Raw genomic sequence first — 115,343 nt, 5'->3', positions numbered from 1 at the left:
CATTTGCGGTAGCGTCGATAGAGACTCTCGACAACTAAGAAAAGGATTGAAAGAGCGGCAACCGAATAGCCAAAAATTCCCAAGTCAGAAATAAATGTATCACCTTCTGATGAGGTTTGGACCAATAGCGATGAACCGATGACTAGAGCAGAAAGAATCAGTCCGATTACCAGGCGGTTGACCATTGCTTCTGCTCGTTCTAATAAATTTTTTTGATTTTTCAATTCTAGATTTAGTTTGCCTTTGCCTTTTCCGAAGGTATCTAAAGCATTCAAGGCATGGCTTGGAATTTTTGGCAGGGCCTTTAGTGTGGACAAATAATCCAAACCTGTTTCCTGCAACTCATCCTTTAGATTCAATTGCTGAAGGAAATATTTTTGTGCAAAAGGAGCAACAACTTCAAATAATGATAGGTCAGGATTCAAATCCTCGATCACTCCTTCTAAGGTACCAAATGCTTTGATAAGCATTGTTACCGAATCATCGATCTGCAGATTATTTTCGTGACAAATGACCACGACCTGCGAAAAGACTTTTTGCAGATCAATTTCTTTAACGGGTAAATTCAAATAGCGATTTAAAAATTCGTCTAGCTCGTAGGTGAATTTTTCTTCATCGAAGCTGCCGACCTGCTTGCAAATGGCATGGACCGCGTTGGTGATTCGTTGATTGTCTTTACTGTAAATAGCAATGATCACATTGCTCATCTTTGCCTGCATCTCACGACTGATCGTTCCCATCATTCCAAAATCAATGAAATTTAAACGAAAAGGGCGAAGACTTTCGTTTTTAGAATAAGTAAATTTGTAAGGCAGGCGGCCGATTTTCCCTTTATGATCTTTGGTTTTTAACTGTCGATCGTTTAAATTCTCTTCCTCACTCATTAGCTGTAATAAAATATTCCCAGGGTGGGGATCAGCATGGAAGAAGCCGTCTTCAAAAACCTCCTTCATAAAATGTTCGATCAATAATTCACTGATCGTTTTTTTCAAATCCTTGTAGGTGGTTTCTCCTTGAACGGTTGCATCGTTATCCGCATTGATTAGTTCTTTTAAATTGGTCCCGGGCATTAATTCCATCACAATAACTTTTTTGGTGGAGTATGCAGGCTCCATTCGAGGGGAACGGACTTCTTTCCAGCCATTGTTCAAGCGATAGAATTCTTCAGCCAACACTAGCTCTTTTTGAAAATCCAATTCATTTTGTAGAGATACGCGGATCTCTTTCAAGATACTTTTGAGATCGATCACTTTGCTTTCTGGCACCCAATTGGCGATCGGTATTGCTTTTTCAAATAAAGATAGATCCAATTCAATTTCAGAGGCAATTCCAGGATGCTGGACTTTAGCGACGACCTGCTGCCCATTTTTCAGACGCGCGTGATGTGCCTGCGCAATTGATGCTGAAGCAAAGGGCTGTTCATCAAAGCTTTCGAAAATTTCTGTTAAGGGGAGCTCCAATTCTTTTTCAACAAGTCGTTTAACAGATTCAAAGGAATCCGTTTTAACATCGTCCTGCAGCTTTCGCAGTTCTTTGGTAAAGGATAGCGTGAAAATATCGGTCCGAACCGACATCATCTGTCCTACCTTAATGAAGGTAGGGCCTAATTCTTCAAAGGCTTTACGGACCTCTTCAGGATTTTTTTGTTGCGTGATGTTTTTTACAACACTATAGTGGTTAATGATTTTTACGATTTGTCGTAAGCGAGTGGTCTTGGATTGTTTAGCCAATGGTGTCACCTCCTAATTAACTGGTTATGATTGAATAGCCACTTTTTCGAGATAAATCTGAGTAGACTAATTATGAAATGTAAAAAATAGTAGCTGTCATTTCTATCTTACAAGAGAATTTTACAGGATACAAACAGCCCCTTATTTCAAGTGAAAATAAGGGGCTGTTACGCTTAATGATTCGTCATGACTTGAATGACCTGCATGATGCAATAGGTGATGCCGGCAGCGATAACCGGACCGGCAGCAACACCTTTCAAGAATACGACTCCCATGATCGTACCGAAAACCAGAGCAACAGTAACTTCAGGCGATTGATTAATCAGCCCGACTCCTTTTGAGGATAGGACAGCAACAAGTATGCCGCAGATTGTCGCTACCCAGCCGAGCGGAGATTTTAAGGTATTTAGTAAATCTTTCAAAACAATATCACCAGTCGCAATCGGTACTAAAATCGTTGCCGAAATCAAAGTGACCCCCCAATTGATTCCTTGTTTATTTAAAATGGCTAAAAATTTATCTGAATGAGGGATCAATTTCAAAACCAAGATAGCTAATGTTGCGATTAATAAGCTTTGATTCTTTGCGATAAACGCGATTAATAAGATTACACCTAAAAAAAGCCAACTTTCCATGCCTACACTTCCTGTTCTAATAATAAATTATTTTTTTCTAGAAAATTCCGCTTTTTACATCGTATTTACTATACAAGAAAATTCATGAAGTTGCGACTTTTTTCCCGGGCGACTTTAGTGTAAGCTTTTATAAAGAAGGAGGATACAAATGAAGATAGGATTACGTACAGTAAAGACTGCTGTGGCTGCGCCCGTTGCTTTGCTGCTAGCCACCGGATTAAATCTAGAATCAGCTGCATCAGCTGCTATCATAACAATCCTGACGGTTACGAATACGAAACGTTCGACGGCTAAGACCGCTTTGAATCGGCTATTTTCTTTAACGCTTGCGACAGCGATTGCCGCTGTTTGTTTTTCATTGTTGGGATTTCATCCACTAGCTTTCGGGTTGTATTTATTGCTATTCATTCCGCTATCGATTCGTTTTGATCTGACAGAAGGAATCGCAGTTAGCTCGGTTTTGATTACCCATTACTTAGCTGCCAGTGAGATATCAGTGAGCCTGATTATCAATGAGTATCTATTAATGATTATTGGGGTCGGCTGTGCTTTAACTGCTAATCTATATATGCCAGACACTGAGAAAAAGATTCAAGAGGATCAAATGGTCGTCGAAGTTTCGATGAAAAAAATGTTATCTCAGATGTCTACCTATTTGAATCAGCCTGCCAAAGAAGAGCTGTTGCGGCAAGAATGTCTGTCATTACGGGACTTTGTTCGCGATGCTCAGATTCAGGCACGAGAATATGAAGAAAATCATTTCTTTTCTGGAAACAGCTACTACTTTGAATACTTTGCGATGCGTCGACTACAATTGAACGTTTTATCTGACATGCTGAAGATTTTGAATCGACTAAATGCAGAATCAGAGGATGTGCAGGAATTACGAGAGTTGTTTGAGTTTACTGCACGAACGTTGGCAGAGGAGAATGATGGCTCAGATATTTTAACTAAGATTGCTGAAACAGATCAACGCTATCAGCAAAAAAAATTACCGGAGAGCCGCGAGGCTTTTGAGGAACGGGCGATGCTCTTCCAACTTTTTCAGTTATTTCAAGATTTCATTGAGATCAAGGCGGGATTTAATCGGAATAAATAATGACAAAGAATCAGTCTTTTGTCCCATGTAAACGATTGAGAAATTCTTTATGATGAAGATAAGAAAACAGATGAGGGGTAAAAAAATGAAAAAAATAGTTATTGGGTTGATTTTAGTTGGGGCAGCAATTGTAAGCATGAGTAGTATGTTCTTCCATAATCGCATGAGTAATGAGACATTTACTACATCAAAAGCGGTTGAAAAATTGATCGTGGATGATCGTAATATGCCGATTGAAGTCGTTGGGGTATCTGGAAATAAGACACGTATCAGTTACAAGAAAAGCAGGGATATCAAATACAAAATCAAGCAGACAAGCGATAGTTTGAGCTTTGAACGTAAACGAAGTATTGGCTTTAATTTTAGCTTTTTCAATTTAGGTAAACGAGATCCCAAAGTAACCATTGAGATTCCTAAAGCTAAATTGAAGGATCTGCAGGTTGAAACGTCTAACGGTAAGCTATCAACAGAGAACCTAACTGTGAATAATCTGGATTTGGAAACAAGCAATAGCAAGATGATCATAAATAATGTTGATGCGGATACTGTCGATGCAGAGACAAGTAATGGCAAAGTTGAATTATCGCAAATGACATTTGACGACGGTTCCTTTGAAACAAGTAACAGTAAAATGGACTTACAAAATCTTGATTTTAAAGAAGGAGAGTTCCAGACTTCAAACGGCAAGATCAATTTAATGAATTTGAAGCCAGCGAAATCGCTTTCGCTTGAAACAAGCAACTCAAAGGTAAACGGAACGATTGTTGGTGATAAAGACGATTTTTCGATAGTTACTAAGACAAGCAATGCTTCAAACAATTTGGGTAATCATGATAATGGATCAAAAGAGTTAGAGGTCAAAACTAGTAATGGTGATATTGATATTGTGTTTGTTCGTTAGATAAATTTCTCGTAGGGGAGGAAACGGAATGGTCAGTAAAAAACTAAGTAAGGTGCTGCTCATTATTTACTCGTTACTGTTGATTTGGATTTTACTGTTTAAATTACCATTGTCTTTCTCAGAGGTGGCTTCAAAATTAGAGCATCCTATGCGGTCGATCAATTTGATTCCGTTTCAAGGATCGATGATTGTGAATGGGAAGATTGCACTAAATGAGATTATACTAAACGGAGTCATTTTTGCTCCATTGGGCGTCCTTTTAGGGATTTCAGCAAAAAAATGGTCATTGTTAAAGAAGCTGGGATTTATCTTTTTATTTTCACTTTTCATCGAGAGCATGCAATTTATTTTAGGCATTGGTGCGACAGATAGTACCGATCTTCTCATGAATTTTGCCGGAGGACTTTTAGGAGTTATCCTTTACCAAGGTCTGAAGCAAGTAATTTCAGAGGAAAAATTAGATAGACGACTGATTATAATTGGTACGCTAATTGGCATTTTATGTTTCGGGATGGTCTTACTGTTGATTCTTTTAAATCGTTAGCAGGACAAAGAAATACTCTTCAGCGTTTGCTGAAGAGTTATTTTTTTTGTAAAATATTCGTATTTCGTTGGAAACGCCAGACTAAAAACGTTTCGGAGAGTGCTAAATATAAGAACAATCCTGCGATAATCAAGACAGCATTGGTTTTAAGCATACGATAAGAAAAAACGGAGACAATCGCACCGGCAATGAACGCTAAGACTACTAAAAGAAAATGAACGAAACGTGTTTTTGCTCTAGGGTCTTTTGTACTCAAATAATCATAAAGGTTTGTGGCTACTCCCTTGAGGTTGCCTGTCGTGAATAAGTTTGTGTAAGCAAGGCCGTTGATCTTATCAAAGGACACCCATTGAATAGCTGCGGTAAAAGCGATTATGATCGTGATAATTGCAGGATGCGGTTGCAGAAAGCGCAGACTGATAATAAAAAATATGAAGGCTTCAAAATAAAGCAAGAACAATCGCCAAAAGTGAAGCTCTTTCTTTTTAAAGTAATCAATCAAGAACTTTGCTAAAAGTATGCCCATAAAAAAGAACAGGGTAGAAAGCAATTTTTTTCCAACCATGTTCCATTGACGTTCGTAAGCTTGAATGATTGCCAAAATCAAATTTCCAGTTTGAGCAGAAGCGAAGGCTTCGTAGCGAATATACGTATAGCTATCGATCATTCCCCCGATAAAAGTCAGCAATAAGCCTACTGAGCGATTCTCATGAAAACTATTTTCCATTTGTTATTCAACTCTTTTCGCTGACTATATTACCATATATTTTCAGGAAACTGGTAATTAGATTTCTGGCTATTTTCTAAAAAGTAGTTGTATTTCAGAATAATTCAAGCTTTGAAGGATAGGAAAAGGTGTAAACATACATGAAGTTTTCATAAGAAAACTTTAAAAGTTTCCTCTTTTTAATCGTACAAAGCAAATGATCCATCCATCTTTTTAACTATAATTCGGTTTATTGCCGAGAGCGGTCTCTTATGTAAGAAAAAATTGAAAGTAATTAAGTGTTTTACGAATAATATAGATAAAATACTGAGGAAATAAGAAGCTTGTTGAGTGCTACTTTTTTCTAAAGAATGTGTTAGAATGAAAATGCTTTTTATCCTGTGAACGTGAAGGGAATTGAGAACACACCATGCCTGTAAAAAAAAGGACACCATGGTTAGAGGCATCATATGCGGCATTGCCGCTTTGTTTGAGTTACATTCCGGTTGGTTTAGCATGCGGCATGTTGTTGCAAAAAGCGGGATTTAACATCTTATTAACTGCCTTGCTTTCGATGCTTGTTTTCTCTGGAGGCGCCCAATTTTTAGTCGTCTCGATGATAAGTGTTCATGCATCATTTGTGTCCACAATCTTAATGGTTTTTTTCTTGGAACTGCGTTATGCACTATTAGGTTCCAGTTTGTCACAGTTTTTCAAAAAAGAGAAACGCCCATTCATTGCACTGTTTTCTCAGTCGATGAATGACGAAAATTATGCAGTCAATTATTTGAAGTATTCTACCGATCCAGAATGGAACCGGAAAAAGGCTTTATACGTGAATTGGTTTTCAATGGCTTCTTGGACAACAAGTACTGTTTTGGGCACAATTTTCGGTTCTGTGATCCATGTTGATACTGAACTGGTTCATTTTGCTCTAACAGCGATGTTTATTTTTATGTTCATGATGCAGTTAAGTAACGGCCTTTTATTAGCTACTGGTTTATTATCTGGCGGCTTGGCGGTCATTTTTATGTTAGTATTCAAAAATACTTTTGGTTTGATTTTAGCGACATTACTGGCTTCGTTCATCGGCTATTTGATTGAACGGATTCGTAAGACTGCCAATACAAATAATGACGGCCCAGATCATTATGATCTGACCGGTGGGGAGGTCCACCATGAGTGATACTTCTTTGCTGTTGCTGATTCTTTGTCTTTTTGGTGCTTCCTACTTACCACGGCTTTTTCCAATGCTGTATTTTTCGCAGCGGCAGGTCCCTCAATGGTTCAGCGATTGGATGAAATACGTGCCAATCTCATTATTTGCCGCTTTGGTATTCAAAGACGTATTCATTGCTGAAAATCATTTTGATTTGATCGGTAACGTGCGGATCATTGCGATGTTTTTAGTTGCAGGAGTTGCCTATAAAACTCGTTCGATGGCAATATCCGTTATTACGGGTTTGGTTGCTGTATTTTTATTATCAATGATTTAAGAAAGCAGACTGATTTATAGTCTTTTTGAAAAAAATTCAACAAAATAAAAGCGAAGGAGCAAATGCTATCGATTATGATAGGACTTGCTCCTTCGCTTTTTACTATTCTTTATTCTTTTTTATGCTAGTTCTGATATTCAGCAATTGGTCGATAGGTCAGAACCTGCATTTTTCTATAAAACTCAGCAGGAAGATTTTTCCACGATTGCAGCAGGTTGTGGAAAAATCCTCCATCTGCGTTGATAATGTATTCATTTAATAAAAGGCCAAACGATTTTTTTGGCTGTTCTTTGAGTAGTTTTTCATAGACTTCGGTTGCTTGTTCTTGATTATCAGCGACAAAAAGCGTATTAACTTCAACATATGCACCCTCGATATTTTGCGTTTCTTCTACAAAATACACGGATTTAGTAACTTTTTGTTCCTTCACCATATGAGTCACCCTTTCTTTAAGTTACTCATATCTTACAAAAGAAATATTAACTATTGATGAATTAATTTGCCTTTTACGTCAAATAATTATGAAGTTTTTAAGCGATTTGGCAAATATATTTTAAAGTTGCTGCCTTTATTTGGCGAACTGTTGACTTTGATCGTTCCATGGTGTAGTTCAACGATTTGTTTAGCTAAAGCCAAACCTAGACCATTGCCTTTGGTTTTTCTGCTTGTATCACTTTGATAGAATTTATCAAAAATACGGCTGGCAACTTCGTTTGACATACCGATGCCCTCATCGCTGATGGTAATAATTTGTCCATCCTCTTCATTGCTTAAATGAACATGGATACTGCTGTCTTTTTGACTATATTTAATAGCATTATCCATTAAATTCAACCAAACTTGATAAAGAAATTCCTCATTCCCAAAGTAATTCGTACGAGGCAGATCCAAGTCAAGTGTCAAGTTCAGCTGTTCCCATTTTGGCTGGAGAAATAAGATCACTTGACGAATTTGTTCATCTAGTCGAAAATTTTGAAAATCCAATCCCAGTCCTTGATTTTCAAGTTTGCTCAATTTCAAAATATTATCAGTCAGATGTGTCAGCTGTTGAGTACCGTCCAGCATACGCTCCAAATAGTTTTGTCTTTCTTCCTTGGATAGTGAATCATTTTGCAATAGCTGCACATAGCCTTTAATCGTAGCAATAGGTGTTTTGAACTCATGAGAGACCGTGGAAACAAAATCATTTCTTAAGGTTTCAATACTGTTGAGCTCTTTTACCATAACATTGAAATCATGATAGAGCTCTTCAACATCTTCCATTTGCTGCTGTTCGTCAAGTTGAACTGTAAAATCGCCTTTTGAAACTTTGCTCATAGCCTGTCTTAGGTTGCCGATTGGCTGCAAAATACGTTTACCTACAAAAAATGAAAGTGCTGCTCCAATCACTAGACTTAAAAAAATGATGAAATAGAAAGGAAAAAGATGTCCTTCTCTCTCCGGTGTTAATAGCTGGTAATGATTAATCATAAAAAGCAGACCGACGAAGACGGATAATACGACGAACATCATCAAAAATGTAATTGCAGCGAAGTATATCCACAGTTGGGAAAAAAGTTTCTTTTTCATGAGTGGATGACCGCCTTATAGCCCAATCCACGAATTGTCTCGATGGAAAAGTCAGCATTTTTTTCTAACCGAGTACGAAGACGTTTAATGTGAACATCGATTGTACGCTCGTCGGTATCCGAGTCTAACCCCCAGATTTCATCCATCAATTGCTGGCGGGTAAAAATTTTATTTGGGTAGGCGAGCAATTTATATAGAAGTAAAAATTCCTTTTGCGGCAGATTCTCGGTCAGAGAAGGTGATTTGATCTGATAGGTCTCCTGATCAAGCCGGGTATTGCCAATGATCAATTCTTTTGTGTGTACGATCTGAGCTCGGCGTAATAAGGCATCGACACGCAGGAGCATTTCATTTACATCGATCGGTTTCACCATATAGTCATCTATCCCAATTGTAAATCCACGTTTTTTATCTTCAAAAGAATCCTTAGCAGTAATAAATAGGATAGGAAGATCATAATCTGCTTGACGCAGACTATCGGCCAATTCGTAGCCATCCATATCCGGCATCATAATATCGCTGATAATCAGATCAATAAATTGCGTTTCTAAAATTTTCAAGGCTTCTACACCGTTCATCGCACGAAATACTTCGAAGCGTTCGTTTTTTAGCGCTGATTGATAAAGTAATGATAAATTTTCATCATCTTCCACGATAAGTATTCGATTCATTTGCGTTGCCCTCCCTTTTACTTAATAATAGTAGCAAGTTACTGTGAACCTAACATGAATTTTTGTTCATTTTGAGTTAATAATGCCATGCTATCTTGGCAAAGTAAACTAAGAGAAAAAGGGTGACGCAATGTTAGAATTAAAAGATATAAAAAAACACTATCATGTGGGAGAGACGACTACAAAAGCTTTAGACGGTGTATCTGTTGCATTTCGTCGACAGGAGTTTGTCGCGATCCTCGGTGCCAGTGGTTCTGGGAAGACTACAATGTTGAATGTAATCGGAGGTCTGGACAACTATGACTCCGGTGATATGATCATCGATGGTAAATCAACGAAGACCTTCAGAGATGCAGATTGGGATGCTTATCGCAACAATTCAATCGGTTTTGTCTTTCAAAGCTACAATTTGATCGGCCACTTAGGTATTATCGACAATGTTGAACTTGGAATGACATTGAGCGGTGTTTCAAAGGAAGAAAAACAACAACGAGCTGAGGACGCGCTGAGACGTGTCGGGTTAGCAGATCACATGCACAAGAAACCAAACCAGTTATCTGGCGGACAGATGCAGCGGGTGGCGATTGCGCGAGCGCTGGCGAATGACCCGGATATTTTACTTTGTGATGAACCAACAGGGGCATTGGATACAGAGACCAGTGTGCAGATCATGAACCTGATTCAGGAATTGTCGAAAGAAAAATTAGTCATCATGGTCACGCACAATCCAGAGCTGGCAAATAAATATGCAGATCGGATCATCGAATTTTCTGATGGTCAAATATTGAATGACTCACATCCGCATATTGAAGGAGAAAAAGGCGAACAATTTCAATTAAAAAGAACAAAAATGAAATTTATGACGGCCTTGAAGCTCTCTTTTAATAACCTGCGAACAAAAAAAGGACGAACATTCTTAACGGCGTTTGCTTCAAGTATTGGGATCATCAGTATCGGGATCGTACTTTCTTTATCAAGCGGCTTCCAGAAGCAAATTGACAGTACTCAAGCGGAAACGATGGCAAAGTATCCCATTACGATTTCAAAAACAACTACAGATCAGACTGCCAATCGAAATCAAGCATTAGGCTCGGACAAAGCCAGCGGAGCAAGCAAGGATAATAAGAATAACATCGTTGCAAAGATTAGCGATGAAGATAAAGCGCAGCACACAAATAAAATCAATCAGGATTATGTGGATTACATCAATGATATTGATCCAAAATTAAGTAATAATATTGGTTTTACTCGTGTAGTTGGAATGAATCTTTTGCGTGATGTAGAAGGGGAAGTCAAACCTGTTAAGTTATCCAATGAAGCACCAGATAGTGGCCCTTCTATGATGAGTGCGATGTCCACCATGACAGGAATGGGCGTATCATCTTTCCCAACTCAGTTAGATAAAAATTCTGGCAACTTTTTAGAAGATAATTACAAACTATTATCCGGTGCCTATCCAAAAGCCGACACAGATGTCGTGTTGATTGTGGATGCAAATAATAGTACAAATATCAACTCATTAAAAAATCTAGGTTTTGATGTCAAAGATGGTGAAAAAATTGATTTCAGTAAAATAGTCGGTACAGAATTTAAACTGATCAACAATAATGAGTATTACACAAAAATCCCGACTGGGAATTTTATTCCAAATAATGATTACAAAGCAATGTACGATAATACCAATAACGATACATTGAAGATATCTGGGATCTTGCGAGTAAAACAATCTTCAACGATGAATCTCTTGGCACCGGGGATCGCCTACAGTAACGAGCTGACCTCGAAAATTGTTAAAGACAATGAAAATTCAGAAATCGTCAAAGCACAAAGAGACACTGATACCAATGTTATGACGAACGAAAAATTAGATGATGCGACAAAGGGGAGTACACTGGCTTACTTAGGCGGTGACAGTATTCCAAGTAGTATCATGATCTATCCAAACAACTACAAAGATAAAGAAAAAATCTTGAGCTATTTGGATGATTATAACAAAGGGAAGAAGAAAGAAGATAAAATCATCTATACAGACTTAGCCGGAACGATGACTGAATTGACTGGCGGCTTAATGGATGCGATCACCTATGTATTGGTGGCCTTTGCCGGAATTTCACTAGTGACTAGTATGATTATGATCGGAATTATTACTTATACGTCAGTAATCGAACGTACAAAAGAAATTGGTGTTCTAAAAGCCTTGGGAGCACGTAAAAAAGATATTACTCGTGTATTTGATGCAGAAACGTGCATTTTAGGTATCGCTTCAGGTACATTGGGCGTGGTTATTGCTTACTTAGCAACATTCCCAATCAATGCGATTTTGTATAATATGACTGAACTAAAGAATGTTGCGCAATTAAATCCTGTCCATGGGATCATCTTAATCGTTGTTTCAACAGTATTAACAATGATTGGTGGACACATTCCAGCAAGAATGGCAGCGAAAAAGGATGCGGCAATCGCATTACGAGCAGAATAAAAAAGAGGAATGCCAGCGAAATTCGTGGCATTCCTCTTTTTATCTGCTAGCCAACAAAAAAATAATTAATCACTGCTAGAGCTGCAAAACCTAATGCAATGAGCGCGCAGACTACTAGGTGAATGCGTTTATTCATTAAAGCTACTGCGATAAATTCTCTAAGAAAAGCATTAGGCAAGTAGTAACGCGCAGTTTTTGAACCGATTCCATCAATCTTTAAACCAACATCTTCAGCGTACATTCCGGCTCTGAAAATATGATAATTGTTAGAAGTAAAGATTGCGCGATAGCCAGAAGGTTTTTCTCGCTCCATGATTTCTTTGCTGAATCGCATATTTTCAAGAGTATTTGTTGATTGAGCCTCCATCAGGATATCTTCGGCAGGAATACCTTGCTCCAAGGCATATTCACGCATTGCCTGAGCCTCGGGAATTTTTTCATCTGGCCCCTGTCCACCTGACATCAAAAGTTGCGGTGGGGATAACGTTTCTTCACTTTGTTTACGATAAAATTGAATCGCGCGATCAATTCGCTTTGCTAACAAAGGCGTGACTCTTTCACCGCCAATTAATCCAGCACCTAGTACAATAACGTAATCCTGATTGAGTTTTGGCTGGTTAAGCTGATAAAGCAAGGAGATCGATAAGAAATTCCAAAAAACAATGAAAAAATAAAGTGCAATGGTTGTCGGAATTGATAATAGAATGACTGACCAGCTTGGTAAGATTTTTGGCCCAATCACCTGTAAGACAATTAATGCAATAATTGCAAGTCCTAAAATTAGAGTTAATAAATTTGGCAATCTGCGTGATTCATGACGCAAAACAATAAAGCTGTTGCCGATTAAAAAAATAATCGCTGCATATAAACCAAATAAAATTGTGACCAAGAACAAGACTGCCAATATACCTAAGATACCCGCACCGATCAAAGAACCGTCAGTGGCAGACACAAGTGCTACATATCCCATAAAACTAATTAAAGCAAGATTGAACAGCCAACCATTTCGTAAACGGCATTTTTCTTTAAAATAAAAATAGCAAAACAACAAAAAGAAAAACAACGGAATCAAAATATAGAATGTTTTATTTTGAATTTCCAATGTACAAAAATATAAGACTAGAAAAATAATAGACCATAATAAAAAATTACTGAATTTCTTTTGTTTAAAACGAACCAACAAAACAATCAGTACGATAAAATAGAGTGCTAAAGCAATTAAATCTCGTTGTATGTCCATCCCAACACACCTTTCTCATTAAAAATTATTCCAAATTGCAAGCTGCTTATCGTTTCGACAAACGCTTCAACAGGAACCGTGCCTAGCTCCTTGTAAGTATATCAAATAAAAGGTCAAATACGCAGGTAAGAACTATTAGTTGGTATTCATTCAGAAGATTAGTAAAATTATGAGGAGGAGGGATGTAGATGAACATCAAAGGAGTCAATCGTGTGGATATGCCGACACTATTTGTAGTTGGTAAAGAAGGAAACGGTTTGGCAGAAGAAGGACCATCATGGGTTCCGTTATTATGGGAACAGATGAACAGTCACTTTGAAGAGATAGTTGGACTTTTGGCTAGTCAAGAAATGAAAGATTTGCATTTATGGGGATTGATGAGCGATAGTGAAAATTGGCTAGCACCGTGGCAAAAAGAGGGACGCTACCTAGCAGGGGTACAGGTACCAGAAGAGGCAGAAGCACCAGAAGGTTGGGTACGATGGGAGTTACCGCCAATGAGCTACTTGACAGTCAAAGCTAGCGCAGAAAAGATTGAAGAAGCGACCAACCTGATGTTGGGAGAAATTTTCCCTTTAGAAAATGTAGAGCTTGCTGGCGCGATCCATGAGCATTATTTGCCACATTTTGCAGAGGGAGAAGTAGAATTATATTTTCCTTTCAAAGCCAAATAATAATAGAAAAAACTATAGACGGTGTCCATTTTTTTTTGGACACCGTCTATAGTCTGAAGCTTTCGACTCAAATCGAAGGTTTTTTTTATGAAAATAATCCGGTGATTTTTTGCCAAATCAATTCGAAAGTGCTAGCCTTTTGAACTTCATTTTTTGTTACAAGATCTGCAGTTGCTCCTTCATTTTTCTGAACGTAACCTAGAGTATCTTGAGTCAGCGAGACACTGACAACACCGATTTTTTCATTTTTATGAACTGGGGCAATGATCGCATTATCGTCCAGTAAAGACTGATCCAAGGTTGTTTTGATCGTTAAATCATTTGGATCCATGTCACTTCGTATCCAAAGTTTGACCGGTTTTTCCATAGCTAGAGCAACCGTTTTTTCTTTGCCTTCTGTGACTTTCAATTCCTTTTTATCCGTCGGGGTTTGCCCAGCAACTGTTACATCCTGTTGACTCCAATTGTTCAAGCAATAATCCATCAACTTACCTGTTTCTGTAAATCGAGCATTTTCGTTATTTGGCTGGTCTAGAGCATTTAAAATCACAGTAATGACACGACGACCATCCTTTTGGATCGTTCCGACAAAACAGGCACCAGCTAGATCAGTGGTTCCAGTTTTCAAACCGTCGACGCCTTCTTTATAATTTGGTCCATCAAACAGCATGACATTCCAATTTTTCATTTCATCTGGTTGGGATGAATTAGGTGCGAACGTTTTTTCTTTGATTTTTGCTGTTTCTAAAACTTCAGGGAAATCTTTGATCAAGTGCTGAGCAATAATCGCTACATCGCGGGCAGACATCAAGTTTTCGTCATTTTCCTGTGTACCCGGATACATATGATCCTTTAGATAAACATTGCTTAAACCAGAAGCATTGATGATTGTCGCGTCTTTGATATCCCATTTGTCGAGCTGTTCCCGCATTTGATTGACGAAAGTATGTTCATTGCCGGCAATTAATTCGGCTAAAGCAACCGCACAAGCATTCGCTGATTGGACAATCATGGCCTCGAAAAGATCCTTGACCGTGTATTTTTGTCCACGAACTAATGTGACATTCGACAAATCAGGAACAGTACTCAATTTTTCTGCGTACTCTGAAATCGGTACCTCTTGCTCCCAAGTAATCTTCTGCTGTTTAATTGCATCTAAAACGAGATATGCCGTTACCGTTTTAGTGATGGAAGCAATGCCTTTGGGTGTGTCGCCATCCTGGTTAAAGAAAACTTTTCCTGAGTCAGCGTCAATGGCATATCCCGCGTTTGCATTGACAGAAAAATCGTCTGCCGCTTGAGCGGTGATTCCTATGAGGCTTTGGAAAAAAAGTACTAGGACAACCAAAACAAGGGGGAATCTTTTCTTTTTATTCATTGATAGGCTCCTTTACTTCTATTAACCATAAAAGTTTAGCAAAATCATAGGGTGAATTCAAGAAAATACAAGAAAACACCAGAGTTTTTCATTAATTTTGAAAGACTCTGGTATGTGATGATAACATTTTTTATTTTATTTGTTTAAAAACTGCGTCCGCCACCGCCAAAAGTACCACCACCGCTTGAATTTGTAGTACTTCCGCCACCACCGCCACTGTTGTTATTGGAGGGTTTGGGGATTCGGCGAGTTGTGACAAAAGAATTGATCAATTGATCTTGCCGCTCAGTTAAATCCAATTGAGCATTTTGACGATAGGGGTAATGATAGTTTCCAGTTTTTAATTGATAGCGCAAACGTACGAACAAAAAGAACCCAACAGCTGCTGCCAGTGCAGCGACTAAACTGATTGCCATTTCAACAGGGGTGATTGATTTATAGTAGGTAATCTTTCCGGTTTTTTCATCTTTTCGATAAGATCCTCCAGGAACTCCTGCATCAACAAATTCTTTAGCGTTGGTTAAATAATTAAGAGTGGCTTGGTAATAATTTCCGTCTTTCATTGCAGCAGTTACATCGTCCAGAAGTTTATCTCTTCGTTTATCAGTAACATAGTCAATCATGTTTCCAGAAGTTGAAAGATAAATTTTCCGCTGATTCATATCTAATAAAAGAAGCGCACCATTGTTGTTCTTTCCGACCCGAGACATTAATTGCTCGTTGGCAAATTTTCGAGGTTTTTCTGTGTTACTGTCAGTCGTCACGATAAAGACTTCACCTTTGATTTCTTTATTGATGGCATCGGCCTGTTTTGACAAATCTGTTCTTTCTTCTGAAGATAACAGGTTTGCTTGGTCGTCCACCGTATCTGAGGCTGCAAGAACTTTCAATGGACTGAACAGTGCAAGAAAACCTAAAAGTAAAAGAAATTTCTTCATAGAAAATACCCCACAATCATAGCGATGGCCAGAACTGTCGCGAATATTCCACCAGAGAACAAACCTAAACGCTTGTTACTAATTGGCAACACACCGCTTACTTTGCCCGTCTGTCCATTCATGGCATAATAATACGTTCTATTCGATGCATCTTGATAAGTTACTAACCAAACTGGCAACAGCATATAATGATTATCTTGCTTTTCAACATCAACAGATTGATTACTTGGTGTAAATGTTGTGTAACCAGAAACTGTATCACGCAGTAGGTCCTCCGTATATTCAGTCAGCTCATGATCGATTTGTTCAGCAAGCTCCTTAATTTCAATATCGCGCTTTTCTGCTTGGAATCCTGACAGGTATTCTGTGTGAAAGTCTACTGCTTGATTAATCGGAAAAGGTTGGACACCTTCAACCATTTTTTGCTGCAAGTTTTTCTTTAAGGCATTTTTAGTCAGATGATTAATTTTTGCTTTTCCCTTGCGGAAAATCTGATAAACCTTCGTTTCAGTGTATTCAATTTCACCGACGATCCAGACTCGCAGGGAAGTTCCTTTGCCAGTCAAATTTCCTGACGTTTCTGCATCTACCACCCAATAAGGAAAATAGACACCCGTCATTTTTTCAATCTGCTGTTCGCTAAAAAAGTCCTTTGGTATGAAGTGTTTCTTCTGTGTCCATGTCAAAAAGTCGGCGATTGCCGCTTTACGATCAATTTTAAAAGGTAAAACTTTATTTGGCAGAAACGCCCCGGTCAAACGTTCCGATAAGACAACAGGGTTATGACAAAAGTAACAATAAGTGGCGGCGGTAGTGTGATCAGTAACAATTTGAGCACCGCAACTGGGACAGAGAAATAAATCCACATCGCTGGTCGTTTCATCAGTGTTGAGCATTTCAGACTGTGTTTCTGAAACAGATTCAGGATTTTTGGTCTCAAATTTTTCGATGTCTTCCACAGTAAAAATACTTAAACAATAATCACAGTGAAATTTTTGATCACTTGGATTAAAAGTCAACGGACCGCCGCAGTTGGGGCAATGATGTGTTAATACATCTGCCATTTGCAGACCTCCTATTTCAAAATAATGGGTTCATTTAAAAAAAGAAAAACAAATTTGTATCTCAACACGTACACAGCTGACGCACCGTACACTATAAACCCTGCTCAATGTGGTGCAACTGATAGTTTAGTCTAACGGCACAGCTTTAAAGGGCTTGCCGCAATGTGGACAGAATTTTGGTACACCATTGCTTAAATCGACAACTTCTCCGCACTCACTGCATTTCATTTGTATTTTTGCGGTGGCAGCCGGAGCGGGCTTTGGTTCCCCGCAGTTGCTGCAGAATTTACCAGTATTTTCTTCTCCGCATTTTGGACATGTCCATTGATCGCCAGAAGATTTTTGCTGAGCTTGTTGGTTCTGCTGGATTTGTTGATTGTTTCCTTGGGACGCCTGATTAAGGAAGTCACCATTTGCATTCATCCCCATGCCCATACCGAAGAAACCAGTGGCGGCCCCTGCATCATTTTTACCAGCAGCTTCCATACCGCGTGCAACTGAACCTTGTACATAACCTTCACGTACATTTGGATCACCTAGCATAGCTCCTTCATTTCGCATATTGATCAACTTAGTAGAGTCATCCGTATAAGAGATGCTGGCCACGGCAACCGAAACGATTTCCATGCCACGTAATTCTTTCCAGCTGTCATCTAGTACGTTAGATAAATATTTGCTTAATTCCATACTTTTTGATGGTACATAAGAAATCCGTTGGCCATCAGCAGACATTTGATTGATCGATGCTTGTAGACCAGTTAAAAACTCTTGCAGGTATTGTTCATTTATGTCACTGATATCAACCTGATCCATATTTCGAGGAATGGCATTAGCGAAAAATAGGATCGGATCAGTCACTTTGATGGAATAAGTTCCATGAGCTCGTAGAAATAGCTCTGCATTATAAAAATTATCAAAGTAATTTAATGGTGTACTGGTACCAAATTTGATTCCCTTGATCTCTTGTAGATTAATATAGAAAACTTGTTGTTTCTGAGGTGTCGCACCGCCAAACTTGAAGCGGCTGAAGGTTTCAGCTACCGCCTCTTTCAGTGATCCATTGAACATGGAAGGCGCAGAGTTGTTTTCTACTGTGTAGTAGCCTTCTTCAGCTGTATAATCAATGATTTTTCCACCATCGACAAGGAGCATCATCATGTTTGGATATACATGAATGACTGATCCATCTGTAATCACATCGCGGGTGCCTTTTTTATTGCTGCCGCGTTTGTCATCTTTTCGAACAGCCACACCTTTTGACATCACTGTGGTCTGTCCCATGTCGGCAGGTTCAATGATTTCTAGCCATTGATCTGCTAATCCGCCGCCAATACTGCTCGTTGCTGCTTTAAATAGTCCCATGAATAACCCTCCATAAAAACGTTTTTTCCATTATACCACAGGGCTTTTTTGAAATAGAAAGGATGCGGTTGAACAAATTAAAAGACATTAAACAATTCCATTGGATAATCGGTTTCTATAGTTTTTTTGTGTGAAATCACGTATAATAAAAAGCAGTGATTTTGAAAGAAAAGAGGAGAATTATGGCGTATCAAGCACTTTATCGCGTTTGGCGGTCGCAACGTTTTGATGACCTAGTCGGACAAGAAGCGATCACGAAGACGTTGAAAAATGCGATCCAACAACAGAAAACTTCCCACGCCTATTTGTTTACCGGTCCCCGCGGAACAGGGAAGACTAGTGCAGCGAAAATTTTTGCCAAAGCCATCAATTGTCCTAACAGTGTTGATGGGGAGCCCTGCAATGAATGTGAAATGTGCCGTTCGATTACTGAAGGTCGTCAAGAAGACGTGATCGAAATCGATGCTGCAAGCAATAATGGTGTGGAAGAAATCCGTTTTATCCGGGACCGCGCCAATTACGCCCCAACTGCGGCAAAATATAAGGTTTACATCATTGATGAAGTTCATATGCTTTCTACGGGTGCGTTCAACGCATTATTAAAAACGTTGGAGGAACCTAAAGAGCACGTGATCTTCGTTTTAGCGACAACCGAGCCTCACAAAATTCCAGCAACGATCATCTCGCGGACACAACGATTCGATTTTAAAAGAATCGACGTACAAGCAATTATTGGTCGGATGGCTTATATCCTTGAACAGAGTAATCAACCCTATGAAGAGCAAGCCCTATCTGTAATTGCACGTGCTGCTGAAGGCGGTATGAGAGACGCACTGAGTATTCTGGATCAAGCAATTTCTTTTAGTAATGAAACAATTACTTTAGAGGATGCTTTGGCGGTAACGGGCAGCTTAACTACTGAAATGATGGACGACTTCATCGGATCTTGTTTGAGACAAGATGTCAGCGGAGCATTAGAGATTTTAGAGAATATTCTGTCAGAGGGAAAAGAAGCCCGACGCTTAACCGAAGATTTACTATTGTATTGTCGTGATTTGCTGATTTATCAACAAGCACCAAAATTATTGGAAAATCGAGCGGCATATTTGACGGATACTTTCAAGCAGTTAGCTGAAAAGACAGCTTCAGAGCGACTTTATAGTATGATCAAGATTTTAAGTGAGACACAAAATGAGATTCGTTTTACCAATCATGCAAATGTTTATCTGGAAGTTGCAACAGTGAAGTTGGCAACACCTCAAACAGTATCTACTGTTTCAGAGAAACAGCAGATTAGTTCAGATGTGCCAGCTATGTCACATCCAACTGATCCAGCGGAATTAACAGCGTTGAAAAGTCAGCTGCAACAATTACAGAATGAGCTGCAGCAGTTGAAAAATAATCCAACAGTAGAAAAAGAAGAGCGCAAAGCGGCACCAAAGAAAACTACCAGTAGCTATCGCGTACCTACTGAGCGGGTTTATCAAGTACTGAGTGAAGCGACTAAGGATCATTTAATAAATGTGAAAAATGTTTGGGAAGATTTGCTGATGGCTTTGCCTGTTACTCAACGGGCGATGTTAAAAGCCAGTGAACCAATGGCAGCAGGTCCAGAGTTACTATTGATTGCGTTTGATTATGAGATTGTTTGTCAACGAGCAGACGGTAATGATGAGTTACGCTTGAATATGCAAAACAGTTTGAGTATGATGATCAAGGATTATACGCCAGATTTTGTTTTCATTACTCGTGAAAGTTGGCCACGATTGCGACAAGCTTTTGTGAGTCAGCACCATGACCGTCCGGTGGCAGCTGAGGCAAATGATACAGATGATGAAATCAGTTTGATACCAGAAGAAACCAATGAAGTTGTTGAACAAGCGAAAAGTCTGTTTGGTGACCTCGTGACAATTAAAGATGATTAAAGGAGCGAATAGATAAAATGATGCGCGGAATGGGAAATATGCAAGGCATGATGAAACAAATGCAGAAAATGCAAAAAGAAATGGTAAAGGCTCAAGATGAGTTAAATGCCAAGGAGTTTCTCGGAAGTTCAACTAACGATTTAGTAACAGTTACATTCACTGGTGATAAAAATATGAAGTCAATGAATATTAATCCTGAATTGATTGATCCAGAAGATCCTGAAATGCTGCAAGACATGATTGTTTTAGCGGTCAATGATGCAATTACGAAGATTACGAAAGAAACAGATCAAACAATGGGCAAATATACAAAGGGACTTCCGGGAATGTAAGCGACTTTGTTCTTAGTTAGATTAGGTACCGATTTTTACAGGTCCAGAGTTTTATGCTAATGGTTTTATCCATGTCCGGCTTAACGAATTGGTTTTATTGGTAATAAGAAAAAATAGTTTATTCTTATTTGTTTAAAGATGAAAGAATTCATTAAGCCTTTCTGGAAGAGAGGAAGGACGGAATGCAATATCCAGAACCAATTGCGAAGTTGATTGAAAGCTATATGAAGCTGCCGGGAATCGGACAGAAAACTGCTACTCGTCTAGCCTTTTTTACAATTGACATGAAAGATGAGTCAGTCAATGAGTTTGCCCGATCGTTGATCAGTGTTAAACGAGATTTGCGTTTTTGCAGTGTTTGTGGAAATATCACGGAGGAAGATCCCTGTGAGATTTGTTCTGATACGACTCGGGATCGCAGTACAATTCTTGTTGTTGAAGAGCCAAAAGATGTGATGTCAATGGAAAAAGTTCGTGAGTATCATGGTCTTTATCATGTGCTTCATGGTGTTTTATCGCCGATGGAAGGGACAGGTCCGGAGGATATCAATATTGCACCGCTGATCAAACGGTTGCATGATGATGAAATTAAGGAAGTAATCATTGCAACAAATGCTACGACAGAAGGCGAAGCTACCGCGATGTACCTATCACGTCTGATTAAGCCGGCTGGAATAAAGGTTACTCGTCTAGCGCATGGGTTATCAGTCGGAAGTGACATCGAATATGCTGATGAAATCACCTTGTTAAAAGCAGTGGAAGGACGCCGTGAATTATAAGGATTTCGCGGTGTTTTTTTTAAGAGAGAATAGAAGATCAAATTTATTTGGGGGATAAAAAAGTGAACGGATTATTTATTACGATTGAAGGACCAGACGGCGCGGGTAAAACTAGCGTGCTGAATGAGCTTTATCCAAAACTACAATTAACGGCGAAACGGTCAATCGTCAAGACAAGAGAACCTGGAGGCATCCCGATCGCTGAAAAAATTCGTCACGTGATTCTTGACCCAAGTAATGATCGAATGGATGATCGAACAGAAGCGTTACTCTATGCAGCAGCACGCCGTCAGCATTTGATCGAGAAAGTGTGGCCGGCATTAGAGGCGGATAAAATTGTTTTATGTGATCGCTTTGTCGATAGCTCCCTAGCCTATCAAGGGGCTGGCAGAGGAATTGGGATGGAAGAAGTTGCCAAAATCAATGAGTTTGCGATTGAGGGAACGACTCCTGATATCACCTTATATTTGGATGTTGATTCAGATACTGGTTTGCAACGAATTATGAAGAACCGAACCAATCAAATTGACCGTTTGGACTCAGAAGGGTTACAATTTCATCAGAGGGTCCGACACGCCTACTTAAAATTAGCGGAAGCAAATCCAGATCGGATCATAAAAATCGATGCTAGGAAACGTTTAGATGAAGTCGTAAGAGAGTGCTTTTACGAACTGTTGACGCGTTGTCCAAACTATTTCCAATCATGAGAGGTGTAAACTATGAAACTTATTTTAGCGATTGTTCAAGACAAAGATTCCAACCGTTTAGCCAATGAATTTATCGATGCCAACATTCGAGCAACGAAATTATCTTCTACTGGCGGCTTCTTGAAGGCCGGCAATAGCACATTTATTATCGGGATTGAAGATGACCGAGTGGAAGATGCCTTGGCCCTGATTAAAGAAACATGTCAGGCTCGTACGCAATACGTCACAACACCAGTGACATTAGATATTTCATTAGACGGACAAGTCCCTTATCCTGTTGAAGTTGAAGTCGGCGGTGCGACGGTATTCGTCTTGCCAGTCGAAGGCTTCCACCAGTATTAGAATGGAAGAAGTACAAAAATTGCAAACAATTCAACCCATCGTTTTTCGTCAATTACAAAATAGTTTTGAGCATGGGCGTTTGGCCCATGCTTATCTTTTTGAAGGCGATCAAGGGACAGGTAAAGCAGAATTGGCACTATGGTTTGTCAAACATTTGTTTTGCTTAGATTTACAAGAAGAAATGCCTTGCGAAAAATGCAACAATTGTCTGCGAATAACTAGTAAAGATCATCCCGATGTTGTTGAGATTGAACCTGATGGCCAGTCTATCAAGGTTGATCAGATCCGTGCTCTGCAAAGCGAATTAGCAAAGAGCGGCTTCGAATCTGCGAAGAAAGTCGTTATCATTCACCAATCTGAAAAAATGAATTTAAATTCTGCTAACAGTTTATTGAAATTTTTAGAAGAACCGCCTGCCAATTTCATGATCATTTTAGAAACTCAATCGCTAGGGAAAATATTGCCAACAATTCGCTCGCGTTGCCAGATCATTCATTTTCAAGTGTTGTCCACAGAACGCCTGCAGTCCCGTTTAGAATCAGAACAAATCCCTGCAAAAACCGCGAAACTATTAGCAAATTTAACAAATAGTTATGGAAAAGCTGTTGAAATCTCAAAAGATGAATGGTTTAATGAAGCTAGAGATGCTGTTATTCAATGGTTTAATTATCTCGAAAAAAATGATCCGCAAGCTTTTATTTACGTTCAAAAAAAAGTGGTCAAGACATTTAAGGAGAAAACGCAGCAGCAATTTGCCTTTGAAATGTTAGCGTATTTTGTTAAAGAGAAACGTAATCAAGTGATGAAACAAAATCAAACGGACCTAGAGACGTACAATTACCTGTTGGAAGAAGTTTTGTCTGCCAGTCAGAAATTAGAAGCGAACGTATCATTTCAAAATATCGCAGAACAAATAACGTTGCGCATTATCTTTGCTTAGCGTTATTTAAGAGAGTAGGGAGAACCATGGTTGAAGTTGTGGGTGTTCGTTTTCGTGACGCAGGTCATATCTATTATTATGCGCCAGGAAAAAACGAATATTTTTATAATGATAAAGTCTTGGTCGAGTCGCAGCAGGCGCACCAGATTGCGACAGTGGCAATTCCAAAAATTGAAATAGCGAAAAAGGATTTATCTGATGATTTAAAAATGATAATGCATAAGGCGTCGGATAAAGAATTAAAAAAAGTAGCACAAAATGAGGCGGATGCGGAATCGGCTTTTAAGATAGCGAAAGAAAAGATTCGTGCCCATGAATTAGAGATGAAGCTGATTCAGGTAGAGTATACTTTTGATCGAAGCAAAATGATTTTCTATTTTACCGCTGATGGACGAATTGATTTCCGCGAATTGGTCAAGGATTTAGCAGCGGTTTTTCGCACTCGGATTGAGCTGCGGCAAATCGGTGTTCGCGACGAAGCAAAAATTCTTGGAGGGATTGGTCCATGTGGCCGACCATTATGCTGTTCGACTTTTTTAGGTGATTTTATCCCTGTTTCGATTAAAATGGCCAAGGATCAAGGGCTGTCGCTGAATCCAACGAAGATTTCTGGACTCTGCGGTCGTTTGATGTGCTGTTTGAAATATGAGAATGGCGAATACGAAGCAGCGAAGAAAGAAATGCCTGACTATGGAAAAGAGATTAATACACCTGAAGGACGCGGCAAGGTGATCGGTTTAAATCTACTGAGTAAGGTAGTAAAAGTTCGGTTATTCGGTCGTGACGCTACGGTAGATTTTGATTATCAAGAACTTGTTGAAGCAGGTGATTTATCATGATGGATCGACGGTCTTTGTACGATGGCTTGAATCAATTAGAGCAGGATATGAATAAAAATCTTGAAGATTTAGTTTCGATGAAGGAGACTCTTCTTGAGCTCGTTGAGAAGAATGCCACATTAGAAATGGAAAACGAGCGTTTGCGAGAACGAATTCGTGAGATTGATGAAAAGAAATCTCCTGTTTTAGATGAACGGCAAGAATTGTCAGAATCGCGTTTGAATCTTGAAAAAATTTATGAAGATGGCTTTCATGTCTGTAATTTACTTTATGGCTCAAGACGTGAACAGGATGAGCCTTGTGCCTTTTGTTTAGATGTCATCTATCGTGAAAGTAAACAAAAATAAGTTGAAGATTGCTTCTGAAGTGGTTGCTTTCAGAATGCTTTATTCAGTATTAGTGGGTATGACGCTGCTTATGGTCACACCCGCTTTTTTTGTTGCAAGGTACAAGAGCATAATTAGGCTGCTAGTATGAAATTTTTGATAAGAAAATAAATACCTTAAAATGAGTTAGGAGAATGACTGTGAGGATTCAACGAAGTTTTGCGAAAAAAGTCGGGACGTTATACTTAGTTCCGACACCTATTGGCAATTTGGAGGACATGACCTTTCGAGGAATAAAGACGTTGCAAGAAGTCGATTTGATTGCTAGTGAGGATACGCGTAATACCCAAAAATTATTGAATCATTTTGAAGTAAAAGTATCGCAAAAAAGTTTGCACGAGCACAACTATAATGAACGTATCCCAGAACTGCTAGCTTTTTTAGAAAGTGGAAAATCAATTGCTCAAGTAAGTGATGCAGGCATGCCTTCTATTAGTGATCCGGGGCATGAATTAGTAGTTGCCTGTATTGAAAGAGATATTCCTGTCGTTGCTTTGCCAGGTGCAACCGCAGGGATGACCGCTTTGATTGCATCAGGATTACTGCCGCAACCATTTTATTTTTATGGTTTTCTGCAGCGAAAAAGAAGCTCTCAGAAAAAAGAGCTGGAAGATTTGAAAAAACAGATGGCGACGTTGATTTTTTATGAGTCTCCCCATCGAGTCAAAGAGACATTAAAGAATGTTTTAGAAGTTTTCGGTAACCGCGAAGTGGTGATCTGTCGTGAGTTGACTAAGCTTTACGAGGAATATTTACGAGGAACGGCAGAAGAGTTGATTGAATACTTGTCCGAGCACTCCCTGAAGGGCGAATGTTGCTTGCTAATTTCAGGAGCAGTGGAGATAGCTGAAGAGGAAGTTTTTGAAGGTACGCTAAAAGAACAAGTCGAAGAGTTGATTTCAGAAGGTACTTTGACGAAAGAAGCGATCAAATCAGTAGCAAAGCGTCATGGACTGAAAAAACAAGCTGTCTATAAAGAATATCATGGATTATAAGAGCAGGATGGCCATCCTGCTCTTTCTTTATGTAAACTTTTCTGACATGAAAAGTCATTAAATTAGAAAAATATGAAGAAAAAGAGATAAAACTCTTTTTTTATCTGGAAATGATGTTAGAATATTTAACATAAAAAGAATGGAGTGATTCGATGGCAGCAAATATTGCATTTATTTTGATTTGTTCTGGACTAGTTTTTCTCATGACCCCCGCTTTGGCTTTTTTCTACGGTGGATTGGAACGACGGAAAAATATTCTGAACACGATGATGATGGTAATTTGTACAATGGGATTAGCTTCCTTGATTTGGGTGATTATTGGTTACTCGTTATCATTCAGCGGCGGCGGAGATTTTATTGGTAATCTGGACAAAGTCTTTTTTAATGGAGTCTCTATGTCAAAAGGAGATGGTATTCCAGAAGGACTGTTTGCATTCTTCCAAATGATGTTCGCTTTAATCACAACAGCAATTTTAACAGGATCAGTTGCCGGTCGAATGCGCTTTTCTGCAATTTTCTTATTTATTGCGATTTGGTTAGTTGTGGTTTACTTCCCTATGGCGCATATGGTTTGGGGCGGAGGTTTCCTCGATAAAATCGGTTCGGTTGATTTTGCTGGGGGAAATGTCGTGCATATTAGCTCTGGGATTTCTGGTTTAGTTTTAGCAATCGTGTTAGGTCGCCGCCGTGAATATCATCTTGGTGATTATCGCCCGCATAATGTACCCTTTGTTGTTTTGGGAACAGGGTTATTGTGGTTTGGGTGGTTTGGATTCAATGGAGGATCAGCCTTGGCAGCCGACAGTTTGGCGATTCATGCAATGATTACCACTAATACAGCAGCAGCTTGTGCGATGCTATCTTGGATGCTGATTGAGAAAATTTTAAATGGTAAGCCAACTGTGGTAGGCGCTTGTACTGGGGCTGTGGTTGGTCTAGTCGCTATTACACCGGGTGCCGGGTTTGTATCGATTTGGTCGAGCTTACTGATCGGGGCACTAGTAAGTCCATTTTGCTATTTCTTTATTTCAGTTATTAAACAGAAACTAGGTTTTGATGATGCTTTAGATGCATTTGGCTGTCATGGGGTCGGTGGGATTTTTGGCGGAATCGTTACAGGAATATTTGCAGACCCTTCAATTGGTGGGAGAACTGGACTCATTTATGGAGAAACTCACTTATTTATTGCGCAAATCGAAAGTGTCCTTTTTACGTTAGTTTTTGCAGGCGTAGCTAGTTACCTGATTATTTCGTTAATCAGAGTCTTCATGCCAATTCGAGTGTCACAGCAAGAAGAGGCGTTGGGATTGGATCAGATCGAGCATGATGAAAATGCTTATCCAACATTTATGGGTATGGATTCTTAAGATTAGTAAAGAGGGGGAAGCTATGAAAAAAGTTGAAGCAATTATCAGACAAGAAAAATTGGAAGAAATCAAAGCAGTTATTGATCAGGAAATCGAAGTAAATGGTATGACGGTCAGCCAAGTGTTAGGATGTGGGTTACAAAAGGGGCAGAAAAGCTATGTTCGAGGACAAGAAATCATCACTACATTGTTGCCTAAGGTATCAGTGAGTTTTATTTTAGCGGATGAAGATGTGGAACGAGTGATCGATTTGATTTTAGAAACCTGTCAGTCGGAGGAATGTGGAACAGGAAAAATTTTTGTTTATCCGATTGAAGAGGTAATCCGAATTCGTACACGTGAAACAGGTCAGGCCGCCATCCAATAAAAATTGTCCAAGAGTTCTGCTCTTGGACAATTTTTTTATTCAAGGATATCTTCTTTTATTTTAGTAAATTCTTCTTTGGTCAATAACCCTTGATCTAAGAGTTCTTTCATTTTTAGGAGCTGTTCAGCTTTACTTAACTGATCTTCGTCAGTACTCTTTTTAGTCGCTTGCTGAATCGATTCTTTCAACTTTGCCAAAATGGTTGGAGCTTCATCTTCGGTTAAAACAATCTTGAGTGTTCCTTCCAAAGAAGTAATTTCCAATAGATCTAGGCTTGTCTCCTTGGTCAGGCGAAGCTCGTGCATATTTGCTAAAGGAATCATTTTAAAATCATCGCCGATCATTTTCTTTTGACCCATGATAAAACGTTGATTAGTTAAGGCATAAGCATAAAATCCTTCGTTTTTAGTAGCGGAAGTTCGATTATGTAGACCGATAAAGCAAACCAGAATCTCTTCATCTGCGCTTAGATGTTTTTCTAATACTGAAAAAAGTTTCATGCTCCATTGACGATCAGAACCTGAGAAAAACCCCGTATTTTGACAAAATTGATACATTTCTTCAGCAGTTTTCATGACATACTCCTTTATTTTACTAATTCCAGTTTAGCAAAACTTGTAAACGCACACAAATATTTTTCAAAATAAGTGCGAAACGCAACTGAAACATAAAAAAACCACCATAGCCGTCACTATGGTGGAAATGAAGGTTGTTATTTACTCTTGGTAGGAGTAAGTATGAAAAAACCAATTCGGGATAATTGGTATATTTTTATGATATAGCAAATGCTCAACGAAATCATGAATAGCTGTTTGTTAATCACTAAGAAATGTATTAGAAAAAACTTATGCAAATTCCAGTGAAATTTTTCGAATAATTTCATAATGCAAGGGTTGCGTTTCGTTTTAAGGAATTTAGCAGCTATGGTACACTTGGATTGGAAGATTTAAATAGGAGGGTACATTTATGGCAAATATCAGTAAAAAGTTACTAACTGAATTGACTTCAGAAGAAGCAACAGGTCCGTTTATCACATTTATGTTAAACACTCATCATGCGCATCAAGATGTTGAGAAAGATCAAATCATGTTTAAAAACTTTGCTAAAGAAGCGAAAAAACGTTTCGAGAAAAAATACACTGATCACAGCTTTGAACCATTCCAAGAAAAAATCGATCAACTACTTGCAGATGGAGATTTCTGGCGCAGCGGAACAAAAAGTGTTGCGGTGATTTTAACCACAGATGAAACATACATTCATCGATTAAATATTTCTGTTGATGATCAATATTATGTAAGTGAGTTGCCTTATTTATTGGCAATCATAAAAAATGCTCAATTCAACTATGCATATTATTTAATGACTCTAAATAGAGATTCCATGAAACTTTATTTTGTTCGCAATAAAGAAGTGAAGATGGTCGAACTTCCAGATGATGCACCGATGGATATTGTGACTGCTTTAGGCGATGAACTGACTGGCGGAGATTTAAACGTCTCAGCTCGTGGAGGAGAAGTCGGGAGTTACCATGGTGTAAATGCAAAGGATGAAGAAGTTGAAATTGACTGGGTCAATTATTATCAGGCCGTCGATAATTTCATAAAAGAGTTAGATAATCCGGATCAGTTACCGTTATATCTTTTTGCCCTTCCGGAGAATCAAACACAATTTAAAAAGATTGCGAAGAATCCATATTATTCAGACAAGGCAGCGATCAATGGATCGCCAGCTCAAGCGAATATCAATGAAATTAAACAAGAATCAGAAAAACTTTCTGATCAGCTTGCGGATATTGAAACACAAACATATCAAAAATTGATTAACCGGAAGTTTGTTGATCAATTGGTTGATATCGTTCCAGCGGCAAAAGAAGGTAAGATTTCTCATTTGTTTATCGCAACTTCAAATCTTGTAGACGGTTTTGGGGAAGATCCAGATGTAGAATATGATCGTCGTCAAGTACTCAATGAAATTGCTGATAATGTTATCAAAAATGGTGGGCAGGTCTTTGTTCTAGACCAAAAAGATGCACCGGATGAGAAAAGCTTATTGGCGATTTTACGGTATTAGTGTTTAAATATTTCAAATACATTAAGAAAAAGTTTTTTGAGCGATAACCTAGTGTTATCGCTTTATATGTGTTATACTTCTAAGTGTAGTTTTTGTACGGTAATATTGGCAAGTTTGTTTCAGACAACATCTTTCCTATTTCACCATTCAAGTAATTACAAACTAATTTTTATCCTAGGAGGATGTTTAACATGGAACAAGGTACAGTAAAATGGTTCAACTCAGAAAAAGGCTACGGATTTATCACTGCTGAAAACGGAAATGACGTATTCGTACATTTCTCAGCAATCCAAGGCGACGGCTTCAAAACTTTAGAAGAAGGTCAAGCAGTGACTTTCGACGTTGAAGAAGGCCAACGTGGACCTCAAGCTACAAACGTTAACAAAGCTTAATTAAGTAGACTTTTATGCCAGATGCGAAAGCATCTGGCTTTTTTTGTTTAAATTATTTTGGAATCGTTTTAACCAAAGAACTTTCTTGTAGAAAGTGGTACTATTCAGATATAATGCGTGAGGAAGGCTTTAGTTGTTGGCGACGAACTTTATCCCCAGTTCTTTTAAAAATTGGTAGATGAGAGGCTCCGACAGTAAGGTCATTTTTTGAGATTTTATAAGAATAGTGCACGATTTCAAGGAAGGAGGGATACGTGTGAAGAAAAATTATGCAGTCGTTGATATTGAGACAACAGGAACTGATCCAAAAACTGATCGGATCATTCAGTTCGGATGTGTGTTAATCGAAGATGGTAAGATCGTGACCCATTTTTCGACAGATATTAACCCAGATCAAAATATACCGGCACAAATTCAAACGCTGACTGGCATCACTAATCAGCGAGTTCGAAAAGCCCCTTATTTTGAAGATGTGGCTCAAACGATTACTAATTTACTAGCGGATACAGTTTTTGTAGCCCATAATATTCATTTTGATTATCCCTTTTTAAGTAATGAACTGGAACGTTGCGGAATGCCGCCGTTAACAATTCCTGGTATTGATACTGTCGAACTTGCACAGGTGTTTATGCCAACGTCGCTAAGTTTTCGGTTGAAGGATTTAGCAGAAGAACTGGATTTGGTTCATGAGAATCCCCATCAGGCTGATAGTGATGCGGATGTTACCGCTCAATTATTATTATATCTAGAGTCTAAAATAAAAGAGTTGCCGATTATTACGTTAGAAAAAATTATTGCTACTGCTGATCAGATGGCGTTTCAAACAAAAGGCTATTTAGAAGATTGTTTGATAGAAATGCAAATTAATCCAAAACCATTATCAAATGATTTGACCATCATTCATGGCTTGGCTTTGCGAAAAAAAAGTGTTCCGCTTTTTTCAGAGAGTTATTTTGGTACGAAAGCCTATCCTCGATCACGTAAGTCGAAAGAAAAAGTTTATCAAGGGGAATTGGATTTTCGAAAAGAACAGGCTCGCTTGATGAATCTAGTTTACGATTTTTTTAATAAAAAGGAAGATAAGAATATTTTGGTGGAAGCGGCAACTGGGATTGGTAAAACATTAGGCTACTTGCTGCCGATGAGTTTTTTAGCAACACCAGAAAAGCCGATAGTGGTCAGTACGGTATCATTATTGCTTCAGGAGCAGATATTGAAGCACGATCTGCCGTTGATTAACAGATTACTGGATCAGCCGTTGCAAGCAGTGGTAATGAAGAGCAGTCGACACTATATTGATTTGGAGCGTTTTTATCAAAGTTTCCAAAAGAAATCAGAGCAAAAGCAATACACATTTTATCAAATGGCTCTGCTTGTGTGGTTGACGCAGACAGAAACAGGCGACTTTGATGAACTAAATATGACCAGCCTGAAGCATCCCTTTTGGCAAGAAGTATCGCATTTAGGAACGCATACTTTAAATCCAAGCAGTCCATTTTACAATGTAGATTTTATTCGTCATCGTCAGGAAAAATTGGCACAAAGCAACTTGATTGTTACAAATCATGCCTATTTAGCACAGGAGGATCAGCGAAAAGAACCTCAATTGCCCAAAAGTCCTTATTTAATCATTGATGAAGCCCATCATTTAAATCGAGTATTGGAGAGAATCACCAGTCAGCAGTTCAATCTTTTGTCGATCCAACGCGCGTTTCATCGTTTGCTAGATGATCATAAGTTTTCTGCTTGGCAGTCGTTAGTCCAAAAAGATCAGCAAACCCGGCATACACTTGAAATTTTTCAAGATGTACTGCAGGAGCTGGATGAAGATTTGACAGATTTCTATCAAATTTTCAAAGAGGAATATCCTGCAGAGGATGAACGTTTGATCACGAAAGATATGATTGATCAATTATCTTTAGCGGGTGAACAAGTAATACAGCGAATTAGCCGTCTGTATCAAGATGCATTAGCATTAGGTGATCAAATGCAGGCGTACTTTATGGTTTACAAAGAGACGTTTGGGATTAAAGAGCAGGCGGAATGGAGTGATCTTCAAGCTTTACTGGATAGTTTAGAGCAACAACAAACCGCTTTTGAGGCTTTTAGCGAAAAGTGGGATACTCGCTACATTCATTGGTTCAGTGCCAAACGAAAAAACTTTCAAGTCCAAGATTTAGAAGCTTCACTAATCAGCGAGACCAAATGGTATGAACGTTACAGGCAGATTCTTTACTTGGGCGGAACGTTAAAAATCGGCAGTGATCGTCATTATTTTGCAAAACGCTGGGGGATTCCAGAGACAGCTTTGAAAATTATCAGCAGTCCATATGATTATGCTGAGCAAGCTCGATTATACTTGCCGACGAATAGTATCAGTATCCAGTCGACATCACCAGATCACTATGCAAATTATGTGGCTGGGGTCGTTCATAAAATGGCAGAGAGTCAGAAACGACCGATTTTGGTATTATTCACCTCTCATGACATCTTGAATCGGGTTTATCAGCGAGTTCGGGTTCCTTTATTAAACGAAGGAAGAGAGGTTTTGGCTCAAGGGATTGGCGGCAGCCGTGAAAAGCTGCTAAAACGATTTTTACTTTCAAAAGATGCCCTGCTATTTGGTGCCGATAGTTTTTGGGAAGGAATTGATCTTCCAGGTGAAATTTTGCAGATATTGATCGTCACACGTCTGCCATTTGAAAATCCGCAGCGGCTTCAAGTCAAAGCTCGCAACGATTTCTTGGCGGCAGAAGGCATTAATCCCTTTTTCCAAGAAGCCGTACCCCATGCGGCACTTCGTTTGCGTCAAGCATTAGGACGTTTGATTCGATCGGATGAGGATAAAGGGGTAATGCTCTTATTAGACCAACGTTTCCTCACTGCCAAATATGGTGAAAAATTACGAAAGGCATTGCCAAAGGAATTACCAATCAAACAATTGCCATTGGAAGAAATTCTGGCAGAGACAGATCAATTTTTAAATTCTGACAAAAGTGACGAGAAATAATGAGGGAGAGCTCTTCTTTTGGTATAATGTAGCTTGTCTGAGAGGAGTATGATTTTGGATACGAATAGTGCAGGACAACAAAAGCTTAACCGTTGGCTGTTAGGAATCGTGACTTTTTTATTGATCATCATCGTGGCAGCGACAATGATTTTTATTCGTTCAAATCGTCCGATGCAGCAAGCCAAAAAGGAAGCTGTTCAAATGGCTGAAAAATATGCCGACTTAAAAACGGTGGACCAGTTCTATTGGTTTAATCGAGAAAAAACTTATTTTACCGTCACCGGTGAAAACAACACTGGCGAATCAATCATCGTGATTGTTCCGAAATCGGGAGAAAAGGTTCGCGTCCTTAATCAAAAGGATGGGCTGACGGAACAACAAGCGGAAAAACGTTTTGAGAGCGATAATCCGGATTTGACTTTTGAAAAGGCGAATCTAGGTATCTACCGTGATCAAACTGCATGGGAGATCACTGCAAAGGATGATCAAGGCGCGATTTATTATTACTTGCTAGCATTTAATGACGGCAAGACAATCAAAGTTATCAAAAAAATCTAAAAAATCTTGGTAGGGGAGTTATCAGTTATGAAATTATCACAGCGTGTAACAAACTTAGAACCATCCGTCACTTTAGCAGCAACCGCCAAAGCCAAAGAGTTGAAGGCCCAAGGATTAGACGTCATTAGCTTGACTGTTGGGGAACCAGATTTCACTACACCTGAAAATATCGAGCAGGCAGCAATTGATGGGATCAAGAGCGGTAAAGTTAGCTTCTACACCGCTTCTGGCGGGACACCAGAATTGAAGTCTGCGATCGTCGAATTCACTAAGAAAAATTATGATTTGACAATCGAACCGAAAAACATTATTGTGACCAGCGGTGCAAAATTTGCGTTGTATACCTTATTCCAAACAATTTTGGATGCTGGGGATGAAGTGATTATTCCTGTTCCTTACTGGGTGAGTTATGGAGAACAAGTCAAACTAGCCCAAGGAATTCCAGTTTTTGTTGCGGGAAATCAACATAACGACTATAAGATCACCATTGATCAGCTTGAAGGTGTTCGAACAGAGAAAACGAAGGCGATCATTCTAAATTCACCATCAAATCCTACGGGCATGATTTATACCGAGGAGGAGTTGCGGGAAATCGGTGAATGGGCAGTTCGTCATGAGTTGTTGATAGTCTCAGATGATATTTATGATCATCTTGTTTATAATGGGAACGAAGCACCGCATATGGCTTCCTTATCTGACGAGATTTTCCATCATACGGTGATCATCAATGGGGTATCGAAAACTTATTCAATGACTGGTTGGCGAATTGGCTATGCGATTGGAAATGCTGAAATCATTGGTGGAATGACTTCAATTGCTTCTCAAGCGACAAGCAATCCAACAGCAGTCAGCCAAGTAGCTGCAGCGGAAGCCTTGGCTGGTGAGCAGGAGACTGCAGAAAAAATGCGTCAGGCGTTTGAAGAACGTTTAAATACGATCTATCCCAAGGTCGCTGATTTGCCAGGCTTCAAATTAAAAAAACCACAAGGTGCATTTTATCTGTTTCCAAATATCAAGGAAGCAATGGAAATGGGCGGATATGATAATGTGACGACTTGGGTTAACGATTTGTTGGAGCAAGAGCACGTTGCATTGGTAACAGGAGAAGGTTTTGGATCAGCTGATAGTGTACGGATGAGTTATTCGACTAGTTTGGAAGACTTGGAAGAAGCTGTTGTGCGGATTCGCCGTTTTATTGAAAATAGTAAGAAGTAAGGACATCATTTCGGGATAAATATGTTAGGAGAGACATTTGTGGAACAAATTCAAATCATCGATGCCAAGAATCATGTTGGCGAAACAGTAAAAATCGGCGCTTGGGTCGCTAATAAGCGCTCAAGCGGGAAAATTTCTTTTTTACAATTGCGTGATGGAACAGCATATTTCCAAGCCGTTGTTGTGAAAAGTGAAGTACCTGAAGAAATTTTTCATTTAGCCAAAGAATTGACACAGGAAACGTCGATCATTGTGACTGGAGAAATTCGAGAAGACACACGATCAAAATTTGGATATGAATTAGGAGTAAAAGAAATTGAAGTGATTGGCGAAAGTCACGATTACCCAATTACTCCAAAAGAACATGGTGTGGATTTCTTGATGGATCATCGTCACTTGTGGTTGCGTTCATCCCAGCAACATGCGATTATGCTAATCCGCAACGAGGTGATTCGTGCGACTTATGAATTCTTCAACAACAATGGATTTGTAAAAGTTGATCCGCCAATTTTAACAGGTTCAGCTCCTGAAGGTACAAGTGACTTATTTGAAACGAACTATTTTGATCACAAAGCGTATTTATCACAAAGCGGTCAATTATACATGGAAGCAGCTGCCATGGCGTTGGGAAAAGTTTTCTCATTTGGTCCAACCTTCCGTGCTGAAAAGTCAAAAACTCGTCGTCACTTGATTGAGTTTTGGATGATCGAACCAGAAATGGCCTTCATGCATCAAGAAGATAGTTTAGAAGTGCAAGAACAATATGTAGCTTACTTAGTTCAGAATGTTTTAGACAACTGTGATTACGCCTTAGATGTACTAGGCCGTGATAAGGAAATATTGAAAAACTATACCAAACTTCCTTATCCACGAATCTCTTACGATGATGCGATCGAGCTATTGAAGAAAAATGGTTTTGACGATATTGAATGGGGTGAAGATTTTGGTTCACCACATGAAACATTTATTGCGAATTCTTTTGATCGACCAGTCTTTATTTTGAATTATCCAAAAGCAATCAAACCATTCTACATGAAGCCACATCCAACTCGTGAAGATGTCGTGATTTGTGCCGACTTGATTGCGCCAGAAGGTTATGGTGAGATCATTGGTGGTTCAGAACGTGCGACAGATTATGATTTCTTACTAGAACAAATTCGTGAAGCTGGGTTAAACGAAGAAGAGTATTCGTGGTACTTAGATTTACGCAAATATGGTACTGTGCCCCATTCAGGTTTCGGTTTAGGACTTGAACGGACGATCACATTTATCGCAGGTATCGATCATGTACGTGAAGCGATCCCATTCCCACGTCTATTGAATCGTATTTATCCATAGAAAAGGTTTCTGCAGCTAGATTTAATAATAGAAGCAACAAGCAAAGCGTCGAAGATTTCCTCGACGCTTTTTTTCTGCAACTATTTTAATTTAGAATCCGATTCTTTCGAACAGTGAACTGTTTTTATCATCTTTATGCTGGAAATAGATGGGATCAAGATGGTCATCTTGTTCTTTAAGATCTGTCGTTATGACTGTTTTGATCTGATCTTTGTCGATATTCTTTTCGACGACTTGGGATGCAGCTCCTAGAGTGATTAACGTCATTGCGGCGATGGCTAGCTTTTTCATTGTTATTTCATCCTCATTTATCCGAAAATTTTTCCTTTAATTTCGCTTTTTATCAAGTCGAAGAAATGGACCATGACTTTTGAACAGGTTTCTTCTGGTAGCGAGATCTCGTTAGTGATAGATTCGACGATTGCGGCTAAATGCTTTCTAGAGTAGCGGGTGATATTTTCATTACAGTAATTTTCGTAGCTTTTCAAGATGGCTTCAACTGTTGGAAATGATTCATTTGTTTGGTTCGCTAAAGTTTTGATTGTTTGTGTGTTGTTCATAATAGTTTCCTCCCTTAATTAGAATCCGATTTTCTTAGCTAAAGTATCTTCTGCGTCATCGTCATGGCCGTAATCGATCCCATTGTCTTTTTCATCTTGTTCTTTCAGGCTTGTGGTAACGACTGTTTTAACTTCCTCTTTGTCGATGTTCTTTTCGACGATTTGAGAAGCAGCTCCTAATGTGAGTAATGTCATAGCGATAATTGTTAGTTTTTTCATTTTTAATATCCTCCTAATTAAAATCCGATTTTTTCAAATAATGAGCTGTTTTTGTCGTCATCATGTTGGAAGTAGATGGGATCAAGTTCGTCATCTTGTTCTTTGAGGTTCGTGCTAACGACTGTTTTAACTTCCTCTTTGTCGATGTTTTTTTCGACGATTTGAGAAGCAGCTCCTAATGTGAGTAATGTCATAGCGATAATTGTTAGTTTTTTCATTTTAATATCCTCCTAATTAAAATCTGATTTTTTCAAATAATGAGCTGTTTTTGTCGTCATCATGTTGGAAGTAGATGGGATCAAGCTCGTCATCTTGTTCTTTCAGGTTCGTGGTAACGATTGTCTTAACTTCCTCTTTGTCGATGTTTTTTTCGACGATTTGAGAAGTCGCTCCAAGTGTGATCAATGCCAATGTGATAACTGCTAGTTTTTTCATTTTAAAGCTCCCCTTTAGGTTTTTATTTTTTACTAAGTCAAAGAAATGGATCATGACTTTTGAACACGTTTCTTCTGGTAAGGCTGTTTCAGCAGCGATGAATTCAGTGATTGCTGCTAAATGTTTTCTAGAATAGCGAGTGATGTTTCTGTTGCAGTAGTTTTCATAGCTTTCTAAGATTGCTTCAACCGTTTGGATGGCTTCATTTGTTTGCGCCGCTAAAGTTTTGATTGTCTGTGTGTTATTCATGATAATTCCCTCTTTTCCAGACCGACTGCCGGTCATTTCAAGTTTAATAGATAAACTCAACAGATAGTGTTGAGTTATGAAATAAAGATTTTTTGAAGTTCTTGTACTGTTCGGTTATAAGGATGAATCTCAGGATTGACCGCTAGCGACTTAAAAAATAGATCCGTTGCAGCGATGACACGATTTTGAATAGCTTCAGATGTTAAATTTTCAAGGTTATCAAACATTGTCTGAAGTCCTGCGACTAAAAACTGGATGCTTTCTAATGGATAATCTGTTTTGAATTCGTCATGTTGTTTGCCTTCTTCGATGATCTCTGCTAGTACTGGGCAGACCTGATTGATTGTTCCTTCGAGAGCACGTTGCTTCATTAAAGCATTTTCTGGCATTTGGAACTTATCAACGATTTCTTCCTTATGAGTATCTTCTGAAACATTTTGTGAAAGGAAGTTGATCAATTTTTCTAATGCTGTTCCATCTGACTCCTGAATTTCTTTGGCTCGGTTGATTTCCTGATCAATGATTTGACCGATGACAGCGTCTAAAACTTCTTCTTTGGAAACGAAGTAGTGATAGAAGGTACCTTTGGCGATGCCGATTCTTTTTAAAATGTCGTTGACGGTCGTTTTGTTGAATCCTTTAGTTAAGAAGAATTCCTCTGCTGTCGCGATGATCTCATTTCTTCGTTCATCATGCTCTTTTACGATTCGCATGTTATCAACTCCTTATTCGTAGTTTAGTTCGATTCTCATGCCGTATATCATTCTACTAATTTTGCTGAAGCAAGAAGTAGTTCTGAACCGACTGTCGGTCGCTTTCTATATCTTTATAATACCGACCGCAGGTCTAGTTGTCAACATTTTTTCGAAAAGAATTTTTTAAAATTTTAAAAATGCTGATATATCAAGGATTATTGGCACAATTAGTTTCTTGAAAAAGCTTTCTTTTCCGCTTGACACATGAGCGGTCACTCATATATAATATGCATGAAGAATCATTCATGTGTAATTCAGAGAGAAGGGAAACTCATGGAAAAGGTATATCGGTTAGACGGATTGGATTGTGCGAACTGTGCAGCGAAGATAGAACGTTCAGTACAGCAAATCAAGGGCGTTGAGCAAGCTCAGGTAGATTTTATGAGCACGAAGCTGACGATCGTTGCTCCTGAAAAGGATATTGAACGAATCAGTGACGAGGCGAAAGAAATTGTTAATAAGCTCGAGCCGGATGTGGAAGTTAATAATATTCAGACGGAAAAAGAAGAAGAAAGCTCTAAAGGGAAGATCATTCAAATTGCAGTAGCGGTTGCGGCTTTGGGATTCTTAGCTATCTTTACACCAGCAATGCCGTGGAGTCTTGTTGCCTATTTGATTCTATATTTATGGATTGGCTATGATGTCTTGAAGACCGCGATTATGAATATTTTCCATGGTGAGCTTTTCGATGAAAATTTTTTGATGGCTGTTGCGACGATTGGAGCAATCGCGATCGGTGAATATCCAGAAGCAGTCGCCGTTATGCTGTTTTATCAAGTGGGTGAATTTTTCCAAGACTATGCGGTGGCGAAATCAAGAAAATCCATTAGTTCGCTGTTAGCGATTCGGCCAGACTCAGCAAATTTGATCCAGGATGGCGCAGTCAAGAAGGTTGCGCCGGAAGTGATCAAGGTTGGTGATCGTATTTTGATCAAGCCGGGAGAAAAGGTTCCTTTAGACGGTATTGTAATAGAAGGAAACTCGATGCTGGATACGTCGGCATTAACTGGGGAATCTGTTCCTCGGAGTATTTATCCAGATGAACAGATATTGAGCGGCTTCATTAATCAAAGCGGCCAATTAACCGTTGAAGTTACGACGACCTTTGGTGAATCGACGGTCAGCAAGATCTTGGATTTAGTGGAGAATGCCAGCAGTAAGAAAGCACCTGCTGAAAACTTTATCACGAGCTTTGCCCGATACTATACACCAATTGTGGTTGGATTGGCAGCTTTATTGGCAATTGTTCCACCTCTTGTTACTGGTGATCCGTTTTATGATTGGGTTTATCGAGCGCTAACGTTTCTAGTTATCTCTTGTCCTTGTGCGCTGGTTATTTCTGTTCCGCTGAGCTTCTTTGGCGGGATTGGCGGTGCCAGCAAGGCAGGAGTGTTGATTAAAGGCAGTAATTATATAGAAACATTAGCCAATGTGGAAACCCTAGTCTTTGATAAAACAGGGACATTGACAAAGGGTGTCTTTGAGGTTCAAAGTGTTGAGACGACTATCAACAAGAAGGATTTCTTACGGTATGTAGCCAGTGCCGAACAAAATTCCAGCCATCCAATTGCGCAATCAATTGTGAATTATGTCAGTCAACCCTTATCACCAGTCAGTCAATTGGAAGAAATCGCTGGTTTCGGCATTTCAGTTGAGATTGAAGGGCATCGTTTCTTAGTCGGCAATGAAAAGTTGTTAGAGAAATACGATATCTCATTCCGAATAGATGATGAGATTGGGACGATTGTTTATGTTGCAATGGATGATAAATATATCGGACACTTAGTAATCGCGGACGAGTTGAAGGAGCATGTTGCTGAAGCGTTGACCGAAGTGAAAAATCTTGGTGTGAAACGGACGATTATGCTGACTGGAGACAATCGCGGAATCGCCGATGCCATTGGTAAGAAGATCGGGATTGACCAAGTCTATAGTGAATTGTTACCAGAAGACAAGGTTACTCATTTAGAAGATGAATTAAAACGTGAAACGAAGACAGCGTTCGTGGGCGATGGGATGAATGACGCACCAGTATTGGCACGGGCGGATATCGGAATCGCGATGGGTGGACTTGGTTCTGATGCAGCGATTGAAGCTGCTGATGTGGTCATTATGGATGACCAGCCGGAAAAAATTCCGGTTGCAATTCGAATCGCACGCAAAACGATGGGGATTGTGAAACAAAATATCGTTTTTGCGATCGGTGTGAAGGTGCTTGTATTAATCTTAGGAGCTTTGGGATTTGCGACGATGTATGCGGCTGTTTTTGCTGATGTTGGGGTAACAGTGATCGCAGTGTTAAACGCGATGCGGTGTTTGAGAATTAAATAATTGATGCAAGAGCTTTGTGGCTGTTTTTTGTCACAAGGCTTTTTTGCTTTCTTAAAATTAAAGAAAAAAATTTATTATATTAGTTGACGAATGACGATTACAACTGTAAACTAAAAGTGTAGATTACATTTGTAAACGAAAGAGGTGAATTTTATGACTATGACGACGACACCAATCAAAATCAGTGATTCAGAATGGGAAGTTATGCGGGTGGTTTGGACGCAGGAGTCTACTACGGCACAGAGTATTATTGATATTCTTGGGCAAACGATGGACTGGAAGCCAGCAACAATCAAGACACTATTAGGACGCTTAGTAAAAAAAGAGGCATTACGAACAGAGCAGTCTGGAAAAAAATATATATATTATCCGGCCATCAGTGAAGGAGAAACAGTCAAAAGTGCAACTGAGAATTTGTTTTCCCATATTTGTGCTAAACGAATCGGAGAAACCATCGCTGAATTGATTGCAGAGGCAGAATTAACTGATGCAGATGTCGAACAAATCAAACAGCAGCTGGTAAATAAGAAGACTGTAGAAAAAATTGAGTGTAATTGCATCCCCGGACAATGTGAATGCAGGAATCATCAATAGAATGGATGATTCAAATAAAAGAGATAAAAAAGAATGGAGACGAAAAAAATGAAAAAACAATTTGCGATTAAAGGAATGAGCTGTAATCACTGTGTGGCAAACGTAGAAAAGGCGATAAATGGTTTGGAAGGTATTGATAAGGTGAAGATCAATCTGAAGAAGGAGCAAGGAACCGTAAAATTCGATGATTCAAAAGTTTCAGCAGACCAAATCGCTTCAGCAGTAACTGAAGCAGGGTATGAGACTGAGGTGATTTAAAGTGGCAGACGCAACAGTAGAAACATTTGCTATTACTGGTATGACTTGTGCCAACTGTTCTGCTCGAGTGGAAAAGGAACTGAAGGCAACTGAGGGTGTATTAGAGGCAAATGTGAATCTAGCAACAGAAAAAGCGACGGTTCAATTTAATGATAGCTTGACCACAGAAAAGTTGATTCAACGAGTCGAAGCAATCGGGTATGGTGCGATACTGTTTGATGATGCCCATAAGCAAAAGATCGAACAGGAAAAAGCAGCTTACTTAAAAAAGATGAAACGCGATTTAATCTTGAGTGCAGTTTTGACGGCTCCTTTGATGATTGCAATGATTGCGATGCTGCTAGGCAGTCATGCGGGCTGGGTGCATTTTCTGCATTTGCCTCTTGTTCAGCTAATTTTAGTCACGCCAGTTCAATTTGGTGTCGGACAGCGCTTTTATCGCGGTGCTTATCATGCTTTGAAGACAAAAGCACCGAATATGGATGTCTTAGTGGCGATGGGAACATCCGCAGCATTTGCATTAAGTATATATAACGGTTTCTTCAACCCTTATAATTCGGATTTGTATTTTGAAAGCAGTGGCATGATTATTACACTGATTTTGCTAGGCAAGTATTTGGAGCAAAAGGCGAAAACAAAGACGAGTGATGCAATCAAACAACTTATGAGTCTGCAGGCTAAGACGGCAACTATCATCGTTGATGGAGAAGAAAAGCAAGTTCCAATTGAAGATGTACAGGTAGGGGATCTTCTTCGCGTTCGACCTGGAGAGCAGATTCCAGTTGATGGAAAAATATTTGCCGGACAAACAACAATCGATGAAAGTATGCTGACAGGCGAGAGCTTGCCAGTTGATAAAATGATCGACGATCAGGTTTTTGGAGGAACAGTCAACACGACTGGGAGTATACAGTTTAATGCGACACAAGTTGGAAGTATGACGGTACTTTCTCGGATTATTCGAATGGTGGAAGATGCACAAGGAGAGAAAGCGCCAATCCAACAGATTGCTGATAAAATCTCAAAAGTTTTTGTTCCAACTGTTTTAGTAATCGCCTTAATTACCCTGATAGCGACAGGTCTTTTGACTGGCGATTGGCAGCAAGCGATTGTCCACAGCGTATCTGTCCTAGTAATCGCTTGTCCCTGTGCTTTAGGTTTGGCGACACCAACAGCAATTATGGTAGGGACTGGCTTAGGCGCGAAGTCAGGCATTCTAATCAAGGGCGGCGGTGCGCTAGAAAAAATTGCCCATTTGACAACAATTGTTTTAGATAAGACCGGTACGATTACTGAAGGAAAACCTGTAGTGGCAGATTTTGAAGCATTTGATTCTCAGGCTTTGGTGTATCTAACAAGTTTGGAACAACAATCGGAGCACCCACTAGCAAAAGCCATCTATCTTTATGGGAAAGATCAGGTAGAAATTTTGCCAGTCGAAAATTTTGAGAGTTTGACAGGGCAGGGTGTTACTGGATTGATTAACGGAGGCTCTTATTTTGTTGGATCAAAGCGTGGCTTGAGAGAGCGGAAAATTTCATTTCCTGAAGAACGTGTGTTAGCGTTAGAAGAAGAAGGAAAAACAGTCATGTTTTTGACCAATCAAAAACAATTGTTGGCGATGATTTCGGTAACGGATCAAGTCAAGCAATCTTCTAAAGCTGCTATTGAGGCATTACATGAGCTAGGTATTAAAGTGAAAATGTTGACTGGCGATAATCCGCAGACAGCTCGTTATATAGGCGGACAAGTTGGTTTGGAGGCATCAGATATCATTGCTGAAGTCTTACCTGAGGATAAAGCACAAGTTGTTAAAGAGCTTCAGACAGAAGGCGAATCGGCAGGTATGGTTGGTGATGGGATTAATGATGCGCCAGCTCTAGCGTTAGCTGATATTGGTATTGCGATGGGGAGCGGGACAGATATCGCAATGGAGACAGCAGATATCACATTGATGAACAGTGATCTTTTGTCAGTTGAGAAAAGTATCCGACTATCAAAATTAACATTAAGAAAAATCAAACAAAACTTATTTTGGGCGTTTCTATATAATGTGATTGGTATTCCATTCGCCGCATTAGGATTTTTGAATCCAATTATTGCTGGCGGTGCGATGGCTTTTAGTTCGGTTAGCGTATTGCTGAACTCGCTCAGCTTAAATCAGAAAAAATTGTAGGATGACCATTCCGCTTTTCGTAGTTACTGAGATTGGTTATATATAGGTTCAATGAAATGAATTAGGAGGGATTTGTGATGAAGCAAGGAGAAAAAATGGATGAATCGATGGAAAACGCTCATTCGATGAGTGGACACGACCATCACGATATGAATCATGGAATGAGCGAGCATGATCATCACGATATGGATCATGGAGGAATGGATCATTCAATGCATATGGGAAATTTCAAACAGAAGTTTTGGCTCTCACTTGTTTTGTCGATCCCGATCATCGTTCTTTCACCAATGATGGGGATGAAGCTGCCATTCCAATTTACCTTTCCTGGCTCTGAATGGGTCGTGTTGGTTTTGGCAACGATTCTCTTTGTTTATGGCGGACAGCCTTTTTTGAGCGGCGCTAAAATGGAATTAAAAATGAAGAGTCCAGCCATGATGACCTTGATTGCGATGGGGATATCAGTGGCATATATCTATAGTTTATATTCGTTTGTTGCCAATAAGGTTAATCCGCATGACCATGTGATGGATTTTTTCTGGGAATTAGCGACCTTGATCGTAATCATGCTGTTGGGGCACTGGGTAGAAATGAGTGCTGTTTCTAATGCTAGCAATGCGTTAAAGAAACTGGCGGAATTATTACCGGACGAAGTTACTAAACTTGAGGCCGATGGTGCGACCCAAAAAGTAAAACTGCAAGATGTTCATTCGGGTGATCTTTTGCTTGTACGTGCCGGAGATAAGATGCCGACTGATGGTAAAATTACCGATGGTTCAACGATTGTGGACGAGTCAGCAGTAACCGGTGAATCCAAAGGCGTTCAGAAAAATATCGGTGATACGGTTATCGGCGGATCTGTTAATGGTGACGGGACGATTCAGGTAGAGGTGACCGGAACAGGCGAAGATGGTTATCTAGCAAAAGTTATGACCATGGTGAAGGAAGCACAGCAAGAAAAATCGAAGCTTGAATCGATTTCTGATAAAGTAGCCAAATGGTTGTTCTATGTAGCATTAGCTGCGGGTATCTTGACCTTTATCGCTTGGCTGATCGTTGCTGATCTGCCGCAAGCCTTGGACAGGATGGTGACGGTCTTTGTTATTGCTTGTCCACACGCGTTAGGATTAGCTATTCCTTTAGTTATTGCTCGTTCTACTTCGTTAGCTGCTAAAAATGGTCTATTATTGAAAAGTCGTCAAGCATTGGAACAAGGGAATCAATTGGACTATGTGTTCTTGGACAAGACGGGAACATTGACAGAGGGGAAATTTACAGTGACTGGTGTGGAGGAACTAGCCGATATGGATAAATCTGAAGTACTGAAATATATCGGTGCTTTAGAAAGTCAGACCAATCACCCACTAGCAGTCGGGGTCATGAATTATTTGAATTCGTCAAACATCTCCCCTTATCAAGCACAAGATGTCTCCACCTTAAAGGGTGTTGGAGTTAGAGGTACGGTGGAAGGCCACCAAGTTATTTTAGCTAATCAGAAGGAAATTGAGAAACGTCAATTAAGTTTTGATCAAGAAAGATTGAATGAATATCAAGCTCAAGGCAATACGATATCTTTTCTATTGATTGATGATCAGCTGATTGCTTTCTTCGCGATGGGCGATACATTAAAGGAACAAGCTCGAGACTTTATCAAGAGCTTGCGGAATGTTGGCATCGAACCTGTTATGTTGACTGGTGATAATAAATCAGCTGCTGAAGCTGTAGCTAATTACTTGGATATTAAAGAATTTTATAGTGAGCTTCTGCCAGATGATAAAGAAAAAATTATCAAGGACTATACCGACAAAGGTAAGAAGGTAATGATGGTGGGTGATGGAATCAATGACGCTCCTGCCTTGGCGAGAGCTTCTATTGGTATGGCGATTGGAGCAGGTACCGACATTGCAATTGATTCTGCCGATGTTGTTTTGACTAACAGTAATTTACAGGATATCTTAAAATTTGTACGTTTAGCAAAAAAAACACACAGTAAAATGATCCAAAATCTTTGGTGGGGAGCAGGCTATAATATTTTAGCGATCCCGCTTGCTGCAGGTGTTTTAGCTCCATTGGGAATCCTCTTAAGTCCTGCGGTTGGTGCGATTTTGATGTCTTTAAGTACAATTATTGTGGCAATCAATGCCATGACACTAAACGTCTGATTATTCAGACGCTTTTTTTTTTTGCAAAAAGTTGAATAAAAACTTTCCCATGTTTTGTGCTATTTTTAAATTAGAGGAATTGCAATGAACAGAAAAGGGGATATAAAATATGATCTGGCAATTTATAATGAGAAAGAAAAATCAACGACAGCTACAATTAATTGCATTACTAAGAGAAGAACGATATACGGTAGGAGAATTAGCTAAGCATATAAAGACAAGCCCGAGAACAGTTTTACGACATCTTGATGAATTGCAGCAAAAGGGATATGTTTCAAAAGGAAAATATTGGCAGATAGATCAGCAGTACGAAACAAAATATTCAGAACTTTACCGAGGATTATTGATGGCTGATCCACGTTTTCAACTGTTTCGACAATATCTTTGGGGACACGCTTCAACGGAAATCGAATATAACAAATTTAAAGAGCTAAATCAGCATTTGCTTTGCTTGAATCTTTCAGCCAATCGTCGAACGGGCAATTTATTGGGAGAACAAGGGTTAATATTTTTGTTACAGCTGCGCTATTTGAGAGATTTCTATTATTTTGAGGAGCATGAGATTTATCAGCAGATAGATTATTATTATCGAAATTATCCTGGAGTGCCGATTAATAAAGCTCTATTCCCTGATGAATCAGTTATTGAATCCTTCATTGAAGAATTTGGTATAGAGTCGAAGTTTGCGGAGTTTTTCTTCTTTGATCATATGCGCTATCATTTTCAGCTTTTTACGGATTTTTATCATTGTCATCGAAACTATCAAACGGATTTATATCTAGAAGTGCAGCAAGCGACTCAAATTATTAAGGAGGTACTTGCTTTTGAAAGTGAAGTACTAAAAAATACATTCACGGTTAAGCTTTTTGATCTATTTTTTGGAATACATCAAGGGCTTCCATTAATAATATTCAATCTGAAATGGGAACAAGGTGCTGTAGCAGAAACGTATTATCGTCTTGGCAAAGAGTTAAAGCGGCAGATCCCTATGTTGACTAATTGCCGAGTGGACGAATTGGCGTTAGCTTTGAAAAATATTGTTTTTACAAGCTATCATGTGGCGCTAACAACAACCCCAAATCTAGCTTCTTCATTTTCGATTCAAGAACGATATGAGAAAATTATATGTTCTAAATAAGGAAAGTAAGATGAAGATTTTTCTTCAAGAAAGGTTATGCTATAATGATGAAGACTACGTAAAGGATGCCATTTTAGTTCGTGTGACGCTACTATTTTTCGCGCGAATAATAAAATGAGGTACAGATAAAAGAGAATTTAGCTCTTTCGTTAGAGAGGCTATGAAATTAGGAGGAGAGCAGAGTGGGATTACGAAAACTAGATGTTCCGACATCTTCGATTACAGAAGTAAAAAAATCACCAATGGATGTTTTTGCTCAAGCTCGCAAGGCGGAGACTGGTGTTTATATCTTTAACCGTGAAAAAATTGCTGGTGTAATGCTTACTAAAGAACAATATGAAGCGTTGGTGGAGGAATTAAATACTTTACGAGATACTTTATATCAGCCAGTAGAACGAGAATTACCAGTTCCAGAAGAATTAGAAGAGTTGGCAACGGCGTTGAGAACAACTCTAGCAAAGGGCTCAGTTATCTCTGCTAGGTATTTAGATGAACGAATGGTGGCCACAGGATTCATTACCAAAAAAACTGGGTTCGGCGGTGTGACGGAAATGATGAAAGAGCTGGAAGATACGGGGAAAATTATCTATCAGCTGCGTCGGCGTGAGCATAATAAAGTCATTTACGCTGAAATTTTCGGCGAACCCCAAGAATTTCAACGAGGATCTGCTGACAAGCTGATGATCCGTAAAGTTAATCTGATTGAACGATAGACAGTGAAAACTGTCTTTTTTTTGATTTAGCAGATTAGTCGAATAGTATGTATACAAAATCGGCTGAATTCCCCACACTAGAAAAAATACTACTATAAATGAGTTCGCTAAAGTTGAGTGCTATCATTTTATTACTAGCGCATCATTCTTAAGTTCCTCTTATTTCCAGCATGATTAATTGTCTGTGAACAGACGTTCGGGTATAATAGTTAATGGAAGAAGGATGGAAGAGGAGGCGAAAATGATGGCTGAGTTGGTATTTCCATTAAAAAATGATATCTCGAGAAAAATTATTCATATGGATATGGATGCATTTTTTGCCTCAGTCGAAGAGCGGGATGATCCTGAACTGGCAAAACATCCGCTGGTGATCGCACGCCATCCCTCTGACACGGGCGGGAAGGGTGTTGTAACTACAGCGAATTACAAGGCAAGGGTATATGGGATACATTCTGCTATGAGTGCACAGAAGGCGTTTGAGCTGTGTCCGCAAGCAATTTTCAAGCCTGGTGATCACGAGAAATACAGCGCGGTTTCAAAACAGGTCCGAGCCATTTTTCACCGATACACTGATATTATTGAACCAGTTTCTATTGATGAAGCCTATCTTGATGTGACAGAAAATAAGATTGATGCACGTTCAGCAATTAAAATCGCCCGAATGATTCAGCAGGATATTTGGGAGGAATTACAGCTGACTTGCTCTGCTGGTGTCAGCTATAATAAATTTTTAGCTAAGCTGGCTTCTGATTATCAGAAGCCTAAAGGTATGACCGTGATCTCTCCAGAAGAAGCCGTTACTTTCTTGAAACGATTGCCGATCGAAAAGTTTCATGGTGTAGGTAAGAAGACGGTGCCAAAAATGAATGAGTTTGGCATCTTTACTGGTGCGGATTTGTATGAGAAGAGTGAAATGTTTTTGATTCAGGAGTTTGGCAAAATGGGTTACTCTTTATATCGTAAGGTCCGAGGGATTCACGATTCACCAGTAAGCGTGACTCGCGAGCGTAAATCTGTAGGCAAAGAGCATACTTACGGTCGTCCGTTAACAACAGAGGATGAAGTATTAACTCAATTGCGACAACTGGCGGAAAAAGTTGAGCATTCATTAAAACGAGTGCAGCGCCACGGTAAAACGGTGGTGGTCAAGATTCGTTATGCGGATTATACAACAGTCACGAGACGCGTGACTTTGCCATATTACATAGAAAAGAAAGAAGAGTTATTTTCTCAAGCGAGCTTGATTTGGGAAGAAATTAGCGGCGTAGAAAAAGGGATCCGATTGGTCGGTATTACCTTGACCAATCTAGATCCCGTCGCCTATGAAAATATTGTGCTGCCATTATGGGAAGAGCGATTAAATTAGTTCGCTCTTTTTTATTTGTTCAAAGGCTTTTTCTGAGTCATGAAGCTTTTCCCAAATCACTACTTCGCCCTTTGCTAAAGATTTTTTGACATCAATGATTCGTTGATTTGAACTGCCGCGAAATTGCAGCATCAAATTTTTCTTTGAGATATCAAAACGACCATCGACCAAGATATCGATCTTGCCCAGCATTTCTAATTTATCCTCGCTATCTAGCAGCAGTTCTTCAAACGTATAACCGGTCCAAGACCAGATATCCTTACTATCGCCAAATTCGGAGCGAATTCGATCGATCACTTTCAAGCAGACTTGAGTATTTAAGAAAGGCTCGCCCCCTAAAAAGGTAACACCTTGGACATAATCATGAGCTGTATCAGTGATCAGCTGGTCTTCTAGTTCTTGTGTGAATGGTTTGCCGTATCGGAAATTTTGTGAAGCGGCGTTGAAGCAGCCTTCGCAGGCAAAGGGGCAGCCGCTGACATAGAGACTGTTGCGGACGCCTTCACCATCTACAAAATTGAAGGCCTTATAATCAGCGATATATTGTTGACTTAGTTCACTTGCCAGCCATTCTTTCGGTTTAGGATTACGCATATTTTTCACCTTTCAAATAAAACAGGGAGCGGCAAAGAACGCCGTCCCTGTCAATAGTCTGTTGTCTAACACAAAAAACGAATGTCGTTCTTTGTAAACCTTTATTATTTCATGTGTTTTACACGAGATGCAATCTCTTCATGACGACCGTGAACCATCGGACGTGCTTGAGGGTTTCCTAGGTAACCGCAAGTCCGTTTCACTACATCGCATGATTTCGGATCGTGATTGCCGCATTGCGGACATTCAAAACCACGTTTTGTTGGTTTGAAGTCGCCTTCGAAACCACATTCGTAGCAATGATCGATCGGAGTATTCGTGCCTAGATATGCGATACGGTCATAACCATAGTCCCAGACAGCTTCCAAAGATTTAGGATTTTGCTGCAAGACAGGGTATTCACAGTAGTGGATGAAGCCGCCGGAACAATATTTAGGATAATCTTTTTCAAAATCTAGTTTTTCAAACGGTGTTGGATTTTTTCGAACATCGTAATGGAAACTATTAGTATAGTAGTCTTTGTCCGTAATGTTCTCAACGATACCAAAACGTTCAGTATCTAGACGGCAGAAGCGGTCCGTTAAGCTTTCACTTGGTGTTGAGTAAACACTAAAGTGATAGCCATATTCATTACCCCAAGCATCTGCGTGTTCCTTCAAATCTTTCATGATGTCGATGGTAAATCCTTTTGCTTCATCATTGCCTTCCCATTCTCCACCGTAAAAGACACTGGCTACTTCGTAAAGGCCAATATATCCTAGAGAAATTGTTGCACGTTTATTCTTAAATAATTCATTAACTGCATCAGTACGTTTCAAACGTTTGCCAAAAGCACCGTATTGATAAAGAATTGGTGCGTTTGCTGGGGTGGCTTCTTTACAACGGTCGATTCGGAAGACTAGGGCATCTTTTGCGATTTGAAGCCGTTCTTCTAATAATGACCAGAATTTTTCTTTATTGCCGCCAGATTCTAAAGCAATTCGTGGCAAGTTCAATGTAACAACTCCAAGGTTCATCCGACCAGCATTGATTTCTTCACCTTGTTCATTTTTCCAGCCTTGTAAGAACGAGCGACAGCCCATTGGTACTTTGAAACTGCCTGTTAATTCGATCAGCTTATCGTAGTTCAAGATATCCGGATACATTCGTTTTGTTGCGCATTCTAACGCAAGTTCTTTGATGTCGTAGTTTGGATCGTTTGGCTCTAAGTTTGTTCCGCGACGTAAAGTGAAAATCAATTTAGGAAAAATCGCTGTCCGTTTTTCGCTGCCTAAACCTTCGATTCGGATTTGTAAGATCGCTTTTTGGATCTCCCGTTCAAACCAATCAGTTCCCAAACCGAAGCCTAGAGAAGTGAAAGGTGTTTGTCCGTTTGAAGTAAACAGAGTATTGATTTCATATTCCAAACTTTGCATAGCATCGTAAATATCTTTGCGTGTTTTTTGTTTTGCGAAAGCTTTTTGCTTTTCAGGATTATCGATCCATTCTTCTGCATCTTTTAAGTGTTTATCGTAATTTAGGCGCGCAAAAGGAGCTAATAGCTCATCTGTACGGTCTGCCGAACAACCGCCATATTGGCTAGATGCCACATTAGCGATGATTTGCGAGATTTGAGCAGTTGCAGTTTGAATCGATTTAGGACTTTCCACTTCCGCATTCCCAATTTTGAAGCCATTGTTCAACATCCCTTTGAAGTCAATCAAACAGCAGTTAGTCATTGGTGTATAGGGATGATAGTCCAGGTCATGATAATGAATATCCCCTTTTTGGTGAGCGTTTGCCACATGAGGAGGCAGCATCTTTAAACCGATTGATTTGCCGACGATCCCGGCAGTTAAATCACGTTGTGTGTTAAAAACGTCACTATCTTTATTGGCATTTTCATTGACGACCGTTTGATCCTTATTGATTAATTTACCGATCGTAAAATTGATATCGGTCGCTTTGCTGCGTTGGAAGTCGCGGCGTGTTCGATAATTGATATATTCTTCTGCCAGCTCATATTCGTTGTGTTCTAATAATGTATGCTCCACGATGTTTTGGATTTCATATATTTTAATATCGCTAGTAAAACGTTCTGAAATTTCTGCATCTACTCGCTCAACAATTGACTGGATACGTTCATGAGCCAGAGGGTCGACCGATCCTTTGATTTTCGTTTCTGCTTTGATCAAGGCATCATAAATTTTTTGATCATCAAATGCTGTGTGACGACCATCACGTTTTACGACCTTAATATTTTTTAGCGACGGTTGATATTCGTTGAACAACGAATCTTTTGTGTGGATTTCCATCATTGCAAACAACTCCATTCCTTTAAAGTTCATTATCAATCATATAGTATTTCTGATGTGGTTGCAACGATATATAGTATTATTTTTTTACCAAAAAAGAAAAACACACCATATATAGTGTGCTTGTTTACTGAAAGATAAAAGAAAGCTGATAAGGCCAAGCTTCCAAATAAGATAAAATAACTGAAAAAAATTTTTCCTAAAAAGTGAAAAAAATGTAAGATTATTGAAGGTCGTTTCACATAAGAATCCACCTCAAATATGATACCATAAAAGAAAAAAATTAGATGTTACAAATAGATTTCAGTCCAATATTTTTCGCTTATATTTTGCTGTTGATTAAGTTTTAAGTGGAATGAAGCGAACGCTAACCAAAAGGTAAGTGGCTAAGACCTATTGAATGGTATGCTTACTTAGACAAAATTAACAATCATACTGAAAATATTTCCTCTAAGTTGAGATAGAAATAGGAGGGGAACAAATGGAAAAAATTATTAAGGTACAGCATTTAAGTAAAAGCTATGGCACACGAAACAATAAAGTGAATGTCTTAAATGATTTAAATTTTACAGTTGAGAAGGGTGAATTTGTCGGTATTATGGGACCCAGTGGGGCTGGGAAAACGACGTTGATGAACATTCTTTCGACAATATTATTGCCGACAATGGGGTCGGTTAAGATTGCCGGAGCGGATATCACCCAGATGCGTGAGAGCCGCTTAACAGATTTTCGCCGAGAAAAAATGGGATTTATCTTTCAGGATTTCAATTTGATTGACAGTTTGACTGTCAAGGATAATATTATTCTACCGCTGACTGTCAGCAAGCTTTCAAATGATGAGATTGAAGACCGGGTACTTCGTTTAGCAAGGATATTAAAAATTGAGCATATTCTAGCGCGCTACCCAGAAGAAATTTCGGTTGGACAGCAGCAGCGGACTGCCGCTGCTCGGGCTCTGATCAGTAAGCCGCTAGTTTTATTTGCTGATGAGCCGACAGGTTCCTTGGATTCGAAAGCAGCTACAGAGTTTTTAAATTACTTGGATGAAGTGAATCTTCATGAGGAAACGACGATTTTGATGGTGACTCATGATCCGTACACTGCTAGCTACTGCAACCGAGTCTTGTTTATCAAAGATGGACGCTTTTTCTCTGAGATCGTTCGCCGTTCTTCCCGCAAAGACTTCTTTGAGAAAGTAATCGACATGCAGGCGACAATCGGCGGGGGTGGGAAAGCCAATGCTGATTAGAATTATTTGGCGCGGCTTCAAAAAACAATTATCTAACTACCTAATCTTTTTCTTCAGTCTGATTTTTGCGGTAATGGTTTATTATTCCTTTACTGCAATGACGTATGAGCAGCCTCTGATCCGCAGTGCAGGAAAAAATACCCAACTTGTTGGAATGCTGGGCTTTGGCAGCTTTGCCGTTGTTTTAATATTGCTTTTTTTTATGGCGAATACCAATCGTTTCTTCATTGAAAATCGTCGTAAAGATATCAGTATTTTCCATTTATATGGCTTAAACTACTATCAGATCTGCCTTTGGTTCATTTTAGAGATTTTTTTTATTGGAATTTTTTCTTTTATGATTGGTATTGGCCTGGGGGTCCTGTTATCCAAGCTCTTTAGTATGATTTTGGTTAAGGCGATGGATCTGCCGTTACAAGTACATTTCTTTTTTTCAACCGATGCCGTTGTAGCTACTGGCCTAGTGGTGTTGTTCATTCTCGGAGTAGTTTCATTGCAGATTCTTTGGCTAGTATCGGGGTACAAGTTCTCTCATCTTAAAAAGCTTCAGTTGCGAAAGATACAGGCAATGAAAATATCACTATGGAAAAAAATCTTAGGTGTAATCGGTGTATTGCTTTTATTGGGCGGCTGGGGAATGGCAATAAGCTATATTGACTTTGCTCGCGAAGCAAGTGAATATTTTGGGTTGATTCAAGGAAATGGGTTGTTGATGGGTGGAATTTTTCTCTTATGTGTCATCGGAAGCTATTTGTTTTTCGCCTTTACATTACGCTGGTACAATTCCTATCGTCCGAAGCGATTAAATAAAAACCTCGGTATGCTATCACGTAGCGAATGGCAGCTGCGCTTGTTCAGCGAGTGGCGTTTCTTTGGTTCTATTACAGTTGCTTTGGGCTTGGCGCTAGCGATCTTGGGTGGAATGGCAGCAGTTGTTTCGTTAGAAATGCGTTCAGTGAATGAGATTGCTCCAGCCTCTTTGATGATTACACGGGAAAGCTATGAAAAAATTGCGCCTAAGCTGCAGGAAATGAGACCTTATCAACGACAATCCCTGAATTTTAAAACAGTACCTGCTAAGCAAAGTGTCGAAATTTCTGGTGAAGGTATGAACTCGCAGCCGGAGATTATGGATATGGTTTCTCTTTCAGATTATCGTTCATTTCAAAAAACGAATCCGACTTTGCGGGATATTTCTTTGAAAACGGCGAGTTCGACGGTTGTTTTGAGTTCTTATCAAAGATATTTAAATGACTATACTCATTACAGCAAAAGCATTTACCTGAAGAATCGACGGTTGACGGTGCAAGAGACACATCCAAATTTCTTTGGCGATACAAATCTGCGTTATGGAACTGGAATGATCGTTGTTTCGGATAAGCTGTTTAATGAAACCCCAGGTCTCAGTTATACTATTGAAGTGATCGATGTGAAGAATCACAACGAAGAAAAACTAAATCGGTTGATTCGTAAGCGTTTGAAGGGCGATTGGGATTTTCCAATCCACTACAAACTAGCTTGGAAAAACAAGCAAATTATCGGAGAGGTAAGTAAGGGCGAAGGCTCTAAAAAAGAGGATTCGACAATCTATCGATCAGAATATACGTCCTATCAGGAAGTTTACCGCATGACTCGCAGCAGTATGGGACTAGTTTTGTTCGTTGTGACTTTTGTAACAGCCACTTTTATTATTACGACAGCCAGTATGGTGACTCTTCGCCAGCTTTCAGAATTTAAGCAGAAACGAAAAAAATATGCTCTGTTACGGCAGATGGGGATTCCGGACAAGACGATTTATCAGGAAATCAAACGAGAGAATCGGGTTGTTTTTTTCATTCCAGCAATTTTAGCATTGATTCATAGTATACTGGCACTCTCGGTAATCTCACATATCGCTAAAAATGCGGATTATTGGTTTGTATATCTATTTTGTGGATTGATGTTAGTTGTTTATGCGTTGTTCTATTGGATCTCTTGTGTCTATCAGAAGAAACTTCTATAAAAATATGATGAATGGGGTATATCAATTAGGTTTGGTATATCCCTTTTTTTATTGGGATAAAGTAGAACAGGCTTACAAAAAGGTCTAGCAAAGAGTGCTAGGCTCTGCCTTTCTGTCTTGTTGAAAACCATATCTTTAAAATGGTGATCAGACATGTGACAAAACTGTTCGTTTGAGAGCGCTATATGTAAGAAGAACAAATGGAAGATTTTCGCCAGCGTTCTATAATAATCACAAAAGAAAAAGGAGAGGGCGATCGGATGAGGGATTTTTATAAAAAACCTGCTGCTCGTTACTGGTTAAGTTTTATTGGAAAGACGATTTTTTACTTTGCCGTCCTTTTGATTCTAGTTTACTTATACCATTACAGAAGCATTCAAGGTGATAATTTTATCTACAACGAATTTTAATACGAATTCGTTCTTGGACCGAGTGGAGGGATAATCATGCAAAATATTATTGAAGCAATCGATAAATTGGCGAGTGAAAAACCAGAAGCAGTCGCTTATCAATCAGAAACAGAGACGTTCAGTTATCAAATCTTGCGTCAATGGTCAAATAGTCTGGCTTATTTTTTGAATCAACACGTAGCCGCTGAAAAACCTATTGTTGTATTTGGCGAATTAGAATTTGAAATGATCGCCAGTTTCCTAGGTTCAGTTAAAAGCGGTCATGCCTATATCCCAATCGAATCGAATACTCCATTGGATCGAATCCAATTGATTCTTGAAGTAGCACAACCGGCGATGATTCTAAGTGTTTTGCCTTGGCCAGCAGAGATTCCTTTGGAGATTCCTGTGTTGACGCCAACGGATCTAGCGGAGGTTTTTAACTCAGAACAAGAGCCAATCGAATTACAGCCCGTTTCAGAGGATGAAACGTTTTACATCATATTCACTTCTGGAACGACAGGTGTACCAAAAGGCGTCCAGATCAGTCATAAAAATCTATTGAGTTTTACGAATTGGGATTTGAAGGATTTTGGAATCAAAACGGGGATGCGTTTCTTATCGCAGGCACCTTATTCATTCGATTTATCTGTTATGAGTGTCTATCCTGCACTTTGCAGCGGCGGAACACTGGTGCCAGTGGAAAAATCTGTGATCAATGATTTCAAGAAATTATTCGAATTCTTACCGAAGCTAGCTTTAGAGGTGTGGGTATCGACACCGTCCTTCATAGATATTTGTCTGATGGAAAAGACCTTCGATGGAGAACACGTTCCTTCATTAAAAATTTTCCAATTCTGTGGGGAAGAGTTAACACGTAAGACTGCAAAGGAATTATTGACACGTTTTCCAAATGCGAAAATTTTCAATACCTATGGCCCAACGGAAGCGACTGTTGCCATGACGCAAATTGAAGTGACAGATGAACTGCTAACTACGTATGATCGTGTGCCAATCGGTTATATCAAAGAAGATACCGAAGTCTTGATCTACGATGGAGATCAAGAAGTATCTGAGGGTGAAGCGGGAGAGATTATCATCAAAGGCCCCAGCGTGTCAAAAGGCTATATGCATAACCCGGAAAAAACAGCCGCAGCATTCTTTGAAATCGACGGCGTTCCAGCTTATCACACAGGTGATGCTGGAAGGCTGCACGTAGATGGCTTACTCCTTTATGAAGGACGGATCGATTTTCAAGTGAAGTTGCATGGCTTTAGAATTGAACTGGAGGACATTGATCATCATTTAGAGAAAGTTTCCTATGTGAAGCAAGCAACCGTCGTTCCGAAATATCAAAATCATAAGGTTCAACAGCTGGTTGCTTATGTTGTTGTCAATGACAATGACTTTGAAAAAGCCTATCAGTTAACGAAAGCGATCAAAGAAGAGTTAGGGGAAGGTGTCATGGAATACATGATTCCGCAAAAATTTATTTATGTGGAGCACTTACCATTGACAGCAAATGGCAAGATTGATCGCAAGAGACTGATCAATGAGGTGAATAGCTGATGTTGATTCCTCACATGGTGCCCTATGCATCACCAATCTATTTCATCATTTTATTTGTCACGTTGTTGCCGTTGATTTTAAGTTTGCTGATTCGCGGCAAACGAATCGGCTGGTATCAATCTTTGATCACGTTGTTCTTTCTTTATATTTCCTTTGGCGGAAAGGACTATCGTCAAGGGCTGGCACTGATCGGCTACGTGATTTTCCAAAGCATTTTAGTTTGGTGCTATCATCACTATCGTAAGAATAAGAATCAAGCGAACATCTTTTACTTAGCAGTATTTTTAAGCATTGTGCCGCTGATCCTAGTTAAGGTGACACCATTTTTAGATGGGCAAAATTCCATCGTTGGTTTTCTAGGTATTTCTTACTTAACTTTCAAATCCGTTCAGATCATTATGGAAATGCGGGATGGGATGATCAAGGAATACAGCCCGTTGAATTACATCAAGTTCCTGCTGTTCTTCCCAACGATCTCCTCTGGTCCAATCGATCGGTATCGTCGTTTTGAAAAGGATTTGAACGATCCCCCAGCACCGGAAAAGTACGTGGATCTATTAGGTTCTGGTGTACATGATATTTTTGTTGGATTCCTATATAAATTCGTCATTGGCTATTATTTTGGTCAAGTATTGCTGCCGATCGTGGATCGGATGGCGATGCACCACGGAGGACTTTCTTGGGGTTTAGTCGGCTACATGTATGTGTATAGTATGTATTTATTCTTCGACTTCGCTGGTTACAGTTTGTTTGCCGTTGGTACCAGCAAGCTGATGGGCTATGAAACACCGCCCAATTTCAACAAGCCGTTCTTATCATGGAACATCAAGGAATTCTGGAATCGTTGGCATATGACGCTTTCCTTCTGGTTCCGTGACTATATTTATATGCGCTTGATGTTTACTTTGATCAAAAAGAAGACCTTCAAGAGTCGAATCGTGGCTTCGAATGTCGGCTACTTCGCTTTATTTTTGATCATGGGTGTATGGCACGGCTTGACTTGGTATTACATTTTATACGGTTTCTACCACGCTGCATTGATCTGTTTGACCGACGCGTGGCTGCGATTCAAGAAGAAACACAAGAAACAAATTCCATCTAATAAGTTTACCCACGCGTTGGCGATTTTCTTGACCTTCAACGCTGTCTGCTTGAGCTTTTTGATCTTCTCAGGCTTCTTGGATAAATTATGGTTTCATAACATTTTTCTAATGCGTTAGAAAGTTAACTACCTAAAAAACAAACACGAAATGGAGCGAGTAACATGGAAGACACATTATTCAGCATTTTAGAAGATATCACAGGAACAGAGGAAGTAAGAGACAATCCCGATGTGGATTTATTCGAAGAAGGCTTGATGGACTCATTAGCAACGGTTCAACTACTGGTTGAGATCGAAGGACAATTAGGCGTACAAGTGCCAGTTTCAGAGTTTGACCGCACTCAATGGAACACACCCAATAAAATTATCGAACAAGTGAAAGCTTTGCAAGATTAATGAAAAAGAAACTCTTCGGTATTTTTGGGCCGATTCTTTTAGCGGCAGTTTTATTGGTTCTTCTTTTTTTCTCGCCGTATAAAATTAACAGCAGCGATCCAAAGCTGATCAAGGCTGCATCCAGTTCAATGGCGGGAAATGTACTACGAGGGAACAGTATTACAAAGGAAGCTCTGAGTACCGACAATTATGTACCGTTCTTTGGTTCCTCCGAATTAAGCCGAATCAGCCCGTTTCATCCATCGGTCTTAGCCGAAAAATACGACCGAGGCTACACACCATTTCTGATGGGAGCACCAGGAACGCAATCGTTGACTCAGTTCATGATGATGCAGTCGTTGGGAAATGACTTGAAGCAGCGAAAAGTAGTTTTTATCATTTCTCCTCAATGGTTTGTCAAACACGGGATCAAGCGTGATTACTTTGATGCTTACTATTCTCCAGAACAAACCTTGCATTGGTTGCTGAATTTAAGAAAAGTTCAAGCGAGTGATAAGTATTTGGCTCAACGCTTGACGCATTATGGCGTGGTAAGAAAAGATGAACGATTAGACCGAATGTTAGCTGCTGTGATGGACGGGAAGCTACCTGATAAAACAGATTTAGTTTTCAGTAAGTTGAAATTGAATATGTTGGAGCGGGAAGATGAACTATTCAGCACCATTGGTATGGTCAGCAAACAAGATATGATTGATAAAAACACGAAAGCTCTGCCCGAAAAATATGATCATACAGAATTAAATACGTTAGCCAATCAATTAGGTGAGCGGGCAACACAAGGAAATGAATTTGGGATTCAACGACGTTTTTATCATCAACGAATCAAACCACATATGAATCGTTTTGAAAATTCTCAAAAAAAATGGGATTATCGTTTTTCACCAGAATTTTCAGATTTCCAATTGGCATTAGATCAACTAGCGAAGGAACATGCGGATGCACTCTTTATTATTCCGCCGGTCAATGGTCGTTGGGCGGACTTTACCGGACTTTCAAAAGAGATGCTGAAGCAGTTTTCTGGTAAGATCAAGTATCAACTGACTTCGCAAGGATTCAAAAATATCGCTGACTATACCGATCAAGAAAATACCCCATATTTTATGCAGGATACTATTCATTTAGGATGGAAAGGCTGGTTGGCAGCGGATGAAAAAATCGCTCCATTCTTGGCAGATCGCAAGTCACAGATTCAGAATTATAAAATTAATAATCAATATTTCTTAAGTAAAGAATGGCAAGAAATGAACCCTGCAGAAATAAAGTGAAAAAGATAGTGCAAATAGCAGGACTCTGCGGTTGCACTATCTTTTTTCTAGTATTTACGAATCTGAGGGGGCGTATAATTGTTTATGAATTGATCGATTTCAATTAACGAGCTAGAAAATAAAGTCTTATTTCGATCCTCCTGGGTCAGAAAATTATTTTCTACCATACTGTCATATAGATTTTTCAATGGATCATAGAAGCCTTTTTCATTGAACAGTACACACGGATTCGCATTTTGACCGACTCTTGCCCAAGAAATCATTTCCGTGATTTCCTCTAATGTTCCTGGACCCCCAGGTAATGCGATACACGCATCTCCCAGCTCGAGCATTTTTTGTTTTCTTTCAGACATTGATGGAACGACATGCATTTCCGTTAAGTTAGGGTGGGCAAGTTCTCTTTCTATCAGAAAGGTAGGAATAACCCCAATTACCTTACCCTTGTTGTTTAGTACAGAATCAGCAATTGTACCCATCAAACCAGCTTTTCCCCCACCATAAATGAGAGTATGCTTCTTTTCAGCAATCCATTCACCGAACTTTTCCGTTGTCTTTTGATAAATTGGGTCATTGCCGCTGCCGGCTCCACAATAAACGATGATATTCAAAATAAACCCTCTCTTTCATTTCTATTGATAGTAGTATATCATAGAATAAGAACTTACGTTCGTTAAAAAGAATGGAGGTCTTTTTTTGGATATTCAAGCGTATCAAGAGTGGATTGGGGACTTTTATAAAAAAAGAAATTGGTATCAATACGATCCATTTATACGATCAAATTTTCTTTCGGAAGAAGTTGGAGAAGTTTGTCGAGCAATCCGAACGATCGAGATTGGACGTGACCGACCAGATGAAAAACTGTCAGAGCGCTCTCAAGCAATCGAAAATTTAACAGAGGAATTAGGCGATGTTTTGGATAATCTTTTTATCATAGCCGACAAATATGAAATTTCTTTACAAGAAATAATGACGATTCATAAGCAAAAATTAGAACAGAGATACGATTGTTAGTGATCGTATCTCTGTTCCTTTTTATATTCTGCGGAAAAACTGACTTTACAAAATACGCTCCTTCGGTTATTTCTGTGGATAATTTCTATAATAGAAGATCGCTAACTGTGTTCGATCACGTACTTCTAATTTTTCTAAAAGCTGACTGAGATTGTTTCGAACGGTTCCTTCACTGAGAAATAATTCCTGAGCGATTTCTTTATTATTTTTACCGTTAGCAACGGCAAATAGGATGCTTTCTTCGCGTTCGGATAATTCGATATTGTTCAGTTTTTGCGGTGTTTGGTCGGTCAAAATCGATGCTAATTTACCAACAACTTCCGTTCCGAAAACTGTTTGTCCATTATAAACGGCCTTGATTGCGGGCACGATACTGGCAAGCTCTTGTTTGATCAAGTAGCCTTTTACACCAATTTGCAATGCTTCTCGAATATATTCATCATCAGAAAATGTTGTAAGCAGTAGAATAACTGCGTCAGGAACTTGTTTAAAAATTTCTTTTGCTGCTTCAATCCCTGTGCTTTCCCCCATGCGAATGTCTGTTAGTAAAACGTCAGGACGCTCTTGCAAATACAGCTTCACAGCCTCTGGGCCGGAGTTTCCGGTTCCAAGAACCTCGATCTCTTCAGATATTTCTAAAATAGTTTTTAATGATTCTGCCACTAACGGATCATCATCAACAATGACAACACGGATCATATCTTTCCTCCTTGAGTCTTTAATTTTGTTTTTCTGCAACTAAATGCCTCTTAATCATTCGCTTGAACTAATTGTGTTGCGAAGCGAGGAAGGGGTATCTTTCGGCACAATGATATGGATCAAAAAATTATTTGGAGTTTGTGAGATATGCAGCTGTCCGCCGATTTGTTCTATTCGCTGACGCATGCTTTTCAAACCGATCCCATCTCCATTTTTTTTGGCTAAAGTGCCATTATCAAGAATTTGCAAGCGGTAAAAAGCAGGCAGCTCATTGAAGGAGAACGTAACTTTTGTTGCATTACTGTGCTTCATCACATTAGCCAGAGCTTCCTTCATCACCATTAATAGTGTTCGTTCTTGTTCTTGGTTCAGTTTTTCTGGAATAGCTCCTTTAATCTCTACTGCGGAAAATTGAAAATCCGCGATCAACAAATCTAGTCCCTTTTCAAAAGTCAAAGAAGTCTCATGTAAATCATGAACGCTTTCGCGTATATTATCCATCCCTATATGAATCGTCGACTTCAATTGTTCTAATGGTTTTTTTAAGCCATCACTTTGATTGATCGCTTCGATAGCACCAAGTTGAATAATGGCGCTTGATAATAAATGCCCGACATTATCATGAATATCGCGGGCAATCCGATTGCGCTCCTCCGAAATTTCTAGGTCGATGAAGGTCTCTTGTGATTGTACTAATTCTTGGTTTTTTTGTTTTAACAGTTCTTGTTTTTCCCAACTGTCATCTTTCAGCTGCAGTAAAGCCTCTGTAACTTCCTCTTGTTTTTTTCCACGCCAAGCTAAGAGTAGGGAAAAACAGCTTAAGCAAACAATCAATAGCCGTTCAGGCGATGAAAGGCTGTCTTGAAATAGCAGCACAATCAAAACGATCAATCCCCAGCTCCAAATAATTTCCTCCCGCCAAGCAATTCTTAAATTTGCTGGCAAGAAGACAAGCAGCATCGGCCAAAAGAAACTTAAAATCAGTAACGGAAAAACGCCTAATGATTGACCGAATGTTTTTCGAAGCAGTAGTGCTGGTCCAGCAAGAAGAATACTCGCTAATAAATAAACGATCATATGCGGTTTAAACCCTTGTTGAAAAAGCAAAAAAATACCAATCAGTTCTAAAAAGAAAAAATCTACCCAATAATTATTTATTTTTTTCATTGCTGCTCCTAATTCATAGTAAAGTAGTTATCCAAAAAAAGAGATTGAGACACATCATGTATACGGACACCTTGATCTAATGAAAAATGTGCAACAAGGCTCGAACAAAATGACATTTGTCATCTTATGATTGGCACAAACTCACTACAACGAAGTTTCTATTTTTATTATAGTAAATGTAAGAAGAAAAGGAAAAGGAGTTTTTAAAATGTTGATCGAAATCGAAAATTTAGTAAAACGTTATGGTGATTTCACCGCGTTGAATCATTTGAATCTATCAGTAAAAAAGGGTGAAATACTAGGATTATTGGGACCAAACGGTAGTGGGAAATCCACTACAATCAATTGTGTGCTCTCGTTATTGACCTATGATCGCGGTTCGATCAAGATCTTTGGAGAAGAGATGGGGCCTGAAAAATATGGAATCAAACAAAAAATTGGAGTTGTTCCACAAGACATTGCGCTTTTTGAAGAATTAAATGTTACAGACAACATCAATTATTTTTGTGGATTGTATGTCCAAGATAAGAATAAACGGGAACAATATGTCGAAGAAGTGATTCAGCTGGTTGGGCTAGAAGAATTCCGCAAGTTTTATCCGAAGCAATTAAGTGGAGGATTGAAGCGGCGCTTGAATATCGCATGCGGGATCGTGCATAAGCCGGAATTAATTTTCTTAGATGAGCCTACCGTAGCGGTCGACCCGCAAAGTCGAAACAAAATTTTGGATAGTATTAAAGAATTAAATCGTCAAGGAGCCACAATTGTTTATACGACTCATTATATGGAAGAAGTCGAAATACTCTGTAACCACATTGTGATTATTGATCAAGGTCAAGTAATCGCTGAGGGCAGCAAAGAGCAATTGAAAAATATGGTTCGAGAAAATGAGAAATTGATCATCGAGGTTCCAGGTTTGACCAAAGAACAAGTTACGGCTGTTGGAGCTGCTCCATCTATTCTGGAAGTTTCTTACGATGAAAGCTATCTTCAAGTAACGACAAAAGATTTAAAAAACGCATTGTTACCAATCTTAAATTATTTTGAAGCAGAAAAAATTATGTATGCCAATATCCATACGCAAGAAGCGACATTGAATGATGTATTCTTGGAGATCACCGGAAAAGAATTAAGGGATTAGGGGTGAGGAAATGTTTGTACGTTTATTTATCTATCGTTTACGAGTTTTATTAAGAAATCGCAGCCTGTTATTTTGGACATTTGCTTTTCCTGTTGTTCTGGGTCTGTTGTTTAATTTAGCATTTGGAAATCTAGATGAAATGACAGCATTAGAAACTTCAACAGTAGGGATTGTTTCTGCGGATGATGCCAAATCAAAGCAGTTTGAATCGGTATTGAAGGAAATCAAAAATGATGATGAAGCACTATTTAAAAGCAAAGAACTATCGAAAAGGGAAGCGAGAACACAATTATCGGATGACAAAATTTCTGGTTATTTTGTAGTAGACGCTGACAATATTGAACTATTTGTTAGTAAAAGCGGTACTCAGCAAACCGTTTTAAAAGAATTGTTGAATCAATATCTGCAAAATACGGATAAAGTTGAAACGCTGATGGCAACAGGAGCAATACAGCCGCAAGCGATTAGTCAGGCTTTGGAGCAGAAAAGCTATGTAGAGGATGGCAACGGAACGGGGAATTTCAATCTGAAATCTTTTTACTTCTTTACTTTAGTGGGGATGACCGTAATGTATGGGTTTATGTGGGGACTTCGAAATGCTAATGATCAGCAAGCCAATCAATCACCAGAAGGGATGCGGCTATGTTTGATACCAAGGAATAAGCTGTTGGTATCATTTGCGAACATGCTGGCAAGCTTTGTTCTCTTCTTTGTCCAAACAACATTGATTCTAATGTTCTATCGCTTTGTTTACCAAGTTGAGTTTGGCGATCACTGGAACTATATTTTATTAGTCTGTGCTTTAGGTGCTTTTACAGCAATATCATTTGGTACTCTAATCGGTAACGCATTATCCAAGGTGGATTTCCAGCAAAAAATTTCGATTGGAATCTCAATCTCCATGATCATGAGCTTTTTAGCAGGAATGATGGGCTCACAATCAATCAAATATTGGATCGATGTGCATGTGCCATTGTTAGGGCGGATCAATATCGTGAATTTAATCAGCGAAAGTTTATATCAGCTATTCTATTACCAATCGTTGAGCCCATTCTATCTCAACCTTCTATGGTTGGCAGGCTTTGGTATTTTATTTGTCCTGTTAAATTATTCATTCGAAAGGAAGGTGCAATATGACCACTTATAGAGCAATCCTGCAAATTCTAAAAAAGAATAAAGGGAGTCTTCTTCTAGGTGTTATTATCATGGCGGTGATTACACTTTTTTATGCAGGCCAGTTGACACAAGAGGCAGAAGAATTGACTGGAGCGAAGATTGCGATTCTTTCGGAAGATGATTCTGTAATTGAAAAAGGTTTTGTAGACTACTTAGGAAAGCAGCACACGATTGTAAAGCTGAAAGACACTTCTCAAAAAAGTTTAGATGATGCACTGTATTTTGACGAAGTGGAATATATTCTTGCAATACCTAAGAATTTCTCTGAGAAATTGACTAAAGGAGAGTCAGTGAAGCTGGAAAGTAAAACGCGCCCGGCGACATTTTCTCAATCTTTGGTGGATACGACAGTGAATAACTATTTAAACACCTATCTGACTTATCAAAAACAAATGCCGGAACTGACCCAAAAAGAGTTGTTGAAGAAAACCAAGACAACATTAAGTAAAGCTGGAAAAGTTCATTTCGATTCGAGCTACCATAAAAAGAAAAAACAAAATGTGACAGGACAGATTTACAATTTACTTGCTTATGGTATGTTCTTATCCATCTTCAGCGGTTATGCCGCAGTCAATTTGGCGTTTAATCGTGAAGAAATCCGTCGCCGAAATAGCTGTTCGCCGGTTTCTCGGAGCAAGTTGTCACGTAAAATATCGATTGGCAATTTAGCATACGCTGTATTTTGCTGGATACTCTTTTTAGCTTTTGTTTTATTTATCACTAAGGGGAGTTTCAATCAAGTGATGGGTTACTTCGTGTTAAATACGGTATCGTTCTTTGCGGCAATCGTTAGCTTCTCCATCTTGATTACAAGCATTTTACAAAATGAGGATGCGATCAGCGGTATCAACAATATTTTTATCATGGGAAGCTGTTTTGTTGGCGGTGTTTTTGTCCCAAGCGAATTTTTGCCAGATGCGGTGAATAAGATTGCTGCATTCACTCCAACATATTGGTTTGCCCAAAATAATGAATTGATTGGTAAGACCGTTGAGTTCAATCAAAGCTTCATGGATAAATTCATGTTTAATTCAGGAGTATTATTAGCTTTCGCAGCTGCATTTTGGGTGATTCATTTGATTACAATGCGTGAAAGAGGAAGCTGGGTATTAAAAAAGGCTCAGGTATAAGAAAAGCGTGTCCATAAAAGGGCACGCTTGTTTCATACTTCAAAATAAAGCTGCTGTTCCTCTTCGAAAAAGATCGGCAACAGCTCATTCAATGTTCCCGCCAGCTGTTGTAATTTCAAATCTGCCTTATTGATCCAAAACAGATCATCAGGAACAGCTTGTTTCTTCACTTGAGCGGTATAAAGAAACGCTAATTCACGAGTTTCTTTAGCTAAGTTATTCCATTCTGTTGTTCCTCGCAAGATTGGTTGAACCATCAATCCCGTTTCTTCTTTGATTTCCCGCACGGCAGCATGATAGCTGCTTTCCTCTTTTTCTACATGACCTCCAGGAAAAGTCCATCCAGGCCAATCCGTTTTCTTTCGATCCTGGACTAGAACTTCACCCATTTCATTTTCGATCATTACCATCATGGTCAATTCAATTGCTAGTAAACGTGTCATTTGATCACCTCATAGTGATTATACAACATACTTCGCAGATTTTTTTTACAATGGTATACTGATTTATAGGTAAAAAGGGATGTCAATCATATTTTTTGATGTAGAGCATTCTTAATGGGAAATAGATTTATTTTTAGGAGGAGTAAAAGTGGATAAAAAGGAAGAGCAATTATTGATTGATCTCACTTCAGCGCGTGGCATTGCGGGGAATGAAGACGAGGTCAGAGAGGTCTTTAAAAGTTACGCACAGGATTTTGCTGACGATATTTTTTTTGATGGTTTAGGTAGCGTCATTGCTAAGCATGGTGGCGGCGGTGGCCCAAAAGTCTTCATCTCAGGCCATTTAGATGAGGTCGGTTTTATGGTGACAAAAATCTCAGAAAAAGGCTTCCTTGAGTTTCAAACGATTGGCGGCTGGTGGAATCAAGTCATGTTGGCTCAACAAGTGGAGATTAAAACTCGCAAAGGCAACATTATTCATGGTGTGATTGGGTCAAAACCGCCACATGTGTTAACGCCAGAGGCACGAAAAAAACCATTTGAAATCAAAGACATGTTTATCGATATCGGGGCTTCTAGCGCGGATGAAGCGAAGGAGTGGGGCATCCGACCTGGCGACATGGTGACACCGTATATTCATTATCAACGAATGAATGACTCAAAATTCCTATTAGCAAAAGCTTGGGATAACCGTATCGGTACAGCAGTGGCACTGCGTGTTTTAGAGAATCTATCTAAGCGTGAGCATCATAATGTATTGTTTGCTGGTAGCGATGTTCAAGAAGAAGTCGGCTTGCGAGGCGCTCGTACAAGCTCGCATATCGTGAATCCTGACATTGCTTTTGCATTAGACACGGGTACAGCTGGCGATACACCTGGAATGACCCCGAAAGAGGCAGACTCTGTTTTGGGTAAGGGACCGCAAATTTTGATCTATGATGCGTCGATGGTTCCTCATAAGAAATTATTGGATTTTGTTATTGATGTAGCAGAAGAAATAGAGATTCCATTTCAATATACAGTAATTGCCGGAGGTGGAACAGATGCTGGACAAATGCACTTGACCCGCGATGGCGTTCCATCATTAGCGATTACGGTACCTGTTCGTTACTTGCATTCACATACTTCGATTATCCATGAAGAGGATTATTTCAATACAGTGAAATTAGTTACGGAAGTTGTGGCACGTTTAGATTACGATACGGTCGGCGAAATCAAAAATTACTAAGATCGTTCAGCTAGCTGGAGTCGTTGTTGGATTTATGCCCGATTGTTTATGCCTTTTAACGAAGGAGAAATGTGATTTGAATATGAGGATAGAGACAAAACGTACAGAACTAGAGCACTTGAAAAAAGAATTAAAAACATTTGAACGCCTTAATTTTCTAAATGTTTCGACTGATCCAGAATCCAAACGTGTTGAGCGTAAAATACAAAAACTAAGTAACGAAATAGCTAAATTAAAAAAATCGTAAAGGAATTTTTCCTGCGAATAAGGAGTGTTTCTATGAGTCTTAGTGAATATCGTCAAAAAGCCAAAGATCAATTGAATGGACAATGGGGAATCAATGTTGGATTGATTGTGATTGTTGGATTATTAACAGGAGCAATCAGTAATGTTTCAACGATGACCAGTAATCCAAATCTTCAGTTAGGGATCTCATTTCTATTGAGTATCCTCGTCCTATTTGCATTTAGCTATGCCCTTTATTACATCAGTTTATATGTAGTACGAGGAGGCAGAGCAGAATTAGGTCAAATTTTTGTCGTCTTTCAGCAGGGGTACTATGTGCCATTGTTGCTGATTAATATCATTGCGCAAGTTGTGCAATATGTATTGGCAGCGATCTTTTTCATCCCATTATTATTGCAAGCCGGAAGCAGTGTTTATATCTCACTGATCTCATCGGGCGGAGTAACGACTGCGGAAAATGCTTCAACATTGTTGAATATCGGTGTACTTGGTCTTTATGCTATCTTGACTTTAGCATTCTTACTTGTTACAACGATCATCAGCATTATTTTCAAATTTGCGGTTTGGGTAAAATTTGATTACCCAGATTTAAGTGTCGGCGACTGTATCAAGCGTGCTTGGTCATTGCTACAGGATCGTTGGGGTAAATACATCTTATTGCAATTGTCATTTATCGGCTGGTATATCTTAGGGTTTGTCGCGTTGTTAGTTGGTCTGCTCTTCGTAGCAGTTTATGTGAATACAGCGAGTGCGGCTTTTTATGACCAAGCCTTGAAGGAAAAAATTGATCAGGGGGAATTGGCATGAAATTGACCGTACTAGGTTGTTTAGGTGCGTATCCATATAATGGCCAAGGAACCACCAGTTATTTGCTGCAAGCTGACGGCTTTAATCTATTATTAGATGCGGGTAGCTCAACATTAGTGGAATTAGAAAAAGAACTCGATCCGTTAGATTTGGATGCGGTAATTTTGACTCATTATCACCATGATCATATTGCAGATTTAGGTGTGTTGCAATATTACTGGCAGCTTTATCCGACCCAAACGCCTAAGCCTATCCTGCCGATTTATGGACATACAGAGGACCAGTTTCATTTCGATGATTTGACGATGGACGGTGTTACTGAAGGCCATGCTTACTTTGAAGCAGAAGAATTGAAACTTGGACCGTTTCTTGTTACGTTTATGAAGACGATTCATCCAGTACCTTGCTACGCAATGCGTTTTGTTGAAGAAAAGACTGGTGCTGTTTTTGTCTTCACCGGTGATTCCGGATACCTAGAGTCCTTTAACGAATTTGCAAAAGATGCGGATTTGTTTTTAGCAGATACGTATTTATTTAACGGCAACGAACATCATAAAGCGCATTTCACTGCAGGGGAGTCCGGTACTTTTGCCAAAAATGCAGCAGTCAAAAAATTAGTGTTAACCCATTTACCCCAACATGGAAGTCTGGAAGAACTACGTCAACAAGCAGCTAATGCCAGCGAGGGTATTCCTGTTGAATTAGCGCAACCTCACAAAGTTTTTGAAATCTAAAATGATTTACAGAACAAAATAATTTATTCCTTAAATAGGAGTTAGGAGTTGGAACCATGCTATATGTACCAAATGACAAAGAACGTGATCCACGAGTAAATCTTGCCATCGAGACCTATCTATTGCAGAACATGCCTTTAGATGAACCAATCCTGCTTTTTTACATCAATGAGCCATCAATCATCATTGGCCGCAACCAAAATACGATTGAAGAGATCAATAAAGAATACGTGGATGAAAAAGGGATTCATGTTGTTCGACGCTTAAGTGGTGGAGGCGCCGTTTATCACGATCTTGGGAATTTGAATTTTAGCTTCATTATGCCAGATGATGGCAACTCCTTTAGAGATTTCAAAAAATTAACAGAGCCAATTGTTGAAGCACTCCATAAGTTAGGTATTGAAGGCGCACAGCTAAAAGGGCGGAACGACTTGGTAATTGACGACAAGAAATTTTCTGGTAACGCGATGTATTCGACTAATGGCCGGATGTTCGCTCATGGAACATTAATGTTTGATAGTGACATTGATGAAGTCGTGAATGCGTTGAAAGTGAAAAAAGACAAGATCGAATCAAAAGGGATCAAATCCATTCGTTCGCGTGTGACGAATATCAAAGATTATTTGCCGACTGACAAGCAAGACATGACAACTGAAGAATTCCGTCAAGCGATTCTACTGCAAATTTTTGGCGTGGATAGTGTAGATCAAGTTAAGACTCATGAGTTGAACGAGGCAGACTGGAAAGCCATCAATCAAATCTCGGATGAATACTACAAAAATTGGGATTGGAATTATGGACGTTCACCAGAATTCAACTTGGAACGTCAAAAACGTTTCCCGATCGGTTCAATCGAAGTTCGCTTAGATGTAGCTAATGGAGAAATCGAAAAAGCCAAAGTATTCGGTGATTTCTTTGGATTAGGTGAAATCAAGGATGTTGAAAATCAATTGATCGGCACACGCTATGAGAAAAAAGCTTTAGAAGAAAGCATCGATCAAATCGATCTGACTCATTACTTCGGGAATATTACCAAAGAAGATTTCTTATCACTAATCTATTAAAAGTCAACGACCTTTCGAAAATCGAAAGGTCGTTTTTTATAGCCCTAATGTAATTTTAAAGTATTGTTTTTTCTCTTTGGTTTGCCATTGCCATTCACCGTTTGATTGCTTGACGGCATTAGCTAACGTTTCATGTCGATCGAAGGGGGGCGCCATGGTAACCGATTCATCAAAAGAATGTCGAGCAAAAGCACTCGTATTGCTTTCAATGATTAATTGATCATTTTCTTGCTGGATGGAAATATCGATGCTGCCGAACTGTGACTCATTCAAAAATTTCTCGAATAATTGTATCAACAGGTACAAGTTTTCTTCATTCAGTAGTTGAGTGTCCGCTCTGACAGCCAACTGGCAAGAAAAGAACTTAGCTTTTTTGCGAAATTCTTTTTGATAGTAATCCCGCATTTGTTGAAGTAGATAGGTTAAATTGGGTGTTTTCTCGTTCCGATCAGCTTCTTTCTCAGTCAGTAGTTTAAATGTTGTCAGCAAGTTATTCTGTTTTTCCTTCATCAACAACAGCTGTTGTGTTTCTTCTTGCTGTTTGATTCGAAAGTGCTGGATTAAGCGAAAACCTTCTTCAAAATGATACCCGCTGATCAAGACCATCAGTCCGGCAAATAAAATCAACGGCCAATCAGTCGTTAAGTTCGCCGCTCCAGCAAAAAGCTGAATGTAGAAGAAACAATGGATAAAAGCAGCCATGATGATTCCTGGTGAGCAAATAATGTAGAAACGATTCTGATCCGCGGACTCCGCTAATGCGATCGCAGATGTGTAGAGTGTCATGAAGACATTAAAGCCACTAAAAATCTGCACGGCAATTGGCAATGACAATTTTCCAGCAAGGATACAGAGAAATCCAAAAGCTAATAGAAAAATCTGTGAGCCCACACCATAGAGGTAATAGTGCTGATATTTTTTTGTTCTTAACAAATAATAATTGGTTAAAAATACTGGAATCAGAATCGCCGTTAGATTATAAAGAATCGATAATGTGCTAGGACTGAGTAGACTGCTGGCAGGGATATTCAAAACGATCGATTGCATACCCACTAAAAAAATAAACCCTATCAATATCAATGATAAAACCAAATCTTTTCGTGAGACTCTAGGCTTTAGGAAGAGCAGTCCCAGCATTAAGATGATCAATGCAGAACAAATGACCAATAACAAAAGTTGCGGTAAAGAATGCAGGATAAAAAAGCGGTTCACCTCGGCTGCCTCACCAATGAAGACACGGGCAGGAATTCCGGCGTAATATTCATAAGGCGTCTTCGTAATAATTCGCAATTTTTGCTGCTGATAGTTTTTAGGCAGATGAACAGTTGTTTGTAAGAGGCCAGGTTCCTTTTGCTTATCAGTAGCACTGTATTTATAAATCAGATTTTCCCCGACATAGATAAAGAGCCATTGATGGTTTGTTCGTACAACTAGCTGTGGATCCCTAAGGTTCATTTCTAGTTGTTGCTGCATGATCAAAGCATTATTCGGGTGAACATTCGTTAAACGTTGTTCGGTTTTTCCGAAGATATAGTGATCAGAATGGTCTTTAACAATGAATGTCCAATGATCCTGCAATTCTTTCACATTTGTTTTTTTAATTTCATTTATGATCTTAATACTGGTAAAGGAAACCAATATTAAAATAACGGATATTATTAAAGCGAGATTGTGCTTCGTCAGAAACTTAGCAAACTGCTCTTTGTATGTTTTCGTTACGATAAAGTAACACCCTTTCGTTTTAAAAAAAGAAAATAATCAGTATAGTGCTCTATGATAATAGTAACATAATGGGGATTCTAGTCAAAATGAATTCTATTTTTTATTCAATTATCAATTAAAAAATAGATTTTTTTGCGTAATATGATATGATGAATTTAAGAAGAAAAATTATTTAAAGGAGGTGGATTGGGACGCTGAGAAATAAAAAAATAACTATCTTATATGCTTTTTTAATCTTTGCTTTGTTCTTGCTCGCTATATTTACTATCGTTATTCCAAAATTACTGGATGTTACACCCTATGTGATTTCAGACAGTAAAATGGCGCCAGAATACAATAAAGGCGGTTTAGTATTTGTAAAAGATGTGAGGGAACCAATTCATGTTGGAGACACGATTACCTACTATGAGAATCAAGGAAAAGCGATCAAGACACGGCGAGTATTAGCGGTAGATCATAATATCGATGGTTACTTTGTCAAAGGAGACAATTCTGATAAAGCAGAGATGGGGCTTGTTCATGAGCGGAATTTGATTGGCAGACCGCATTTTTATTTACCTTATATTGGTTTTTTGGCAGATACTAAAGTAATGAGCATTTTGAAAATCAGCTTATTTATTGGCGCCATTCTAATGACCCTCTCGACCTTACTTTTTCAAACCGAAGGAAAACATAAATTACGGCAGCAAGTCGATTAAAAAAGGCCTTCGCGATGAAGGCCTTTTCTCATTGATTTTAATAAGACAGCTCTAAAGCATCTTTGATTTCATCTTGTGTTTCTTTCATGTCTTCTTTTACTTCTTTTCTGCCTTCTTTCAAGGCACGTTTTGTTTCCTTACTTCCTTCTTTCAAAGCATCCTTTGTTTCTTTCGAATTTTCTTTGATTTCATCCTTACTGTTGCGTAGTTCATCTTTGATTTCTTTTTTCACTTCTCTTAATTCTGTCCGAAATTCTGTTTTCCAGACTGGTCGGAAAATATAGCGATTCACCGTCAACAACCCTATACAAGCAATTCCTAAAATCAATACTGTAATGTCTAATCCATTTCTTTTCATTCTAATACCTCCTGATTTTTTATACCAACTGTGTCGATTCATTTATTCTAGAGAAACTTGATATTTTATTTCTGCTTTATTACTACACTCTCATAATAAGAGAAATACGGAAGGGTTTCGTCCAACCAAAGTCCTATTTTCTTCTCGGATAAAAGACTGGAAAAAAATAGAAATGACAAAGACATGAAAAAAAGAGCCTTTGATAGGCTCTTCAAACAATAGAATCATTATGCGACAGTATATCCAGCTTCACAGAGAGCCGTAACAGCGGCATCATACTTGTCGGCTTTGACCAAAATATAATCAGTATTGTAAGTGGAGACAGCAAAAATGCTGATACCAGCATCTGCTAATAAAGAAGCAATTTTGGCTAAAATTCCGACAAGACTGAAATCTAAGACACCGTCAATCTTGAATCCTTTCCAACCGTCCTCGTGTTCGATCGTATTTGCAGGAACGCTTTCAGTAGAGGAAACGACTGAAATTTCTTCATCAGTTACTCCGATAAACAGCGGCTGTTGGGTAAGGTCAATCGTCTTTAAGTCGGCGATCTTATACACGGATAATTCTTGAGGCAAAGTTGTTAATTTCATTATTGGTGATACTCCTTTCTGCATTTCTTGATCATTCAAATTTATCAAAGGAAACGAGGGAATGCAATCCAATTTTTTGTCGAACAGTTCGCTTCATAGTATATTCTAAGAAACAACTAAAGGAGCATGGTGTCATGAAAGCATTGTATTTTGAGGAATTTGGCGGCAGCGATGTTTTGCAGTATGGGGAGCTTCCTAAACCTGTGATCAGTGAAAAAGAAGTATTAGTAAAAGTTGACTATATCGGTTTGAATTTTGCTGATATTTATCGACGCCGAGGGGAATATCACATAGAAAATCATGTTCCTTTTATCAATGGCTATGAAGGGGCAGGCAGCATAGTCGCAATTGGAGAAAAGGTGACGAAACAAAAAGTCGGGGAATCAGTTTTGTTTGTAGATGTGCCTTTAGCGAATGCGGAATATGTAGCAGTACCAAGTGATCAAGCGATTTCCCTGCCTGCTGGGATCGACAGTAAATTAGCTGCAAGTATCGGGCTTCAAGGGATGACTGCTGATTTTCTTGCCCATGATCTTGGAAAAAACAGTCCTGGTGAGAAAGTATTCATTACTGGAATCAGTGGTGGTGTTGGCCAAATACTTTCCCAGATACTAGCAGCTGATGGCATTGAAGTTTATGGAGCGGCTTCATCAGTGGAGAAACAAGCCTTGGCATTGTCTCACGGAGCCAAACAAGTCTATCCGAGTCGCGAAACTTTTTGGGCTAAAACGATCGAAGGTCAATTTGCAACAGCATATGATGGCGTAGGCTCTACGATCCAGCAAAGTTTAGATTTGATTAAGCATCGAGGGAAAGTTGTCTTTTTTGGTATGGCCGGCGGCAATCCAATAAAAATCGATCCTGTAGCGTTAATGTCAGAATCAAAAAGCATCTTAACTGGTGATTTATGGGATTATCTAACAAGTTACGAAGAACGGAAAGTACGCAGTGAACGGCTCTTCAGCTACTTTGCCAAAGGAAAGATTGAGATCAGTGAGCCGACAGTATTTTCACTGCATGATGGCAAGAAAGCTCACGAATTTTTAGAGACAGGCAAAAGTATTGGAAAAATTTTGTTGAAGCCGTGAAAAATAAAATTCTTGTTTCTCCCTGCTTGCTCACGAAGAGAGGATAGGCAGGGCTTTTTTATAACCTGACATTAGTCTGCAGGTTTTCAATGATATACTGATGTTGGAGGTGAGCGACATGGCAGATTATCGTTTATTTCAAATGGTTTACTTTTTGATGGATAAAGGAAACACGACAGCACCGGAGTTGGCAGAAAAATTTGAAGTATCGATCCGAACGATTTATCGAGACATTGATATCTTAAGTTCTGCAGGAATCCCTGTTTACACAACCCAGGGAAAAGGCGGTGGAATTTTCCTGCCTGAAAATTTTGTGTTAAATCGTTCTTTAATTTCGGAGAAAGAGCAAAATCAACTATTGACAGCGTTACAAGGTTTGAGTGGAGTAGACGAGCAGGGCAATCAAGCGTTGCTGAAGAAATTGGGCAGTATTTTTCAAAAGCAAACTACCAATTGGATCGAGATCGATTTTTCGGATTGGAATCCAACAAATGAAGAATTGTTTCAAATACTGAAAACGGCCATTTTTCAAAAGAGACAGATCAACATTCACTACGTTAGCCAAGGGAAAGTGGGCTCTGATCGTCAAGTAGAGCCATTGAAATTGATTTTTAAAGCAAGAGAGTGGTATCTCTATGCCTATTGCTGCGAAAAACAGGATTATCGACTCTTTAAACTTAAGCGGATTAGAGAGAGTGAATTAATGACTGAAACTTTTGAACGTAACGCACCAGAGAAAGTACTTCAGCCTGAAAAAATTTATACAGCAGATAAGATTTTAGTGCAATTAGCTTTTGCACCAGAATTAGCCTATCGTGTTTACGAAAATTTTGAACACGTCGAGGAAGCCAAAGATGGTCGATTATTAATTACGGAAGAATATCCTGTGAACGATAGCTTCTACAGTTTTCTATTATCTTTTGGCGGACAGGTGGAAGTTTTATCCCCCTCCAATATTCGAGAGGAATTAATCGGAAAAATAGATCAATTAAAAAGAATTTATCAAACCTGACACCAGATTGCAGGTTTCGCTCGTTATAATGAGTTCAAAGATGAAAGCGAGGGGAACGAGATGAAATATGATTGGAAAAAACAAGAGAAGCATTTATACGCTCCAAAAAAGAAGGCGGAAATAGTGACAGTTCCACCACAAAAATTTCTTACGATCAAAGGGGAAGGGAATCCGAATAATCGAGATTTTTCTGAACGAGTAGGTGTCCTTTATCCAGTAGCCTGGAGTATCAAAATGGGGTTCAAAAAATTCTATAAGTCGCATCAAGAACTGCAAAGTGAGTTTGACTATTCTGAATTTGCGATCTTTCCATTGGAAGGAATTTGGTCTACGAAGAATACAAGCGATATTACCGATAAAGAAAGTTTTGAGTATAAAATCATGTTGCGTCAACCTGATTGGATCACCCAAGAAATGTTTGCAGCTGCAGTAGCTGCTGTTGGTAGAAAAGAACAGAATCAGCTCCTGAAGGAACTTTCTTTTGAAACGATCGAAGATGGAAAGTGTATACAAATCCTACATCATGGTTCGTTTGATGACGAGCCAGCATCATTTCAGAAAATGGAGCAATTTGGGGAAGAGAACGGATTAAAACGCAGAAGTTATCTTCATCGAGAAATTTATCTGAATGATGCAAGAAAAACAGTACCGGAAAAACGTCGGACAATTTTACGCTATCAAGTAGATTAGTTCTTCTAAGCACAATCTTCGTTTTCCTCTAGGCTTTCTAGTATAGTTATCCTGAGGGAGGTGAAGAGATGGAGAATCTTATCTTGATTGGGCATATTGTTTTTGGTATCGCTTCTTTTGTAGGCTCTTTATTATTGACGATCGGTTTTAGAAATTCTTTCGCCAGATTGACAGGAATCCAAAAATCAGGCATCGTTTTAACGGTTGCCAGCCTATTTGGTACGATTGCTTTTGCAATGTTGACAAAAGGTAATGCAGCTGGTGCAGTTTTATTCATTGTATTAGGTTTAGTCATGTGTGCTTTACTTGTAGCACCAAAAGCAGTAAAAGAATAGAAAGTATGCGCTCGGGGAACTCTTCTGAGCGTTTTTTTATACAAAAAAGTTTTAGCAGAACCATTAAATAGTTTCCACAAATAATATATCATTGTGCAATTACAAAACTATTTACCAGGACAGGCAGTTAATAATGATAATAGAAAAACTTAATAGGCAAGACAGAAACCCCTCTGAAATCGAAAGTTGTTTCAATTTCAGAGGAGTCTTATTCTAATCTATTTTGCCTACTTGACCATGTAGTCGAAGAAGGTTCAAACTCATTTGGTTTTGAGAGAGGGAAAATTATTTTCTAGAGAGTAAATCCCGCAACTCTTTTGGAGGTTCCTCTTTGAAGATAGATCTCCACGAGCTAAGTAAATTTCCCTTATTAACCATAATTGGCTCTATACCGATAAAGCTAGGAACATGTTTATGAAGGAGTGATTGCGCTGCAGCCAAGGCGATTGCTCTTCCTTGTTCAAAGGGCTGTTGGGCACTCACACATTTTATCGGTCCATCTTCGGCAATAGCTAACGCGGAAGAGAAATCTAAATCGACAGTTCCAACAATGATATCTAGCCGATCTATAGTAGCTAATGCTTTAATGACTTGCTGCGCCGGTCCATCCCAAGAGATATAGAGACCTTCTATTTCGGGATGCTCAGATAGCAAGTTCAATGTTTTATCAAAAACTTCACTTTCATTTTTAAAGGCAGTTCTTGCCACTATTTCAATCGCTGGAAAATCTTCATCGATCAGTTGTTGCGCAGAGGTATCCCTTTGATTTGTAGCATAGAAATCAGAATCAAAGGTCATAAGTCCGACTTTAGTTTTATCATTCGAGAGCATCTGCTCACATAAACCTCTGGCAGCAAGTCTCCCGTTAGTGAGTTCATTTACTGATACCACTGACACATAGTCGTTAGGGGTTAGCCCCTTTGGAACATTAGTGATTAAGATTAATTGGCTAGGACTATCAACAATCTTTTTGAATGCTTCGGCCGTTTTAGCAGTATCCGTTGGGATAGCGATAAAAATATCTGGCTCCAATGACAAGAGACTGTCAATTTGTTTGTTTTGAAGGTCGGCATCAAAGTGAGCATCCGTTACACCGATAACATTAATATTAAGTTCATTAAATAGCTTATTTATCCCAGCTTCGTGAAGGTTCATCCAAGAAGCACCAGTATAATGAAAAGAGATGACAGCAGTTCTTTTCTTTTGTTTTATCTCGGTGATTTCTTTTTCAGTAAGCATAATACTATCGATTGAGTAGGCCTTTTCACCAAAAGGTCCTTTCGCAATTCCTGATGTAGAATTTTGTAAATGGAAGGTAGTAGGAACGATTTTTTTGATCTGCAAATCTGCTGAGTACGAGTGCAAGATGTCAAAAGCCTCAGCAATGATTTTAGAAAAATCATGCTCGATACTTGTAATAGCTGGATTACAAAGAGCATACCAGGCTTCAGTCCCCAAGGAAATTATCGAAATATCTTCAGGTATGCGATACCCGGTTTTCTTAAAATATCTGATGACTTCATTGACAATTAACGGGTCAACAAAGATACCGGTTGGCGGGTAAAGATTATCTTGAGAAAAGAGCCCGTGCAGTTTTTCAAGTAATTCATTCTCAGTAAGTCGTTTAGTAGAGATGATCCCTTCATCAATCTCAAGATGGCTTTTTTGGAAAGCCTGCTTAAAGCCTATAAGTGAATCATTCTCTGTTTCATCAGAATAGTCTATGTAGGCGATTCTGGAGTGGCCACTTTTTATTAAATGATTGGTTGCATGCTCGACCCCTGCACAACTATCGCTTGAAATGTATGGCAGAGTGATTGTTTCATAATTGTTGGCACTGATAATCACAAACGGAATCTTGTAAAATTTTTTAGGAAATGTAGGTTCAACTTCTTCCGAGTAGATTAGAATTTGACCGATAATTTTTTCAGCGAAGCTATCAAACATAACCTCAAACTCTTTAGTTATATTTTGATACTCGACAGGAATAACGAGCACATTTTTATTCGTATGCTGCTGACGAATTTCTTCTAGAATACCCATTTGAAATCTGTCAGAAAAATTTGGTACATATACCAATAGAATTTGTACTTTGCTCTCATTTTTTTTATTTTGCTTCAATACAAAATTGGGAACAGAGTCAAGAGAGGAAATAACCTCTTCTACTTTCTTTTCTAACTCAGGGCTAACATATCTAGTTTTTCTAACAACGTGAGAAACTGTAGCTACAGAAACGCCAGCCATTTCCGCTACTTCTTTAATAGTCGTCAAAAAATCACCATTTTCTATTTTTATCTAATTCACATCATACTACAAGGTACCAGTAAAGTGAACGTTTTTATAATTGACAAAGAGGGCAGCGAATCGACAACCGCAGGAATTTCTCTGCGTTAAATCCTATTCTGAAGTTTGTTGAAGGAACAAGTCCTTTTTTAATAAGGTATTCGAGAAAAATTCTCTTAGCAGAAAACAAAATTTAAAACACTAAGGCATTGATGCAGTGAAGGCCTAAGTAATTTTACGCTTTTACTAAAGACCATTTGGGAAGTGGATTGTTTCATTTCTTCTAGAAGAGTCAAAACAAGCATCAATAATGGTTGTTAGTCGTAATAGTTCTTCTGCTTTGATAAAAGGTTCGGCTTTTCCATCGATTGTTAAAGCAAAGTTATCATAAAACTCAACGACATTACTTTTAACATAAGGTAAGGGAAAGGTTTCAATAGAATTATCATTTCTAGGAGCCATCGTTTTTGTAAGCCCAGCACCTGTTTCGACAGGTACAGCTTCTTTTGCAAGCTCTCCAGTCAAAGTTACGTAATTTCCATTGAGCTCAAAATCTTCAATTACAGCGGTTCCAATTGATCCAACGGTATACCACTCAGGAAGTTCAATAAAATTTGTTGTTCCAACTTCTAAGTAGGCCTTCTTTGAGGAATCGAAAACAAGCTCTATTTTGAAACCATCGTCTACTTCATGGGCTAAAAAATAGTTTAACGTTGCATGAAGATGAACGATTTTTTGATTCGGGAATAAAAATAATATCCGATCAATTAAGTGGACGCCCCAATCTAGCAGCATGCCACCGCCCTGCTCCTTATTTCTGCGCCAATCCTTTGGAATCCCGCGGGACCCTTGTACACGATTTTCAACATATAACAGTTCCCCTAGCTTCTTTTCTTCGAGTAATTTTTTGGTGATTAAGAAATTTTCATCCCATCGTCTATTTTGATGTACAGTAAATTTTTTCCCATATCTTTCAGCGGCTGCTAAAATTTCTTTTAATTCTTGAGTATTCAACGTAACGGGTTTTTCTGAAATAACATGTTTTCCAGATTGCAGAGCTTGGATTGCGATCGTCTTATGGGTATCGTTGGGTGTTGCTATTAAGATGATATCAATAGTTGGGTCGTTCAACAAATCCGCCAATGACTGATACTTTCTGATTTTTGACGAAATAGTCGAATAATCCTTTTCTGAATCACTATCAAAAACACCAGTAATCGCAACATGTTTGCTCTCCTTGATCCGCTTGATATGTTGTTTTCCCATTCCGCCAAAGCCTACTAAACCAACTCTTTTTTTCATGTTAAAACATCCTTTCTATTAAAACATTCCTCAATATATTTTTTAGAGTGAATAAGCATTTGTTCAGCTTCACTTTTACTCTCACTCTTGAACTCCAAAGTAAGATCTTTTGAATAGTGATTGTCTTTCAGAATTTCAAAAATCGTCCTCCAGTCAATGCTACCTAACCCTAATGGGGCAGGTCTGTACCAACCAAAATCATTGGGATGTTTCCGCTCGATTTGTTTTCCAAAAATTCCGTATCTGCTGAGATTATCGGTTTCAACGAAAATTTCTTTCACATGAAGGTTGAAAATTCTATCGTAATAGTCAGTGAGAGCTTCCGTGTAATCAATTTTTTGCCAAATAAGATGTGAAGGATCAAAATTTAGTCCGAAGTTCTCATTTGGTATCCTTGAAAACATCTCATCCCAAAGCTCAGGACTGTAAGAAATAGTTGCAGGGAAGCCATTTTCATCCCATGAAGGCATGGAGCAATTTTCAATTGCGATTTTGATCTTTAATTGTTCTGCATACTCCACGATTGGACGCACTAGAGAATTCAGCAAAGTAAAGTTTTCAGCGATTGATTTACTGGAATCCCGACCTAAAAAAGTACTGATTTGTGGAATTCCATTTTCAAAAGCAAAATCAATGAGGGTGTACAAATTGTCTACATGCATTCGTCTTAAGTCTTTTTGCTCGGTTAAAATATTCTGATAATAGGCCAAAGAAGAAAAACGAATCTCATATTCAAGGAGCTTTGAATTTAAAGAAGCAGCATCGAAAGCGATTAAACGTTGCGTCGAACTCGGTGTTAAGGAAACTTCTAATTGAGAATAACCGAGTTGTTTAGCCAAAATGACCTTATCTAACAAACGACCTTCAAAACAGTTGGTCAAAAACCCTAGTTTCATAAAAACACATCCCTTTTACGTAAATTTAGTATTTCCATCTCGAATATACAACGTCGTCACAAGGATTTCAACTTTTTTCTGTTCTTTTGATGCTTTTTTAACTAAAAATTGCGTAATTCCAAAAAAATATTGACAAATATTTTCGTCGATGATAGGATTTGTTTGTGGAAAGCGCTAACACAAATAAATTTACGTAAAAAGGAGTGGCAGTTTTGGAAGTTGGATACATGACAAATGGTTTCGGTATGTTAGTAGGTACAGGAGGCGGGGTCACTAATGTTAGAGAGGCAAAATATCTTTCTTTAATTGATGAAGGCGAAGTGATGAAGAAAATCTCTAAAGTTGGGTATCGTTATATTGAACTGTTTGATGGGAATTTAGAAAAATTTGATAATTCGCCAGAAATATTGAAAGCGTATTTAGCTGAAACAAACACGAAGATACTAGGGATTTATACTGGTGCAAACTATATCTATGCCGATGCGTTTGAAGATGAATTTTTCCGAATCAAAAACACAATTGAAAACATGAAAAAATTCGGAGTAAAGCATTTAGTTCTTGGAGGCGGAGCGATCCGAGCAAATGGAAATGTAGCAGAAGACTATAAGATTTTAGCAAGAAATCTTGATCAGGTTTCGCAATTTGCTAAGGAAAATGACATTATTGCAAGTTATCATCCTCATCTAGGATCAGCGGTAGAAACACCTGAACAAATTGATCAGCTGTTTTCGTTAACTAATATCAGTTTTTGTCCAGACATTGCTCATCTTGTGGCGGGTGGTGGTGACGCTTTGGAATTAATCAAGAAATATCGTAATCGCATCGAATATGTTCACCTGAAGGATTTGAAGGGATCGGAATTTGTTCCATTGGGGGAAGGGAACATCCCATTGGAACAAATTATTCACTATTTAAAAGAGGACGGTTTTTCTGGAGATTGGTTAGTAGAAATTGATGGCTACTCAGGGGATTCTAGCTACGCTTGCGAAACTTCTTACAAGTTTTTAGAACAGTTTTTTGAAGTATAGGGGGATAGTTATGAAATTTATCAAGAAGATGATTGTTTTTTCACTAATTTTACTATTTGCGACTGGATGCAGTTCGGACTCGGCAGCCAACAAAGATGCCTTAGAAAAAACGGACGGAAAAGACGAAATTGTGTTGGATGAAAACGATATAAAATCTACGGGACCTAACGGAGAAAAAGCTGCACCGGCAAGCTCCTTAACGTTGACAGATGAAGAAATCGCAAAATTAAAAGCCGGAAACTATTCAGCAGCAATTTCGTTTCACTATGCTGGAAATGACTGGTCCTCCGCCCAGCAAAAGGGGCTTGAGGATACCTTCAAAAAATTAGGAATTAATATTGTCGGAACAACCGATGCCAATTTTTCTGTTGAACAACAGGTATCCGATTTGGAAACCTTAACTGCTCTTAATCCAGACGTGATGATTAGCATTCCAACTGATGCCAAAGCTACCTCAGATGCCTTTAAGCGAGTAAGTAGTCGAGGAATCAAGTTAGTTTTCATGGATAATGTGCCTGATAATTTTGTCGCCGGTGAAAATTATGTTGGGGCAGTTTCAGCTGATAATTACGGGAATGGCGTAATCGCTGCAGAGTTGATCGGAGACAAATTGAAGGGCAAAGGAAAAATCGGGATCGTAAACTACGATGTTGACTATTTTGTTACGAATCAACGGCTAGAAGCCTTCGAAAAAACGATTAAGAAAAAATATCCGGATATTGAAGTCATTGCAAAATCTGGTTTTTCAGATGTCAATCAATCTACCGAAGTCGCTGATGCGATGTTGACGCAAAATCCAGACATTGAAGCTATTTTTGCGATTTGGGATATTCCTGCGGAGGGTGTATTATCGGCGCTTACATCTGCTGGGCGTGAGGATGTTTTTGTTAGTACGATCGACTTAGGGGATAACATTGCGAAGGAAATTGCCCAAGGAAAAGTTTTAGGTGTGGGAGCTCAATTACCTTACGATCAGGGCGTAGCGGAGGCAACCATGGCAGCCTATGCTTTATTAGGAAAAGAGACACCTTCTTATGTAGCTGTTCCAGCAACAAAGGTGGAAAGAAATACCATTGTTTCTGGCTATGAGATGGTTTACCACAAGAAAGCACCAGGCTTTATCACTGAAGAATTAGACAAATGATAGTAGAGGGTGAACGCATGCTTGATTCGATTTTAAAAATGAACCTGATCGAAAAAAAATTTGAGGAAACAAAAGTTTTAAAGGGGGTGGATTTTACTTTAAAAAGAGGAGAAGTTCATGCATTGGTTGGTGGGAATGGCGCAGGAAAATCGACACTTATGAAAATAATGACAGGTGTCTACTCAAAAGATGGTGGGGAAATTCGGATTGAGGATCAGCTAGTCGATTTTAAAAATCGAGAAGATGCCTCAAAAAATGGAATTGAAATGATTTTTCAAGAATTGTCTCTCGTTCAATCGATGACGGTAGCACAGAATATTTTTCTTGGGAGCGAACTTCAAAAAAATAGATGGATCGATGAAAAAGAAATGAACAGGAAAGCACGATCAGTCTTACTTAATTTAGGAATAGATATTGATCCTAAAGCAAAAGTAGAAAGTTTAAGTGTTGGACTAAGTCAGATGGTTGAGATCGCTAAAGCCGTGATTAAGGATGCTAAAATTCTGGTTTTTGATGAACCAACAGCCTCCTTGTCAGATGGCGAGTCAAAACGGCTTTTTCAACTGATCAATGACTTAAAAGCTAAAGGTGTGACGATGGTGTATATCTCACATCGAATGAATGAGATCATGGATATCGCAGATCGCATCACCATATTAAAAGATGGAACCAATGTTTTAACGGATGAAATTGCTAACTTATGCTTAGAGGACATTGTTTCGTTCTTTGTTGGCGAAAATGGCCCAACCTTTGAATGGAAAAAACGCGATTACGCAAAGAATGAATCGATCCTGAAGGTGGATAACTTAACCATTAATAATGCCATCTCCGAGATATCCTTTGAAGTGAAGAAAGGAGAGATACTCGGCATCGCTGGATTGATGGGAAGCGGTCGAACAGAGATTTTGGAAGGATTATTTGGAATCAATCCAATAGCATCTGGGGAAATCTATATTGATAACCAAAAGAGTACGATAAAAAATACTCGAGATGCCATCAAATCCGGAATGGGGCTGGTGCCCGAAGATAGAAGAAAGCAAGGATTGGTATTGTCTCACTCCGTGAAAGAGAATAATATTTTGCCTATTTTAAAGAAATTATCCTTTATTGATTTCGTCATTAATGAAAAAGAATCGCAAAAAATAACTAAAGAAAATGTTTCGGACTTCAATATTAAAACCACAAGCATAGACAAAAAAATAAGCCTATTATCGGGTGGAAATCAGCAAAAGGTCGTCATTTCAAAATGGCTGAACACAAATCCTAAAGTGATGCTATTGGATGAACCGACAGCTGGGGTTGATATAGGAGCCAAAATGGAAATCATTAATATCATTCGAGATTATGCCGATAAAGGAAACGGTGTCCTGTTTGTTTCTTCAGAACTCGCAGAGCTATTGGCAGCATGTGATCGAATCTTGGTACTTTTTGATGGGAAAATAGTGAATGACATTAAGCGAGAAGAAATTTCATGTGAGGAGGAACTACAGCATGCAATCCAAGCAGGCTAATTTAGAAAAAAAGGCATCCAATACGAAAATTGATTTGAAAACTATTGAGTGGAATAAATACATGGTTTATATCGTGTTTGTTATTGTTTTTCTAGCTTTCTCGATTTTTTTGGGAAATAAGGGCTTTTTAAGCTCCAATAATCTGCTAAATATTCTGAGACAAACTTCAATGATCTCTATCATGGCGGTTGCAGGAACTTTTGTATTAGCGGCGGGTCAGATCGATTTAACGGTGGGAGCTGTTGCAGCGATGACAGCCATGTGTGTGTCTCTAATATTACAAAGTACGAACTCGATCATTTTAGCATTACTAGTAGGTTTGGGATTTGGTGTCGTTAGTGGAGCTATCAATGGTTTCTTGGTTACCATTCTTAAAATTCCAGCTTTTCTTGCTACATTGGGAATGATGCAAATCATTAGAGGTTCAGCTATGTGGATCACCAATACCGCAGCAGTTCCGATCAAGAATAGTCAATTTAATAGTGTCTTCGGTATAGGTAGCGTTGGTGGGATTTCTGTTCTGATTTTATGGACAATTCTATTTTACGTAGTCGGTATATTTATTTTTAATAAAACGCCATTTGGGAAACATACGTTAGCCACGGGAGGAAACGAATTATCTGCAAAATACAGCGGAATAAATACGAATCTCATCAAGCTGAAGGTATTTATTATGTCAGGTGCATTTGCCGCATTTGCTGGTATTTTGTACGCTGGAAGAATGCAGTCAGGAAGATACTCCTTTGGTGATGGCGATGAAATGTCTGTTATAGCGGCAGTAGTTCTTGGTGGTGCAGCAATGAATGGAGGCTCGGGTTCTGTTATAGGAGCGCTAGTCGGTTCATTGTTGATGGGTATTATCAAAAATGCCTTGATATTAGCGGGGTTGAGTTCTTCTCAACAAACCATCGTTCAAGGGTTGATTATCGTTTTCGCTGTTGCACTCAGCAATTTATCAAGTAAAAAAAATAATTAAAATTTTAAGGGAGAGATATTGAAATGATCAAAAAAATTAACGTTGGATTAATCGGAGCAGGATTTATGGGGAAGGCACACGTAGTAGCATATTCGAATATGCCAAAGTTCTTTTGGCCGGCTCCTGCTGTTCCAGTCCTAAAAGTAGTTTGTGATATTGAAGAAGAGATTGCCAAAGAGGCAAAAGATCGATTTGGTTTTGAAGAAGCAGTCACTGATTGGAAAGCGGTCGTGAATAATCCGGATATCGATGTTGTCAGCATCTGTACTCCAAATGATTCTCATGCTGAAATTGCAATTGCCGCACTAGAAGCTGGAAAACATGTGTACTGTGAAAAACCAATTGCTAGCACACATCAGGATGCCAAAGCAATGAGTGAAGCCGCAGAAAAAGCAGCCAAAAAAGGGATTATCTCAATGTGTGCGTATCAGTACCGTCGTGTTCCAGCTTTAGTTTTGGCTAAGAAATTTATTGATGAAGGCTCAATCGGGGAAATTCTGAATGTACGAGCACAATACCTACAAAGCTGGTCTGCCGATCCGGATTCTCCTTTATCTTGGAGATTCCAAAAAGCAATCGCGGGAGCAGGGACATTAGGCGATATCGCTACTCATGTGATCGATATTTCTCAATATTTAGCTGGGAATATCAGCGAAGTTGTTTCTACGGTGAAAACCTATATCAATGAACGCCCCGTACAAGAAGGCGGCGTGGATTTATTGGGTACGGTAAAACTTAATGGCGATGTGAAAAAGGAAGCTGTAGATGTGGATGATGAAGCATCATTCTTAGTTAACTTTGAAAGCGGAGCTGTAGGAAGTATTGAAGCGACTAGAAATGCTTGGGGTCGAAATAACTTTATCTCAATTGAGGTTCATGGCACTAAGGGCTCCCTAATATTCAACTATGAGCGGCTAAACGAGCTTCAAGTAATGTTTGCCGATGATCCGGATGATAGAAAAGGATTTAAAACAATTTATACAGGGCCGGCCCACTTCTATGGGGAAGTAACTTGGAATATTCCAGGAATGAATATTGGTTACGGAGAATTAAAAACGATTGAAGCCTATGAGTTCATTAAATCTGTAGTAAGTGGAAAACAACCGTCAACCAGTTTTGCAGAAGGCTATAAAGTGGACTTAGTCACTGAAGCAGTCATTAAATCTTCAGAAACAAAGGCTTGGACTAAAGTAGCGAAATAGATCTTTTTTAAGCAAGAGGACCATTTATCATAAAAATGGTCCTCTATCATCGAAAAATTTTGAGAGGAGTTTATTTATGAAGCTAGGAATTGTAAGCGCGATTTTTGATCAAAGTAGTTTCGAGGAAATGATTGATATCGTAGCTGATACGGGTTTGGAATGTGTAGAAGTCGCATGTTGGCCTAAAGGAAAAGCGGAACGACGCTACGCGGGTGTTTCTCATATTGATACAAAGAATTTAACAGCAGAAAAAGCGCAAGAGATTTTGGCTTATTGTGAAAAAAAGCATGTAGAAATTTCGGCATTGGCTTATTACCCTAATCCACTGGATGAAAACCTAGAAAAACGTCAAGAAGCGATTGATCATTTGTATACGTTAATTGATGCCGCTAAACTATTAGGTGTAAATTTAGTGACCACTTTCTTAGGAAGAATGCCAAGCAAAAGTGTTTCTGAAAATCTGCAAGAGGTGGCTAAAGTTTGGCCGTCAATTATACAATACGCAGAAGAACAAGAGATCAAAATCGGGATTGAAAATTGTCCAATGCTTTTTACAGAGGATGAATGGCCCGGTGGACAAAACCTGATGACAACGCCTAGTATCTGGCGAAAAGTCTTTGAAATTCTGGATAGTGAGAACTTTGGAATTAATTATGATCCTTCTCACTTTGTTTGGCAGCACATAGACTATATAGAACCCATTTATGAATTTAAAGATAAGCTCTTCCATATCCACTATAAGGATATTAAGCTGTATCCGAACAAGCTGAAGGAAGTAGGGATTATGGCAACGCCATTGGAGTATATGTCACCTAAATTGCCAGGGCTAGGCGATGTGGATTGGGGAAAATATGTATCTGCGTTGACCGATATTGGTTACACTGGGTACACCTGTATCGAAGTTGAAGATCGTGCATATGAATCTGATTATGAAGATGTCAAACGTTCAGTCAGACAAAGTACTCATTATCTGCGGAACTTTGTTTAGGGGAGGTTATCTTGGAAAAGCAAATAAAAAAGATAATTGGTGTAGACATTGGAGGGACGACCATCAAGTTTGCATTAATGGACACACAGGGAAAAATCGAAAAAAAGTGGTCGATTCCAACAAATATTTCAGAAAAAGGAAAGTTTATTCCTAATGAAATCTGTTCATCTATCCGTAGTTCAATAAACAAGGACACGTTAGTAGAGATAAAAGGTATCGGGATTGGTGTTCCTGGGGCGATCTCGTCAGATGGAGAGATCGTTGTTCAAGCTGTCAATCTTGACTGGGAGCAGATACCCTTGAAGAAAATGATTACACATAAATTAGGTATGGATGCTTGTTTACTAAATGACGCGAATGCGGCTGCTTTAGGCGAAATGTGGAGAGGTGCTGCCCACGGTAGGGAAAATCTGCTTTTTGTCACTTTGGGCACAGGAGTAGGTGGTGGCATCATTTTGAATGGGAGGGTATTAAATGGCTGTCATTCTGCCGGAGGTGAAATCGGTCATATTCCCATTCGATCTGATGAGAACAGACTATGCGGCTGCGGTGGAAGAAATTGCTTAGAAACTTTCGCCTCCGCGAATGGCCTTGTGCTGTCTATGCGAAAAAAACTAGAGTTGTTAGGCGGGTCGTGGACAGAAATTACTCCACCGATCATTTTTGAAAAAGCCGCTCAGAATGACGAAGCAGCTAAAGAGGTATTGAATGAGTTCGTCACTGTGTTAGCTCAAGCTTTAGCAGGAATAATGAACACGATTGATGTGGAAGAAATTATTATTGGCGGTGGATTATCTGAAGCGGGCGCTTATTTATTAGATCCGTTAAAGGAAAAGTTGGAAAAGTATGTTTTCCCTCAAATAAGGAATCACTTCTCTTTAAAAAAAGCTTTATTAGGTAATGATGCAGGAATCTACGGAGCTGCCTATTCCTACTTATTGAAGAAAGCCGTGTGAATCAGTTTATCCCTCTAGCAACGGGGATGGTTCAATTCGGCTTTAACGTAAATTTTTCTAATCTTTCCTATTTAAACAGTAGGAGAGATTTTTTGTTTATTAGTAACAGGTTAGGGATAAAATAAAAACGGAAACGCTCATTGCTTTTTTGACAATAAAAAAACTGTTAGCCATTTGGCTAGCAGTTAATGGGTAGTTTAAAAACATCACAGGAGGGATTCGAACCCCCGACCGTCCGCTTAGAAGGCGGATGCTCTATCCAGCTGAGCTACTGTGACAGTAGTTTTGCAACAATTGCTATTATAGAAAAACTACCCTTGATTGTCAATGCTAATTCGTTATTTTACTGATTCAAAAAGATATTCTTTGATTAACTTCAATGTTTTTGGGTTTTCAATCAATGAACCGTGGTCAGCTTGTTCGTCTACAATAATTTCTTTATATTTTTCACTATCATTGTAAATCAGACGTCCGGCAAGTACGCTCGTCAATGGGACTGTGTTGTCAGAGTTTTGATGATCGGCATTCCCAGCGATGTTATAGACAGTAATGTTTTTTGGGATATTGTTTTTATTTTTCAAATAGTACTTCAATAAGGGACTTTCGGCTTTTGGTTTTTTGAAGGTTGAACTATTCTCATTGTAATCCCACGAAGTATCGTTGTATGGAGTCCCTAGTGTAATCAAATGATAGAGCGAGGGGTCATTGCTTTTTTGTTCGTTTTCCAGGTAACCGGTGATAATTAAGCCGCCATTGGAATAACCTAAATAATCATAGGTATTAAAGGTATAATATTTTTCAGCATATTCCAAAGCTTTTTGAAACCATCGAGATTGCTTAGGAAGTGCTGGATCTGAACCATCTTCGAAAGCAACAGCGATGATAGGTCGTTTTGTTTGTTTAGTAAAGTGGCCTGATGAGGTGATCGAATCGTCCTTATGAACCGTGATTTTGACTTCATCGACATTCTTTTCTGTTTGCTTTAGGGAATCAACAAGGCTGTCGAAACGATCAACGTTACCATTCGTGCCTGGAACCATGATGACTGGTGCAGAGATCGGTAAAGGATCAGTTGGATTTTTGGATGCATGGACGTGTCCTTTCACCTCGAATAAGAGTATAGCAAGGATGCATACGAATATAATTAATAAGCTACTTTCCATTTTTTTGTACTTCACAGGAAACTCCCCCATTTCAGTTTCCTAGTGTACGCCAATTTTTCTCAGGCGCAAGCAAAAAGGCGGAAATTCAAAAAGGTTTCAAATTTCCGCCTTATATTCAGTGTCTAGCTGCACGAACTAGCTTTTTTTTGTTAAATATGAGGAGCCATTTCTCAAAATTTTAGTCTTATTATTCAGCTAACTCCTAGTAAGGAAATCATTTTTCAAAAAACTCGTGAGAAATGAATCTGATTGTCGTTGCGCATACCATTCCGCTAATAACGCTAAAGAGTGAAGTGGAACTGGCAAAGCTGAGCGAGTTCATTCCGCTTTTCAAATTTTATTTTTCGAGATTAATGCTACGCCATCGCCCAAAGGAAGCAAAGTAGAAGAAAGGTCTGGTGATTTTGTCACTACTTCTAAAAATTCATTTAATTTGCGATGGATCGCCCGATTTTTGCGAGGGATTTCCTCAATCGGCTGCAAAACCGTTCCAGCTTGGAAAATATCGTCCACCATCAAAATGCCGTCATCTGATAATAGACGTAAACACTCCGGCAAGAAGGTAATATATTTTGATTTTGCACTATCCATAAAAATAAAATCGAATGGTCCTTCTAGGGTTTTCAGCAGATCCGCGGCATCCCCTTCTAATAAGGTGACCTGGTCATCTAAACCTAATTTAGCAAAATTCGCCTTCGCCTTTTCGATCATCACAGGAAATCGGTCGATTGTAGTAATCTGAGTTTCTTTACTTAGAGATTCTGCCATTAAGCTGGCGGAAAAGCCGATCGCTGTACCAATCTCTAAAATATTCTTCGGCTGCTTTTGTTTCAATAAGAACTGTAAAAAGACGACTGTCTCATGAGGAATCACCGGTACACCATTTTCATGGGCCAATTCTTCTAATTCACCTAAAGAACCAGTTAATTGTTTTTGTTCGGTCCGTAGATAGTGCAGAATATCTTCATTAATAATTGGGCGATACATCATTTCATTACGCATTATACTTCCTCTTTCTCTAATAATTTACCTAATATCAGCCAGTCGTCATGAATTTTTTCACTCAGAGAACGATTATAAAAAATTGCTGCCGGATGAAAAAGCGGGACGACTGTGTATTCTTTTTCTGATTGTTGATAGTTATCTTGTTTGTTGTTCAGCTCCAGTATAGGTCCGTGATAAACAGTGCCATGACTATCGCTGATTTGCCACTTCGATCCAAGTAATCGGTGCAAACCAATATTACCTAAAGTCGCGATGATTGTTGGTTGAGCTTGTGCTAATTCATAATCTAAAATCGGTGCGTGAGCTAAAACTTCTTTTTTAGTAGGTGTCCGATTCGGATAAACGGTTTCAATTTCTTGTGTTCGTTTGTTTACTCGTTCCACCACTTTATAAGGACGGCTTCTAACCGCACTAGTAATATAAGTATTTTCTCGCGTGAGTCCAATTGATGCCATCGCTTGGATCAGTTCTTTTCCAGCTGCACCAGAAAAGGGGATATGATTCTCTACTTCATTCCGACCGGGTGCTTCACCGACCAGCATCAGCTTTGGTCGAATCGGTCCTTGACCGGCGATAAACCCTTCTAGCTGAAACCCCTTTGAACGTTCTGTTACCAGATCAACTAATTCTGTTGGATAATCCATCGTTACCACCTCGCCTTATTATAGTAGAAAAAAGCCAGCGCTACGTCAATAAATAATCATTGACTTGACCTATCTTTTTTAGTAAACTATGAATGTTGTAATTGTGGAACCCACAGCTACAACCGCACAGAACAAGTTATTAAGAACTTCGGTCACTTGGGATGGCGAGTCTAAGTATATTATATAAGGAGGTGCCACAAGCATGTACGCAATCATCAAAACTGGCGGTAAACAAATCAAAGTTGAAGAAGGTCAAGCAGTCTACATTGAAAAATTAGACGTTGAAGCTGGCGAAAAAGTTGTCTTCGACCAAGTTGTTTTAGTAGGAGGCGAATCTACGAAAGTAGGAGCTCCTATCGTTGAAGGTGCAACTGTTGAAGGAACTGTAGAAAAACACGGCAAACAAAAGAAAGTCGTGACTTTCAAATACAAACCTAAAAAACATTCTCACCGCAAACAAGGTCATCGTCAACCTTACACTAAAGTTGTCATTGACTCAATCAAAGCATAAAAAAGAAGGTGCCTAAGTTGATCAAAGGTACATTCAATCGAAATCAAGCAGGACTAATTAGCGAATTTACACTGACCGGTCATGCAGAAGCGGGTCCTTACGGTAGTGATATCGTCTGCGCAGCTGTCTCTGCCTTAGCCATCAGTACTGTAAATAGTCTAGATGCACTAGCAGGTGTCACTCCGAATATCGAAACCAATGATACTGAAGGTGGTTATCTTCATGTGGCGTTGAAGGAAGATGATTCGATGACCCAAGAGCAGATGAATATCTCGCAGATCTTGTTAGAGCATCTATTATTAGGCTTGCAATCAATCGAAACTGAGTATTTGGATTTCATCGAGATCCAAACAGAATCTAAATCATAGGAGGTGCAGCTCATGTTATTGAATATGAACTTACAATTATTCGCCCATAAAAAAGGTGGCGGTTCAACTTCTAACGGACGTGACTCAGAATCAAAACGTTTAGGTGCTAAACGTGCTGATGGTCAAACTGTTACTGGTGGATCAATTCTTTATCGCCAACGTGGTACTAAAATTTTCCCTGGTGTAAACGTAGGTATCGGTGGCGATGACACATTGTTTGCTAAAGTTGACGGCGTGGTACGTTTTGAACGTAAAGGTCGCGACAAAAAACAAGTGTCTGTATACCCAGTCGCTCAAGAAGCATAAAATTAATTAGCTCTCTCCCTTGTTGTTCAAGGGAGGGAGCTTTTTTTGCGTTATAAAGAAGGTATAAAATTCTCATATTACTAAATAGCTTTACAGCAGGTATATCCATAGTTGAACGAGTTCGCGAAGCCTTTCTTGTTTATCTATAGATAGAAATTTGTGATACTAAGTTTAGCCAAGCAGTAGTAACAAACTATGATAAAACAGAAGTTAATAAACTAATAAGAAAAAATGTGAGATCTGATAAACCGGCATAGGTTAGTGTTAGTTAATTTTATAAATAGTTAAGATCAATTCGTTCAAATGGATGGGTCTTTTTTGTATAGTTTTCTTTTTCTATTAGAACCTCTTATTTTTTTATTAGAAAATAATTAGATCGGCCTGCCGTTCAGGGTTGAAAAATTACCTTTCGTGATATTATATTATTTTTATTGTGATTTGCTGTTTTCTTTTACAGCGAAATGTGATATTTTAAATTAGGTTATCAATAATGATTATCATCTATTAATACCTGTATGGATTCTAAGGATACGCAGTTGTTCTCTCGAATATCAGAAAGCAGTAATCAAAATCTGTTGTTTTAATCATGTTTTATACGAAATGACAAAAGTTTTCTTATGCATATTTTGAACCATATAGTTTTGAATAATGAATCATTATAAAAAAATAAATCAATAAAGTATAACTAGAAATTAATACTAACTATTTATAATAACTTGTTTGGTTAGTTATATAATCAAAAAAGTCGTTGTAAAAATGCTAGTGTTAAAATAACTTATATTTTTTTAGGAGGAGTTATCAAATGTCGGGAGCAATTACAGTAACACCAGAACAGCTGAAATCACAAGCCAAGGTTTACCAGCAGGCATCAGCTCAAATTGAAGATGCAATCCGCAAGGTAAATTCGATGAATCAAACGATTTCTCAACAATGGCAAGGTGAAGCGTTCCGAGCGTACTTAGAACAGTACAATCAATTAGAAGGCAACGTGAAGCAAATGGAAGAACTGCTTGAAAGTATTCACGGACAGTTGAACAAATATGCGGATACCGTTGCAGAACGTGACCGTCAAGATGCTGGGTCATTCGGATTAAATTAAACAAAAGACGAAGAATGTCAGCACGGTCGTTGTGCTGGCATTTTTTGTTTAGGAGAAAACTATGCAGAAGAAGAGACAAAATAGATATTCATTGCTAGGGATAACGATTGGCGGAATTTTGCTGGTCGCCGTACTACTTTTTTTTGGTTTGAAAGATGATAACTTGAGAAAGGCAGCGGAGGATCAGACTTCTCAGGTCACATATGCTTTGGTAAATGAGGATAAAGGTGCGAAATTTGATAATCGACAATACATATTAGGCAGAGATTTTGTTACCTTAATTAACAATGATTTGGATCATAATTGGCAGACGACTACAAGAAGTGTAGCAGACTCTGGGATTTCGAATGGACAATTTGATGCGGTAATCTATATCCCGCAAAATTTTTCTGAACGTCTGCTTGATTTGAAAAGTATTGCACCAGATCAGGCGGTCATTGATTATCAAGTGAGTGAAGGACAAAACGAGTTAACCAATCAGGCTGTTCAGATGAAGGTTGATAGTATTTTGAAAGAATTCAATCAGCGAATTGTTCAAATGTACTTTTCCAGCATTATCGGTAATCTTTCTGAGGCCCAGAGAAATGTAAACACTATTGTTCAAGGGGATAAGGAGACCCACACAGAGTTAGCGGCAAATATCCAGAGTCCATTTAAGGATTTACCTGATGGTTTTTCATCCGTGTTGGACGTTTCTAGTATCTTGGATGCTGATAATAAACGTTTCATCGCCGAACAAAAAGGATTTGTCGATTCTGTGAATCAATTACTGGATTCGAATAATGAGGGGTTGAACAGTTCTAGTGATTCAGTTGAGAAGAATAAGGAAACTGTGGATCAATTTACGGAAGATGTAAATAAAAAAATAGAAGAAGCCATTGAACAGTTCAACGAACAAGTAGAGCTCCAAAAGCAACAATTGGAGACGCAATGGGAAAATGATTTGACGAATTATCAGGGGCAATTTGCTGGATTGAATCACTCCTTGATGCAGCAGATGAATAATTTCTATCAAACGGATTCAGACTCTTCGAAGACCAGTGGCGTATTGGCTGATTTTTATGGACAGGCCGCCTCTTTCAAAGAAAATCAAGAAGAGCGTAAAGCGGAAATAAAAGCTGAAATCGCACAATTAGATGAACAGGTAGAGTCTTTAAAGGTGCTGCAAAAAACAATCGCTGACACCTATTATGCTGACGGAGAAAAAACACCTGACAACGCAACCGATGAAGATGTGAAAAAAGCGATATTAAAAATGGCGGATCTTTCTGCTAGTCAGAATTCGTCGAAATTGAAAGATCAGTACCTGCACGTATTGAACGACAAAATCAATATGTTGAATAGGGGAGAACTGGAAGCGTTACTGGATCTACTTGCTAACGAAGGGAAAATTACAGCGTCGCAAGCAGAGCAATACAAATGGGAGCTGGAAATTATTGGTCGATATGCCAGTGATTATGGCGTTGCTTTTAATTCAGGTCCTACATTTACCTATTTGTCCAACAGTGATATGCCACATATAAATCCAGTTGATATCGTTCAATCACAAACATTTGTCATTCAACCTAATGGAACAACGACGCTTGATTTAGATTCGGGATCTAACGTAGAAATCAAAGATGTTGCGGTACTTGCAGCACAGATCGAAGCAACACTTGATAGTCAATTGGGTGCGTATGATTATGACGCTGCAGTGACGGCAACTTCTTCAAAAAGACTAACCATTACTACTGCGTTGAAACCAGGCGGAACACCACCTGTGAATTTACCAAAGCAAATTGGCGTGACAGTTCAGCCAACGATTCAATGGACGTTGTCGGATATTGAATTAAAAGATTCCTTCGTCAACCTTTTATATAGCTGGCGAGTAAATGGTTCTGAACAGGTTTCGGGTTATTACGCGAGCTTTGTTGATAAAAAAAGTCCGTTAATCAATGATTTGCCGCACATTTTAGCGCAATTTGAAGCATTAGGCAGTTGTGCACAACAGATTATGACGCTTTTTGCTGACCCAAGTCAACAATCCAGTGTAGCTAGTTATGTTGCAACAATCAACGATCCGGCAAATCTTGGATTGAAATTAGAGGATTTTGCGACTAGCGAATCGATTTATCATTCATATGACAACATCACCGAGGACGCTAAGAAGAATTTGATTCAAAATTCTTTGGTAAAAGAGTACAAGGCAGCGGGAGATAAGCTTTATCGACAAACAGAGGACCAAATCAATGCGCTACTCCAAACAATCGGAACAGAAACGAATGCGGCAAATGAAAAAAATACGTTATATAGCACGCTGCACTTTATGATGGAACCAGAAATGTTGAATAAAGAAGCACAGAAGTTAAATCAATGGTTTGCTGAAGCAAATAAACAAATCGCAGCAACTTATGGCAGCTGGAAAGAGGCGGATAAAGTTCAAGCAGAATCAATCATCAACGATGAGAATCCTCATCCTGAATCTGGCGATACAAAACCAATTGCAGAATCAACTGCATCGATCGTAGATTCAATGAAGCAGCTGGTCGAAACAGCGAAGCAATCCGCTGATTCAACAAGTAAATCGGCTGCTGAAGTTGAAGATGTGGGATCGAAAATCGAGGACCTAACGAAAACAACAAAAGAGGTTCACGGAAATGCCAATAAGGTGCTAAATAATTTGGACAAGGTAGTGAAGGATGCCAATGAAAAAGACACGACCAACGATATTTACAGCAAAAATTTCGATAAGGTTCTTGCCAACACTCGCCAAGGTGGAGCAGATAATCAAAAAGTCTTTAATTTCTTAGCTAGTCCGATGAATACATTGGGTGAGTTTGGTGAAAATCGGACGATCTCAGTTATTCCTTACTATCTAACCTTTATCGGGACACTTGTCGCGATTTTTATCGGCTATGCTCTTTCTTCCAGTCTTTTTGAACGCCAGCTTCGGCAGCATGACTTTTTTGTTACGCAAAGTCGTATTTGGGAAAATACACCAAACGCATTACGCACATTAATCATCAGCGTTATCATCGCAGGCTTTGTCAGTGTGCTGACAGCATCAATGATAACGGTGAAATCAACAGGCAGCTGGTTGAGCTATACATTCTTAGTTTTCTTGATGTGTCTATTATTCGCTACTGCAGGTGCAAGGCAATTTAGAAAAGCTAGTTTGTTCGTAGTGGGACTTCTTTTTGGTTTCTACCTGATGATGACTCCGCTTTTAGGAATGACGACAACACCTGGAAGCTTGGTTCGAATCATATTTAGACTCTCACCTTTACAGAATATCGAGAATGGGTATAGCGCACTAATCAACGGTGTGTCGATTGGCTGGCTGACCTATTTGAGCTTGATTCTTTTTGTGGTGGTGGCTTTAGGAATGAATTTCTTAGTGAACATACAAAAAGATGCATTGGGTGAACCATTAGGACAGGTGATTGATCATGAATAAACGGAAAATCATCGGTTTATTGTTGATCTTAATAGCTACTGGATTATTTGGGAAAGAAGCTGTAGCGGAAAATGGCAAACTGGTCATTAATAATCAAGTGATTTACGAGAAAAACAAGGAAAAAGAAGATTCGATCGAGTATCTGATTGCACCTGATTTATTTCTAGATAATAAAACGGCAAGGGATCAGCAGAATTTGGCGGCTCGTGAAAAAATCACGCGACTAGCCAAGGAGAAAGTGTTTGTTACAAAGCAATTGCCTGAAACTGGGAAAGAAGTAAGATCCTATGAAAAAAAATTATTCCTAGAGAATTACGAAGGAGCAGTCGCTCACGTGAATCAAAGGACACAACGTTCCAATTCGATACCTAAAGGACTGATTTATCTTCTTGCGAGTGCGGTGATCCTGGGGATGCTGGTGTTAGGAATTTTTCTTGGACGTAGATTTTCGACAGTTTTTGTTAGAAAAAATTAGGAGGCAACAAACTTGGAAGGTAAAACAGCAATCAACATTGGTCTGCATTTTAATGAACAGGTGATCGATCTGCGTATCCCAAATCGGGTAACACTGGAGCAGTTGGTCCCCTTGCTGCAAGAAGCTTTGACAATCATGAATGTCACGCTGCCAGAAAGCTTTTCCTTAGAGCTGATCAATAAACCAATTAGGATCAATCCGCAGCTGCCATTAGCTAATTATCCAATCAGCGATGGCGATCAATTATTTGTAAGAACGGAGAAAGAAAATAATGGAACGAAATGATGGGACAACAACGATCGAACAAACATTAAATCAAGAAGCGTTAACGACACGCTTAACTGCGAATCAGTTTAAGGGAACGATGATCGCGCAATATCAGTCGATTCTAGAGCAAACGGATGATTGTTTAAAAGGGAAAATCACTCAGCATACTGAAGAGGAATTGATAATCAATTATGAAATCCCAACGCTTGGGGAAACGACAGCGAAACTAGCAGAACGGTCAAGTGAGTTGGAACGACTAGAATTGGCACAAAAAATGCGCTTTCTATTAAAACAGCACCAGCAATTGATCAATCCTTTTGTACATCCGGAAAATGTATTTGTCGTTGGTGATACTGTTCGATTAGCACATCGAGGACTATTAGAAATCATTGCTCCTTTTCAACCAACAGATGAGGTCTTTTTCAAACAATACAAGGCGTTGATTTGTTTTATTTTGCAGCCAAAGCTCGATTTTTCAGGGTTAGTGGATGGATTAGGTGCGGTTAAGCATGCTCTAGTGGAGAAAATTTATCTTGCGGCTACACCAGAGGAGATCGATCAGCATCTTTCAGAATCAATTACGATTCTGCGAGAAAGAAATCGACGAGAAAAGAAGCTGGTGAAGAAGCAGCATTACCGTCTATTCAAGTGGGGAAGTATCGGCCTGCTGGTCGTTGCGATCGGACTGGGGATCGGATTATCCGTTTATGCCGGACGAGTGGTTCCGCTGCAAGAACGAGTGATCGAAGCGGAGTCGAAGTTTATCTTTAATGACTATTCTGGTGCAGCGACAGAGCTGAAGCAGGATGAGGCAGAAAAATTACCGACTTCTGCGCAATATATTTTAGCAGTCAGCTATATTCAATTAGACAGCCTGACTAATGAGCAGAAAGAAGCAGTGCTGAATACCATTTCGCAAAAATCTAGTGAAAACACCTTGCTGTTCTGGATATATCTTGGTCGCGGAAACTTTGAAAAAGCATTAAGCCTAGCGAAAAATATTGGAGATAATCAATACGTTCTTCATGCGTATACCAAGCTATACGATGCGACAAAGGCTAATACCCGAATGGACGGCGAAAAGAAACAAGAGTTGTTGAAGGAATACGAAGAACAAATCAATAACTATGTGAAATTGCTGGGAGGACAAGCCAATGATGACCAAGCTAAATAATCAGCCTTGTCCTTCTATCGATGATCAAATCATAGAAAAGGATAGCATTCTTTTTGATGTTTTTCTTTTTGAAGAGGTCTTTGATCATAGCGAACTGTCGGAAGGACAAACGGTTCATTTTCATGGGGCGGTGATCAAATGTGTAAACGGAAAAATCTTCTTTGAAAATTCTGTAGCATCTGAAAAAGAAATAGTTGTATTGCCTCATTCCGATTTAACGGTCTTTACGACAACGTTGCCAAAAGAGAAGTGGACGATCTCAAAAGCATATGGTTCAGAAATTTGTATAGCCAGCGAAACCATAGGTGTCCTTTCTACTAAAGAAAATAGGAAAGAATTGACATTGGCAGTAGAGGCGAATGGAGAAAAAGTCTACTGGAATGATAAACGAGTGGAACAGCTGGCAACAGAATTCGCTGTGGGTGACCGTGTCATTATCGGCGGCGTCATGATTGAGCGGCGGGAAAAGCAATTTAAAATCACTTGCCTGGAACAAACTATTCACTTGGATTTCCGCAAAGTAATGCCGGAAACAGAAAAAAATGAATTTCCAATCAGCTTTCCTGATTTTCGCCGAAGTCCGCGGATTCATCTTAAGCCGCCTAAAAAGGAGCAGACGGTGACGCCGCCGAGTACAAAAGCCTCAGAGGGAAAAAGTGAGATTCTTCGATCAATCGTTCCGCCGTTAGGAATGGTTGTACTCAGCGGTGCCTCCAGTGTATTGAGTGGAGGAAATCCGATTATGATGCTCAGTATGGGAGGAGCGAGTTTATTAACTGCAGGTTTTTCGGTCTCCAGCTATTTCACGAACAAAAAGGAAACCAAACGAAAAAATAAACTGCGTAGTGAGACCTATCAACGTTATATGATTCAGCAAAAAAAAGAATTGGAACAATTATCCGCTGAACAACGCGAGGCCTTGGAATATCAGAATCCTGAGATGGAAACATTGTCACAGATGGCGAAAGAGTATCATCCACGGATTTATGAGCGGACGGTGATGAATGCTGACTTTCTTCAATTTCGGTTAGGGACCGGTGAGATACCAACGAGTTTCAAAGTTGATTTTCGTAAAAACGAAAACGAAGTCGATCCCTTGGCTGAATTTGCCGAAGAAAAAATAGTGCGACCACATCAAACATTAAAAGCAGCACCAATTACTACTACTTTGTTGGATCAAACAATCGGATTAGCTGGGACACCAGAAAATCTGCAAACAGCAGTTCAAAGCATTTTATTCCAAATATCTGTGTTTCATTCTTATCGGGATGTTCAGTTTATCGCTCTATTAGCAGAGGAGGATTATCAGGAGAAATGGCAGGATTGGCGTTGGCTGCCGCATTTCCAATTACAGCAATTGAATTTACGCGGTATGATCCACAATGCTCAGAGTCGCGATATGGGGCTGAACTCCTTTTATCAACTGATTTCGAAACGACGCCAGCAGCTGAAGGAATCGGAGAAGAATGAAAAAATTCAATTTTCTCCCCATTATGTGCTGACGATTTTAGATGAGAGCTGGTTGTCCGGTCATGGTTTGAATGAATACTTGGCCGAAGACATGAGTCAATACGGGGTTACTGTTATTTGGGGCAAGGAAACGGCGAATATGCTGCCGGAAACAACGACGACGATGATTGACTATCAAAGCAGCGAGGCGGCCACCTTGGTCAATGAAAATCATGTGTATGTCAATCAATTTTTCCGTCCAGTTCATTTGCCAAAGGAATTTACCGTGTCTGAAGCCATCCAACGGTTGGCGAATTTGAACCATGTGGAAGTAGAAAAAAATGCGATTCCGGAAGCGATCGATTTTCTTGGCATGTATGAAGTCAAAAGAACCGAGGAGCTGCAGATTGCTCAACGCTGGCAAAAGGCTAATACCTCGAAGTCATTAGCGGTGCCGCTAGGGTTACGGGGAAAAGATGACATTGTGTCATTGAACTTGCATGAACGCGCCCATGGTCCTCACGGGCTGGTTGCCGGGACGACTGGTTCTGGTAAGTCAGAAATCGTGCAAAGCTATATCTTGTCTTTGGCGGTCAACTTTGCGCCGGAGGATGTCGGATTCTTGCCGATCGACTTTAAAGGTGGGGGAATGGCGAATCTATTTGCCAAATTGCCGCATCTGTTAGGATCCATTACCAACTTAGATGGTGCAAGCTCTGCTCGCGCCCTGCAAAGTATTCGCGCGGAGCTGCAGAAGCGTCAACGGAAATTTGGTGAGTTCGGGGTCAATCATATCAATGGATATACCAAGCTTTATAAACAAGGAAAAGAAGTTGCTGATCCCGTTGAAAAGAAAAAATACCCAAGCGATCCATTGCCGCATTTATTCCTGATCAGCGATGAGTTCGCTGAATTAAAAGCCAACGAACCTGATTTTATGGCGGAGTTAGTTTCCACTGCCCGGATCGGTCGATCATTAGGGGTTCACTTGATTTTGGCAACACAAAAACCAAGCGGCGTCGTGGATGATCAAATCTGGTCCAACTCTCGGTTCAAACTAGCGTTGAAAGTAGCGGATCCTGCCGATTCAAATGAGATCATCAAAACACCTGACGCGGCAAGTATTACCCAACCAGGTCGTGCGTACCTGCAAGTCGGAAACAATGAAATTTATGAATTGTTCCAATCTGCTTGGAGCGGTGCAACGTACGATCCAAATGCGACTCATGAGGAAAAAATCGATGAACGAATCTGGTGGATCAATCATTTAGGTCAATATGAATTATTGACGATGGACCTTTCAGAAGATGAGGTTGCAGTCGTTAAAACGGAAGAAGAGCAAACCCAGTTAGACGCAGTGGTTGAAGCAATTGCTGACTACGCAGATCAGTCTAGAGCGGTTCTACCTGATAAGCCTTGGCTGCCGCCGTTAGAAGAAGTCATTGATACACCAGTGATTGATTTAGCTGAATGGAAAAAGGAACGTCGCTTAGCTGTACCATTAGGACTAATGGATATTCCGACACGTCAAGAACAGGTGAATTTTGATTTTGATTTAGAAAGCTTTAGTCATACAGCGGTCTATGGGTCACCAGGGTTTGGTAAATCAACCCTGCTGCAAACATTGCTTATGAATTTAGCACGGCAAAACAATCCGGAACAGGTTCAATTCAATCTCTTTGATTTTGGAACAAACGGTTTACTGCCATTAAAAGATCTGCCGCATGTAGTGGATCATGTTCGCTTAGAGGAAGAAGAGAAGCTGTTGAAGTTTCTGAAACGAATTCGTACCGAAATTCAACGGAGAAAAGAAGCATTCACTGCTTACGGTGTAGCGAGTCTGTCGCAATATGAGAAGAAAGCCGGTGTTTCCTTACCGGTAATCATCACCGTCGTAGATGGATTTGATGCGATCAAGGAATGTCCGCTAGAAGAACCGATCGAATCTGTTCTGAATCAGCTATTAAGAGAAGGCGCCAGTCTAGGGCTTTATGCTGTGATGGCTGTCTTACGAACCAATAGCTTCAAAATGAGCATGTCGAGTAATATTCCGTCACATATTGGTTTGTTCTTAGTCGAAGATGGCGCGATCCGCGATATTGTTGGTCGCGATGCGTTGATCCCGCAGGAAATTATCGGACGGGCACAAATCAAATTAGACATGCCGCAGGAGGTTCAAATCTATCTGCCAGCAAAAGGCGAAAACGACATCGATCGTCTAAATCATCTAGAAGCAGAAATCGAAGAACTGGACCGTGCGTGGGAAGGTAAACGCCCAACAAAGATTCCAATGCTGTCGACTGTCATCAGCTTGGAAGAGTTTTATGGAAACAAAGAAACCCAGCACATGCTGGAACAGTTGCAGCTTCCGATCGCTCTCGACAAAGAGACAACCGCGGTCATAGGATTTGATCCGCGGGAACATGGCTACTTTGTCATTGGTGATGACACACCTCAGCAGACTGAATCCATCGAGCGAGTCATCATGGAAAACTTCAAACGATTGGCCGGACAAGCACAACGAATCATTTTTAATAGTGGGGATCGATTTGATGGCTACTTAGAAAGTGCAGACATGCTGGTCTCTGAAGGCGAGTACAGTACCTTTACTAATGACTTGATCAGCGAAATCAGTGAACGCGAAGCCAGCGGAATACACGAGCCGATGTTCGTTTACATCCCAGATGTCCAGTCATTTAGCGATAAATCCTTTATCACCAGTGAGAACTTCAATCGCTATCTGAAAAAAGGACCAAAAGTTGGGATCTATTTCATTCTGCAAGGCAATCAAAAACAAATCGAAAACAGCTTCGACGATGTCAATAAAACTCTGCGGGCAAATATTCCAGCCGGAATGGCAGGAACTCGCTTGATCGATCAAAGCTTTGTCAACGTGAAGAGCAGCTACAATGAACCGACTGTTGAGTTGGATGAAAGTCACTTCTTTGTAGGCAGAAATGCCTGTCGAGTGAAGTTGATTAGTGAATAAAAAGTGTTGAATTTTGCTATATGGCATAATCCCGTGCACTTTTAATGAGGAATAAATACTAAACACTGAGAATATGGCAGTCGAATATGCTGCCAACTCAGTGTGGCTAAATGAGAACGAAATGGATTTGCCGATAATTGTTCAGCAATGAGATTTCAAAAATAAAGAGACTTGGAAGGATGCTGATTGAAAAGATTCCAAGTCAGTAATAAATTTTCTACAAGAAAAGGAAGAGATACTTTGAAAGAAACGTTAAAAGCAGCAAAACAAAAGATGAAAAACGAGAGTAGGCCGTACAATACGTACAGTTATTATTTGACCCTCCCGATTATATATATTGTTTTATTGGTCCTATCCTTTTTAGGGTTTGATATTGGCAGAACAGTAGGAAATGTCCTTTTTGTGTTAACTATTTTTGCGCATATTGGGGCAGGCAAATTGAAATTAATCTCTAAAAGAAAGCATGTGGCGCCTAGTTTACTTTATGCTGCAAACATCATTTCGCTGCTATTGATTCCTCTGCTCTTATTTGATCTCACAAGTGGTGGTGCCGGGGACACATACTTTGGGCTTTTAGGACTAGTTGTGTTGCCAATTCAAATACTAATGATTGTTTTCTTTTTCATCAGTGCTAATGATATAAAAAAGGCCTATCCAACTATGAAAGAAGATGCAAAAAGTTCTCGTGAAGAGTATTTAATGGCAAAAAAAAGTAAATAAAACAAAAGTGAATCATACCGATAATTTTTATCTAGAAAATAAAAGGGGAGTTTTAGTAATGAAAAAGTTTATGAAAGTGTTATTAGTTAGTAGTTTAGTGTTGATGGTCAGCGGCTGTTCAACGAAAGAAAAAGCAAAATCAGAGAAAAAGGAAGAATCTGCTCAATCTTCGCTGGTCGATTTAAGTGTCGAAGATGGAGCTTATATCGTTCCAATGGATAAGACGACCGGGGATGATGTGAAGTATTTAAGTCTAAACGTCAAGGTAACCAATAAATCAGATAAGAAGCTGGAGGTTATGCCAGATGATTTTGCTTTATACGACGAAGATGGCAAGAAGACTTCCAACGAAGATATCTATAGTTCTGACGATCAGTTCAAATCAATGAGCTATGAATCATTATCAGAGGACAAGAGTCTAACCGAGCCGATCGTCTTTCAGGTAACGAAGGGAAAAAAATATGAGCTGCATTATAAACCAACGATCTTTAATCTTGATGACGCAGAGGATGAAAGTAAAGAAGCTGGTGTTGAATTAAAAATCGATCAAACAAAATATAAAGACGAGACAGAAGAAGTTGAAAAATTAGCCGATCATTATATCCAGACGGTATTCATGGGAGCAGAAGAGAAAAAAGATGAAAAACTCGAATTAGGGAATGACTTAGCAAAAGAAAAACAAGAGTTTAAAGATTCAAGCATCAAATGCCTAAAAAACGAGTTTGAATATTATGAACCCTCAACTCCAGAATTAGAAAAAGTAATCACTGAAATGCAAAACACGAATAAGAATAAAGGAAAAGTCACCTATAAGTTCAACGAGTTTTATCCAAATTTTGCGTCGATCTATGTAAGACCAGAAGTTGTCTTATTCGATAATGTCGATTCTGAAGCGATCGGTAATCAATTCGCAAATGAGAACGAAGGCAAGTATGAAGAATACGATGATGCCCTTGATCGTGATATAGAAAAATATTTTTTACAAGAACTACCAGGAAAACTTGGTTCTTCTCCAATCAATACAGATCCAGACATGGATGGTGAAGGCTACAAAATTAATTTAGAGAAAAAAGATGGCAAATGGCAAGTCAAATCTGAAAAATCTAGCAACAATTACAATTTTGCAAGTTTAACTCAGACATTTAGAGGCGGATTGTACGAGTAACGTTTAGCGATCGTTTGTTTGGACGGGTCTGTAAAGACCTGTCCATTTAAAAAGTGAATAGTAGAAGGAGAGTAACTATGGGGAAAGATTTAGCCAGTTTTTTTGAGTCAAATGAAGAAGAGATAGTAACAGAGTTTTTTTCAATCAAAGACAATGTTTTGCATTTTGATAGTGTTTCTATTCAATTAAGCAACATTTCAAGAATTTTTACAGGCAAGAGAAAACTCAAACTACCCATTCCAATTATTATTGTGTTTGTCGTTTCGTTGTTAGTTTTAAGCTTACAGCCAGTGATCGGCCTAATAGGGATGGGACTTTCAGGTTTTTATCTTTACATGATTTATCAACAGTACAACAATAATAAACAATTTTTAATAATCAACTTGAATTCTGGGTATAACTATTTAATCAATTTTAAAGATGGAGATTTCATGGAACAAGTCAGAACGGTACTGGAAAAGGCGTTTAGTAAAAATACTTCTGCAACAGTGAATATTGCCCAACAAAGGATTATTCAAGGAGATAATCATAGTCATGTTGTGGTTGGAGATTTTGCAAATGTTAATTCAGGTGTCCAGAAAGATAGTGATATCCACTCACATAATTCGAATAGCTATAATGCAAATGATAATAGCACCTCAACAACTATTGGCGACATCAAAGACAGTACAATCAGTTCTTCAACATTTGGGAATCAAAATCAGCAAGTAACAAAGAGCAATGAGGCGTTTGATTGGGCACTTACTAGAAAAGAATTACAGTCGGTCATTTCACAAATAAAGATTGATTCACCGGTAAAAGAAGCAAGTGAAAAAGCTCTAATTGCTGCTGAAAAAGAAGACGAAAAAGAATTTAATGCTGTACTTAAAGAAAATAAATCTATCTTTATGTCTGAATTATTCATGAATACCGCTAGCGGTGTGTTGGCTCAGATTATTTCAACAGTACTTGGGATAGTTTAAAACAAGGGAGGAACAGAGATGGGTGATGCAGCTAAAGAAGCACGAATCAAACAAGCAGAAGCATTAGAAAGTAGAGCGAAACAGAACCAACTTAAATTGAATGAGGTAAATGCAAATAAGAAGATTCTTGATGAGAAAATTGAACGATTAGAAAAAGGGAAAAGCGAGTTAACGACGGCGGTTTCTTCACTGACAAGCTTTAGTTCAAGTGTTACTTCTGAGTTGAAATCAATTGATTCTGGTTCTTTCCAAGGAACACGACGAGATAAATACGATTCAAAAGTTAGTGATGTAGGAACCAAACTGACAGAACTTGCAGATAAGCATAAAGAGAACCAAGAAACTATCGATAAAAAACTAACAGAGCTAAAAGAGAATTCTCAACGATTAGGGATGTCAATCGGTTCTTTGAGTTCCAATATTGCGAATTTAACAGCTCAAGCACAAAGTTTAAGGGCTCAATAATAGGAGGAAGAGGATGGCAAAATCAGGAGTCGGTGTAAAAGGCGGCTGGTCAGGGGATGTTTCCAAAGCAGGGAGTTCCGCAGGAAATATTGGTAAGGTAGCATCTGTCTCTTTTGGACAGACGAACTTATCCCCTTTTACCCAATTTACAGAAATGATCTCAGAGATTAATCGCTCACTCGCTAGTTATAAAGGCATGGCGGAACAAGACGTGACCAAAATGATCAAGGCTGGAGAGAACAAAGCTAAAGATGATAAAGCTGGGGCATCCAGCATGAAAATTGTTGGGAAGTGATAAAGGATGAATCAGCGAAGAGAATTGTGGCAACAGGTTTGTACTGAAGAAAATCTGGAGATGACGAATCTGGAGGAGTTGCAAAGTATCGGTCTATTTTTAGGTGGACAGCCTGTATTGTTTCGAAAAATTAATCTAGCGTTCTTTCAAGAAGAAACCGATTTCGAGTATAAGCCAACCATAGGTGCTCGTCTTCAAGTGCATTTTGATCATGAGAAACAACAAGTAATAATCCAACGAAATCCTGTGGAGCTCACACTGACTTTCGATCAATACTTAACTTACATGGGGCTGATCGATGCGGTTTTTAGTGAAATCTATCCTACTGGAAGTGTGATCGAATTAAATGAAGAGTTGCTTTCTGATGAATTGAAACAGATGTTTGGTGATAGTGAATTAGGTCTTTCCGTATTGATCCATGGTCGAAGGCTCCCCTTCGAGGATTCAACTGCCTGTATCGACTATATCGCCTCGCTTTGGCCATTCGGGATGGCACCAGGAACTGAACCAATCTATGTAACGAATCTGATGATCAAGCGAGTAATTTCATCTGGACTGACGAATGAGACGGAAGAACAATTCGCTTTTGAAGTATTAAGAAAGCAATGGATTGATGAAGGTAAGCGGTCCTATCTATATAAGGTGAGGTGAACCAGTTGAAAATAGTGATGTCTGAAGTAACAGCAGCTAAAACAAGTATCGACTCTTCTAAATCGAAACTTCAAGGACAAATCAATAGTGCCAAAAGTTCTTGGAAAGGCGTCGTAAGCAGCGATGGCTTATCAGGGTCTGTCAAAACAGCAATCGATGCACAAATCAACAATTATCAGATGCCGCTGCTAACGAATTATTATGATGCCATGCATCAATTATCATCGGAGTTTGAAAAAGCCATTAGTGATTTCAAGTCCACGGTGAAAGAAACCAGTGGTTCTGCTATTATTGATACAGATGCGTTAACAACAGCAGAAAGTAAGTTTTCTGATCAATTAACTAAGTTCACCGAGATTGAAACCAAGTTTAAGACTGTCTATAGTTCAATCAGCGATCTGGTATCAGTTAGTGAAGTATCTGGATCAGGATTCACTGAAGAAATGGAGAAGACGAAAAAGGTTCTAACTAACACAAAGGCATGGATGGCAGCCTTTAATGGAAAGAAATCCAGTAAAGCTATCAGTAGTATACTTTCGCAACAAAAAGCACAAATCAATAGTCTCAAAGGTGTTGCAGGGTTAAGCTACACCGATCCAAAATCATTGGAGATTTATCAGAATAAAGCTTTTAAGAATACTGTGAGTAAACAACATAAAAACGTTAGAAAGCTTGAAAAGGAACAACTGATAGCGTATCGGCAAGCATTAAGAAATATTCATCCTTCAATGGCCGCTATGAAAGGGACAATGACAAAAGCAGAGTTGGATCGGATACTAAGACAAATTAATTCTGAGCTTGGTGAAGTTGGAGCGAAACAAAAAAATACAAAAAAATATAACATGAAAGAATTTCCAAGTGGAGTAATTGATTTCGAGATGAGTGTTCTTCTAGACTCTGTATTAGGTACGTTGGAAGAATTTGGGACTGCAGCTTCTTCCTATATTTACAATGTTGGTACAAAAGTTTCAGGAACGAATACTTCATCAGCATTTTATGCAGGAGCAAAAGCCACTGGAGCAGCGAGCAAAGTAGTTCCGATATTAGGTCCAGCAATAGATTATGGCTTACAAAGGCACTCAGGAGAAAGTAAGCAAGCCGCGATGGACAAAACATTAATCCATGTAGCAACAGGAGTAATTATCGGTGCTGGAATTGCTGCTATAGGTTTAACAGGTGGAGTTGCTATCGTTAGTGGTGCTATTGTTGGTTGGGCTGCTGGAGAAATAGCAGACAGTGCGTATGATTCAATAATGAAACCCAAAAGGAATAAAAAAAATAATGGAAAAAAATAAAAATCAACAAATTTATATATGCAAAACGGATGACAACAAGATAATTTATTTTAATAAGGCGACGTCTAGCTTTGGAAGTGTGTATTATTCTGAAAAGAAAGTTAGTCAAGGAGTTTTACTTACTACAAATTTACTAAGCTATGCTTTTATCCGACAGTTTGATTTTCTAGTCATGAATAATGAATATGAAATATTTGGTGTATTACTTACTGTATTGTTAGGGGTAACATATGGAGTGTTGGCAGGGGTGTTGAAGCGGAACCAAGTATCTAAAAGAGAAATTGTAGTTAAGAGAATGAGAATAGACCAAAAAAAATTAGATAATTATCTCGCATTAGCAAATGTCGAATTAGATCAAAATAAAGGGGTAGTTTTTTTTCTATTCTTCGGAACCTTACTTTGTATCATAGCATTCCATATTTCTGGTTCAATATACCTTTTACTTGGTGGAATGATCTTGATGAGTATGGGAGTGTTTTATTTAATAGATTACAATTTGAAAGTTAGAAAAAAGTTGTATGCGGAGTTAAAGGAAATGAAAATCAAATAGATGATTGACTTTCAAAACTATTATAGAAGGAGACTTTTGAGATGGAAATTTATCCAATTGGTACAGTAGTAACACTTATAGATGGCGAGCAACAATTAATGATTACATCAAGATTTCCACTATACGAAAATCAGGGAAATAGTGGATATTTTGATTATGCAGGCTGTATTTTTCCTCAAGGACAAATAAATGAAAATAACTATTTTTTTAATGAAGAGGATATTAAGATAGTTCATTTTGAAGGATATAAATCAGAAGAAGAAATAAAGCTACGTAAAGATCTAATGAAGCAAGTTCCATTAATCAGATATCCCAAATTGTCTGTAAATGACACATATTAGACTTTTTCAATAAATAGCGAGTCTAATATGTTTCTTTAGAGGATGGTTATTATGTGAACCATCCTCGTACATAACTAGAAATCTAGTATTATAGTAGCATATCCTTTTCAGAAAGTATTTTTTTGTCAAAAAGCTCAGCTAGGAAGGCTATCTAGTACTAGTGGGATGAGTTATACCTCGCCAGAAGCATTGACTATATTCCAAGATAAAAAGTTCAAAAAGCAGATCGACAAAGAACACACAAAGGTGAAAGGATTTGAACAACCCAAAATGGCTGCGAAAGTACGAAAAGCAAATAATCACGGGCTTGCCCAGACATCTATGTACTATGGCGTGGATAAGACTGAAATCAATCAGGTTGGTCAAGGGATTAATTGGGTCGCGGGTGTGAGTGGAAACAAACCAGAGAACACTCGGATTAAAGAGGTTCAAGGTGTCATCACAGATATCGAATTAAATGCATTAGAAGAATACGGTGGAGATATATCTAAATGGTTCCTAAATAATTCTTATAAAATGGGAAATAAAGCTTTTTCAGTCAGAATAGGCAATCAAGTATTTCCGATAACTTCGGCATCAGCGATATATTCAGCGAGCAGTTCTGGAGTAAAAGTGATAGGTTCTGCCTCAAAGGGAGCACCTATAATTGGCTCAGTTATCGATTATGATGGACAAAGGAGTGATGGAGAAAATGCTCAAGCTGCAATGGATAAGACCTTAATACATGCTGGTGCTGTTGTAGGATCAATCTTTGTTGCTGCGAGTGCTCCAGCTTGGCTAGTAGTTATTGGGACCGGTGTTTCAATTTCGGGTGTGGGAAAAATTTCAGATGCTGCATACGATGCTATTCAGGAAAAGGGGAAAAAGTAATTAATTATGAATGATAAACATTTAAACCCCAATATCTATATTTGTAAGACAGATGATGGAAAAAAGATTTACTTTAATAAAGAATCGAGAACGTTCGGCAGCATTACTTATTCTGGAAGAAATGTTGGAGTAGGTGCTACTGTAACGGCCAGTTTGATTGGTTCCTTCTTTTTTAGGAGATTTGATCACATTATCTTAATACCTAAACATGAAATAAGTGGACCTATATTGGCTGGAATAATAGGCATTTTTTTCGGCTTCTTGGCAGGGATGGTGCATAAAAGACTGTGGTCAAAAAAGCAGCTTATTGCAAAGGAGATTAAGGTAGACAAAGAAAGTTTAGATAATTTTCTTGTTCTAGCTAATGTAGAGTTGGATGAAAATAAGGGTTTGTTACTTATATTGTTCTTGGGCGCAGCAATTTCTGGAATAGTCTTTCATCTTGACAGAGAAATCTTATTGTTAATAGGTGAAGCAGTTCTAATTTCAATAGGGGTTTATTATTTTTATGTATATGATTTTAAAACGCGAAAAAAAATATATGCCGAATTAAAAGAAATGAAAATCTAGTTGATGTATAAGAGTTCATTCCACCCTTAGAATTATGCTGGGTAAATTTTCGGAAAGAGAATACCATATTTCCTTTATGATTCCGTAGTTCATTGTTTTAAAACTGTTGTAATGCTGATAAAGGGGAGCTCATGTATTTCATAATTGATACTGACAAAGATAGAAACCAGACTTTCTATGACAAGAAAAGAGAAAAAGTGGCTAAAATTAAGGCAAAAGGAACAGCTAGTATATCAAAAGGTAGGTAATAGTAGACAAGAAATTAAAAAAGAACTAATTAGTAGATAAATTGTAAGAAACTTGGCAACATCAGTGAAGATTCTTATTGATTGCGGAGGGAATATGTATTTCATAATTGATACAGACAAAGATGGCAACCAAACTTTCTATGACAAGAAAAGAAAAAAAGTTGCTCAAATAAAGGTGAAAACAACGGCAAGTACATCAACGGGTAGTGGTAGTATGTTTGGAGTGATTTCGCTGAGCAATGTATTAGTATCCACGTTACTGTTCAAATTGAATATTTCAGTCTTTAGCATTTTAATTTTTATTTATGGAATTTCAATCATAGCAGGTATTTCGGTATTTTGCTGGTCAAAAAGCTATCAAACAAAATTACTAGATAAAAATACTATAGATTGTTCTACAGAAGAATTGCTTGTTATCTTTAAGGAATCTACTTCAAATGAACGTAAGGGATTAATTAAATTGCCGCTATTTTGTATATCTTTTGGTTTTTTTTTGGGAGGAGTTTTCTATTTTTATAATGATGCTATTTTGTTATTAGTTCTAATATGGTTAATAACATCAATCGGAGTACTGCTACTATGTGATCCAATTATTTACTATCTTTTCATTAAGAAAAGTTTAATGAAAATGAATTGATCGAAAATTAAAAAACGTTAATTGTTCAGGAGGAATTTATAAAAATGGAATTGTATTCGATTGGTACAGTGGTGAGCTTAAAAGCTGGGGAACAAGAATTAATGATTACTTCGAGATTTCCCTTATATAATAATGAAGGAGTAATAGGGTATTTTGAATATGGGGGATGTTTATACCCGCAAGGAGAAACAAATGAGAACAACTTTTTCTTTAATAGCGAAGATATTGAAGCTGTGTTGTTTGAAGGGTACACGACAGAAGAAGAACTACAATTACGTGAGTCATTTAAAAAGCAGATTCCAGAAATCAAGTATCCAAAACTTTCAGTGAGTGATACGTATTAGTAAATTCTGCTAGGCAGCAGAAAAATGAGCTGCCTACCTACATAAAGAAATAGAGAATTAATTTCGAAGACAGAGCTGTAAACAACATAAACAGTAAAGTATCTTCTCACCAGGGGCATTAACTATATTCCAAGATAAAAAGTTCAAGAAACAGATCGACAAAGAACATAAAAAGTGAAAGAATTTGAACAACCCGAAATGGCTGCGAAAGTACGAAAAGCAAATAATCACGGGCTTGCCCAAACGTTTATGTACTATAGTGGGGATAAAACTGAAATCAATCAGGTTTGGTAAGGGTTGCTAATTGACGGGGGAAACCTCACTTAAAGGTTCAGCCATGAAAAATGATCAATAATAATTAAGAAAGATATGAATTAGCCAGTTAATAAATTAGTTCTATAAAGGGGAAAAAATGAAATATAAATATGATTTACTTTCAACAAAACTCAAAGTCTTAGCATGGATTGCTGCACTAAGCATAAGTATTTTTGGGGCAATATATTTACATTCGAATTATTTACAAGTCAAAATGTTGGGAACGTGGGAAGTCATCGATACGGAGCTAGGGTATTCGATTGATAATGAGCCTAAGGATGTAGTTATTGCACGAAATAGGATCAAAATAGATACATTAGATGACATATCAATAGAGTATGGGGGAAAACATAGTTCTAGCAATTTTAGTCGGAAAAATGAAAAAAATGAAATTCTCTATTATTTTGAAGGACCAGATGCTGCAGAAGGAGAACCAGACCACCTACTTGTCTATAACAAGGAAAATCCTGAACGTATGATATTAGCAACATTTCCAAATGATCGTGAAAATGAAGAATTCAATGTATTTGTACTTATGAAGAAAGGACAAAGCTATGAAGAATAAGCAGAATCTAATAATAAAATACCGATTTCGTCCGTTCATTATGCTGTTGCTCATAGTATTTTTACTCTTTCTAGGGTTTTTGACCGCCGGCATGTACGTAGGGCAAGAATGGTTCATGTTTCTTATAATGCTACTCATAACTTTTTTTATGGTCTGGGGTATATTAGCACAGCTGGTAGTGGTCAAAAAAGATTTTCACATAAAAATAACTCGTCAATCTAATGCTATGGAAGTTGATATAGGCAGGCTAACTAAAAAAATCAAAGTAGTGGATTTGACTAAAATTCATGGAGTAGCCTTACAGGTTCAAACTATTAAATCAACGACAACTTACATCGTTCAATTGGCAACTGATCCAAAAACCTGGGGAATGTTCTATCAAAAAAAAGAACAGCTTATTCAGAAATATATGGATGAGTACGAAGAAATGTACATCGTGTTCAATATTATGAATCAGAAAGATGAAGATATTCAACAATTAATTGAGTGCCTGATTGATTATGGCATAGAGTTAATACCTTTTACTCCATCAGTATTAGGGAGTTATCCAGGAGTTCCCAAAAAGAATTCTTCTAAATATACGATATCCACAGAAAAAGTAATTTTAGGGTCCGTTGAGAGAAAAATGCAAATAAAGCAATGGATTAGCTATTTTCTTACTATACTAATAGTAAGCTATCTTTTATTAAGTTTGATTTTTCGAGTTTTAGGAACATTCCACGGAATCTATTGGTAATTAACAAATGAAAATCAGCAACAGATAGGAGTTTATAAGGAGAAACAGAACGTAAGAAAATTCATATGATAGTTGTGCAACCTGACCTTTATATACAAAACTGAGAATGAGGATAATGCAACAAGAGTAGTCCTAGAAGAGTAACTCTATAAAGAAAAGATGGCTAAGCTTTTCCATCCAAGACACGGCATGTTTTAAACAGGGATGGCTATGAGCTGGGAGAGCTCGAGAATAAAAAT

At 38.8% G+C, this 115,343-nt stretch carries 117 protein-coding genes, 1 tRNA gene and 1 other annotated feature (1 of these 119 running past the window's edge); of the genes, 84 read left to right on the top strand and 34 right to left on the bottom strand.

Translation table 11 applies throughout. The annotated features are described in order from the left end of the window. Both JZO85_RS02220 and JZO85_RS02215 read right to left on the bottom strand, forming a co-directional pair. On the bottom strand, positions 1-1,730 hold the 5' portion of the coding sequence (locus JZO85_RS02220; protein WP_207106868.1) for an ABC1 kinase family protein. 13 nt of this gene lie to the left of the window's left edge; 1,730 of the gene's 1,743 nt are visible here — the first part of the coding sequence; it begins with the start codon at positions 1,728-1,730; its stop codon lies beyond the left edge, outside the window. Positions 1,731-1,903: 173 nt separating this feature from the next. After that, positions 1,904-2,365 carry a DUF441 domain-containing protein gene (locus JZO85_RS02215; RefSeq protein ID WP_207106867.1) on the bottom strand — a complete coding sequence of 154 codons (462 nt, stop codon included), beginning with the start codon at positions 2,363-2,365 and terminating at the stop codon, positions 1,904-1,906. 148 nt (positions 2,366-2,513) lie between these two features. On the opposite strand from JZO85_RS02215, the gene JZO85_RS02210 reads away from it, so the two are divergent. From JZO85_RS02210 to JZO85_RS02200, 3 genes are all read left to right on the top strand, one after another. Then, on the top strand, positions 2,514-3,464 hold the full coding sequence (locus JZO85_RS02210) for an aromatic acid exporter family protein (protein ID WP_207106866.1): 951 nt from the start codon (positions 2,514-2,516) through the stop codon (positions 3,462-3,464). A gap of 85 nt (positions 3,465-3,549) precedes the next feature. Next, positions 3,550-4,365: a DUF4097 family beta strand repeat-containing protein gene (locus JZO85_RS02205; protein WP_207106865.1), complete on the top strand. Its 816-nt coding sequence runs from the start codon at positions 3,550-3,552 to the stop codon at positions 4,363-4,365. Between the two features lie 28 nt (positions 4,366-4,393). Then, positions 4,394-4,909: a VanZ family protein gene (locus JZO85_RS02200; protein ID WP_207106864.1), complete on the top strand. Its 516-nt coding sequence runs from the start codon at positions 4,394-4,396 to the stop codon at positions 4,907-4,909. A gap of 37 nt (positions 4,910-4,946) precedes the next feature. Here JZO85_RS02200 and JZO85_RS02195 read toward each other — a convergent pair whose 3' ends face one another. After that, on the bottom strand, positions 4,947-5,636 hold the full coding sequence (locus tag JZO85_RS02195) for a YoaK family protein (RefSeq protein ID WP_207106863.1): 690 nt from the start codon (positions 5,634-5,636) through the stop codon (positions 4,947-4,949). Positions 5,637-6,045: 409 nt separating this feature from the next. Between JZO85_RS02195 and JZO85_RS02190 the strand changes: the two genes are divergently transcribed. Next, the gene (locus JZO85_RS02190; RefSeq protein WP_207106862.1) at positions 6,046-6,801 is read left to right on the top strand and encodes an AzlC family ABC transporter permease; all 756 of its coding nucleotides are present in this window, start codon (positions 6,046-6,048) and stop codon (positions 6,799-6,801) included. Next, positions 6,794-7,111 (top strand): AzlD domain-containing protein, encoded by a 318-nt coding sequence (locus tag JZO85_RS02185; protein ID WP_207106861.1) that lies wholly within the window; start codon positions 6,794-6,796, stop codon positions 7,109-7,111. The genes JZO85_RS02190 and JZO85_RS02185 overlap by 8 nt, the downstream gene beginning before the upstream one ends. 124 nt (positions 7,112-7,235) lie before the next feature. Here JZO85_RS02185 and JZO85_RS02180 read toward each other — a convergent pair whose 3' ends face one another. The 3 genes from JZO85_RS02180 to JZO85_RS02170 form a co-directional block, all read right to left on the bottom strand. Continuing rightward, the gene (locus JZO85_RS02180; protein ID WP_207106860.1) at positions 7,236-7,544 is read right to left on the bottom strand and encodes a hypothetical protein; all 309 of its coding nucleotides are present in this window, start codon (positions 7,542-7,544) and stop codon (positions 7,236-7,238) included. A gap of 86 nt (positions 7,545-7,630) precedes the next feature. Further along, the gene (locus JZO85_RS02175) at positions 7,631-8,680 is read right to left on the bottom strand and encodes a sensor histidine kinase (RefSeq protein ID WP_207106859.1); all 1,050 of its coding nucleotides are present in this window, start codon (positions 8,678-8,680) and stop codon (positions 7,631-7,633) included. Beyond that, positions 8,677-9,351, bottom strand: coding sequence for a response regulator transcription factor (locus JZO85_RS02170; protein ID WP_207106858.1), 675 nt, complete (start codon positions 9,349-9,351; stop codon positions 8,677-8,679). The genes JZO85_RS02175 and JZO85_RS02170 overlap by 4 nt, the downstream gene beginning before the upstream one ends. A gap of 130 nt (positions 9,352-9,481) precedes the next feature. Between JZO85_RS02170 and JZO85_RS02165 the strand changes: the two genes are divergently transcribed. Next, positions 9,482-11,830 (top strand): ABC transporter ATP-binding protein/permease, encoded by a 2,349-nt coding sequence (locus tag JZO85_RS02165; RefSeq protein ID WP_207106857.1) that lies wholly within the window; start codon positions 9,482-9,484, stop codon positions 11,828-11,830. A gap of 46 nt (positions 11,831-11,876) precedes the next feature. Here the strand turns inward: JZO85_RS02165 and JZO85_RS02160 are convergent, their stop codons facing one another. Further along, the gene (locus tag JZO85_RS02160) at positions 11,877-13,070 is read right to left on the bottom strand and encodes a YdcF family protein (protein WP_207106856.1); all 1,194 of its coding nucleotides are present in this window, start codon (positions 13,068-13,070) and stop codon (positions 11,877-11,879) included. A gap of 188 nt (positions 13,071-13,258) precedes the next feature. Between JZO85_RS02160 and JZO85_RS02155 the strand changes: the two genes are divergently transcribed. Next, positions 13,259-13,744, top strand: coding sequence for a GyrI-like domain-containing protein (locus JZO85_RS02155; protein ID WP_207106855.1), 486 nt, complete (start codon positions 13,259-13,261; stop codon positions 13,742-13,744). Positions 13,745-13,829: 85 nt separating this feature from the next. Here JZO85_RS02155 and JZO85_RS02150 read toward each other — a convergent pair whose 3' ends face one another. The 4 genes from JZO85_RS02150 to JZO85_RS02135 form a co-directional block, all read right to left on the bottom strand. Beyond that, complete coding sequence (locus JZO85_RS02150) at positions 13,830-15,122, bottom strand: serine hydrolase (RefSeq protein WP_207106854.1); 1,293 nt, start codon at positions 15,120-15,122, stop codon at positions 13,830-13,832. Between the two features lie 143 nt (positions 15,123-15,265). Beyond that, entirely contained in the window at positions 15,266-16,060 is a 795-nt protein-coding gene (locus tag JZO85_RS02145) for a TPM domain-containing protein (RefSeq protein WP_207106853.1), read from the bottom strand. Then, positions 16,057-17,124: a TFIIB-type zinc ribbon-containing protein gene (locus tag JZO85_RS02140; RefSeq protein ID WP_207106852.1), complete on the bottom strand. Its 1,068-nt coding sequence runs from the start codon at positions 17,122-17,124 to the stop codon at positions 16,057-16,059. The genes JZO85_RS02145 and JZO85_RS02140 overlap by 4 nt, the downstream gene beginning before the upstream one ends. 126 nt (positions 17,125-17,250) lie before the next feature. Further along, complete coding sequence (locus tag JZO85_RS02135) at positions 17,251-18,486, bottom strand: SPFH domain-containing protein (RefSeq protein WP_207106851.1); 1,236 nt, start codon at positions 18,484-18,486, stop codon at positions 17,251-17,253. 182 nt (positions 18,487-18,668) lie between these two features. On the opposite strand from JZO85_RS02135, the gene dnaX reads away from it, so the two are divergent. The 11 genes from dnaX to JZO85_RS02080 all read left to right on the top strand — a co-directional run bounded on the left by dnaX (position 18,669) and on the right by JZO85_RS02080 (position 27,465). Further along, positions 18,669-20,411, top strand: coding sequence for a DNA polymerase III subunit gamma/tau (gene dnaX / locus JZO85_RS02130; protein WP_207106850.1), 1,743 nt, complete (start codon positions 18,669-18,671; stop codon positions 20,409-20,411). A gap of 17 nt (positions 20,412-20,428) precedes the next feature. Beyond that, the gene (locus JZO85_RS02125) at positions 20,429-20,743 is read left to right on the top strand and encodes a YbaB/EbfC family nucleoid-associated protein (RefSeq protein WP_207106849.1); all 315 of its coding nucleotides are present in this window, start codon (positions 20,429-20,431) and stop codon (positions 20,741-20,743) included. 182 nt (positions 20,744-20,925) lie between these two features. Beyond that, positions 20,926-21,522 (top strand): recombination mediator RecR, encoded by a 597-nt coding sequence (gene recR / locus JZO85_RS02120; RefSeq protein ID WP_207106848.1) that lies wholly within the window; start codon positions 20,926-20,928, stop codon positions 21,520-21,522. A gap of 62 nt (positions 21,523-21,584) precedes the next feature. Next, complete coding sequence (gene tmk, locus JZO85_RS02115; protein ID WP_207106847.1) at positions 21,585-22,229, top strand: dTMP kinase; 645 nt, start codon at positions 21,585-21,587, stop codon at positions 22,227-22,229. Positions 22,230-22,241: 12 nt separating this feature from the next. Beyond that, positions 22,242-22,571, top strand: coding sequence for a cyclic-di-AMP receptor (locus JZO85_RS02110; protein ID WP_207106846.1), 330 nt, complete (start codon positions 22,242-22,244; stop codon positions 22,569-22,571). A gap of 1 nt (position 22,572) precedes the next feature. Further along, a complete protein-coding gene (holB, locus tag JZO85_RS02105) occupies positions 22,573-23,511 on the top strand; it encodes a DNA polymerase III subunit delta' (RefSeq protein WP_207106845.1) in 939 nt (312 codons plus the stop codon). 26 nt (positions 23,512-23,537) lie between these two features. Continuing rightward, positions 23,538-24,350: a PSP1 domain-containing protein gene (locus tag JZO85_RS02100; RefSeq protein WP_207106844.1), complete on the top strand. Its 813-nt coding sequence runs from the start codon at positions 23,538-23,540 to the stop codon at positions 24,348-24,350. Continuing rightward, the gene (locus JZO85_RS02095) at positions 24,350-24,697 is read left to right on the top strand and encodes a DNA replication initiation control protein YabA (protein WP_207106930.1); all 348 of its coding nucleotides are present in this window, start codon (positions 24,350-24,352) and stop codon (positions 24,695-24,697) included. Before JZO85_RS02100 ends, JZO85_RS02095 begins: the two co-directional genes overlap by 1 nt. Positions 24,698-24,876: 179 nt before the next feature. Beyond that, on the top strand, positions 24,877-25,731 hold the full coding sequence (rsmI, locus tag JZO85_RS02090; protein WP_430732908.1) for a 16S rRNA (cytidine(1402)-2'-O)-methyltransferase: 855 nt from the start codon (positions 24,877-24,879) through the stop codon (positions 25,729-25,731). Positions 25,732-25,883: 152 nt separating this feature from the next. Next, a complete protein-coding gene (locus JZO85_RS02085; protein WP_207106842.1) occupies positions 25,884-27,098 on the top strand; it encodes an ammonium transporter in 1,215 nt (404 codons plus the stop codon). A 22-nt stretch (positions 27,099-27,120) separates the two neighbouring features. Further along, positions 27,121-27,465, top strand: a complete 345-nt coding sequence (locus JZO85_RS02080) for a P-II family nitrogen regulator (protein WP_207106841.1) — start codon at positions 27,121-27,123, stop codon at positions 27,463-27,465. 35 nt (positions 27,466-27,500) lie between these two features. Here JZO85_RS02080 and JZO85_RS02075 read toward each other — a convergent pair whose 3' ends face one another. Then, positions 27,501-28,040 carry an SHOCT domain-containing protein gene (locus JZO85_RS02075; RefSeq protein ID WP_207106840.1) on the bottom strand — a complete coding sequence of 180 codons (540 nt, stop codon included), beginning with the start codon at positions 28,038-28,040 and terminating at the stop codon, positions 27,501-27,503. 391 nt (positions 28,041-28,431) lie between these two features. On the opposite strand from JZO85_RS02075, the gene JZO85_RS02070 reads away from it, so the two are divergent. The 6 genes from JZO85_RS02070 to asnS all read left to right on the top strand — a co-directional run bounded on the left by JZO85_RS02070 (position 28,432) and on the right by asnS (position 36,048). Then, positions 28,432-29,535 carry a baeRF6 domain-containing protein gene (locus JZO85_RS02070; RefSeq protein ID WP_207106839.1) on the top strand — a complete coding sequence of 368 codons (1,104 nt, stop codon included), beginning with the start codon at positions 28,432-28,434 and terminating at the stop codon, positions 29,533-29,535. A gap of 191 nt (positions 29,536-29,726) precedes the next feature. Continuing rightward, positions 29,727-29,927, top strand: a complete 201-nt coding sequence (locus tag JZO85_RS02065; protein ID WP_010745638.1) for a cold-shock protein — start codon at positions 29,727-29,729, stop codon at positions 29,925-29,927. A 256-nt stretch (positions 29,928-30,183) separates the two neighbouring features. Next, on the top strand, positions 30,184-32,937 hold the full coding sequence (locus tag JZO85_RS02060) for a helicase C-terminal domain-containing protein (RefSeq protein ID WP_207106838.1): 2,754 nt from the start codon (positions 30,184-30,186) through the stop codon (positions 32,935-32,937). 54 nt (positions 32,938-32,991) lie between these two features. Then, positions 32,992-33,495, top strand: a complete 504-nt coding sequence (locus JZO85_RS02055; RefSeq protein WP_207106837.1) for a cell wall elongation regulator TseB-like domain-containing protein — start codon at positions 32,992-32,994, stop codon at positions 33,493-33,495. A 27-nt stretch (positions 33,496-33,522) separates the two neighbouring features. After that, positions 33,523-34,710 carry a pyridoxal phosphate-dependent aminotransferase gene (locus tag JZO85_RS02050; RefSeq protein ID WP_207106836.1) on the top strand — a complete coding sequence of 396 codons (1,188 nt, stop codon included), beginning with the start codon at positions 33,523-33,525 and terminating at the stop codon, positions 34,708-34,710. Between the two features lie 39 nt (positions 34,711-34,749). Then, complete coding sequence (asnS, locus tag JZO85_RS02045; protein ID WP_207106835.1) at positions 34,750-36,048, top strand: asparagine--tRNA ligase; 1,299 nt, start codon at positions 34,750-34,752, stop codon at positions 36,046-36,048. 90 nt (positions 36,049-36,138) lie between these two features. Here asnS and JZO85_RS02040 read toward each other — a convergent pair whose 3' ends face one another. From JZO85_RS02040 to JZO85_RS02010, 6 genes are all read right to left on the bottom strand, one after another. Further along, on the bottom strand, positions 36,139-36,339 hold the full coding sequence (locus tag JZO85_RS02040; protein ID WP_207106834.1) for a hypothetical protein: 201 nt from the start codon (positions 36,337-36,339) through the stop codon (positions 36,139-36,141). A 17-nt stretch (positions 36,340-36,356) separates the two neighbouring features. Beyond that, positions 36,357-36,608, bottom strand: a complete 252-nt coding sequence (locus JZO85_RS02035) for a hypothetical protein (RefSeq protein ID WP_207106833.1) — start codon at positions 36,606-36,608, stop codon at positions 36,357-36,359. 18 nt (positions 36,609-36,626) lie between these two features. Further along, positions 36,627-36,827, bottom strand: a complete 201-nt coding sequence (locus JZO85_RS02030; protein ID WP_207106832.1) for a hypothetical protein — start codon at positions 36,825-36,827, stop codon at positions 36,627-36,629. Between the two features lie 17 nt (positions 36,828-36,844). Continuing rightward, on the bottom strand, positions 36,845-37,045 hold the full coding sequence (locus tag JZO85_RS02025; protein ID WP_207106831.1) for a hypothetical protein: 201 nt from the start codon (positions 37,043-37,045) through the stop codon (positions 36,845-36,847). 16 nt (positions 37,046-37,061) lie between these two features. Then, positions 37,062-37,511: a hypothetical protein gene (locus tag JZO85_RS23035; RefSeq protein ID WP_242550163.1), complete on the bottom strand. Its 450-nt coding sequence runs from the start codon at positions 37,509-37,511 to the stop codon at positions 37,062-37,064. 74 nt (positions 37,512-37,585) lie between these two features. After that, on the bottom strand, positions 37,586-38,224 hold the full coding sequence (locus tag JZO85_RS02010; RefSeq protein ID WP_207106830.1) for a TetR/AcrR family transcriptional regulator: 639 nt from the start codon (positions 38,222-38,224) through the stop codon (positions 37,586-37,588). Positions 38,225-38,539: 315 nt separating this feature from the next. Here JZO85_RS02010 and JZO85_RS02005 point away from each other — a divergent pair, with 315 nt between their 5' ends. From JZO85_RS02005 to dinB, 8 genes are all read left to right on the top strand, one after another. Beyond that, complete coding sequence (locus JZO85_RS02005; protein WP_207106829.1) at positions 38,540-40,597, top strand: heavy metal translocating P-type ATPase; 2,058 nt, start codon at positions 38,540-38,542, stop codon at positions 40,595-40,597. Positions 40,598-40,750: 153 nt separating this feature from the next. Continuing rightward, entirely contained in the window at positions 40,751-41,191 is a 441-nt protein-coding gene (locus tag JZO85_RS02000; RefSeq protein WP_207106828.1) for a CopY/TcrY family copper transport repressor, read from the top strand. Between the two features lie 48 nt (positions 41,192-41,239). Further along, positions 41,240-41,449, top strand: coding sequence for a copper chaperone CopZ (gene copZ, locus JZO85_RS01995; RefSeq protein WP_207106827.1), 210 nt, complete (start codon positions 41,240-41,242; stop codon positions 41,447-41,449). A gap of 1 nt (position 41,450) precedes the next feature. Further along, positions 41,451-43,625: a heavy metal translocating P-type ATPase gene (locus JZO85_RS01990; RefSeq protein ID WP_207106826.1), complete on the top strand. Its 2,175-nt coding sequence runs from the start codon at positions 41,451-41,453 to the stop codon at positions 43,623-43,625. 77 nt (positions 43,626-43,702) lie between these two features. Then, positions 43,703-45,784 carry a heavy metal translocating P-type ATPase gene (locus tag JZO85_RS01985; protein WP_207106825.1) on the top strand — a complete coding sequence of 694 codons (2,082 nt, stop codon included), beginning with the start codon at positions 43,703-43,705 and terminating at the stop codon, positions 45,782-45,784. A gap of 109 nt (positions 45,785-45,893) precedes the next feature. Next, positions 45,894-46,922 (top strand): winged helix-turn-helix domain-containing protein, encoded by a 1,029-nt coding sequence (locus JZO85_RS01980; protein WP_207106824.1) that lies wholly within the window; start codon positions 45,894-45,896, stop codon positions 46,920-46,922. A 182-nt stretch (positions 46,923-47,104) separates the two neighbouring features. After that, positions 47,105-47,635: a hypothetical protein gene (locus JZO85_RS01975; protein ID WP_010745652.1), complete on the top strand. Its 531-nt coding sequence runs from the start codon at positions 47,105-47,107 to the stop codon at positions 47,633-47,635. Between the two features lie 244 nt (positions 47,636-47,879). After that, positions 47,880-49,001: a DNA polymerase IV gene (dinB, locus tag JZO85_RS01970; protein WP_207106823.1), complete on the top strand. Its 1,122-nt coding sequence runs from the start codon at positions 47,880-47,882 to the stop codon at positions 48,999-49,001. Here the strand turns inward: dinB and nrdG are convergent. Then, a complete protein-coding gene (gene nrdG, locus JZO85_RS01965; protein WP_207106822.1) occupies positions 48,993-49,595 on the bottom strand; it encodes an anaerobic ribonucleoside-triphosphate reductase activating protein in 603 nt (200 codons plus the stop codon). The genes dinB and nrdG overlap by 9 nt on opposite strands. A gap of 104 nt (positions 49,596-49,699) precedes the next feature. Continuing rightward, entirely contained in the window at positions 49,700-51,892 is a 2,193-nt protein-coding gene (nrdD, locus tag JZO85_RS01960) for an anaerobic ribonucleoside-triphosphate reductase (protein ID WP_207106821.1), read from the bottom strand. A gap of 478 nt (positions 51,893-52,370) precedes the next feature. Between nrdD and JZO85_RS01955 the strand changes: the two genes are divergently transcribed. The 7 genes from JZO85_RS01955 (at position 52,371) to dltD (ending at position 59,861) form a co-directional block, all read left to right on the top strand. Then, positions 52,371-53,138 carry an ABC transporter ATP-binding protein gene (locus JZO85_RS01955; RefSeq protein WP_207106820.1) on the top strand — a complete coding sequence of 256 codons (768 nt, stop codon included), beginning with the start codon at positions 52,371-52,373 and terminating at the stop codon, positions 53,136-53,138. Then, entirely contained in the window at positions 53,128-55,140 is a 2,013-nt protein-coding gene (locus JZO85_RS01950) for an FtsX-like permease family protein (protein ID WP_207106819.1), read from the top strand. The genes JZO85_RS01955 and JZO85_RS01950 overlap by 11 nt, the downstream gene beginning before the upstream one ends. Positions 55,141-55,400: 260 nt before the next feature. Beyond that, positions 55,401-55,550: a teichoic acid D-Ala incorporation-associated protein DltX gene (locus JZO85_RS01945; RefSeq protein WP_207106928.1), complete on the top strand. Its 150-nt coding sequence runs from the start codon at positions 55,401-55,403 to the stop codon at positions 55,548-55,550. Positions 55,551-55,586: 36 nt separating this feature from the next. Further along, complete coding sequence (gene dltA / locus JZO85_RS01940) at positions 55,587-57,098, top strand: D-alanine--poly(phosphoribitol) ligase subunit DltA (protein ID WP_207106818.1); 1,512 nt, start codon at positions 55,587-55,589, stop codon at positions 57,096-57,098. Beyond that, positions 57,098-58,318: a D-alanyl-lipoteichoic acid biosynthesis protein DltB gene (gene dltB / locus JZO85_RS01935; protein ID WP_207106817.1), complete on the top strand. Its 1,221-nt coding sequence runs from the start codon at positions 57,098-57,100 to the stop codon at positions 58,316-58,318. The genes dltA and dltB overlap by 1 nt, the downstream gene beginning before the upstream one ends. Before the next feature lie 44 nt (positions 58,319-58,362). Next, positions 58,363-58,596, top strand: coding sequence for a D-alanine--poly(phosphoribitol) ligase subunit DltC (dltC, locus tag JZO85_RS01930; RefSeq protein ID WP_207106816.1), 234 nt, complete (start codon positions 58,363-58,365; stop codon positions 58,594-58,596). Further along, positions 58,596-59,861: a D-alanyl-lipoteichoic acid biosynthesis protein DltD gene (gene dltD, locus JZO85_RS01925; protein WP_207106815.1), complete on the top strand. Its 1,266-nt coding sequence runs from the start codon at positions 58,596-58,598 to the stop codon at positions 59,859-59,861. The genes dltC and dltD overlap by 1 nt, the downstream gene beginning before the upstream one ends. Before the next feature lie 47 nt (positions 59,862-59,908). On the opposite strand, the gene JZO85_RS01920 is transcribed toward dltD, so the two are convergent. After that, positions 59,909-60,469, bottom strand: a complete 561-nt coding sequence (locus JZO85_RS01920; RefSeq protein WP_207106814.1) for an LOG family protein — start codon at positions 60,467-60,469, stop codon at positions 59,909-59,911. Positions 60,470-60,554: 85 nt separating this feature from the next. Between JZO85_RS01920 and JZO85_RS01915 the strand changes: the two genes are divergently transcribed. Next, positions 60,555-60,872 carry a MazG nucleotide pyrophosphohydrolase domain-containing protein gene (locus tag JZO85_RS01915; RefSeq protein ID WP_207106813.1) on the top strand — a complete coding sequence of 106 codons (318 nt, stop codon included), beginning with the start codon at positions 60,555-60,557 and terminating at the stop codon, positions 60,870-60,872. A 66-nt stretch (positions 60,873-60,938) separates the two neighbouring features. Here the strand turns inward: JZO85_RS01915 and JZO85_RS01910 are convergent, their stop codons facing one another. Beyond that, positions 60,939-61,571 carry a response regulator transcription factor gene (locus JZO85_RS01910; RefSeq protein WP_207106812.1) on the bottom strand — a complete coding sequence of 211 codons (633 nt, stop codon included), beginning with the start codon at positions 61,569-61,571 and terminating at the stop codon, positions 60,939-60,941. A gap of 54 nt (positions 61,572-61,625) precedes the next feature. After that, positions 61,626-62,738 carry a sensor histidine kinase gene (locus JZO85_RS01905; protein WP_207106811.1) on the bottom strand — a complete coding sequence of 371 codons (1,113 nt, stop codon included), beginning with the start codon at positions 62,736-62,738 and terminating at the stop codon, positions 61,626-61,628. A 208-nt stretch (positions 62,739-62,946) separates the two neighbouring features. Here JZO85_RS01905 and JZO85_RS01900 point away from each other — a divergent pair, with 208 nt between their 5' ends. Genes JZO85_RS01900 through JZO85_RS01890 form a run of 3 tightly spaced genes read left to right on the top strand, consistent with a single transcriptional unit; the run spans position 62,947 to position 66,185 of the window. Further along, a complete protein-coding gene (locus JZO85_RS01900; protein ID WP_207106810.1) occupies positions 62,947-63,879 on the top strand; it encodes an ABC transporter ATP-binding protein in 933 nt (310 codons plus the stop codon). A gap of 10 nt (positions 63,880-63,889) precedes the next feature. Continuing rightward, entirely contained in the window at positions 63,890-65,026 is a 1,137-nt protein-coding gene (locus JZO85_RS01895; protein WP_207106809.1) for an ABC transporter permease, read from the top strand. Continuing rightward, a complete protein-coding gene (locus JZO85_RS01890; RefSeq protein ID WP_207106808.1) occupies positions 65,013-66,185 on the top strand; it encodes an ABC transporter permease in 1,173 nt (390 codons plus the stop codon). Before JZO85_RS01895 ends, JZO85_RS01890 begins: the two co-directional genes overlap by 14 nt. A gap of 32 nt (positions 66,186-66,217) precedes the next feature. Here JZO85_RS01890 and JZO85_RS01885 read toward each other — a convergent pair whose 3' ends face one another. Then, positions 66,218-66,628 (bottom strand): NUDIX domain-containing protein, encoded by a 411-nt coding sequence (locus JZO85_RS01885; protein WP_207106807.1) that lies wholly within the window; start codon positions 66,626-66,628, stop codon positions 66,218-66,220. Between the two features lie 148 nt (positions 66,629-66,776). Here JZO85_RS01885 and JZO85_RS01880 point away from each other — a divergent pair, with 148 nt between their 5' ends. The 5 genes from JZO85_RS01880 to lplA all read left to right on the top strand — a co-directional run bounded on the left by JZO85_RS01880 (position 66,777) and on the right by lplA (position 70,707). Beyond that, positions 66,777-67,856, top strand: coding sequence for a M42 family metallopeptidase (locus tag JZO85_RS01880; RefSeq protein ID WP_207106806.1), 1,080 nt, complete (start codon positions 66,777-66,779; stop codon positions 67,854-67,856). A gap of 76 nt (positions 67,857-67,932) precedes the next feature. Beyond that, entirely contained in the window at positions 67,933-68,103 is a 171-nt protein-coding gene (locus tag JZO85_RS01875) for a hypothetical protein (protein WP_207106805.1), read from the top strand. Positions 68,104-68,135: 32 nt separating this feature from the next. Next, entirely contained in the window at positions 68,136-68,909 is a 774-nt protein-coding gene (locus JZO85_RS01870; protein WP_207106804.1) for a DUF975 family protein, read from the top strand. Beyond that, positions 68,906-69,643 (top strand): MBL fold metallo-hydrolase, encoded by a 738-nt coding sequence (locus tag JZO85_RS01865; protein WP_207106803.1) that lies wholly within the window; start codon positions 68,906-68,908, stop codon positions 69,641-69,643. The genes JZO85_RS01870 and JZO85_RS01865 overlap by 4 nt, the downstream gene beginning before the upstream one ends. 56 nt (positions 69,644-69,699) lie before the next feature. Next, positions 69,700-70,707 (top strand): lipoate--protein ligase, encoded by a 1,008-nt coding sequence (gene lplA, locus JZO85_RS01860; RefSeq protein ID WP_207106802.1) that lies wholly within the window; start codon positions 69,700-69,702, stop codon positions 70,705-70,707. A 36-nt stretch (positions 70,708-70,743) separates the two neighbouring features. Here the strand turns inward: lplA and JZO85_RS01855 are convergent, their stop codons facing one another. Continuing rightward, positions 70,744-72,294: an MFS transporter gene (locus JZO85_RS01855; RefSeq protein ID WP_347401775.1), complete on the bottom strand. Its 1,551-nt coding sequence runs from the start codon at positions 72,292-72,294 to the stop codon at positions 70,744-70,746. A 320-nt stretch (positions 72,295-72,614) separates the two neighbouring features. On the opposite strand from JZO85_RS01855, the gene JZO85_RS01850 reads away from it, so the two are divergent. Continuing rightward, positions 72,615-73,127, top strand: a complete 513-nt coding sequence (locus JZO85_RS01850) for a signal peptidase I (RefSeq protein WP_347401777.1) — start codon at positions 72,615-72,617, stop codon at positions 73,125-73,127. A gap of 37 nt (positions 73,128-73,164) precedes the next feature. On the opposite strand, the gene JZO85_RS01845 is transcribed toward JZO85_RS01850, so the two are convergent. Continuing rightward, a complete protein-coding gene (locus tag JZO85_RS01845; protein WP_207106800.1) occupies positions 73,165-73,485 on the bottom strand; it encodes a YtxH domain-containing protein in 321 nt (106 codons plus the stop codon). 227 nt (positions 73,486-73,712) lie between these two features. Then, positions 73,713-74,078, bottom strand: coding sequence for an ACT domain-containing protein (locus tag JZO85_RS01840; RefSeq protein WP_207106799.1), 366 nt, complete (start codon positions 74,076-74,078; stop codon positions 73,713-73,715). A gap of 134 nt (positions 74,079-74,212) precedes the next feature. On the opposite strand from JZO85_RS01840, the gene JZO85_RS01835 reads away from it, so the two are divergent. The 4 genes from JZO85_RS01835 (at position 74,213) to JZO85_RS01820 (ending at position 77,203) form a co-directional block, all read left to right on the top strand. Next, a complete protein-coding gene (locus JZO85_RS01835) occupies positions 74,213-75,166 on the top strand; it encodes a zinc-binding dehydrogenase (protein WP_207106798.1) in 954 nt (317 codons plus the stop codon). 118 nt (positions 75,167-75,284) lie between these two features. Beyond that, entirely contained in the window at positions 75,285-76,178 is an 894-nt protein-coding gene (locus JZO85_RS01830; RefSeq protein ID WP_207106797.1) for a helix-turn-helix transcriptional regulator, read from the top strand. A gap of 60 nt (positions 76,179-76,238) precedes the next feature. Then, positions 76,239-76,868, top strand: a complete 630-nt coding sequence (locus JZO85_RS01825) for a GyrI-like domain-containing protein (RefSeq protein WP_207106796.1) — start codon at positions 76,239-76,241, stop codon at positions 76,866-76,868. A gap of 68 nt (positions 76,869-76,936) precedes the next feature. Continuing rightward, positions 76,937-77,203, top strand: a complete 267-nt coding sequence (locus JZO85_RS01820) for a Na+-transporting malonate decarboxylase, carboxybiotin decarboxylase subunit, madB (protein ID WP_207106795.1) — start codon at positions 76,937-76,939, stop codon at positions 77,201-77,203. Between the two features lie 285 nt (positions 77,204-77,488). Here JZO85_RS01820 and JZO85_RS01815 read toward each other — a convergent pair whose 3' ends face one another. The 3 genes from JZO85_RS01815 to JZO85_RS01805 all read right to left on the bottom strand — a co-directional run bounded on the left by JZO85_RS01815 (position 77,489) and on the right by JZO85_RS01805 (position 81,684). After that, positions 77,489-79,474, bottom strand: coding sequence for a LacI family DNA-binding transcriptional regulator (locus JZO85_RS01815; protein ID WP_207106794.1), 1,986 nt, complete (start codon positions 79,472-79,474; stop codon positions 77,489-77,491). Positions 79,475-79,732: 258 nt separating this feature from the next. Beyond that, positions 79,733-80,788: a Gfo/Idh/MocA family protein gene (locus JZO85_RS01810; protein ID WP_207106793.1), complete on the bottom strand. Its 1,056-nt coding sequence runs from the start codon at positions 80,786-80,788 to the stop codon at positions 79,733-79,735. Beyond that, positions 80,785-81,684: a sugar phosphate isomerase/epimerase family protein gene (locus JZO85_RS01805; protein ID WP_207106792.1), complete on the bottom strand. Its 900-nt coding sequence runs from the start codon at positions 81,682-81,684 to the stop codon at positions 80,785-80,787. The genes JZO85_RS01810 and JZO85_RS01805 overlap by 4 nt, the downstream gene beginning before the upstream one ends. Positions 81,685-81,896: 212 nt before the next feature. On the opposite strand from JZO85_RS01805, the gene JZO85_RS01800 reads away from it, so the two are divergent. The 7 genes from JZO85_RS01800 (at position 81,897) to JZO85_RS01770 (ending at position 89,489) form a co-directional block, all read left to right on the top strand. Beyond that, positions 81,897-82,712 (top strand): sugar phosphate isomerase/epimerase family protein, encoded by an 816-nt coding sequence (locus tag JZO85_RS01800; RefSeq protein WP_207106791.1) that lies wholly within the window; start codon positions 81,897-81,899, stop codon positions 82,710-82,712. 10 nt (positions 82,713-82,722) lie between these two features. Beyond that, a complete protein-coding gene (locus JZO85_RS01795) occupies positions 82,723-83,856 on the top strand; it encodes a substrate-binding domain-containing protein (protein WP_207106790.1) in 1,134 nt (377 codons plus the stop codon). 17 nt (positions 83,857-83,873) lie between these two features. Then, positions 83,874-85,367, top strand: coding sequence for a sugar ABC transporter ATP-binding protein (locus tag JZO85_RS01790; RefSeq protein ID WP_207106789.1), 1,494 nt, complete (start codon positions 83,874-83,876; stop codon positions 85,365-85,367). After that, positions 85,348-86,343, top strand: a complete 996-nt coding sequence (locus JZO85_RS01785) for an ABC transporter permease (RefSeq protein ID WP_207106788.1) — start codon at positions 85,348-85,350, stop codon at positions 86,341-86,343. Before JZO85_RS01790 ends, JZO85_RS01785 begins: the two co-directional genes overlap by 20 nt. A gap of 23 nt (positions 86,344-86,366) precedes the next feature. Next, positions 86,367-87,545 (top strand): Gfo/Idh/MocA family protein, encoded by a 1,179-nt coding sequence (locus JZO85_RS01780; RefSeq protein WP_207106787.1) that lies wholly within the window; start codon positions 86,367-86,369, stop codon positions 87,543-87,545. A gap of 76 nt (positions 87,546-87,621) precedes the next feature. Further along, positions 87,622-88,533, top strand: a complete 912-nt coding sequence (locus JZO85_RS01775) for a sugar phosphate isomerase/epimerase family protein (RefSeq protein WP_207106786.1) — start codon at positions 87,622-87,624, stop codon at positions 88,531-88,533. Positions 88,534-88,544: 11 nt separating this feature from the next. Continuing rightward, positions 88,545-89,489: an ROK family protein gene (locus tag JZO85_RS01770; protein ID WP_207106785.1), complete on the top strand. Its 945-nt coding sequence runs from the start codon at positions 88,545-88,547 to the stop codon at positions 89,487-89,489. A 204-nt stretch (positions 89,490-89,693) separates the two neighbouring features. Here the strand turns inward: JZO85_RS01770 and JZO85_RS01765 are convergent. The 4 genes from JZO85_RS01765 to JZO85_RS01750 form a co-directional block, all read right to left on the bottom strand. Continuing rightward, positions 89,694-89,767: transfer RNA gene (locus tag JZO85_RS01765), tRNA-Arg, on the bottom strand. A gap of 60 nt (positions 89,768-89,827) precedes the next feature. Continuing rightward, complete coding sequence (locus JZO85_RS01760; protein WP_207106784.1) at positions 89,828-90,667, bottom strand: alpha/beta hydrolase; 840 nt, start codon at positions 90,665-90,667, stop codon at positions 89,828-89,830. Positions 90,668-90,982: 315 nt separating this feature from the next. Beyond that, on the bottom strand, positions 90,983-91,654 hold the full coding sequence (locus JZO85_RS01755; protein WP_207106783.1) for an O-methyltransferase: 672 nt from the start codon (positions 91,652-91,654) through the stop codon (positions 90,983-90,985). Then, positions 91,654-92,301, bottom strand: a complete 648-nt coding sequence (locus JZO85_RS01750) for a uracil-DNA glycosylase (protein WP_207106782.1) — start codon at positions 92,299-92,301, stop codon at positions 91,654-91,656. The genes JZO85_RS01755 and JZO85_RS01750 overlap by 1 nt, the downstream gene beginning before the upstream one ends. A 110-nt stretch (positions 92,302-92,411) precedes the next feature. Continuing rightward, positions 92,412-92,483: a sequence feature (ribosomal protein L21 leader region), on the top strand. 20 nt (positions 92,484-92,503) lie between these two features. Between JZO85_RS01750 and rplU the strand changes: the two genes are divergently transcribed. From rplU to JZO85_RS01630, 24 genes are all read left to right on the top strand, one after another. Continuing rightward, a complete protein-coding gene (rplU, locus tag JZO85_RS01745) occupies positions 92,504-92,812 on the top strand; it encodes a 50S ribosomal protein L21 (protein WP_010740661.1) in 309 nt (102 codons plus the stop codon). A 17-nt stretch (positions 92,813-92,829) separates the two neighbouring features. Beyond that, complete coding sequence (locus JZO85_RS01740; RefSeq protein ID WP_207106781.1) at positions 92,830-93,180, top strand: ribosomal-processing cysteine protease Prp; 351 nt, start codon at positions 92,830-92,832, stop codon at positions 93,178-93,180. A 12-nt stretch (positions 93,181-93,192) separates the two neighbouring features. Further along, a complete protein-coding gene (gene rpmA, locus JZO85_RS01735) occupies positions 93,193-93,486 on the top strand; it encodes a 50S ribosomal protein L27 (protein ID WP_010745708.1) in 294 nt (97 codons plus the stop codon). Between the two features lie 802 nt (positions 93,487-94,288). Next, on the top strand, positions 94,289-94,585 hold the full coding sequence (locus tag JZO85_RS01730; protein ID WP_207106780.1) for a WXG100 family type VII secretion target: 297 nt from the start codon (positions 94,289-94,291) through the stop codon (positions 94,583-94,585). A 61-nt stretch (positions 94,586-94,646) separates the two neighbouring features. Next, the gene (gene esaA, locus JZO85_RS01725; RefSeq protein WP_207106779.1) at positions 94,647-98,021 is read left to right on the top strand and encodes a type VII secretion protein EsaA; all 3,375 of its coding nucleotides are present in this window, start codon (positions 94,647-94,649) and stop codon (positions 98,019-98,021) included. Beyond that, positions 98,014-98,496, top strand: coding sequence for a hypothetical protein (locus JZO85_RS01720; RefSeq protein ID WP_207106778.1), 483 nt, complete (start codon positions 98,014-98,016; stop codon positions 98,494-98,496). The genes esaA and JZO85_RS01720 overlap by 8 nt, the downstream gene beginning before the upstream one ends. A 12-nt stretch (positions 98,497-98,508) precedes the next feature. Then, positions 98,509-98,781, top strand: a complete 273-nt coding sequence (locus JZO85_RS01715) for an EsaB/YukD family protein (RefSeq protein WP_207106777.1) — start codon at positions 98,509-98,511, stop codon at positions 98,779-98,781. Then, positions 98,768-99,937: a type VII secretion protein EssB gene (gene essB, locus JZO85_RS01710; RefSeq protein WP_207106776.1), complete on the top strand. Its 1,170-nt coding sequence runs from the start codon at positions 98,768-98,770 to the stop codon at positions 99,935-99,937. Before JZO85_RS01715 ends, essB begins: the two co-directional genes overlap by 14 nt. Then, on the top strand, positions 99,918-104,375 hold the full coding sequence (essC, locus tag JZO85_RS01705; protein WP_207106775.1) for a type VII secretion protein EssC: 4,458 nt from the start codon (positions 99,918-99,920) through the stop codon (positions 104,373-104,375). Before essB ends, essC begins: the two co-directional genes overlap by 20 nt. Positions 104,376-104,615: 240 nt before the next feature. Further along, positions 104,616-105,095, top strand: a complete 480-nt coding sequence (locus JZO85_RS01700) for a hypothetical protein (RefSeq protein WP_242550161.1) — start codon at positions 104,616-104,618, stop codon at positions 105,093-105,095. 58 nt (positions 105,096-105,153) lie between these two features. Then, positions 105,154-106,260 (top strand): DUF4352 domain-containing protein, encoded by a 1,107-nt coding sequence (locus tag JZO85_RS01695; RefSeq protein ID WP_207106774.1) that lies wholly within the window; start codon positions 105,154-105,156, stop codon positions 106,258-106,260. Positions 106,261-106,337: 77 nt separating this feature from the next. Beyond that, positions 106,338-107,222 carry a hypothetical protein gene (locus JZO85_RS01690; RefSeq protein ID WP_207106773.1) on the top strand — a complete coding sequence of 295 codons (885 nt, stop codon included), beginning with the start codon at positions 106,338-106,340 and terminating at the stop codon, positions 107,220-107,222. An 18-nt stretch (positions 107,223-107,240) separates the two neighbouring features. Next, positions 107,241-107,687 (top strand): coiled-coil domain-containing protein, encoded by a 447-nt coding sequence (locus tag JZO85_RS01685; RefSeq protein ID WP_207106772.1) that lies wholly within the window; start codon positions 107,241-107,243, stop codon positions 107,685-107,687. A 13-nt stretch (positions 107,688-107,700) separates the two neighbouring features. Further along, positions 107,701-107,982 (top strand): hypothetical protein, encoded by a 282-nt coding sequence (locus tag JZO85_RS01680; RefSeq protein ID WP_207106771.1) that lies wholly within the window; start codon positions 107,701-107,703, stop codon positions 107,980-107,982. Between the two features lie 6 nt (positions 107,983-107,988). Continuing rightward, a complete protein-coding gene (locus JZO85_RS01675) occupies positions 107,989-108,633 on the top strand; it encodes a DUF4176 domain-containing protein (RefSeq protein ID WP_207106770.1) in 645 nt (214 codons plus the stop codon). 14 nt (positions 108,634-108,647) lie between these two features. Next, complete coding sequence (locus JZO85_RS01670) at positions 108,648-109,928, top strand: T7SS effector LXG polymorphic toxin (protein WP_347401776.1); 1,281 nt, start codon at positions 108,648-108,650, stop codon at positions 109,926-109,928. Further along, on the top strand, positions 109,915-110,478 hold the full coding sequence (locus tag JZO85_RS01665; protein WP_207106768.1) for a hypothetical protein: 564 nt from the start codon (positions 109,915-109,917) through the stop codon (positions 110,476-110,478). Before JZO85_RS01670 ends, JZO85_RS01665 begins: the two co-directional genes overlap by 14 nt. A gap of 41 nt (positions 110,479-110,519) precedes the next feature. Then, complete coding sequence (locus JZO85_RS01660; RefSeq protein WP_207106767.1) at positions 110,520-110,819, top strand: DUF4176 domain-containing protein; 300 nt, start codon at positions 110,520-110,522, stop codon at positions 110,817-110,819. Between the two features lie 165 nt (positions 110,820-110,984). Continuing rightward, the gene (locus JZO85_RS01655) at positions 110,985-111,689 is read left to right on the top strand and encodes a hypothetical protein (protein WP_207106766.1); all 705 of its coding nucleotides are present in this window, start codon (positions 110,985-110,987) and stop codon (positions 111,687-111,689) included. A gap of 6 nt (positions 111,690-111,695) precedes the next feature. Further along, the gene (locus JZO85_RS01650) at positions 111,696-112,259 is read left to right on the top strand and encodes a hypothetical protein (protein ID WP_207106765.1); all 564 of its coding nucleotides are present in this window, start codon (positions 111,696-111,698) and stop codon (positions 112,257-112,259) included. A gap of 342 nt (positions 112,260-112,601) precedes the next feature. Then, positions 112,602-113,144 carry a hypothetical protein gene (locus JZO85_RS01645; RefSeq protein WP_207106764.1) on the top strand — a complete coding sequence of 181 codons (543 nt, stop codon included), beginning with the start codon at positions 112,602-112,604 and terminating at the stop codon, positions 113,142-113,144. Positions 113,145-113,188: 44 nt separating this feature from the next. Beyond that, the gene (locus JZO85_RS01640) at positions 113,189-113,488 is read left to right on the top strand and encodes a DUF4176 domain-containing protein (RefSeq protein WP_207106763.1); all 300 of its coding nucleotides are present in this window, start codon (positions 113,189-113,191) and stop codon (positions 113,486-113,488) included. Positions 113,489-113,900: 412 nt separating this feature from the next. Continuing rightward, a complete protein-coding gene (locus tag JZO85_RS01635) occupies positions 113,901-114,368 on the top strand; it encodes a hypothetical protein (RefSeq protein ID WP_207106762.1) in 468 nt (155 codons plus the stop codon). Continuing rightward, positions 114,358-115,104 (top strand): hypothetical protein, encoded by a 747-nt coding sequence (locus tag JZO85_RS01630; RefSeq protein ID WP_207106761.1) that lies wholly within the window; start codon positions 114,358-114,360, stop codon positions 115,102-115,104. The genes JZO85_RS01635 and JZO85_RS01630 overlap by 11 nt, the downstream gene beginning before the upstream one ends. The last annotated feature ends 239 nt before the right edge of the window (positions 115,105-115,343 follow it).

The sequence above is a fragment of the Candidatus Enterococcus murrayae genome (assembly GCF_017315985.1).
In the GTDB taxonomy this organism is placed as follows: domain Bacteria; phylum Bacillota; class Bacilli; order Lactobacillales; family Enterococcaceae; genus Enterococcus_A; species Enterococcus_A murrayae.
The sequence above is the reverse complement of the archived record's forward strand: the minus strand, read 5'-3'. Positions and strand labels throughout refer to the sequence as shown.

Coding starts and splice junctions, on each gene's coding strand:
- JZO85_RS02125 (WP_207106849.1), top strand. CDS start 20,429: ATGATGCGCGGAATGGGAAATATGCAAGGCATGATGAAACAAATGCAG.
- recR (WP_207106848.1), top strand. CDS start 20,926: ATGCAATATCCAGAACCAATTGCGAAGTTGATTGAAAGCTATATGAAG.
- JZO85_RS01775 (WP_207106786.1), top strand. CDS start 87,622: ATGAAGCTAGGAATTGTAAGCGCGATTTTTGATCAAAGTAGTTTCGAG.
- JZO85_RS02205 (WP_207106865.1), top strand. CDS start 3,550: ATGAAAAAAATAGTTATTGGGTTGATTTTAGTTGGGGCAGCAATTGTA.
- JZO85_RS01955 (WP_207106820.1), top strand. CDS start 52,371: ATGGAAAAAATTATTAAGGTACAGCATTTAAGTAAAAGCTATGGCACA.
- nrdD (WP_207106821.1), bottom strand. CDS start 51,892: ATGATGGAAATCCACACAAAAGATTCGTTGTTCAACGAATATCAACCG.
- lplA (WP_207106802.1), top strand. CDS start 69,700: ATGCTATATGTACCAAATGACAAAGAACGTGATCCACGAGTAAATCTT.
- JZO85_RS01795 (WP_207106790.1), top strand. CDS start 82,723: ATGAAATTTATCAAGAAGATGATTGTTTTTTCACTAATTTTACTATTT.
- JZO85_RS02195 (WP_207106863.1), bottom strand. CDS start 5,636: ATGGAAAATAGTTTTCATGAGAATCGCTCAGTAGGCTTATTGCTGACT.
- JZO85_RS02155 (WP_207106855.1), top strand. CDS start 13,259: ATGAACATCAAAGGAGTCAATCGTGTGGATATGCCGACACTATTTGTA.
- JZO85_RS02095 (WP_207106930.1), top strand. CDS start 24,350: ATGGATCGACGGTCTTTGTACGATGGCTTGAATCAATTAGAGCAGGAT.
- esaA (WP_207106779.1), top strand. CDS start 94,647: ATGCAGAAGAAGAGACAAAATAGATATTCATTGCTAGGGATAACGATT.
- JZO85_RS01905 (WP_207106811.1), bottom strand. CDS start 62,738: ATGAAAAAAATAAATAATTATTGGGTAGATTTTTTCTTTTTAGAACTG.
- JZO85_RS02065 (WP_010745638.1), top strand. CDS start 29,727: ATGGAACAAGGTACAGTAAAATGGTTCAACTCAGAAAAAGGCTACGGA.
- JZO85_RS01865 (WP_207106803.1), top strand. CDS start 68,906: ATGAAATTGACCGTACTAGGTTGTTTAGGTGCGTATCCATATAATGGC.
- JZO85_RS02175 (WP_207106859.1), bottom strand. CDS start 8,680: ATGAAAAAGAAACTTTTTTCCCAACTGTGGATATACTTCGCTGCAATT.
- JZO85_RS01655 (WP_207106766.1), top strand. CDS start 110,985: ATGAGTTATACCTCGCCAGAAGCATTGACTATATTCCAAGATAAAAAG.
- holB (WP_207106845.1), top strand. CDS start 22,573: ATGGAAGAAGTACAAAAATTGCAAACAATTCAACCCATCGTTTTTCGT.
- JZO85_RS01640 (WP_207106763.1), top strand. CDS start 113,189: ATGGAATTGTATTCGATTGGTACAGTGGTGAGCTTAAAAGCTGGGGAA.
- JZO85_RS02075 (WP_207106840.1), bottom strand. CDS start 28,040: ATGAAAACTGCTGAAGAAATGTATCAATTTTGTCAAAATACGGGGTTT.
- essC (WP_207106775.1), top strand. CDS start 99,918: ATGATGACCAAGCTAAATAATCAGCCTTGTCCTTCTATCGATGATCAA.
- JZO85_RS01810 (WP_207106793.1), bottom strand. CDS start 80,788: ATGAAAAAAAGAGTTGGTTTAGTAGGCTTTGGCGGAATGGGAAAACAA.
- JZO85_RS01780 (WP_207106787.1), top strand. CDS start 86,367: ATGATCAAAAAAATTAACGTTGGATTAATCGGAGCAGGATTTATGGGG.
- JZO85_RS01685 (WP_207106772.1), top strand. CDS start 107,241: ATGGGTGATGCAGCTAAAGAAGCACGAATCAAACAAGCAGAAGCATTA.
- JZO85_RS02070 (WP_207106839.1), top strand. CDS start 28,432: ATGGCAAATATCAGTAAAAAGTTACTAACTGAATTGACTTCAGAAGAA.
- JZO85_RS01840 (WP_207106799.1), bottom strand. CDS start 74,078: ATGAAATTAACAACTTTGCCTCAAGAATTATCCGTGTATAAGATCGCC.
- JZO85_RS02000 (WP_207106828.1), top strand. CDS start 40,751: ATGACTATGACGACGACACCAATCAAAATCAGTGATTCAGAATGGGAA.
- JZO85_RS01805 (WP_207106792.1), bottom strand. CDS start 81,684: ATGAAACTAGGGTTTTTGACCAACTGTTTTGAAGGTCGTTTGTTAGAT.
- JZO85_RS02180 (WP_207106860.1), bottom strand. CDS start 7,544: ATGGTGAAGGAACAAAAAGTTACTAAATCCGTGTATTTTGTAGAAGAA.
- JZO85_RS02200 (WP_207106864.1), top strand. CDS start 4,394: ATGGTCAGTAAAAAACTAAGTAAGGTGCTGCTCATTATTTACTCGTTA.
- JZO85_RS01945 (WP_207106928.1), top strand. CDS start 55,401: ATGAGGGATTTTTATAAAAAACCTGCTGCTCGTTACTGGTTAAGTTTT.
- JZO85_RS01820 (WP_207106795.1), top strand. CDS start 76,937: ATGGAGAATCTTATCTTGATTGGGCATATTGTTTTTGGTATCGCTTCT.
- JZO85_RS01870 (WP_207106804.1), top strand. CDS start 68,136: ATGAGTCTTAGTGAATATCGTCAAAAAGCCAAAGATCAATTGAATGGA.
- JZO85_RS02005 (WP_207106829.1), top strand. CDS start 38,540: ATGGAAAAGGTATATCGGTTAGACGGATTGGATTGTGCGAACTGTGCA.
- JZO85_RS01645 (WP_207106764.1), top strand. CDS start 112,602: ATGTATTTCATAATTGATACAGACAAAGATGGCAACCAAACTTTCTAT.
- JZO85_RS01665 (WP_207106768.1), top strand. CDS start 109,915: ATGGAAAAAAATAAAAATCAACAAATTTATATATGCAAAACGGATGAC.
- JZO85_RS01750 (WP_207106782.1), bottom strand. CDS start 92,301: ATGGATTATCCAACAGAATTAGTTGATCTGGTAACAGAACGTTCAAAG.
- JZO85_RS01845 (WP_207106800.1), bottom strand. CDS start 73,485: ATGAAAAGAAATGGATTAGACATTACAGTATTGATTTTAGGAATTGCT.
- rpmA (WP_010745708.1), top strand. CDS start 93,193: ATGTTATTGAATATGAACTTACAATTATTCGCCCATAAAAAAGGTGGC.
- JZO85_RS02165 (WP_207106857.1), top strand. CDS start 9,482: ATGTTAGAATTAAAAGATATAAAAAAACACTATCATGTGGGAGAGACG.
- JZO85_RS01910 (WP_207106812.1), bottom strand. CDS start 61,571: ATGATCCGTGTTGTCATTGTTGATGATGATCCGTTAGTGGCAGAATCA.
- JZO85_RS02185 (WP_207106861.1), top strand. CDS start 6,794: ATGAGTGATACTTCTTTGCTGTTGCTGATTCTTTGTCTTTTTGGTGCT.
- JZO85_RS02050 (WP_207106836.1), top strand. CDS start 33,523: ATGAAATTATCACAGCGTGTAACAAACTTAGAACCATCCGTCACTTTA.
- JZO85_RS01785 (WP_207106788.1), top strand. CDS start 85,348: ATGCAATCCAAGCAGGCTAATTTAGAAAAAAAGGCATCCAATACGAAA.
- JZO85_RS02160 (WP_207106856.1), bottom strand. CDS start 13,070: ATGGACATACAACGAGATTTAATTGCTTTAGCACTCTATTTTATCGTA.
- JZO85_RS01720 (WP_207106778.1), top strand. CDS start 98,014: ATGAATAAACGGAAAATCATCGGTTTATTGTTGATCTTAATAGCTACT.
- JZO85_RS01730 (WP_207106780.1), top strand. CDS start 94,289: ATGTCGGGAGCAATTACAGTAACACCAGAACAGCTGAAATCACAAGCC.
- JZO85_RS01825 (WP_207106796.1), top strand. CDS start 76,239: ATGAAATATGATTGGAAAAAACAAGAGAAGCATTTATACGCTCCAAAA.
- JZO85_RS01985 (WP_207106825.1), top strand. CDS start 43,703: ATGAAGCAAGGAGAAAAAATGGATGAATCGATGGAAAACGCTCATTCG.
- JZO85_RS23035 (WP_242550163.1), bottom strand. CDS start 37,511: ATGAATAACACACAGACAATCAAAACTTTAGCGGCGCAAACAAATGAA.
- rplU (WP_010740661.1), top strand. CDS start 92,504: ATGTACGCAATCATCAAAACTGGCGGTAAACAAATCAAAGTTGAAGAA.
- nrdG (WP_207106822.1), bottom strand. CDS start 49,595: ATGCGTAATCCTAAACCGAAAGAATGGCTGGCAAGTGAACTAAGTCAA.
- JZO85_RS02035 (WP_207106833.1), bottom strand. CDS start 36,608: ATGAACAACACACAAACAATCAAAACTTTAGCGAACCAAACAAATGAA.
- JZO85_RS02140 (WP_207106852.1), bottom strand. CDS start 17,124: ATGGCAGATGTATTAACACATCATTGCCCCAACTGCGGCGGTCCGTTG.
- JZO85_RS01895 (WP_207106809.1), top strand. CDS start 63,890: ATGTTTGTACGTTTATTTATCTATCGTTTACGAGTTTTATTAAGAAAT.
- JZO85_RS01830 (WP_207106797.1), top strand. CDS start 75,285: ATGGCAGATTATCGTTTATTTCAAATGGTTTACTTTTTGATGGATAAA.
- JZO85_RS01835 (WP_207106798.1), top strand. CDS start 74,213: ATGAAAGCATTGTATTTTGAGGAATTTGGCGGCAGCGATGTTTTGCAG.
- JZO85_RS01650 (WP_207106765.1), top strand. CDS start 111,696: ATGAATGATAAACATTTAAACCCCAATATCTATATTTGTAAGACAGAT.
- JZO85_RS01900 (WP_207106810.1), top strand. CDS start 62,947: ATGTTGATCGAAATCGAAAATTTAGTAAAACGTTATGGTGATTTCACC.
- dnaX (WP_207106850.1), top strand. CDS start 18,669: ATGGCGTATCAAGCACTTTATCGCGTTTGGCGGTCGCAACGTTTTGAT.
- JZO85_RS01790 (WP_207106789.1), top strand. CDS start 83,874: ATGCTTGATTCGATTTTAAAAATGAACCTGATCGAAAAAAAATTTGAG.
- JZO85_RS02215 (WP_207106867.1), bottom strand. CDS start 2,365: ATGGAAAGTTGGCTTTTTTTAGGTGTAATCTTATTAATCGCGTTTATC.
- dinB (WP_207106823.1), top strand. CDS start 47,880: ATGGCTGAGTTGGTATTTCCATTAAAAAATGATATCTCGAGAAAAATT.
- JZO85_RS02085 (WP_207106842.1), top strand. CDS start 25,884: ATGGCAGCAAATATTGCATTTATTTTGATTTGTTCTGGACTAGTTTTT.
- JZO85_RS01890 (WP_207106808.1), top strand. CDS start 65,013: ATGACCACTTATAGAGCAATCCTGCAAATTCTAAAAAAGAATAAAGGG.
- dltA (WP_207106818.1), top strand. CDS start 55,587: ATGCAAAATATTATTGAAGCAATCGATAAATTGGCGAGTGAAAAACCA.
- JZO85_RS02190 (WP_207106862.1), top strand. CDS start 6,046: ATGCCTGTAAAAAAAAGGACACCATGGTTAGAGGCATCATATGCGGCA.
- JZO85_RS01675 (WP_207106770.1), top strand. CDS start 107,989: ATGAATCAGCGAAGAGAATTGTGGCAACAGGTTTGTACTGAAGAAAAT.
- copZ (WP_207106827.1), top strand. CDS start 41,240: ATGAAAAAACAATTTGCGATTAAAGGAATGAGCTGTAATCACTGTGTG.
- JZO85_RS02170 (WP_207106858.1), bottom strand. CDS start 9,351: ATGAATCGAATACTTATCGTGGAAGATGATGAAAATTTATCATTACTT.
- JZO85_RS01755 (WP_207106783.1), bottom strand. CDS start 91,654: ATGCGTAATGAAATGATGTATCGCCCAATTATTAATGAAGATATTCTG.
- JZO85_RS02010 (WP_207106830.1), bottom strand. CDS start 38,224: ATGCGAATCGTAAAAGAGCATGATGAACGAAGAAATGAGATCATCGCG.
- JZO85_RS02150 (WP_207106854.1), bottom strand. CDS start 15,122: ATGAATAAAAAGAAAAGATTCCCCCTTGTTTTGGTTGTCCTAGTACTT.
- JZO85_RS02040 (WP_207106834.1), bottom strand. CDS start 36,339: ATGAAAAAGCTAGCCATCGCCGCAATGACGTTAATCACTCTAGGAGCT.
- JZO85_RS01635 (WP_207106762.1), top strand. CDS start 113,901: ATGAAATATAAATATGATTTACTTTCAACAAAACTCAAAGTCTTAGCA.
- JZO85_RS02110 (WP_207106846.1), top strand. CDS start 22,242: ATGAAACTTATTTTAGCGATTGTTCAAGACAAAGATTCCAACCGTTTA.
- JZO85_RS02135 (WP_207106851.1), bottom strand. CDS start 18,486: ATGGGACTATTTAAAGCAGCAACGAGCAGTATTGGCGGCGGATTAGCA.
- essB (WP_207106776.1), top strand. CDS start 98,768: ATGGAACGAAATGATGGGACAACAACGATCGAACAAACATTAAATCAA.
- JZO85_RS02080 (WP_207106841.1), top strand. CDS start 27,121: ATGAAAAAAGTTGAAGCAATTATCAGACAAGAAAAATTGGAAGAAATC.
- dltC (WP_207106816.1), top strand. CDS start 58,363: ATGGAAGACACATTATTCAGCATTTTAGAAGATATCACAGGAACAGAG.
- JZO85_RS01695 (WP_207106774.1), top strand. CDS start 105,154: ATGAAAAAGTTTATGAAAGTGTTATTAGTTAGTAGTTTAGTGTTGATG.
- JZO85_RS02025 (WP_207106831.1), bottom strand. CDS start 37,045: ATGAAAAAACTAACAATTATCGCTATGACATTACTCACATTAGGAGCT.
- dltD (WP_207106815.1), top strand. CDS start 58,596: ATGAAAAAGAAACTCTTCGGTATTTTTGGGCCGATTCTTTTAGCGGCA.
- JZO85_RS02100 (WP_207106844.1), top strand. CDS start 23,538: ATGGTTGAAGTTGTGGGTGTTCGTTTTCGTGACGCAGGTCATATCTAT.
- JZO85_RS01660 (WP_207106767.1), top strand. CDS start 110,520: ATGGAAATTTATCCAATTGGTACAGTAGTAACACTTATAGATGGCGAG.
- JZO85_RS02210 (WP_207106866.1), top strand. CDS start 2,514: ATGAAGATAGGATTACGTACAGTAAAGACTGCTGTGGCTGCGCCCGTT.
- JZO85_RS02030 (WP_207106832.1), bottom strand. CDS start 36,827: ATGAAAAAACTAACAATTATCGCTATGACATTACTCACATTAGGAGCT.
- JZO85_RS01680 (WP_207106771.1), top strand. CDS start 107,701: ATGGCAAAATCAGGAGTCGGTGTAAAAGGCGGCTGGTCAGGGGATGTT.
- JZO85_RS01980 (WP_207106824.1), top strand. CDS start 45,894: ATGATCTGGCAATTTATAATGAGAAAGAAAAATCAACGACAGCTACAA.
- JZO85_RS01630 (WP_207106761.1), top strand. CDS start 114,358: ATGAAGAATAAGCAGAATCTAATAATAAAATACCGATTTCGTCCGTTC.
- JZO85_RS01950 (WP_207106819.1), top strand. CDS start 53,128: ATGCTGATTAGAATTATTTGGCGCGGCTTCAAAAAACAATTATCTAAC.
- JZO85_RS01885 (WP_207106807.1), bottom strand. CDS start 66,628: ATGACACGTTTACTAGCAATTGAATTGACCATGATGGTAATGATCGAA.
- dltB (WP_207106817.1), top strand. CDS start 57,098: ATGTTGATTCCTCACATGGTGCCCTATGCATCACCAATCTATTTCATC.
- JZO85_RS02145 (WP_207106853.1), bottom strand. CDS start 16,060: ATGAAGAAATTTCTTTTACTTTTAGGTTTTCTTGCACTGTTCAGTCCA.
- JZO85_RS01690 (WP_207106773.1), top strand. CDS start 106,338: ATGGGGAAAGATTTAGCCAGTTTTTTTGAGTCAAATGAAGAAGAGATA.